Here is a 115,343-nt window from a genome sequence, read left to right on the forward strand (position 1 = left end):
CCGACACCAACACCGCCACCCCGGTGTTCGACGGCGCCCGCGAGGAGGAGCTGACCGGACTGCTGTCCTCGACGCTGCCGAACCGCGACGGTGAGGTCATGGTCAACGGCGACGGCAAGGCGACGCTGTTCGACGGTCGTTCCGGCGAGCCGTTCCCGTACCCGGTGTCGGTCGGCTACATGTACATCATCAAGCTGCACCACCTGGTCGACGACAAGATCCACGCTCGTTCGACCGGCCCGTACTCGATGATCACCCAGCAGCCGCTGGGTGGTAAGGCGCAGTTCGGTGGTCAGCGCTTCGGTGAGATGGAGTGCTGGGCCATGCAGGCCTACGGTGCGGCGTACACGCTGCAGGAACTGCTGACCATCAAGTCGGACGACGTGGTGGGCCGCGTCAAGGTCTACGAGGCGATCGTCAAGGGCGAGAACATCCCGGAGCCGGGTATCCCCGAGTCGTTCAAGGTGCTGCTGAAGGAGCTTCAGTCGCTGTGCCTGAACGTCGAGGTGCTCAGCTCCGACGGTGCCGCCATCGAGATGCACGACACCGACGACGAGGACCTGGAGCGCGCCGCTGCCAACCTCGGCATCAACCTGTCGCGCAACGAGTCGGCCACCGTCGACGATCTCGCCAACTGATCTGACCCTCACCCGGCCGGGTTTCGCCCCGGCCACTGACAACAGAGCTCTGGAAAGGTAACAAGTGCTCGACGTCAACTTTTTCGACGAACTGAAGATCGGCCTGGCCACGGCCGACGACATCCACAACTGGTCATACGGTGAGGTCAAGAAGCCGGAGACGATCAACTACCGCACGCTCAAGCCGGAGAAGGACGGCCTGTTCTGCGAGAAGATCTTCGGCCCGACCCGCGACTGGGAGTGCTACTGCGGCAAGTACAAGCGCGTCCGCTTCAAGGGCATCATCTGTGAGCGCTGCGGCGTCGAGGTGACCAAGGCCAAGGTGCGCCGTGAGCGCATGGGCCACATCGAGCTGGCCGCCCCGGTCACGCACATCTGGTACTTCAAGGGTGTGCCGAGCCGGCTGGGCTACCTGCTCGACCTGGCGCCGAAGGATCTCGAGAAGATCATCTACTTCGCCGCCTACGTGATCACAGCGGTCGACGACGAGCTCCGTCACAACGAGCTCTCGACGCTCGAGGCCGAGATGGAGGTCGAGAAGAAGGCTGTCGCCGATCAGCGCGACGTCGACCTCAACGAGCGTCAGCAGAAGCTCGAGCAGGATCTCGCCGAGCTGGAGGCCGAGGGTGCCAAGGCCGACGTGCGCCGCAAGGTGCGCGACGGTGCCGACCGCGAGATGCGTCGTATGCGCGACGCCGCTCAGCGTGAGCTCGACGGTCTCGAGGAGATCTGGGACAAGTTCGTCAAGCTCGCCCCGGGCGACCTCATCATCGACGAGAAGCTCTACCGTCAGCTCGAAGAGCGCTACGGCGAGTACTTCCAGGGTTCGATGGGCGCCGAGGCGATCAAGAAGCTCCTGGAGACCTTCGACATCGACGCCGAGGCCGAGTCGCTGCGCGAGACCATCCGCAGCGGCAAGGGCCAGAAGAAGCTGCGCGCGCTCAAGCGGCTCAAGGTCGTCGCGGCGTTCCAGCAGTCGGGCAACTCGCCGCTGGGCATGGTTCTCGACGCCGTTCCGGTGATCCCGCCGGAGCTGCGTCCGATGGTTCAGCTTGACGGTGGCCGCTTCGCGACCTCCGACCTGAACGACCTGTACCGCCGCGTCATCAACCGCAACAACCGCCTCAAGCGACTGATCGATCTGGGTGCGCCCGAGATCATCGTCAACAACGAGAAGCGGATGCTGCAGGAGTCGGTCGACGCCCTGTTCGACAACGGTCGTCGTGGCCGTCCGGTCACCGGGCCGGGCAACCGCCCGCTGAAGTCGTTGAGCGATCTGCTCAAGGGCAAGCAGGGTCGTTTCCGTCAGAACCTGCTCGGCAAGCGCGTCGACTACTCGGGCCGTTCGGTCATCGTCGTCGGTCCGCAGCTCAAGCTGCACCAGTGTGGTCTGCCGAAGTTGATGGCTCTCGAGCTGTTCAAGCCGTTCGTGATGAAGCGTCTGGTCGACCTGAACCAGGCGCAGAACATCAAGTCGGCCAAGCGCATGGTCGAGCGTCAGCGCCCCGCGGTGTGGGACGTCCTCGAAGAGGTCATCGCCGAGCATCCGGTGCTGCTGAACCGTGCACCGACGCTGCACCGCCTCGGCATCCAGGCCTTCGAGCCGCAGCTGGTGGAGGGCAAGGCCATTCAGCTCCACCCGCTGGTGTGTGAGGCCTTCAACGCCGACTTCGACGGTGACCAGATGGCCGTGCACCTCCCGCTGTCGGCGGAGGCGCAGGCCGAGGCGCGCATCCTGATGCTGTCGTCGAACAACATCCTGTCGCCGGCGTCGGGCCGTCCGCTCGCCATGCCGCGTCTGGACATGGTGACCGGTCTGTACTACCTGACCACCCTCAAGGAGGGTGCGGCAGGCGAGTACACCGCGGCCAACGGCGACGACGTCGAGCGCGGCGTGTACTCGACCCCGGCCGAGGCCATCATGGCCGTCGACCGCGGTGTGCTGACCGTGCAGTCGCGCATCAAGGTGCGTCTGACCGACCAGCGTCCGCCGGCCGACATCGAGGCCGAGCAGTTCCCCGACGGCTGGAAGTACGGCTCGCCGTGGGACATCGAGACCACGCTGGGCCGGGTGCTGTTCAACGAGCTGTTGCCGATCGAGTACCCGTTCGTCAACGAGCAGATGCCGAAGAAGCGTCAGGCCGTGATCATCAACGATCTCGCCGAGCGCTACCCGATGATCGTGGTCGCCCAGACCGTCGACAAGCTGAAGGACGTCGGCTTCTACTGGGCCACCCGTTCGGGTGTCACGGTCTCGATGGCCGACGTGCTGGTGCCGCCGCAGAAGGCGGAGATCCTCGACAAGTACGAGGAGCGGGCCGACGGTCTGGAGCGCAAGTTCCAGCGCGGTGCCCTCACCCCGGACGAGCGTCGTGACTCCCTCGTGGAGATCTGGAAGCAGGCGACCGAAGAGGTCGGCGCGGCCATGGAGGCGCACTACCCGGACGACAACCCGATCCCGATGATCGTGAAGTCGGGTGCGGCGGGCAACATGACCCAGATCCGCTCGCTGGCGGGCATGAAGGGTCTGGTGACCAACCCGAAGGGTGAGTTCATCCCGCGTCCGATCAAGTCCTCGTTCCGCGAGGGCCTGACCGTGGCCGAGTACTTCATCAACACGCACGGTGCCCGAAAGGGTCTGGCCGACACCGCGCTTCGTACCGCCGACTCGGGTTACCTGACCCGTCGTCTGGTGGACGTGTCGCAGGACGTCATCGTGCGCGAGACCGACTGTGGCACCGAGCGTGGCATCACCACGACCATCGCCGAGAAGCAGGCCGACGGCACGCTCATCCGTGACGCGCACGTCGAGACCTCGACCTACGCCCGCACGCTGGCGCAGGACGCGGTCGACGCCGACGGCAACGTCATCGTCGAGCGCGGTCACGACCTGGGCGACCCGGCCATCGAGGCCCTGCTCGCCGCCGGCATCACGCAGGTGAAGGTCCGTTCGGTCCTGACCTGTGGGACCGGCACCGGTGTGTGTGCGATGTGCTACGGCCGTTCGATGGCCACCGGCAAGCTCGTCGACATCGGCGAGGCCGTCGGTATCATCGCGGCCCAGTCGATCGGTGAGCCCGGTACCCAGCTGACGATGCGTACGTTCCACCAGGGTGGCGTCGGTGACGACATCACCGGTGGTCTGCCGCGTGTCCAGGAGCTCTTCGAGGCCCGCGTCCCCAAGGGCGTGGCGCCGATCGCGGAGGTCTCCGGCCGGGTGCGCCTCGAGGACGACGACCGCTTCTACAAGATCACTCTCATCCCGGACGATGGTTCGGAAGAGGTTGTCATCGACAAGATCTCGAAGCGTCAGCGTCTGCGCGTGTTCAAGCACGACGACGGTTCCGAGCGGCTCCTCGCCGACGGTGACCACGTCGAGGTCGGCCAGCAGCTCATGGAGGGCTCGGCCAACCCGCACGAGGTGCTCCGCGTCATGGGTCCCCGTCAGGTGCAGATCCACCTGGTCAACGAGGTCCAGGAGGTCTACCGCAGCCAGGGTGTGTCGATCCACGACAAGCACATCGAGACCATCGTGCGTCAGATGCTGCGTCGCGTGACGATCATCGATCACGGTTCGACCGAGTTCCTGCCCGGTTCGCTCGTCGAGCGTGCCGAGTTCGAGGCGGCCAACCGTCAGGTCGTGACCGAGGGTGGCGAGCCCGCAGCCGGACGTCCGGTGCTGATGGGTATCACCAAGGCCTCGCTGGCGACCGAGTCGTGGCTGTCGGCGGCGTCGTTCCAGGAGACCACGCGTGTCCTGACCGACGCGGCGATCAACAGCCGCAGCGACAAGCTGATCGGTCTGAAGGAGAACGTGATCATCGGTAAGTTGATCCCGGCCGGTACCGGTATCAACCGCTACCGCAACATCCAGGTTCAGCCGACCGAGGAAGCTCGTGCCGCGGCGTACGCGGTGCCGTCCTACGACGACACCTACTACAGCCCGGACGGCACCTTCGGTGCTCCGGCCGGCGCTGCGGTGCCGCTGGACGACTACGGGTTCTCCAACGACTACCGGTAGGCGCTAGGACAAGACGACGCGGCCCCCGCACTCATCGCGAGTGCGGGGGCCGCGTCGTTTCTAGGGAACGGGCAGTGTTGTGACGGTGCGGGTTTCGAGCAGCAGGTCGTAGTAACGGCCGCCGGGGTAGTAGGTCGGGGTCGCGGTGTCGGCCACCATGTCCGACGACCAGCCGGTGGCCAGCGTGCGGATGACCCGCCCGTTGCGGGGACGCGGCACGGCGAGCTCGGACAGTTCGCCGATCAGGTCGGTCGACTCGCCTTCGGCGTCGATGTGGATTCCGGTCACCAGGCGCGAGCCGACAAACTCCTGCCGCGTTGTCTCCTGGAGGACGGACACGCCTTGCCCGAAGTTGTTGGATACCGACGGTTGCGACGCGATGACCCGGATCGGTAGCTCGGCGGCGGCGAGAGATGCTGCGGCGGTGGCGAAGTTGACGCCGAAGAACGAGTTGACGGGGTCGAACAGCATGAGGCCGGCCAGGCGTCGGTAGGCGACGGGGTCGGCGCGGCGGAGTGCGTCGGCCGCCACGACGACGAACTCGCCGCCGGCCGAGTGTCCGGAGAAGATCATCCGATACGGCATCGTCACGTCGGGGCGGTGGGCGGAATCGCGTGCTTTGCGAAGGCTTGTCGCGAGCGGACTGCCGGTGTCCCGGCCGGAACCGAAGACCCCGCCGATGGTCCTTGCGAACGCGGCGTTGTCGGCGATGTTGTAGGCGACGGCACACCCGCCGAGGTTGACGGAGTCCAGCGTCGGGCTCACGACGAGGAACCCGGCTTTCGCATACGCGCGGGCCAATGCGTCGAGGTTGGCCGCCGTGCGGGAGAAGCCGTGCTGCAACCACACGATCGCCGAGGGTTCACCGGGCGGGAAGTACCACCGGACCGCGACCCGGACGGGCTTGCCCGCACATTCGGTGGCGATGTCGGACGACGACACGGCCGCCGGCGCTGCTGTCACTGCCGACGGTGTCACACCGACGAACACCACAATCGCGGCAACAACCGCGATGCACCAGCGGAACAATCCTTCCGACATCCGGCAAGTCTAGGACCGGCCGGACGCCACGGTGCGCGGTTTCAGGGAGCGCGACCCCCTTGCTCCTTGAGGTGCGAGAAGCACAAGCGACCCCCCACCCCTCCCCAATCCGAAGAACCGCATAACCCATGCTCCCTGAGGTGCGAGGAGCGCAAGCCGCCGGGCCGAGCAAGCGACGAAGGAGCGCGTCGAGGTCGACGAGCCACGAAGGGCCTGGTGAGGCACCTTGCGAGCCCCTTCGTGGCTCGCTTCGCTCGCACCTCAGGGAGCATGAATGTCGGACGCCCGCGTCCGCTCCCTGCCTCGAAGGGTCACAGCTTGCGCTTGACCAACTTCCCGGTCGGCGTGCGCGGCAACGTGTCCCGGAAGATGACCTCGCGCGGCAGCTTGAACTTCGCGATCCGCGGTCGGAGGTGATCCAACAATGCATCGGCGAGCTCGTCGCCGGCGTCCTGCCCCGAGACCGGTTGCACGACCGCCGTCACCCGCTCGCCGAGATCGGGGTCGGGTACGCCGATGACCGCGGCGTCGAGCACCGACGGGTGGGCGAGGAGTGCATCCTCGATCTCCCGCGGGTAGATGTTCACCCCGCCGGAGATGATCAGGAACGAGTCGCGGTCGGTGAGGAACAGGTGGCCATCGTCGTCGACGTAACCGAAATCGCCGGTGGTCGTCCATGTCGGATGCTCGGGATGCTGTGCGCCACTGGTCTTCTCGGGGTCATTGTGGTACTCGAACGGCAGCCGGTCGCGCTCGAAGTAGATCGTGCCGATCGTTCCCGGCGGCACCTCGGTGCTCTCGGGATCGCAGACCCGGATCGTGCCGAGGACGGCGCGCCCCACCGTGCCCGGGTACTCCAGCCACTCCGGGGTGTCGACGATGGTGAGACCGTTGAGCTCGGTGGACGAGTAGTACTCGGACAGGATCGGACCCCACCAGTTGATCATGGCCCGTTTGACGTCGACGGGACACGGCGCGGCGGCGTGCACCGCGACCTTCAGGCTCGACGTGTCGTACCGGGCCCGCACCTCCTCGGGAAGTCGGAGCATGCGCACGAACATCGTCGGCACCCACTGGCTGTAGGTGACGCGGTGTTCCTCGATGAGGGCCAGCACCCGTTCCGCGTCGAACCGCTCCATCACCACCACCGTGCCGCCAAGCGCCTGCACCGAGGCGCAGGTGCGAAGCGGCGCAGCGTGATACAGCGGTGCCGGCGACAGGTAGACGGTGTCGGGACCGACGCCCCACACGGACTGGTTCATCGCGATCATGGTGTCGCCGGGCTCGTCGACCTGCCGGTTCGGCAGTTCGGGTTTGATGCCCTTCGGTCGTCCGGTGGTGCCGGACGAGTAGAGCATGTCCGCGCCTCGCGGCTGGTCGGCGAGCGGTTCGGTCGACTGCGTCGCCGCGGCGGCGTCGAGGCCCTCGTGACCCTCGATCCGGCCGGAGTAGGCGAAGCGAGTCTCGACGCCGGGGGTGAGCGGGACCAGCTCGGCGCCGAGGTCGGCGAGAGCGGCGTCGACGATGAGGGCCTTCGCGCCGCAGTCGGTGACGATGTAGGCGCTCTCGGCGGCGGTGAGGTGCCAGTTCACCATGGTCAGGTAGAGGCCCGACCGCATTGCCGCCCAATAGATGTCGAAGATCCGCGCGGTGTTGGTGGCGAGCACCGCGAGGTGGTCGCCTGGCCGTAGGCCGCGGTCGGCCAGGGCCCGGGCGACCTGGACCGACCGGGTCTCCAACTGGGTGAACGTCACCGTCTCACTCCCGTCGGCCATGATGACCGCGGGATCGTGCGGGCGGGTGGAGAGATGAGCTCCGGGGTACATCAACACTCCTCGTGCATGAGTGGGGCGAGTCGTTCTAGTACAGGTAGTCCTCGCCGCTGGCGCGCACGGTGACATCGGAAAGGCTGATGCCCCAGGGCTGGTCGATGACGTGGACGACGGCGTCGGCGAGATCCTCGGGCTTGATCAGCCAGTACTTGATGGAGTCGACGTCGGTGAGTTCGGCGGGCAGGTCGTCGTTCAGGAGGGCCGTGACGTGCTCGCCGTAAGAGGCGGCGCGCTGGCCGACGAGGCCCATGATCGCGGTGTCGTTGACGATCCAGCTGGCGAGGTTGGTGCCGGTGATGCCGGTCGGCTTGACGGTGGTGACCTTGATCTTGCCCTTGGCCTCGATGCGCAACGAGTCCGAGATGGTGGTGACCGCGGCCTTGGTCGCGCTGTACACGCCCGAACCCTCGATGCCGGCATTGCCGTAGATCGACGAGATGTTGACGACCTGGCCGCGACCCTGCGCGATCATCTGGTCGTAGACCGCGGAGATGCCGTTGACGACGCCCTTGATGTTGATGTCGATGGCGGCGTGCCACTTCTGCCAGGCGCGGGCGTGGTCGGCGAAGTAGGCGAGTGGCATGACGCCGGCGTTGTTGACGAGGACGTCGATGGCGCCGAAGTGCTCCTCGGTGGCGTTCGCCGCCGCGGCGACCTGCTCCATGTCGGTGACGTCGGCGACCTGGGCGAGCGCCGAACCACCGGCCGCGCGGATGCCCTCGACGACGGCGTTGACGTTGTCGGCGTTGACGTCGACTCCGACGACGTGCGCGCCGGCGGCCGCGGTCTTCTCCGCGATCAGCTTGCCGAAGCCGCTACCGGCGCCGGTGATGACGATGACCTTGTCCTTCAGGTACTCGGACATGGGGGTACTCCGTTTCTGTTCTGGGTGAGACGAATTGAGTGAGTTCAGACGATGTCGACGGCGTCGAGGATGCCCGCGACGCGCTGCCGGTCGCCGCTGACGGTGACCGCCGACCGCCAGGCGCTGCGGGTGGTGCCCCAGCGCAGGAAGTCGGTGGCCGAGGAGGTGGCGACGTCGGCCGGCAGGTCGGCGGTCTCGCGCACGGTGACGATCGTGCCCGCGGTGTCGCGGTCGATGACGAACGAGCGGTCCGTCGCGCCGGTGAGCCGCAGGCCGATCGGTCGCTCGAGTGTGGGATACAGTGCCGCACCGTTCATCTGGGTCAGCCCGGCGATCATCCAGTCGATGGCGGGATCGATCGCCGCGCTCACCGACACCTCGGCGGCGTCCAGCGGTCCGAACGGTTGCATCAGGTCGCTGGTGAGATGCACGAGGTGGTCGAAGGCGACGGCGTCGCTGAGCTGGCGCAGCCGGTAGGTGCCCAGGTCGAGCATGTCCAGCGGCTGGTCCCGCAGGTCCTCGCCCTGTAACGCGGCCAGGGTGGCGAGGCCGGCCTCGGACTGCGCGCGGTAATACTCGACAGCCTGTTCCGACGACCAGTCGGCCCGTTCGTGCACCGCGGCGTCGTTGAGTCGCTCGGACTTTCCGCTCGGATTGTCGGGGAAGACCAGGTCGGGGTCGGCGATGAAGTTGAAGAAGAAGCCCATGTGGGTGACGACGTCGTGGACGCGCCAGCCGTGGCAGGCGCTGTCGGCCGCCCAGTGGGCGGGCGTGAGCCGGTCGAGCAGGGCGAGGGTGTCGTTCACCAGTGCCTTGGCAGCAGTGACTCCGGCATCGGACATGGCCGATCGCCTCCTTGGAATATGTTGTGTACGAGTGTGAATGGACGAGACGGGTGTCAGGCGGGCAGGAAGATCGACTTGAGGTTCTGGTAGGCGGCCAGGCCCTCGGGGCCGAGCTCGCGGCCGATGCCGCTGGCCTTGACGCCACCGAAGGGCGAACCCCAGTCGAGGTTGAAGTAGTTGACGCCGAACGAGCCGGTCTCGACGCGACGGGCGACGTCGACGCCGCGATCGGGATCGGAGGTCCACACCGTTCCGCCGAGCCCGTACGACGAATCGTTGGCGAGAGCGATGGCGTCGTCGACGTCGTCGTAGCGCAGCACGGTCAGGACCGGGCCGAAGACCTCTTCGCGGGCGATGGTGGCCGAGTTGTCGATGCCGGCGAAAACGGTTGGTTCGACGAAGAACCCGCGGTCGACCCGCGACGGCGTCCCGCCACCGGTGGTGACCGTGCCACCCTCGGTGCGGCCGCGTTCGATCAGCGACAGCACCCGATCCCGGTGCCGGCCGCTGGCGAGCGGACCGACCGCGACGTTCTCGTCCATCGGGTCGCCGACCGGCAGCGACGCGCACATCGCGCTGATCGCATCGAGGTACTCGTCATAACGGCTGCCCGGCACCAGGATTCGGGTGGACATGTAGCAGGTCTGGCCGGTGTTGAGCAGCGAGGCGGTGGCGAGTCCGCCGACGGTCTGCTCGAGATCGGCGTCGTCGAGCACCAGCGCTGCGGACTTGCCGCCGAGTTCGAGGGTCACCGGACGGATGAGTTCGCCACAGACGCGGCCGATCTCGCGGCCGGCCGGGGTCGAGCCGGTGAACGCGACCTTGTCGACGTGCGGGTGCGACACCAGGTGACGGCCGATCTCGCTGCCGCCGTTGACGATGTTGAGGACACCGGCGGGCAGGTCGGCGGCGATGGCCGCCTCGGCGAGGACGTAGGCGTCGAGGCTCGTCTCGGGCGACGGCTTGAGGACCACGGTGCAGCCGGTGGCCAGCGCGGGCGCGATCTTGAACATCGAGAGGATCGCGGGGAAGTTCCACGGTGCGATGGCTCCGACGACGCCGATGGCCTCGCGGCGCACGATCGTCGAGCCGGGCAACGGCTGGCTGGTACGCGTCTCCTCCACCGGGGTGGACTCGACGAGGTCGGCGTAATAGCGCAGCAGTTGGACCGGGGCGGCGCCCTCGGCGAACCGCGCCAGCGCGATCGGCATGCCGTTCTCGGACGTCACCGCCGACGCGCGATCCTCGGCGCGCTTGTCGAGCTCGTCGGCGAACCGGCGCAGGTGTGCGGCACGGTCGGCAGGGGACTCCTCGCGCCAGCCCGACGACCGGAACGCGGTGCGGGCGGCCTCGACGGCCGCGTCGACGTCGGCGGTGGTGGCTTCGGGTACCGAGCCGAACTGCTCCTCGGTGAGCGGGGAGATGACCGGGATCGTCGCCGAACCGGCCGGCGCGCGCCAGCCGCCGTCGATGAAGAAACTCTTGCGGATGGTGTCGATGGTGGTCATGGGTACTCCTCGCTGAGTGTGTCGGCCGTCGAACGGTCGGCGGCGTGTGTCCATGATCACTCCCACCCAGGTCGGATTTCTTGACATCTCATGACGACTTCTTGACAGTTGATGCCATGGCCGACCTGATCTGCGCATCCTCGCTCAGTCAGTTACCCGAGCTGATTGCCGAACACGATGGAGATGCCCGCGCGATCCTCGGCCGCGTCGGCATCGACCCGGCCGTCGTCGGCGCGTACGACCGGTTCGTCCCGTTCACCGCTCTGTCGACGGTCATCGGTTTGTGCGCGGCCGAGTTCGACGTCCCCGACTTCGGGCTGCGCCTCGCCGCCCGGCAGGACCCCGACATCCTCGGCCCGGTCGCGATCGCGGCCCGCAACGCCGAGACCGTCGGCGACTCGTTTCGACAGGTCTCGGCCTTCGCGCACGTGTACAGCCCGGCCATCACCGCCCAGATGCACTACGGCGAGCGGGAGGTCGCCTACGAGTTCGATACCGTGCTGCAGCGTGTGCCGTACCGGCCGCACGTCGTCGAACTCGCGATGGGCGTCACCCGGTCGACGTTCGCGATGACGCTGGGCCACGGCTTCCGCGCGAACCGGATCACCTTGGCGCACCCGCCGATGTCCGAGCCGCGCGTCTACACCTACTATTTCGGTTGCCCGGTCGAGTTCGAGGCGCCGGCCAACCTGGTGGTCTTTCCCCGCGGGGTGATGCAACAGACGTTGCGGCGGGTCGACCCCCTGGCATACGACGTGGCCATCCGGTTCATGACCGGACACGATCGCGAGAGGGCCTTCGGCGAGGCGGTCTCGGCGCTGATCGTGCGCGCCCTGCCGGCGAGGGCGGCCACGCTGGAGGCGGTGTCGAAGCTGCTGATGATGCACCCGCGTGCGGTGCAGCGGGGTCTGGCCGACGAGGGCGCGACGTTCGAGCAACTCGTCGACGACGCGCGCCGCGACCTCGCCGTCTCACTGCTGTCGAATCGGGGTGTCCCGCTGGCGGCGGTGGCGCGGCAGATCGGATACTCCGAGCAGAGCACGCTGACCCGCAGTTGCCGACGCTGGTTCGGCGTGCCGCCGCTGGCGAAGCGCCGCGAGCTGACTGCCCCGGGCCAGGACTCGTCCCGAGATCTCTAGGAGTCTCCGACGGTCGGGGTGTCGTCGCTGTCCGGGGTGTCGTCACCATCAGAGAAGTCGTCGTCAGCCGAAGCGTCGTCGAAAATGTCATCGGGGTCTTCTATGCGGACGTCGTAGTCGTCGCCGAGGCGGCGGGCCACCTCGCCGATCAGCCGTCGGGCGGCGTCGTCCATCACGCGGACATGGGTCAGATCGAGGACGACGGCGTCGGTGCCGAACCCCTCGCACGCACGGTTGGCGAGGATTTCCGCACCCGCGAAGCGCACGTCGCCCTGCAGCTCGACGACTGTAGTGCCGTCGTGTTCGGTCACCGATCGCAGCGCGGGCCGACCGGTGGGGGCCACGTGCATCATGTGCAGTTCCATGTCGCGCGACAGCCGTTCGAAAACGGCGACGCCGCGTACGCTGTTGCCCTGTCTGTCGAGCTGCGGCGACCACACCGCGAGCCCTACCTGGCCGGGCAATACGCCCAGGATCGCGCCGCTGACACCGCTTTTCGCGGGGATTCCGACCGTCGCCATCCAGCTGCCGCTGCCGTCGTACATGCCGCACGTGGCCATGACCGACAGGACGTGCCGGGTGATCCAGCCTTCCAGGAGGCGCTCGTCGTCGCCGGTCGACAGTCCGCCGTTGGCGAGTACCGACCCCATGACGGCGAGGTCGCGGCAGGAGACCCGGATCGAACACTGGGCTGCGTACCCGTCGACGACCTCGTCGGGTTCGCAGTCGAGCTTGCCCGCCGAGCGCAGCAGGTAGGCCAGCGCGGTGTTGTGGTCGTCGGAGGCGAGTTCGGCGCGGTGGACCTCCTTGTCGACCGAGACCTCGCGACCGGCGAGAGTGCTGACGAGGTCGATGACGCGGTCGACGCGTTCGTTGGGATCCGCGCCGTTGATCATCCCGTGCACGGCGACGGCGCCCGCGTTGATCAGCGCGTTGCGCGGCCGGCCGGTCTCGGCCTCGAGCGAGATCTCGTTGAAGGCGTCGCCGGACGGTTCGGTGTCGACGCGTTCGAGTACGGCGTCGAGCCCGCGGTCGCGCAGGGCGAGCGCGTAGGCCGGTACCTTGCCGATGGACTGGATGGAGAACTCGTGATCGGCGTCGCCGGCGGTGTACACGGTGCCGTCGATGGTGGCCAACGCGATACCGAACGACGACGGATCCGCCTGCTCGAGTTCACGATTGCCGGTCGCGACCTCACCGCCGTCGTCGTCGCGGCATTCGTGGAGTACGCGTTCGAGGTAGTCGTCGATGGGGGAGCGCATATCCCACGGTAGCCACCTGGGCTCAGTTCTGGCGGTACGGCATGTACTGCACCGACCAGTGGTTGCCGTCCGGATCGTCGAAGTACACGAAGTGGCCCCACGCCTGTTCGTCGATCTCGCCGGGGTCGACGCCGGCCGCGAGCAGCTGCTCGCGGGCCTCGTTGATGTCGGTGACGACGACCTGCAGACCCTTCACCGATCCCGGTTCCGCGTCGCTCAGTCCCTTGCCGAAGGCGATGGAGCACGCCGACCCGGGCGGGGTCATCTGGACGAACCGGATCTCGTCGGAGACGACGTGATCGTGGTCGACGTTGAAGCCGATCTTGGAGTAGAAGTCTCGCGCCCGGTCGACGTCGCTGACCGGCAGGATGACGAGTTCGAGTGTCCAGTTCACGGTTCCTCCTGGGGTTGTGGTGTGACACCAGCTTCTCAGGGCATGCGGACAGTTACGGTCCTTATTCGGAGACGTTCGCCCGCATCCGAAAGAACCTCAGAACCGCTGCTGTGTGGGGTGCAAGCGATGCCCTCCCTCTGCTCCCTAATCCGAAAGAACGCCCTGCCCCCTGCTCCCTGAGCTGAGGAGCGCCCGGAGCTGGCGGAGGGCCGTCACGAAGGGTCGCCCCGTCGGCGGATGCGGTGCCGGTCGGGGCGTGTCAGCGCGCGGATCTCCTCGAGGACCTCCTCCCAGTCGTACAGCACGTCGTCGTAGGTGAGGCGCATCGTCATCCAGCGGTCGAGCATGGTCATCCGGTCCCGCCGACGGTCGTTGCGGAATGCGGCTCGGTCGGAGTGGTACGACTCGCCGTCGCACTCGATGAGCAACGAACCCGTGCGGAGATCAGCGTGTTCGCGGTCGCCGATCGACGGTTGCACCTCGACGTCGAATCCCGCGGCGATGAGCCGGAGCCGGACGAGCGACTCGGTGCCGGATTGCGAACGGGCATCACATCGGTCGAACATCGCCGAGACCGCACGGGTTACACGACCCATCTCGGCCTGGAGGTCCGGGATGGTCAAGTCGGTGGCGTTGAGGACCGAGTCGACCACCGCTATCCACTCCTCGGCCGGAAGGCACCGTGCGGCGCAGCCGACCGCCACGGCGATCGGGTCGACGGCCGTCGTCACGGGGAGCGGGCGGCCGAAGCCCTGGCACCACCGGAACGGGCCGCTGGGCTTCGTGGCGGACTTCGCGTGTTTGCTGAGACGAACGTGGGTCTCGTTGTGGCCCGGCGGTATCCAAAGATCCGGCAGGCCGCGCCGCTGATGGAACCGCAGCGCGCTGATGCAGGACAGCGCACCTCCGGCCGTCACCGCGGACACGACGTGGGGGTCCGCCGCGGACGTCCGCACCCAGCCGTATCGGAGCGACGTCAGGGTCTCGGCCTTGCGCGCCTGCGCAATGGCATCGGGCGCCCAGCCCATCGCGGTCAGTTCTCTCAGCGAGTACACGCCACAATCCGAAGTCACACCTGCTTTGACGCACGGAACCGGTCGGTGGTTTCGTCAGATCGGGCCGGGTGTGGAAAGTGTTGTCCCCGTGAGAGTCGTGGGAGGGCAATATGCCCTTCGAGGTCGCTCATGGGGACGAGACTTTGACTCACCCCGCCGAGAACCGGACCGTGGTGCGGATCTGGGTGGCTCCGGGGTGGTCACAGGCGGTAGTCGTGCCGGCTTTGGGCGTGGCCAGGCGCGACGGGCCGGTTCCTAGGCTTCGTCGGGCCGGGTGTGGAAAGTGTCGTCCCCGTGAGTGTCGTGGGAGGGCAATGTGCCCTTCGAGGTCGCTCATGGGGACGAGACTTCGGCTCACCCCGCCGAGAACCGGATGGCGGCGCGCACCTGGGCCGCGATCGCCCGCCCGGCGCCGAGCGGCCACCGGTGCATGACGTAGTCGGCGGCCGCATCGACAGAGAGTTGGCGGGTGGAGTTTCCCGCGCGCACCCAGAACTCGGGCGGGGCGTTCTTCCCGGCCCGCAGGTAGACCGGTCGCGGGGACGGTGAGCACGTCACCCGGCAGACCGGGACGTCCCCCGATCCGTCGGGCCGCGCGACCGATTCGACGGTGATGCCGACGGCCGCCGCTGTGTTCTGGCCGAGGGTCGTGGTCAGCAGATCGCGCAGCCACAGTTCGAAACGGTCGGCGTCGGGCACCTTCAGCGTCGCGAAGTCGGGTTCGAGACCGAGCGGGGTGCCGTCGTCGGCGACACCGATGAGCAGGGTGCCGCCGTCGGAATTGAGAAACGCCGACACCGTCTTGACGATCACCTGTTCCATCCGCGGGTCTTTCTCGCCGCTGCGCAGGTTGACCCGGGCGGTCGACTTGAACTCGAGCCGATCGGATTCGCCGTCGGAGAGCAGCTGCGCGACAGGGGAATTGGATTGCCGTTGCAGCCGCGCGGCGAGCAGGCCGTACGCGCCGACCGCCACGACCGAACTGATCAGTCCCAACACGACCGTCGTCACGCTCCACACCCGGAGGTGTTTGTCGACGAGGCCGGCGATGTAGAGGCCGAGCGCGGTGCCGAGGATCGACAGCACCATCGCCGTCGTCGCGTCGAGGCGGGCGCGTCGGCGCAGCAACCACCTGGCGACGACGCCGAACACCCACGCGACCACCAGCACCAGTACCAGCGCGGTCGCCGTCGCCCAGACCGGTACCGCGAACTCGATTCCGCCGATCGTTCCCACACAGCTTTATAGCCCGGAGCCTCGCTCAGCGCGGCTCCGGGCTACGGAAACGTCGAACTCAGACGGCGTCGCCGCCGTCGATGCTGCCGAAGTCGCCGACCTCGACGTTGCCCTCGTCGTCGACGGCGGTGTCGAAGGTGCCGTCGCCGTCGGTGTCGGCGACGGCGATGTCGGTGTGGCCGTCGGCGTCGGTGTCGGCTTCGATGATGTCGATCTCGCCGTCGGCGTTGGTGTCGTAGGCGATGGAGTCGGCCTGGCCGTCGCCGTCGGTGTCGAGGATGGCGTCGGTGGTGCCGTCACCGTCGACGTCGGTGAGTGCGGCGTCGACGGCTCCGTCGCCGTCGGTGTCGACGAGAACGGCGTCGGCGGGGATCTCGGTGCTCATGGTGGGTCCTTCCGGGGTTCGGCGCGGTGGTGCCGGGGAGTTGTGAAGTGCTTCTGGTTACTTGGAGGTGAGTCTGCCCCGGTTTGTTCCCCACGGCCTCGAAGTCGCGTCGGGATCATTCGCGGGGAGTACCCCCCCCCGTCAGCGCAGATCGGCCAGCAACTCCGACAGGAGGGACCGCGCGCGGGAGATGCGACTGCGCACGGTCTGCAGGCCGATGCCCTGGGCCTCGGCGATCTCGGAGTAGCTGAGCTCGCCGTAGACGCGCAGCACGAAGGTCGCCCGATATGCGTCGGGAACCTGCGCCAACGCTTCGGCGATCCGGTCGGACACCACGACCTGCGCCGCGACGTCCAGATGGCTCATCGGGTCGTGGTCGGCGATGTCGTCGGCGTCGGTGCGTTTGCGGATCCGGGCGAGCGCGGCATTGGACCCGATGCGGTACAGCCAGGTCGACAGTTGCGCGTCGCCACGGAAGTTGCCGATGGCCCGCCACGCGGCGACGAGCGCGTCCTGCATGGCGTCCTCGGCGTCGTGCTGATTGCCGGTGATGCGTAAACAGATGGCCCACAACCGGTCTCGATGTTGTTCGACGAGCGTGGTGAAGGCCGCCTGATCGCCGGAGCGGGCGCGTTCGAGGAGGTCCGCGCCAGAGGTGGATTCGTCGATCAACGACTGCACCCGCTCATCGTAGGGCCGTGTCCCGACCATGGCAGCACATCGCGACTTTCGGTGCCGCGCAGCTCAGAAGTCGTCATCGAACGTACCGTCTTCCACTGGATCGACGACCGGATCCCCGTCGTCGCCGAAGACGTCGTCGATGGTGTCCCCGAAGTCGCCACCGAGCGGATCGTCACCCGCGAGGTCGGATTCCGCGGACACCTCGCCGTCGAACTCCTCGTCCGCCGGATCCGGCCCGGGTGCGGCGGTCAGGTCGGTGTCGAGTTCATACGACGGGTCGAACGCGGTTCCGACGGCGGTCTCCCACGCGCCCTCGGGCACGCTCAGCTCGCCGGGCGGGTCGGTGTCGCGCAGCCAGTCGTCGAAGCCGCTCTCCCCGGAGCCGCTGTCATCGTCAAAGTCGTCGGTCATGGTCGTTCGCCTCCGCAGGTGTCTCTGTCATCCGGTCGACTGCCGGGCGCCGAGGAGTGATGGACAATTCTCGGCACGTACCTAGGAGTGTCGCCGAGCCCGGAATGTTCCCGCCGGATCGGAAGAAGTCTCGGGAGGTCAGATCTCGTGGAGCAGCGCATGACCGTGCGTGGTCGCGTGGAGCAGTTGCTCGACGAGGTGGGCCCGCTGGCGCCGGTCCCGGCGACGATCCCCGCCCTGCGGACCCGACTCGCCGAACCGCTGACCGTCGCGCTCGTCGGACGCGTCAGCTCCGGCAAGTCGACGCTGCTCAACGCCCTCGTCGGGGACCGTGTCGCCCCGACCGACCGCGCCGAGTGCACCCGCGTCGCCGCGCTCTACGTCGAGGGAAACCCGCAGCGGGTCGAGGTCATCGGACTCGACGGCACGGTCACCGAACTCCCCGGACCCATGCGCGGCGACCTCGGCCGGCCACCGGAGGAGATCGACCATGCGATCGTCCACACCCCGTCCCGGTTGTTGCGCGAGCGCTTCCGGGTCATCGACACCCCCGGCCTCTCGGGTTTCACCGACACCGCCGAGATCGCGACCCGGCGGGTGTTCGGCGGGCAGAGCAGGCTGGCCCGGCCGGACGTCGTCCTCTTCCTGCTCGACGACGCCGCGGGTCCGAAGGCCGACGAAGTCGCCTTCCTCGCCGACGCCGGTGCGTCGGCGCAGAACACGATTCTGGTGATCTCCCAGGCCGACCTCATCGCCGCCGACAACCCGATGCACAAGGCGCAGGAGATCGCTCGCCGGGTCTGGCGACGCTTCCCGGCGATCGCGGGCGCCGTGGTCGCGGTGTCCGGGCTGATGGCCGAGGCGGGCGTCTGCGGGGTCACCGAACGTGAGACCGCCCAGATCTCGCGCCGCGGACAGCTCGAGTCCTGGGAGCTGTTGACCATCCTCGACGGCGGGATGCCCGCGCCGCCGGGGATCGACGTCGACGAACTGGGCCGGCTCGAGCAACTCGTGGGCACCTATGCGATGGACGCCGGGGGTGAGATCGCGCGGCAGGGTGCACGGGCGTACAGCGAATGGCTGCACCGGGTTTCGGGTATCGACGAGTTGCGGCTGGCCATCGGCCGGCGATTCCTGGCCGTCGGCGACATCCTCAAGGCACGCACGGTGCTGGCCGCGCTGCGCGAGTCGGCCTACCGCAGTCCGCGACGCGACGTCTTCCTGGAGGCGATCGACGAGGCCGAGACGTCCCCGGCGCTGCACCGGCTCCGCGAGATCGCCGCGCTCGAGGCCCTCGCCCGGTGGCAACCCGACAGTGAACTCGTCGGCGAGCTCAACGTCGTCGTCGCGAGTCGCGATGTGCGCGTGCTGTTGTCGTTGCCGCCGAATGCCGCACCACCGGCGATCGCGGACGCCGCGCGGCAGCGGGCCACCGACTGCCGGTCGCGGCGGGCCTTCGCGGCGACGTCTGCCGAACGGGAGGCGTTGCTGGTGCTCGAGCAGACCTACCAACTCGTCCGGCGCGGACTGTGGGTCAACTGAGGTGACGGTGAAGGAGAGCAGACAGTGACTTCCAGCGAACCCGCCGCCATGTCCGGGGCTGGGGCCAAGGGACTCGAGAAGGCCCCGGCCAAGAGTGCGACGCCGACGCCGGAGGCGGTCCTGCGGTCGGCGATCGACGCATTGCGCAAGCACGGCGAGGACGCCATCGCCGACCGCGCGGCCCGCGTCCGCGACCGACCGGCACCGCAGGGGACCGTGGTCGTCATCGGCGAGGTCAGCCGGGGCAAGAGCTCGCTGGTCAACACGCTTCTCGGGGTCGGCGACCTCGCGCCCGTCGACGCCGAGATCACCACCTCGGTGTACGTCCGGTTCACCCCTGCCTCCGACGACCTGCCCGCCGGCACCGCGCTCGTCGAGTTCCCCGGTGCCGCCCACCGCATCCCGGCGACCGAACTGTCCGACTGGGTGACCGTCGGCGGACGTCACGCGGCCGGGGTGCCGGCGGAACGTCTCGCGCCCGGCACGCCCGTCGATTCCGTTCTCGTGCCGCCGGTCTCGGCGCGTGTGGGGGTCGACGCCACGGTGCTGCCCGGCGTCACCGTCGTCGACACACCGGGCGTCGGGTCGCTGGTCCCCGAACACGTCGAGGCCGCGGTCAGCGCGGCGCGCGGCGCTTCGGTGCTGCTCATGGTGTGCGACGCGACCGCACCACTCAGCGCACCCGAACTCGACTTCCTGCGCAGTGTCAGCGAAGAGGTCGCCTCGGTGGTGCTGGTGGTCACCAAGACCGACCTCGTGATGCGGCAGTGGCGGACGATCGTGGCCGAGAACCGAAAGCTGATCGGCGCCAACGCACCTCGCTTCGCGCACATCCCGATCGTCGGTGTGTCCAACCGCATCGCCGCCCAGGCCGCGGCGATCGGCGACCCCGACCGTCGCGAACGGGCCCTCGCGGCGTCGGGCGTTCCCGAACTCGTCGACGCCCTGACACCGCTGGTCCGCGACGGGGCCGCGTCGCCGGTGCGCAACGCGCTGCAGCTGACGTTCGCCGGGCTCGACGACGTCCGCACGCGCCTGGTCCTGGAGATGAAGGCCGCTACCGCGACTCCCGCCGAACGAGCCGACATCGAAGCCGAACGCGACCGGCTCCAGCGCCTCAAGGATCGTCGTCGGGAATGGCGGGCGCGACTCACGCAGGACATCACCGCGGCGTCGCTGCGGACCGACGACCTCATGCGCGACCGCTTCGACACACTGCTGGGCCAGTGGTCCACGCGTATCGACAAGTTGCGCTTCTACGAACCGCACCGGGCGGGCCAGGAGCTGATCGCGCAGATGACTGTCGACCTCGAGGCCGCTGCGCGCGAGGTGAGTGCCTCGTTCGTGGCCGGGATCGAGCGGATCGCCGACGCACTGTTCGCCGATGCCGCCATCTCCGACGAGCTGGTCGGGCAGATCGCCGGCGGCGCGGGCGAGCTCAAGCTCCGTGAGCAGGAGAAGATCTCGCCGTGGAAGAACATGGTCGACCCGATCCTGCTCTCCATCGTCGCCGCCGGCGGCCCGCTGGCGATCATCCCGGTGGTCAACGTGGTGGCGGTACCGGTGTGGGCGGGCGTCGTCGTCGGGTTCCGGGCGTCGAAGGTCGGCAAGGAGAATCACCGCAAGTGGTTGACGAAGGCGGTCGCCGACATGAAGGCCGACGTCCGGTCGCAGCTGCAGTCGATCAAGGCGCAGGCCAGCGGTGACCTGCAGATTGCCTACGACGAACTGCTCGAGCGGCTCCTCGCGGAGTCGACGAAGATCCTGAACGACGCCGCGGCCGATGCCAAGAAGTCGGCGGCCGAGCGGGAGAAGATCGCGCAGGATCTCCGGAGCCAGATCATCGCGGTCGACAACGTGCGCAAGTCGATCGCCCGGGTACTTCGAGCGCCCGCCGGATGAAACCCGCTGTCATGTGTAACGATCTGCACCTGAGGAGGTGGGCACGTGGCGCAGGAGAGCAGGCGGCGACTGTGTATCGACTTCGGCACCAGCAACACCGCGGCCGCGTACCGGGTCGGGTTCGGCGAGCCGGTCATCGTGCCGCTCGGCCCGGGTGGACCCGCGATGCCGTCGGCGGTGTTCGCGGCTGACGCGACCGTCGTGGTGGGTCACGACGCGGTGCAGCGGCGATTGCAGGCACCCGACGCCTTCGAGGACACCCCGAAGTCGCGTATCGACGACGGCGAGATCGAACTCGGCGACCGGTTCTGGCCGGTCGAGGATCTGATCGCCGCAGTGCTGCGGCACGTGCACCAGACCGCGTTGCGCCACAGCGGACTGCCGATGTTCGACTCGATCGTGCTGACCCATCCGGACCGCTGGAGCGAGCGACGCAAGAACGTCCTCCGGCGCGCGGCGCAGCGGGCCGGCAGCCCCGCCGACGCACTGCGTGTCGCCTCCGAATCACTCGCTGCCGCTTGGTACTACGTGTACCGCGGACACGACGTCAGTGGTGGCGAACGGATGTGCGTCTTCGACTTCGGCGCCGGCACGTGCGACGTGGCGGTCCTCGTCCGCGACGGCGCCGAGGGGTTCACCGTCACCGGGTCGGGCGGCGACAACCACCTCGGCGGCCGGGACCTCGACGCCCGGATGATTCGTTGGGTGCACGACGAGGCCGCCGAACTCGACCCCGACCTCCCGAGCCGGCTCCGATCCCCGGCCGCCGCGATCGCCTTGGCCGATCGGGTGCGGACGGCGAAGGAAGCGCTGTCCGACACCGCGCAGGCCGTCATCGAACTGCCCGGCACCCGGCACACGCTGCTGCTGACGCGACGCGAGTTCGAGGCGATGATCGGACCGTTCGTGGAGCGGGCCGTCGAGCTGACCCGGGACGCGATCGCCCGGGCCGACGCCGCGGGCACCGGTCCGGGCGGGCCGGTCATCGTCTACGTCACGGGCGGGACCAGCAGCATCCCGATGTTGCAGTCCGCGCTGTCGTCGGTCGGTCGCGTCGCCCGGATCGGCGACCCGAAGGTCGTCGTCGCGCATGGTGGGCTCCTCCGCTCGACCAACGTCGTCCCGGGGGCCGAGGCCAACAGCTTCGACGCCGGGCGCGAGACCGATCCGCGGCGGACCGTGGGCCCGGCGGTCGACACGTCGGGTCGTCGTATCGCGTTCCCCGCGTTGCCGGGCGGCTCGGTGATCGCCGCCGTCTCGGTGCGCAACGGCCAGCCCGTACGCGCGGGGGAACCGCTGGCGACCGTCGATTCCCCGGCCGGGCGGGTGACGATCGACGCACCGGTCGCGGGCACGGTGCACGGCCTCGACCTGCGGTCGGGCGCCGCCGTCCAACCGGGTGCGGTGTTCGCGGCCGTCGGACCGGTGGACCTGCGGCCGGACCAGTGGCCGCGGCTGCATCGGATGCCCGCCGGCACATCAGCGGTGGCGGCGCGGCCCGTGATGCAACCCGTCGTCCAGCAACCCCTCGCCCCGCAGCCCGTAGCTCCACCTGACCACATCTCGCAACCCGGCTCGGCGCAACCGATTCCGGAACCGGGGAAGGTGAATGCGTTCGGGCTGGCGGGACTCATCGTGGGAATTCTCGGGTTTCCGCTGTGCCTGGGTACGATCGTCGGCCTGGTACTCACGGTCGTGGGCATCACGCGTGCTGGTGGCCGTCGCGATGCCCTCACCACGACGGCGCTCGTCATCAACATCCTGGGCGCCGTGGCCTGGGTGGCGTTCGTCATCTGGGCGGTCGTCAGCGGCTGACCCACACGCCGACGCGCAGGTCGTCGGTCAGGGATGGCTGTCGATGTCGAACTGGCGCCACGCGGCGTCCCACTCTCGTGACCGGTGCCGATCGGCGACGAGGCGCACGAGCACGGTCGAGCCCCACCAGACGAGCACGACGAGCATCACCACCCCGGCGCCGGCGATCAGGCCCTCCATCACGGCGTCCGTCGTGGTCACGGGTGGGCCCACCACCGCGCCGGTGTCGTCGAGCCAGACGGTCCGGACCCGGCCGACGGCGTCGAGCGGCTCGGCGCCGACGGTCGCCGTGAGTCGGTGACCGTTCGGGTCCTGCCACGCCACGGTGGTGTTCTGGCTGTCGTTCGGCACGTCGGCGCTCGGAACACCTACGCCCGGGACGCCGGCACTCGGTGCACCGATGCGTGGTTCCCCGACGCCCTCGACGGACGTGCGAATGATGGTGGCGCTGACCGAATGCCGGGGTTCCTGGTGCTCGATCGTTGCCTTGTGCGCCGCATATGTGTTGCCCCCGACGGTCAGGGCGACCATGAGCCCGGCGAGTGCTGCGATCCACAACATCACGAGTGTCGTGGTTTCCAGGCGGTCGGCGCGGCGGACCAGGCCATTCGACGATGCGTGCATCACGCGCCAGCAGTGGAGTTCGCGGGCGAGGAATCGCAGCATGTCCCCCTCCTGATGCCGGTCGCCCCTTACATGGTCGTTGCCGGTGGCCCGCCGGGACAGGGCCTTTGGTCCCGAAACGGGCGCAGCAACGGCGTGTTCAGTCATTCGACTCACAAACGATCCGTGCTCGGCGTATCCTCGCACTGCGCCGATGGCCGTCATCGTGTGGGGGGGGGTGCCGGGGCGTAGGGGGTCGACTCGAGGGGCTCCGATCTCGCTCCTCGTCGGTGTCCACGATCGTCATGGTTCGACAGGTCGTCGACGGTCGTGGTCTGAGTGGAGGGGTTGACGTTGACCAGCGTTGTGTCTGTGGGTGCATCGAGACGCGGTGCGCGCACGTTTCTCACGTCGTCGGCGATCGGCGAGGCGATCGACGTCGAGGAGTCGATCGTCCTGACCGGGTACGCGGCGCTCGCCGAGAGTTCCGCGGACTTCGGGGTGACGCCGGACCTGATGCGTGAGGTCGACGCGGCCGTGCACCGGCACCGGGCGATCATCGCGCGGCTTCGGCTGATGCGAACCGAAGCCGTTGCTGCCGAACAGGTCTCGTCGCCGCACGACGAGGCGCTGGCCGTCTTGGGTCTCGGTGGTCCCGATGGTGATCCGATCGCCACGGACGTCGAGCCGTCGAAGGTGGTGCGGTCGTACCGCGACGCCGACCCCGATGGTCGGCGTCCGGCGCCGGTCGCCGTCGCGTACCTGCTCGCCGCGGCGCACGCGCTGACCGACCCGACGAACTGTGGGACCGCTTCGCCCGCACTCAATCTCATGCCCCCGCCGCTGCATCGGGATCGCGCCCTCCTGGAGAAGGTACTGACCCACGCCGTGGCGATGTCCGACCCGGCCACCCGTGCGGAGCTGGCCGCTCACATCACCGCTGCGAGTACCGCGTTCGCCGACGCCGGCGGCGTGACCGACCGTTCCCTCTCCGTGCTGCGGTACAACCCGCACTCGTTGCGCACCTCGTGCCGGTCGATGGGTCTGGGCGAGGTCGACATCTGTATCGCCGGCTGATCTGATCGGCCACCGGGCGCGCGGCGATTACTCTGGGCGTCGTGACCACGTCGGTTTCGCAGCGCTATCGGTGGCTCCTGCACGTCGATCTCGACCAGTTCCAGGTCGCGGTCGAGCGGCTGCGGGCCCCCGAACTGGTCGGGGTGCCGGTGATCGTCGGCGGCAACGGCGATCCGACCGAGGCGCGCAAAGTGGTCACCTGCGCGTCGTATGAGGCGCGCGACGTGGGTGTCCGTGCGGGGATGCCGTTGCGGGCGGCGCACCGCAAGCTGCCCGACGCGGTGTATCTGCCGCTCGACATGGGCGCCTACGACGCGGCGTCCGCCGAGGTCATGGACGTCCTGCGGGCCACAGGTCACCCGGTCGAGGTCTGGGGCTGGGACGAGGCGTACCTGGGGGTGAGCGCGCGCGGGGCGGAGGTCGACCCCTTCGACGACGCGGCCATCATCGACCTGGCCGAACGGATCCGTTCGGAGATCCTCGACCGGTGCGGGCTCACGAGCTGCGTCGGGATCAGCGACAACAAGCAGCGCGCCAAGATGGCCACCGGATTCGCCAAGCGTCCGCCCGGCGGCGCGCGGAGCGGTGTCGACGCACCGCGCGTGTTCGTGCTCGACGACCGCAACTGGCTGGAACTGATGGGGGACCGACCCACCCGCGACCTGTGGAGCGTCGGGCCGAAGACGTCGGCGAAGCTCGCCGCCGCTGGGATCACTACGGTTACCGAGCTGATCGCCGCTCCGCGCGACGACTTGATCGCCACCTTCGGTCCGCACCAGGGCAATTGGCTGTATGTCCTCTGCCGCGGCGGCGGTGATTCGACGATCACCGCCGAACCCTGGCTGGCGCGTTCGCATTCCAAGTCCCGCACGTTCGCGACCGACCTCAGCGACGCCACCGAGATGCGCGCCGCCGCCGCGGATCTCCTGCGCGAGTTGCTCGATCAGGTGGTCGGCGAGGAACGCCTGCCGTTCCGGGTCGCGGTGACCGTCCGCACCACGACGTTCTACACCCGCACCAAGTCGAGGAAGCTCCCCGCGCCCAGTCTCGACTTCACCGAACTCGAGTCGGTGGTAGCCGACCTGCTCACCAGGTTCGACATCGACCGCCCGGTCCGCCTCCTGGGCGTACGCCTCGACCTGGTGACCGACGAGGAAGGCGCCGCAACCTGAAATGCCCCTCCGCTCCCTGATCAGAAAGAAGCGCCAGCCCCTGCTCCCGAGCCCGATGGGCGTGCTGAGCCACCGCTCCTTAGTCCAAAGAAACGGCCTGCCCCTGCTCCCTGAGGAGCGCCCGGAGCTTGCGGAGGACGCGTCACGAAGGGTCTTCGCAACCCGACTCACCAAGAACCTTCGTGACGCTCGCAAGTGGCGGGACTGTCTCGCGTACCCGCCCCGATTCGTGACCGACAGACTTCAACTCGACTCCTAGACCTCGATCGAAGTCTGCCGGTCGAGTTGAGGTCTGCCGGTCGCCGGCCCGACGTCTGCTCATAGTTGCTCTGCTCGACCCAGCGGGTCGCTTTCCACACTCCGGAGGGCGCGGCCGACTACTGCTCCCCGAGGAGGCCGGAGCTTGCGGAGGCCGTCATGAAGGGGCCTGGTGAGATGCGTCGCCGTCGCTGGCACTCCTCGCACATCATGGAGCAGGGTTTTTGCAGTCCTTTCGGATCAGGGAGCAGAAGGGACGCTCGCGGCTCGCGACCCAGGGAGCGGGGCGGGGCGGCCCGCAACCTCGCTTCCAGGTTTCGCGGCCCCCTGCGGGCCGTGCCTGGCCCACGATATTTGACCGGGTATGGAGCCGACTGGGGTGTTCACTGTGGAGTTGTCAAGGGACGGATGCGGTCCCGGGTGTGGCCCGGGTGCGGAAGGTGCTGCGCGAAGGTGTGGTCAGGCGGCGTCGTCGAGTCGCATGGTGCGTCGGTTGTGGGCGGGTAGTGGTCGGCGGTGCGGGTCGATGGTCGCGGGTGGGATGAGCCACGGATGACGGTCGTAACCGATGACGATGTCCCAGCCGTGGTGGTGGACCTGGGTGTGGCAGCGTTGGCAGAGCAGGCAGCCGTTGTCGAGGTCGGTGGGTCCGCCGTCGGCCCACGACTTGATGTGGTGGACCTGGGTATGTGACGCTGGTGCACCGCATTTGATGCAGCAGGCGTCGCGGACGATGATTGCTTTGCGTAAGTGTGCCGGATACAACCGACGGGTGTGACCCATCTGTAGTGGTACGCCCTCACTGTCGAGGACGATCTCGGTCAGGGATCCGTCGCAGGAGACCTGTTTCGCGGTGGCATGGCTGACCGTCCCGGTCCACGGCAGCGTTGCGAGTTCTCCGGTGGCGGGGATGGTCAGCATCAGTTGCGTGCGTGGGCTTCCGACGGTGTCGATGGTCGCGCCAATCGCTGCTTGGTCGAGGATCAACTCGAAAGCGTCGGCACGGCGTTGCTCGGCGGTGCGACGATCTTCGGTGCCGTCGGGTTCGGGCCGTGGGCAGGACCGTTCGTCGATCATCGTCAGGAACTTCTCGCCCACGACCTGGGTGAGGTCGGCATGTACTTCGACGCGGCCGTCGTCGGTGGTGTGGGCGGTGACCGCGTTCAGCGATGGGTCGTCGGCCGCGGGAAGGCCGGTGTCGGAGGTGTCGGCGAGGTCGTTGGCGATCGCGCGGGCGTGTTCTAGGACCTGTGTCGGGGTCGCGCCGGACAACGCTTGTGCGATGAGGTCGGTTTCGTACTGGGATCGGTCACCGTCGGAAAGCGCCTCACCACAACGCTTGTCGATCTGGTGCATGCCTCGGACGATGGCGTCGACGACCTCGCTGGACAGCCGCCCGTCGGCGGCATGCCGCGCTGTGGCCGGCAGAGTGGGCAGGGCGTCGACACTGCGCATGGTGCGAAGAGCGGCCGCCGGGGCGTGGCCTGACTCGATCAGCAGCTTCTTGGTGGTGCTGCCGGCTTTCTGTGCGACGCCGATGCCGTCGAGTTGCGCTGCGTGCGTGACGATCTGATGATCGGCAAGGTTGCGGATCAGGCGCCACGTGTCGAGGGCGTCGAGTGTTTCTCTGCCTGTTGGGTCGTCGGCGGGCGGGCTGGTGTCGATGAGTTGATCGAGGAGCGTGGTGAGCTCTGGCATGACTCCAAGGTACCGGAACATGCGTTCGATTTCGAGGTTTCTCCACAGGCCAGAAGCTCGAATTCATCTACTGTGCAGCAATTGTCGTCTAATGAGCGCCTATTCGCGTTGACTGTGCGCAGATCGTCAACAGTGGTGTACTTCAGTCGCACAGCTCTCTAGTTCTGGCGCGCCTTCGACCGACTGAGTTTGAGGTGTTTGAGCTGGTTCCCGTTGAGCAGGGGCCGCCGATCACAAAATCTCGCGCTTGACAGTCGACTTCGGGCGCGCGCGAGAGTGTAGCCGAAAACTCCTCCACCTGAGTGCGTTCGAAGGGCGATATGCCCTTCGATCATGCTGAGGGGGACGAACTTTCAGAGTCGTCTCCGCAGGGTGGCGCGCTGGGTCGTCAACCGTCTTCTACGGGCGGGCTCCTCAGTATCTGCGGCCTGGCGGCCGTCGTGGACTTCGTAAGAATTCGTTGTGCTCGGGGCGAGCCTTACCTCTGCTCCCTGAGGAGCCCGGAGCTTGCGGAGGCCGTCACGAAGGGTCCTGGTCAGTCGGGTTGCGAAGACCCTTCGTGACGCGCCCTCCGCAAGCTCCGGGCGCTCCTCAGGGAGCGGTGGTTGGCCGCGCCGTCCGCAAGCTCCGGGCGCTCCTCAGGGAGCGGTGGTTGGCCGCGCCGTCCGCAAGCTCCGGGCGCTCCTCAGCCTGAATCTTTCACGGGTGGGTAGGGTTTCGCCGATCGGTTGTCGGTGTCGCCTTTTGATGGTTGGTGCTGGTGTGTGGGCAGGGTGGATCGCCAGCGTTGGGTTCGCTGGTTGTTCGGGTTCTGAGGTGGGGTGGGCGGCGGTGACGGGGCGCGGTGACCGAGGGGCTGGTTAGGCGGTGAGGCGTTGCCAGCCGTGGCGTATGTGGTGGTTGTAGGGCCAGTCGGTGGGTAGTCGCAGGGTGGTGGTGCGGGCGTGGGTGATGATCTTGCCGCCGACGGTGAACAGGCGGTGGCGCAAGCGTTTGGGTTCCCAGCGGCGGATGGGGTCGTGGCGGTGGTAGCCGAGGGTTTGAGTCCAGGCAATGAGGTCGGAGGCCAGGGCGACGATATCGAGCCACAGTTGGTTTTTGGCGAATGAGTCGAACGGTAGGTTGGCCATGCCGGTGTCTTTGAGGCAGCGGATACGGTCTTCGGCGCGGGCACGTTGACGGTGACGCAGTTCCAGGATCGGCAGTGTCCAGCCGCGGCCGCGGGTGTTGGTGGCGAACACGGTGTAGCGGCGGCCCTCGATGTCGGTGATGAGGTGTTGGGCTCCGTTGTGGGGATATTCGCGGCGCGCGATCAGCCGCATCCCGGGTGGCCAGGGCTCGTAGGCGGTTTCGGTGTCACGGACCGAGCGCGGCATGTGGTCGGTGATCTCGGCGACCTGGGCATCAGCTCGTGGATCGGCGTCGTCGGTGTTGATCGCGGTCACCCAGGCGGCCTCAGGCAGCACGTCCAATGCGTCTTTGACCAGTTCGGAGATGGTGAACCCGACCGAGTACTGCAGGCGTTGCTCGGCCAGGTGGGCCAGGAACTTTTTGGCACACCCGGCCGAATCGGTACGTATGAGCACCTGGGCGCGTTCAGCGGCGGGCAGCTGGGCCAACGCCGCCTCGAGGGCCGCGATGTGCATGTCCGCACCTTTGGGTGAGGCACCTCCACGCCGCAGGTCCAGGTTCAGTGTTTCCCCGGTGCCGAAGGCGCCGTGGTCGACGAACGAACACATCGGGGAATGCCCGAACACCCGCTTATACGTTTTCTGGGCCTGTTCTTTGGCCGAGCCGGCGGTCACGGTCGTGGCATCGAGATCAACGATCACCAGCCCGCCATCGATGCTGCCCGCAGTGCCCTCCAACGGGCGGGCAATGCCCCACACCCGCTCCCGCGCCGCGGCGCGAGCCGCGCTGATCGCGGTACTGACCGCCTCGACATCGGTAGCCAGCCTGCTGATCACCCGCGAAATCGTCGGATCAGAGGCCACCTGCCCGTACAACTGTGGCTGAGCCCGGACTGTGGCCACATCGGCCACACAGTCACCACCGGTCGCCAAGGTGAGCGCCAGATCCAGCACGATCTTGGCCGGATCATGGACCGTCGCCGCGGTCCGCCACGGCGCCATCGCCGCGGTCAGCTCGGCTCCCAGGCCCGAGACCTGCACGGTTTTCGTCAGCAACACCCCGCCCGAGGTCGTCAGCACCGACTCAGTGCGCGTAGGGTCCACCATCAACTCGGGATACACGTTATTCTTCACCTGCGAGGTGCCTTTCTTCTTGTGACTATTTGTTTGTGGTGAATCAATAATCACAAGGCAGACAGGCACTTTCGCGTATCACACGCCGAACACCAGCAACATCAGTGAAATATCCAGGCTCAGGGAGCGGTGGTTGGCCGCGCCGTCCGCAAGCTCCGGGCGCTCCCTGAGCTGAGGAGCGGGGGCAGGTCGTTCTTTCGGATCAGGGAGCAGGTTGGGCCACGATGAGCGGAACGAGTTGCTCGGCGGTGGTCCAGGCGCCGTGGTGGCCGAGCATCATCGACTCCATCGTCTCGCGCTTGCTGCGGGTGAGGGTGGTGGCGCCGCGGGCCACGGCGACGACGTCGCCGATGCGTTGTGCCACAGCGTCACTGACGATCGGTCCGAACCACTCTTCGTCGATGGTCTGCTCGCGCGAGACCACGTGCGCGGCGTCGCCGAGATACGCCGCCCAGCCGTTCAGCACGTCGTCGGCCGATCCCGGTGTCGTATAGACGTGCCGGACCCGCGCCTCGCCGGCCACCGCGTCGATGCCGTCGAGCAGGGCGGGGGCGGTGTCGATGTCGATCGCCCGGTCGGCGGTGATCATCCCGTGGTCACCGGTGACGAGAAGTGTTGTGCCATCGCCCAGTTCGGAGGCAAGGTCGGCGACCAGCCGTTCGACGATGCGCAGTTTCTCCAGCCACTCCGCCGACCCCGGGCCGTGGATGTGACCCGCCATGTCGAGTTCGCTGTAGTAGGCATACACGAAACGCCGATGCCGACTCCGACGCCGCAGGGTGGTCAGCACGGCGTCGCGGATGCCGTCAGGTGTCACGGCGGGGACGAACTGTCCCGACGCGCGGAAGGCCGCCATCGTCAGACCGGTTCCGCGGAACTCGCCGGGCATCACATAGGTGACCCGGACACCCTCTGCGGCGAGCTCTTCGAGACTCCCACGCTCGGTGCGGACGAGGGCCGGGGGATAGGTCATCAACGCCGACGGTCCGGAGGCGTCGTCGAGGGTCCAGCGCAGCGAGTTGAGCACTCGTCGTGACCCGCGCGTTCGGCATTCGTCACCCGGGCGGAAGCTGTACCCGATGATCCCGTGCACTCCGCACGACGTGCCGCCCGTCAGGCTCAGGATGCTGGTCGCGGTGGTCGCCGGAAACCCGGCCCGCAGCGTCGTCGATGTCAGTTCTTTGAGCGTCGGGGCATGTTCGGCGTAGTCGTCCAGCAGGGTCGCGCCCAGGCCGTCGATGAGCAGCAGAACCGCCGAGTCGCTCGGCGGGACAACGGGTCCCGCACCCTCGGATGCGACCCCGAGTGCACCCGCCACCGCCGGCAACACGTCGGCGAGCGTGTGCGGATAGCCGTGCCAGTCTGCCGGGGCCAGCTCCAGCGGACCCGCCATTTCAGTCACCGCGCCCCCGAACCGGCCGGTCCGAACACATAGTGTCCCGACCGCAGGAACCGGACCGACCGACGCGCTTCTCCCTCGACGAGCAACGGCGACAACGCATCTCGCAGCGCGATCCGCCACCGGGCGGCGTCGAGCGGCGCGCTGACCCGCATCGACTCGACGTCACGCGGAACCTCGACAACGGCGCCGGCATCCGGTGTGATGCGCTCGTGGTGCGCGACGGGATGGGATGGTTGTTCGCCGTCGATGACCGACACGGCCCCACCGGCGAGAGCCTCGTCCACCGACTGGACCGCTCCCTCCGACCTCGACGACCCGTCCGGCACCGACGGCGCAGCGGACTTCAGGTCCCACGCCACCAGCACCCGGTCGGAGTCGGCATCGCCGCCCAGCTCGTCACCGAGTTCGCCGTAGAAATCCTCGTAGTAGTGCACGGGCGTCGCACCGAGCTTCGCGAGGTTGAAGTAGGCGTTGCGGGCAACCAGGGGATCGAAGGTCCAGGTGATCGTCGACAGTCCGCGCTCCAACGCCCAGCGACGCTGGTGCATCTTCAGCGCATGACCCACCTGGTGGCCACGGCCGCGGCGGGTGACCCCGGTGATGTGGCTGTGCAGGGTCTCGCCGACCGGTGCGCCGAAGAACGCCACGCTCCCGCCCGCGAGGTGGTCGCCGATGAAGGCGCCGGCCACATAGTTGCCGGCGTGACTGAGCGCCCGCAGCATGTCGGTCCCCACGGGCCGGTTCGTCGGATCGGGCCGCCACACGTCGTCGAAGATCCGCAGGAGGTCCTCGAGCTCGTCGGGCGACGACAGTTCACGAACCTCCACACCGAGGGTTGCATCCGACATGGGGTCGATTCTGTCATCGCCCGGCGACACCGTGGTCGTGGTTCGTCCAGCCCGATCTAGGATGAGCCCCATGTCCCGCACCGCCCGACCGTCCGACGCGTTCGCATGCGTCGCCGCGGCCGGTGTGGTCCCCGCGGTGGCGGTCGCCGCGCACGGTGCGGCGAGCGGGGCGATGCCGAGTTCGTCGGGCGTCCTGCTGAGCGCCGCGATCGGCGTGGTCGCGTCGATGCTGCTCGCGCCGCGTCGGGGACGGCTCACGACGGCGGCGGCGTCGACCACGCTGGTCCTGTCCGCTGCCCAGGCGGCGAGTCACTGGGCTCTCGGGCTCGACGCGGGGCACGCAGCCCACGACGCGTCGACGTTGCCGATGCTCCTCACCCACCTGGTGGCGATCCCGCTCAGCGCGGTCGGAATCGTCGCCGGTGCCCATCTCCTGGCGTCGATCGGCTCGGTGATCCGATCGCTGGTGCCACCGGTCGCCGTCGCGGCACATCCGGCCGCTCCGGTGTTCTGGACGCCGCCTTGTGTTCCGGCCGCACCTGCGTTGTGCGGCACCGGCGTTCGCGGACCACCGGCCGTCTCCTGACGCGCCCGGGCCCCAGACCAGAACGGTGTGGGGTCGATGCACGCGTCCACGAGGACCGGTCCCGACACCATCGAAAGACACACTCCATGAAGCTCAGTTCCCCGCGGGCGACGATCGCCCGCCGCATCGCCGCGCCCGCCACCGCCGTCGCCCTCGTCGGCCTCGCCTCCTTCGCGGGTGCGGGTGCCGCGTCGGCACACGTCACCGCCAACGCGCCGACGGTCACCCAGGGCGGGTACGGCGTCGTCACCTTCGTCGTCCCCAACGAGTCCGACGCCGCCGCCACGACCGCGCTGCGGGTGACGCTGCCCGGGCTGACCTCGGCCCGCCCGGAGGTGATGCCCGGCTGGAAGTCCGTCGTCACCAAGAAGGACGACAAGGTCACCGAGATCACCTGGACCGCCGACCCGGGTTCGCCCGGCGTGCCGGTGGGCCAGTTCGGTCAGTTCCGCTTCTCCGGCGGACCGTTCCCCGAGCAGGAGACCGTCGAACTCCCCGCGCTGCAGACCTACGCCGACGGTGAGACCGCCGACTGGAGTCAACCGACCCCCGACGACGGCTCCGAGCCGGAGCTGCCCGCACCGACGCTGACCCTGCCCCCGGCCACGGGCGACGGGCATCACGGCGGCTCGCACGCCGCCTCGACGACGGGCACCGCCGACTCATCGGACACCGCCGACTCATCGGACACCTCCGAGTCATCGGCATCGTCTGAGGACTCCGCCGCGCGCTGGCTCGGTGGGATCGGCCTGGTGGTCGGCACTCTCGGCGCGGTCATCGGCGTCGCGGCGCTGACAGCGCTGCGCCGCAACGGTCGTGGCGGCGGCGATGCCTGACCGTCGCGCGCCGGTTCGACGCGTCGTCCTGGTCCTCGCGACGCTGCTGTGTCTCGGGCTCGTCGGATCGTGGGCGGCAGCCCCGGCGGCGGCGCACTCGCGGCTGGTGTCCTCCGACCCCGCCGAGGGGGCGACGTTGCAGTCCGGTCCGCAGACGGTGACGCTGACCTTCAACGAGCCGATCCAGTCGTCCTATGCGGTGCTCAACGTCGTCGGGCCCGACGACCACTACTGGCAGAACGGCGATCCGACGGTCGACGGCCCCAACCTGCGTGTCGGGGTGCGCGAACTCGGCCCGGCCGGTGAGTACGTCGTCAACTACCGGGTGACCTCGGCCGATGGGCACGTCATCAGCGGACAGCGCACGTTCGAGCTCGCGGTCGCCGGCAACGGTGAACCCGGTCCGGCGATCGAAGCGGTCGATGCGTCATCCGACGAGGGAATCCCGGTGTGGTGGTTCATCGCCGGCGCCGCGGTCGTCCTGATCGCCGGACTCGGCGTGGTGTTCTGGCTGAGCCGGCGACCCTCGACGCGGCGCTGACACCTGATGACCGTCCGCAACGGGTTGATCCTCGCGATGACCCTGGCCGGCGGTCTCGTGGTGAGCTGGTTGCTCGCCCGTCCCGACGGTCCGGATCTGGTCGCCGTGCCCACGACCCTCGCGCTCGGTGTCTCCGTGACGCTGCTCGGTCTGGGGGCGCTCCCGACGGTCGACGCCGAGCCCTCGACCCGGGTGATCGGCCTGCTGGCCGGGGTGTGGGTGTTGGCCGTGCTGGTCAGCTCCTGGGTGCGGACGGCCGATCGGGCGGGTGTCGAGGTGCTCGACGTCAAGGCCGGCGACTTCGGCGACGTGCTGTTCTCGGGTGCGCCCGAGATGGTGGCGCTGGTGGCCGGGGTCCTGATCCTCGCGTGGGTGGTGCTGGACCTGCTGACGGGGATCGAGATCCCCGTGCTCGTGGTCGGAGCGCTCGCGGCGATCGGGGTGCTGGCCACCTCGATCGCCGGTCACGCCGGCAACGACTCGTGGGGGCCGTTCCTCATCGGTGCCCACGCGCTGGCCGCGGCCTGGTGGTGTGGACTGCTCGCGGCGATGCTGCTCTCGGTGCGCGGCCGGTCGGGGTGGGCGCGCAGTCTGCCGGTCTTCTCCGGGCGCGCGCCCTGGGCCGTCGGGGTCCTCACGGTGACCGGCCTGATCTCCGGCCTGATCGAGGTCGACGGTCCGGCGAACCTGGTGAGCAGCGGTTACGGCCGAATCCTGCTCGCCAAGGCCGCGGTGCTCGCGGTCCTCGTGGGTCTCGCCGTCTGGCACCGACGACGCTGGCTACCGGCGGTGCAGCGGCATCGCAGCAGCGAGCCCGCCTCCGTGCGCGCGGCTGTCGTCGAACTGGCGATCATGGCCGTGGCGCTGGGCCTCGCGGCCGGGCTGTCGGCGACCGCGCCGCTCTGAGCTGGAGCGTCTCCCTCGGCTCCCTTTCCGCTGGTCGAGAGGGCGACCTTTCCCGCTGGTCGAGAAGGTGACCTTTCCCGCTGGTTGAGCCGGCTCCGAGCGCAGCGAGGCGCCGTGTCGAAGCCACTCGTCCGGTTCACGACGTCGGTCACCAGGTGGCCTCGACGGGCGCGGCGGCCTCGCTGCGCTCGTTCGACGCTGCTCGACCAGCGGGGGTTGGATCGACCCTGCGCTACCCGCGGATCACTCGCCCATCGGCGGTCGCGATTGGTCCCACAGCGCGAGGAGTTCGTCGATGATGTCGGTCGCCATGTGCAGGGTGCTGAGGTGACTCTCGCCGGGCATCTCGAACAGCTTCGCGTCGGGGAGTAGCGACACCATGTGCTCGCCGTGGGCGTACGGGATGATGTGGTCGGCGTCGCCGTGCCACCAGCGCACGGGCACCGTGACGTCGCCGACACGGAAGCCCCAGTCCCGCGCGAAGACGACGACGTCGGCGAATGGCGCGTTCATGCGTCGGCTTCCGCCGTGGAGCAGGTCGTCGAGGAACATGGCCCGGAACTCGGGGCGCGCCAACAGTTCTCGGTCCGCCTGCGGGGACAGTCGACCGTAGATGGAGATCGCTGGTTCGGCGATCGGCCGGGCGAAGCCGAGGGCGACGCTCAGCACCTGGCCGATCGGCGCGCCGGCCACGCTGACGAGCGGTGCGAGCAGCGTGCCGAGTCGCATGGCCCCGCCCTCGATGCGGTCGGGTCCGACCGTCGGCGCGACACCGCCGAGGATGCCCGCCGCCGTCACCCGGTCGGGCATGGCGTGGGCGACCCCGAGTGCGTACGGCCCGCCGCCCGACAGCCCGATGATCGCGAAGTCGTCGATGCCCAGTGCCTCGAGGACCTCGGCGAGGTCGGGTGCGAAGGCGGCGACGTTGTCGTACCGATGCGGGCTCGACGACCCCACGCCCGGCCGATCGAGTCCGATAAGGCGGATTCCGCGTTCGAGCGCGTACGCACGCGCTTCGACGGGGATCTGGCGCCGCGCGCCGGGGGTGCCGTGTAACCAGACGATGGCCCGTCCGGTGGCCGATCCGTACTCGGCGAATCCGATCCGACGATCACCGTCGGCGACGGCGATCGACCCCTCGATTTTCGGACGGGCGATGTCGATCATGTGATCAGCATCTCACGTACGGTTGGTGGCGTGATCCCCGAGTTCGTTCACGGCACCGCGCGCGCCCATCCGCCACGTGTTCACCCCGTACCCGGCTCGGGACATCCCGGAGGGCCGGATGGTCGACCTCCCGGGTCGCGGGCGGGCGTTCGTCACCGACTCGGGCCCGCGCGACGCACCCGCCGTCTTCCTCCTGCATTCGGTGCTCACCACCGGGTTGCTCTGCTGGTACCCGACGATCCCGGCGATCAACGACCGCTATCGCGTCATCACCCTGGACGCGCGCTGGCACGGCCGCGGCATCGAGTCCGACACCTTCGACCTCCGTGACTGCGCCGACGACGTCGTCGCCCTCGCCGATGTCCTGGGTATCGACCGGTTCACGGTCGCCGGGTTCTCGATGGGCGGCGGCATCGCCCAGCTGGTGTGGCGACGCCATCCGGGACGTGTCGCCGGTCTGGTGCTCTGTTCGACCGGTCCGTACTTCAGCACGCACGATCCCCGGCACCGCGCGTCGTCGGAACGCATGGGACGCATCCTCCGCCCCGTCTACCGCATCCTGCCGCGGGTGTCCGAGAAGAGTCTGAACAAGACGACCTCACACACCTCGATCTGGGCCCTTCGACAGTTCTTCTCGACGCCGCTGTCGCACCTAGGTGACTTCGGAAACGGGCTGGGGGAGTTCGACTCTCGCGACTGGCTCCACGAGGTCGACGTCCCGACCGCCGTCGTCGTCTCCATCCGCGACCGAGTCGTCGAGCCCGAACGGCAGCAGCTGCTGATCGACGGCATCCCCGGCGCACAGCGCTTCGAGGTCGACGGCGGGCACGCCTGCTGCGTCCTCGGCGCGCGCTACTTCATCCCACCGTTCGCCGAGGCGCTCGACGCCGTGGCGCCCCGCGATCGAGCATCGGTGGCGGCTCACTGAGGAGGCCGCCGTTCACACTGTGGAGTTGTCAATGGACGGATGCGGTCCCGGGCATCACCCGGGTGCGGAAGGTGCTACGCGAAAGTCTGTTGGTCTCTGGCGGGGTGTGGTCAGGCGGCGTCGTCGAGTCGCATGGTGCGTCGGTTGTAGGCGGGTAGCGGTCGGCGTTGCGGGTCAATGCTGGCGGGTGGGATGAGCCAGGGGTGTCGGTCGAACCCCATGACGATGTCCCAGCCGTGGTGATGGACTTGGGTGTGGCAGCGCTGGCAGAGTAGGCAGCCGTTGTCGAGGTCGGTGGGTCCGCCGTCGGCCCACGCCTTGATGTGATGCACCTGTGTATGTGACGGTGGTGCACCGCATTTGATGCAGCAGGTGTCGCGGACGATGATCGCTTTGCGGAGGTGTGCCGGATACAACCGGTGGGTGTGACCCATCTGCAGTGGTACGCCCTCACTGTCGAGGATGATCTCGGTCAGCGATCCGTCGCAGGAGACCTGTTTCGCCGTGGCTTGGGTGATCGACCCGGTCCACGGGAGTGTTGCCGGGTCTCCGGTGGCGGGGATGGTCAGCATCAGTTGCGTGCGTGGGCTTCCGACGGTATCTATGGTCGCGCCGATCGCGGCTTGGTCGAGGATCAACTCGAACGCATCAGCGCGACGCTGATCAGCGGTACGCCGATCCTCGGCTCCGTCGGGTTCGGGCCGTGGACACGATCGTTCGTCGATCATCGCCAGGAACTTCTCGCCGACCACCTGGGTGAGGTCGGCGCGGATTTCGACGCGGCCGTCGTCGGTGGTGTGGGCATTGACCGTGTTCAGAGACGTGTCGTCGGCTGCCGGTACATCGGTGCCGGAGACGTCGGCGAGGCTGTTGGCGACGGCTCGGGCGAACTTGAGCACTTCTGTCGGCGTCGCGCCCGAGAGCGCTTGGCCGATGAGCTCGATCTCGTACCGGGAGCGCTCGTCATCGGAAATGTCTTCGGCGCAGCACTTTTCGATCTGGTTCATTCCGCGAATGATGGCGTCGACGACTTCGCTTGCCAGTCTCCCATCGGCGGCATGACGAGCCAGCGCGGGCAACGTCGGCAGGGTGTCGACACTGCGCATGGTGCGAAGAGCAGCGGCCGGTGCATGGCCTGACTCGATCAGCAATTTCTTGGTGGTGCTGCCGGCTTTCTGAGCGACGCCGAGTTCGTCGAGTTGTGCTGCGTGGGTGACGATCTGGTGGTCGACGGTGTTGCGGATCAAGCGCAGCGTCTCGAGCGCGTCGAATGTTGATCGGCCCGTGGGATCGTCGGCGGGTGGGGTGGTCTCGATGAGCTGATCGAGAAGAGTGGCGAGCGCTGGCATGACTCCAAGGTACAGGAACATTCGTTCGATTTCGAGGAGTTTCCACAAGCCGGGAACTGCGAATTCATCGACTGTGCAGGGTTTTTCGTCGACAGTGTGGTAACTGTTGTCAGTAGTTGACTCCAGTCACACCCGTTTCAAGTTCGCGCCCAGAATTGGTGATTAGCGCCATGGCCACGAGCCCCACGGGCGGTCAGTTAGCGGCCTTCGTGATGCAGACGAACGCCCACTCGGTGCTCGTCATCCCCACAGAGATCGGCGGTGGCCGGTAGGTCGAAGTTCGGCGACACCTGCGCGAGTGGCGCGTAGGCCTCCTTGCGCTCAGCGGGTCCGCCGTAGCCCGCCAGGCCGACCGGCCTGCGGTCGATGGTGTAAGCGGCGCCGTGCCGTGCCGAGTGCCGCCAGGTGTCCCCGTTGTCGGCGATGCCGCCTGCCACGCCGACCGCGCCGACGGGTCCTCAGGTTCGACGGGTGCAACGGCCGGGCTGCCGCCCGAGGGTCGTCCCTCACGAGGTTGACGAGCGGTCCGACGCGTCGGCTGATGCACCCGTGTCAAATCGGTGGGCCCAAAAGCGGGGGGCGCAGTCGATGACGGTGGATGCGCCGACCGATCACTGTCATTGACGTGGATGGTCGAGGTCTGCTGGTCCGGTCGCGGGGACGCAGAGCGCCAACACCGCCGTTGTCAAACGACCAGAAGTCGACGCAGTAGCACCACGTGACGTCGACGTGGTCTCGCGAATGGACTCACGACGATCCCGCTGCGACTGCTGACTGACAAATAATGCTTGTTGATGATATTCCGCAGTGGCCGCACCACCCGAATGTCTCGACATTGTTGCCGAACCACATGGATCGTTTGTGAATAGCTGCAGCGCAGCGTCTTTAGCGTTGCGACACGGTCAGGTGACCCACTTTCTCGGGTGTGACATCAACTACAAATTCGTGCCGTAAGTCGCGTGACTTTCGGACCATGCCGCGGCCCAGTCGGCGATCCCGGACGACGCGATAAATGCCCCAAATAAGCTGTAGCACAATCAAAAATAAGAGTCGCCTCGACCCCGCGTCGAACCCTCATCCAGCACCGACTCGGCTGCGGCTCACGAATTCCATGCGACCGATGCGCTCCATCAACTTTTCTTTTAGCGTTACTCTTTCTTCAGTTCGCGATTCAGTTGCCAGGGGAGGCCCGCAGGGTTGGCACCGGAGCCGCGTCTGGCGTTGGAGCCCACTGCTCAGGCGCCGTCCTGGGGAGGGCTCATGACTGTTATTGATTCTGTCGCGTCCGCGACACCGCGACATGCGGAGGTCGACGCGCACCTGGCGTCACCCGGAGGCCGCGACAACGGCCGACGCGGATGGCGAGCGACGCTGACCGCGCCGCGTGAGATGTCGATGGGCGCCCGGTACGCGTCGACGATCGGTGCGGGCATGCTGGCGTTCGCGCCGGCCATCGCTGCCGAGTTCGACGCGCTCCGTCAGGGGTCGCCGACGGCATTCCTGCTATTCGTACCCCTGTGGTGTCTGATGATCGCCTTCGGTCTCGACGTCTCGTCGCGGGGCCGTGAGATCGGTGACGGCGAGTTCGACCGCATCCTGGTCGTCGTCGTGGGCGGAGCGCTCGGACTGACCGCGGCCCTGGTCATCCCGCGGATTCCGGCCGTCGCGGCGTTCTGGCACGCCGATCTGATCCCGCTCCTCATCTGGGTGTTCGCGGCGTCGATCGTGGTCTTCGGGATCCGACGTGTCGTCCGCGACTACCTCATCTGGTTGTTCCTGCTGACCTGCTTCCCGCCGAACTACCTGCTGATGGGGCAGGTGCTCGGCGGCACCACCGTCGCCTTCGGCGCGTTGTCCGTGGCGATTGCCCTCGTCGTGACGTACATGGCGCTGCGTCGGCACCCGCGGGTCGCCCTCGCCACCGCGGCGCTGTCCGGCGTCGGCGGCGCGGTGCTGGTTGCGGTACTCCACGACATCCCGGTCCTGGCCTACACGGTTCCCGCCGGTGCGGTGACCGCGATCGCGATCGTCGTACGACTCCGGTTAGGCAGAACGGGCTCGGCACGCGCCGGCCTGCCCAAGCAGTCCATCGCCACCCTGGCGTCGGCCTGGTTGGTGGCACTGGTGATCCTGGCGGTCACCCCGTTCGCCCCGGAATCACCAAAACCCGTGGTGTCACCCCCCATCGGCGAGGAGTGGCTCGAGCAGCTGCGGACGCTGGGTATCGGGATCACCGAGCCCGAGGTGTTCGACTGGGGTCCCCGGGTCATGGGGTCCGACGGTGACGTGCGCCGGTACCGCGTCACGACGGGGCAGACCGGTCCGGAGAACAGGCCGCTGTCCACCGCCTATCTCGACGTGTTCTCCACCGCCGATCTGGGCCGCTTCTCCAGTTACCGCCGTGGTCTCTGGTACGAGGCGGTGCCGCCGGCGACGATCCACTCGACTCCCGCCTCTTCGGACGGCCGACACACCCGGCTCGGCAGCATCGCCAACACCCTGGAGTCGGTCCGTACCTCGGATCAAACACTATGGACCGGTCGATTCTGGGGTTGGCGAGTTCCCACGCCGGCCGGTGAGCGCTACATCGCCGTCTACCTGATGGCCGCGCGTGATCAGCCGGGATCGTCGAACGTCGCGGAGCCGAAACCGCCCAGCTATGCCACCACTGTCGCCGAACCCATCAGCTGGCTCATCCGCGGTGGCGACGACACCCCGGACCCCGTCGACGACTCCGACCTCGATGTCGCGCTGACCGATCTCGCGTGGTCGATGATCGACGCCGTCGAACGACCAGCTCGGTGACCACCCCCGACGCGGGACCGGTCACCGACGCGCGGCATGTCTCCACCCTGTCGGCACGACATCCGTTCAGCCGCAGGCAGCGTCTCGGCCTCGTCGTGCTCGCGATCGTCACCGCGGCAGCGTTCCTCCTGACCTGGCGGGTCTCACTCGCGGTCATCCTGAGCATCTGCGCTCTGTACTTCCTGGTCTCGAGCGTCGACAAGTTCGTGCTCGTCACCCGCGGCATGTCCGGCAGGGGAGTGCTGCGGGTGTCCGACGACGAAGCCCGCGCGATTCCCGACGCCGACCTGCCGGTCTACACCGTGCTGTTGCCGGTCTACGGCGAACCCGAGATCGTCGCCAACCTGGTCGCCGGTGTCGGCAAGATCGACTATCCCGCAGACAAACTCGACATCTTGCTGGTCCTCGAGGCCGACGACCACGAGACCCGGGCGGCTGTCGAACACGCCGATCTGGACGGGATCACCCCGGTGCTGGTCCCGCCGAGCGAGCCCCGGACCAAACCCAAGGCGTGCAACGTCGCCATGAGCCTGCCGTCGGAACGCAGCGACATCGTCACCATCTACGACGCCGAGGACATCCCGGACCCGCTGCAATTACGCAGGGCGGCAGCCGTCTTCGCCGCCAGTCCGCCCGAGGTCGGTTCCGTGCAGGCGCGGCTCGGTTACTACAACGAGCGCGAGAATCTCCTGACCCGGTGGTTCGCCATCGAGTACGACCAGTGGTTCTCCTACATGCTCCCCGCGCTCAGTGCGTCGAAGTGTGTGATCCCGCTCGGCGGGACGTCGAACCACATCCGCACCGATGTGCTGCGGGAGGTCGGCGGATGGGATGCTTACAACGTCACCGAGGACGCCGATCTCGGAATCCGGCTGGCGCGCTACGGGTATCGCACGGTCGTCCTGGACTCGCTCACCGGCGAAGAGGCGAACGCCGACGTCGTGAACTGGGTGCGTCAGCGCTCCCGGTGGTACAAGGGCTATCTACAGACCTTTCTGGTGCACACCCGTCACCCGGTCGAGATGGTCCGCGAACTCGGACTCGTTCCGGCCCTGAGGATCTCGAACCTGACCGCGGGCATGCCGATAGCCAACACCCTCAACCTGCTGTTCTGGACGCTGCTGCTGATCTGGTTCGCAGGCAAGCCCGACTTCATGCACTCCCTGTTCCCGGGGCCCATCTACTACCTGTGCGTCCTGATGTTCACCGTCGGGAACCTGTCGACCATCATGCTGGGCGTCGTGTCGACCCGCACCCTCGGGAAGCCCTACCTACTCGGCGCCGCGCTGCTCGTGCCCGGTTACTGGTTCCTTCAGTCCATGGCTGCGATCAAGAGCATGGCGCAGCTCATCTACAAGCCCTCCTACTGGGAGAAGACCGTGCACGGACTCTCGGCCATGCCCGGTGTGTCCCGACCTCCGAAAGGTCCTGAGAATGTCTAGCAACAGTGCTGTCCGCCTGCGACGCCTCCTGGGGGCGACCCTCGTGGCGCTGGCCGTCGGGCTCGGAGCCGTGGCTCCGGCCGCGGCCGCGCCGGGAGACGGCACGACGACGCTCAACTGGCGGCAACTGGGAATGGGCACCTCGGTCACGATCGACGGCGCCGACGTTCCGGTCGGAGTGAGTATTCCGGTGCCGCAGGGCATGTCACCGACCACGCTGACCGGTGTGGTGGCGTCGGCGACCAACGTGACCGACGCCTTCATCCAGGTCGCCCGCACCGACGGCACGATCATCGGCACCGTCGTCGTACCGAGGTTCGGTCCGCGGCAGCTCAGCACCGCGTTTTCCGTTCCGCTGACCGCAGTGCCCGTGGGCGACAACGGCCGTGCGGATCTGCGACTGACGCTGCGCAACGGGACCGACGATTCGGTGTGCGGACCGGTGCCGGAGGTCGCGCTGACCAGCCTGAACGTCGCCTTCCGGGGCGCCGCGACGGTGCCTTCCACCATTCAGGATGTGTTCGGGACCGTGGTCAACCGGGTGACCGTGTACACCCCGGAGCACCCGAGTGCCGCGGCCGCGCAGACCACGCTCGGCGTCGTCGCCGCTGTCGCGGATCACTATCGCCCACAGCGTGTTGCGATCGACGTGGTGGAGTCGGCAGATGCCCGGCTGCCGCGTGTGGCCAGTCCGCTCGACCGCGCGGTCGTGATCCGCGAGGAGGGCGGCCCGGGGAGTGTCCGTCTGGAACGTGCGGGGCAGCCCGGGGCTGCGCTGGTGATCAGCGGTGATCAGGATTCCCTGCCCGATCAGGTGGCGCTCTTCCGCGACGGGCTGACCGATCTTGCCCAGACAGACGCTGCTGCAGTCGAATCCGTCGGAGACCGCGAGGTGCAGGGTTCGGATTCGGTGACCTTCGGGGAGTTCTCCGATCGGTTGTCGGTGGAGGCTCTCGGAACCGCCTCGCTGGTACCGGGTTTCGATCCGACGATCCTCGCCCTCGGTCGGCCCGGCGCGGTCGACGTCGCGCTGAAGGCGCGCTACACCCCGGTCCGCGACGACGAGCGCGCGAATGTCATGGCCGTCACCGGCGGAGAGATCCTGCACACGAGTGCGCTGGATGCGTCCGGATCGCTGGACACACAGTTCACCATCCCTGCCGCGCAGGTGGCGGCCAACGAGCCGCTCGAGTTCCGGGTGTCCTACGAGCCGGCCCCGGGCGCGTGTTCGCCTCGCAGTGTGCCGCTGACGTTCCAGATCGATCCGTCGTCGACGGCGTCGTCGAGCACGACTCCCGTTCGGATGGGCGGTTTCTCGTCGGTGCCGCTCGGGTGGCAGCCGACCGTTCAGGTCGCGCTGGACAACACCAATCCGGCGCAGCTCGACGCCGCCGCCGAGCTGATCGCGTCGGTGCAGCGTAGTTCGGCCACCGCACTGTCGCCGGTGCTGGTGCCGCTGGATCAGGCGATCGCCAGCAACACCGGCGCACTCGTGGTGGCCGACGCGGCGAACGCCCGCCCGCTGAATCCGCCGATCAACACCGAGGACTCGTCGACGCTCGTCGACCTCGCGGCACAGATCCGGCTGGCCATCCCGGACGGGCTGGGCACCATCCAGGCGTTCTCGCAGAACTCGCGCACGGTGGTGTTGGTGAGCACCTCGGGGTCGTGGGAACTGGTCGACCCGCTGTTTGCGTATCTCGATGACCAGCAGGGAGATCTGGCGAACCTCCGCGGTGACGTACTGGTGGCCGGCCGCGCGGGTCAGCCCGAGCTGATGACCGTGCGAGCGGACGGTCCGCAGGCCGAGGTCGACCAGGTCGGCACCAGCTGGGTGATGTGGCTGGGTATCAGCGCCGCCGTCGTCGCGATCGCAGTCCTCGTCGCGGTTGCGATCATGTTGTATCGCAGACGCTTCGGCGGCTCGAGCGGTCCCGCTGGCGGCTCGACTACATGACCGTCGAGCTTCACGACGACGCCACGTCGCCGGCGGTCGGTGTGCAGCCGCCGGTGACCGAGGGCCGTCGACGGCTCACCGCGACGCAGTGGTGGGGTATCGCGCTGTTCGCCGGTCTGGTCGCCGGGTATCTGGCGGTCGGTGCGTACCTGTATCTCGCTGTCGGATACATCAATCCCGACGCGAGCAGTCGCGTGGGCAACGCCGGGTTCACCATCTGGAGCCGGGACCCGCACCTGGGCGCGATCGGTTTCGTGTGGAATCCGTTGCCGAGTCTGATCGAGATCCCGCTCGTCGAACTGTCGTCGCACTGGCCCCTGAACCAGTGGCCGGAGCTGCGTCGCGTCGGATTCGCCGGTGCGGTCATGAGCGCGCTGTTCATGGCCGGTGCCGGGTGGCAGGTTCGGCGCATCGCACTCGATTACGGTGCCGGCCGCCTGCTCCGCTGGATCGCGGTCGCGGCGTTCGCGCTGAACCCGATGATCATCCTGTACGCGGGGATGGGGATGAGCGAGGCGCCGTTCCTGTTCTTCCTGCTGTGGACATGCCGTCGAATCCTGCTGTGGGTGAATCGATCACGTGTGCTCGATCTGGTCATCGCCGGCGTCGCCCTGGGTTTGGCGTATCTGACACGCTACGAGGCGCTACCCGCGGCCGCGGGTGTGGCGGTCGGGGTGTTCGTGGTGTCGACCCGTCGGCACCGTCCCGAAGGAGTCTCCGGACGCGCGGGGTGGCGGGCCGGAGCCGGCTTCGGTGTGCACGACGCGACCATCGTGGCCATGCCCACGGCGTTCGCGTTCGTGGTGTGGGCGGGCCTCGGCTGGCTCCTCGACGGGAATGCGTTCTCGCAGTTCTCCTCGCAGTACGGCAACTCGGCGCAGGTGGCGGCGGCGGGGATCGTCTCGGCCGAGGACGTCGGAGCAGGGCCGCTGGCGGAGGTGATCGTCGCCAACCTGCTCGGCATGCAACCACTGCTGTTCGCGGTGCTGCCGGTCGTGGCCTGGATCGCGGTCCGGTTGCGCAGGGTCGACGCCGCGGTGCCGGCAGTCGTGTTCGGTTCGGTTCTGCTGTTCCAGATGTCCGCGGTGATCCTCGGCTCGACCTTCGGCTGGTTCCGCTTCTACCTGGCGTCGACGCCGCTGATCGTCGTCGCGGTCCTCGTCGCGTGCGGGCCCGCCCACCGTCTGCTCCCTGAGGTGCGAGGAGCGCAAGCCGCCGGGCTCCCTTTGCTCCCTGAGGTGCGAGGAGCGTTAGCGACGAGCCACGAAGGGTCCGCTGACCTACACGCTGCGCCCACCCGCCGCTCCTTGAGCAGCGACCGGAGCTTGCGGAGGTCGGACACCCGCCGCTCCTTGAGCAGCGACCGGAGCTTGCGGAGGTCGCCCACCCGCCGCTCCTTGAGCAGCGACCGGAGCTTGCGGAGGTCGTGTGTCGAAAGGACCACCCTCACCACCCTGATGGCCCTGGTCCTGGCGACCTCGTTACCCGTGACCGCGTTGTCGATGCTCAACCCGGCGCTGGGCAAGGAGGAATACGGACTGCGCTCGGCGTTCTGGCCGGACCGCTATCCGCCGTCGGAATTCTGGTTCTACTGGTTCGGTGACGTGTCGGGAAACGTGGCCGCCTGGCTGGACAGCCAGAATCTGCCGGAGGGCTCTGTTCTCGTCGACACCTTCGGGGTCTCGCGCGTCTGGCTGGAGTCCGAGCGCCCCGAACAGTTCGTCGTGCGCAGCGACTTCGACTTCTTCGCGAAGCTGAACGCACCCGCCGAGCAGGGCGTGCAGTACATACTCACGCAGCGGCCGACCGGCCTCGGCTCGCTCGACGCCATCAACGTTCGCTATCCAACGCTGTGGGCCGACGGCGCCGGCATCGCGACGGTCGCCATGACGGTGACGACGCCGACTGGCAAACCGCAGTTCCGGATCTATCGGATCAAGGGAGTGACACCTGCAGGTTGAGCGCTGTGGAGGGCTGCGCCACGGTGAGCCCTACCGCCGGTTGAGCTGCCCATCGCCGGATGACGAATGCGCCTCTTCGTCCGACCGCCTGCTTCTGACTCGCGACCGATAGACCGTGATCGTCGCGATCACCACAGCGAGCACCGACAACATGTCGGACTCGGTTATCCCGTGCTCGATGCTGAACGAGACCAACACGCGACCCTCGATCGGCTGATTCCACAGCGCCCACGCCACACTGTTGGCCACGAGAACCGCGGCGGCGCCGTAACTCGGCCTGGCGAGGCACCACGCACCCACGACGAAGAGAAGGTTCATCAGTATCAGGGCGTGGAACGGGTCGGGCATCAGATCATTATGGGTGCAACCCGGTGCCGCTGGGCGGCAGCGATCATTTGGCGTGCGCGTCGCCATTCGCGGTCCACAGCCCGCGATGAGTAGAGGGCGCAGCGTTACCACAGGTGCAAGTCGTCTACGTGTATGGGGGTGATACGTACCAGCGTGATGCGTCACGCACTGCATGCCGAACAGAGTTGTCAGATGTGTCCTTCACGAGGCATGTCCAGCCGGCCGTGGGTGCGATGTCGAAGTCGGTATCTGAGACGGACCGCTTGCCATCACCGGTAAGCAACCGAGTCTGGATCCCCTGAGAACTGGCTACGGCGTAGAAATGGGACTCTTTGTCTGCGGTCACATAAGAGGTGAACTGTCCAATTGATGTGACGAATGTCGCATGATCAATTGGCGAATTCGCAGTAGACAGCAGCTGATCGACTCGGTACTGACTGTTTGCGATGAGGGTCAAGCGACCGGCCGAGGGTAGTTGACGCACGGCAGTCTCGTAGTTGGTCCAACGGCAGTGGTCGAGGTTCAGTCCGTCCCCACGGGTGAAGTCGACGGACAGGGGGCCCCGGTCAGTGCGCAAGAATCGACAGCCGGTGGCGGCCACGGATGACGGACCCGATTTGTCGTCTCCGACGACCAGGTCCGAACCAGCTATGCGCTCGAAGTTGAGTCCCTGCAGAGTAATCGACCGAGCATCGTCACCGAATACTCGGACTCCCTCCAGGCAACCAGCCAAGTCGCCACCAGTCCAAGTACACGCCTCGAGGCCTCCTTCGATGAGCACCGCGGTGCCGCTGTCCCACGCCCCGCAGTTGTGAAGAGCTACGGGTGACGACGGTGCGAACTCGTTCTGAGGGAAGTGCCATCCCAGCTCAGACCGAACTACACGACAGTTCTCGTACTGACAGGCCCAGGCCGAAGTGTGCCGTACGCCGACTCCGTGATCTTGAATATGGACGTCCCGAATAGCAAACCGCGAGGCTAGTTTGATGTCCAGACCGACCTGCGTTCGCCGGACCCGGTCGGTCGTTAGAGTTAAACCTGACAGGACCCAATCCTGGGTGTACGGACCTCCCGGGATGCCGTGTGATTCGATTGAGCTGCTCTTTCCGACATTCTCCAAAATGGTCGCGCCCGCGCCGCTGCCTTCCAAAGCGAACTTTCCCTCGCTGGGCAGAGTGAACCCCTCATGTTGGAACAGCCCGCCCGGGATGACCACAGAGGTTCCCGCCTTCGCACCCTCGGCCACCGCACGGTTCAGCGCGGCGCTGTTAAGTTGTGCGCTTTCGGTGCTGGAGACGTCCGCGATGATCGTCCGTGCTCGTGCCTCAATCTTCGTTGGCGGCGTCGCCACTGGCGGATTGGAACAGCTTGCAAGTCCAGCGGACCCGATGCCCACGGCTCCCGCCCACCCCGCCGTTGTGAGGAAGCGGCGGCGATTCGGCTCCTTGGCCCGGTCGTAAGTGCCGTCTAGAGGTTCAGGCACGGGATGGGTTCCTCTGTCCGGTGCAGGGCTGGACGAATACTCGAGTTTCCGGCACAGGGCGCAGCCTACTTGTTTGCGCCGGGTTGTTCAGGACCAGCAATCTGGCCCGCAGCTGAATAACTACAATCTTTGGTCTCACATTTTGTTTGTGAGGTGAGCTCTCCGGTGATAATAGCCCGGCACTGGTGCCGTCACGTTGTGACCGGAACGTGGAGCTGTCGATTTTCTGATACAGGAACGGAGAATTCCGATCGCCAATATTTTGCGATAGATAACCGCTTGCATCGGATCGCTGATCGGTTGCCCATGGTCGCCATGCAATGACCGGCCCGGCACGCGAGCTTGGCCGCTGTTTGCGGCCGCCTGCAGCAGTGGGAACAAAGTACGGGTGCCTCGACCTGCGGCTGAGGGGTCACCCGGCCCGAAGTTCTGCGCTCGTCCATGTCGTAGTGGCGGATCAGCAGTCTCGATACGGCGAACTCAAAGCAGATCGTTTGGAGCCATGAACTTCCGGAAAGTTGCGCACCGTCGCTCAGTGAGTTAATGGCAGGTAAACGCCGTCGCACGGGTGCCGGCATCTGTGGTTGAAGTTGTGCATCCCAGCGGCCTGCCATACGATTTGCTGCATTCGCTCTTGGTCTAAGAATGGCCGAGGTTTGCTAGCGTTTTTCGTTCGAGTCTGGTTTTGGAGAGTATTCCTAGCCGGGTCAGGCCGCAGTCAATAGGTCGGTTGGAGGTGCGGTGAGTAATCGAGCCATGGAATATGCGAGCCGAACGGGCGCGAGATATCCAAGCGGCCGGTTGCGCAGCGCAGGCAAGTCCCCTCGCAAGTCTCGCACCTGGTTGCAGGGTTACTTAGCATGTTTGGCATGGTCGGATGCGGCCATCATCATCTTGGTGGTCCTGGTGGCTCAGCTGATCCGCTTCGGTGCCGACGGAGCGATGGCGCCAAATGGTGCAAGTGAGATGCCGGCGACAATCATCTCGGCCGCATTGGCGATAGCATGGCTCATTGCGCTACGAGCTTTCCAGACGCTGGACCGTCGGGTGGTCGGGTCCGGCTCGCAAGAGTACAGCCGCGTGGTAACAGCGTGCCTCACAGTGTTCGGACTTCTCGCGATCATAGACCTGCTATTTCGCCTTAACATCGCAAGAGGATTTCTCGCTGTGGCCCTGCCATTGGGGACCTTTGGACTCCTGCTTTCTCGCTGGGTTTGGCGCCAGCGGCTGGCCGGCAAGCGGCGCGACGCGCAGAACCTGGAGCACGTTTTGGTGGTGGGCCGCCTCGACTCAGCAGTGCCGTTGATGAAGCGGTTTGAGGTGCAGCCGGAGCTCGGCTACCGCGTTGTCGGAATCTGTCATCCGCATAGCGACACGAGCTCTCGCGCGCCTCTACGGGAGCTTCGAGAAGTTGAGCTGTTCGGTTCGTTCGATGATTTGTGCCACGCAGTGCAGAGTTCTGGCGCGACCACCGTCGCGGTCACGTCGGCAGAGGCTTTAGGGCACAGCGCCATGCAAGAACTCTCGTGGGACCTCGAGGGTATGGATGTCGACATGCTTGTTGCCCCTGGTGTGGCTGATATCGCTGGGCCTCGCATGATGCTTCGTCCTGTCGCGGGTCTCCCTTTGCTTCATATCGACAAGCCTCGGTACGAAGGCGCGAATCGATTTAGGAAGGCGTTGGTGGACCGAGTTGGCGCTGCGGTAGTACTTCTGGCGATTGCGCCCGTTATCGCACTTGTTGCAACTGCGATCAAGCTTGACAGCAGAGGGCCTGTCTTCTATCGCGCGCATCGGATAGGGATCAACAATCAGCCATTTGAGATGTGGAAGTTTCGCTCGATGGTTCAGGGTGCTGACCGGCTGAAGAACGACTTGAGGGGTATGGACGAAGGTGCAGGGCTGCTCTTCAAGATGCGTGACGATCCCCGCGTCACGCGGGTCGGGAAGTTTATTCGCCGTTACAGCATCGACGAACTGCCCCAACTGTTCAATGTCTTGGTCGGAACCATGAGCTTGGTCGGACCGCGGCCGCCACTACCGGATGAGGTCGAACATTATGACGGCAGGGTCGCCCGTCGGATGCTGGTCAAGCCAGGCATGACCGGCTTGTGGCAGGTATCCGGACGCTCCGATCTCTCATGGGAAGAGTCCGTGCGTCTGGATCTGTCGTATGTCGAGAACTGGTCGATCATGCAAGACGCTCTCATCCTGTGGAAGACCGCCAGAGCGGTACTCGCGAAAGACGGTGCTTACTGATGAAAATGGTCGTCCTAGGCCTGGGCTACCTGGGAGCTACTCACGCCGCGTGCATGGCCGAGCTTGGTCACGAGGTGCTTGGCATCGAGGTTGTGAAAGGGAAACGTGATCAGCTCGCGCTCGGTCAGGTCCCCTTCTACGAGCCGGGCCTCCCCGAGCTTCTGAAGCGGCATATCGATTCTGGACAACTGAGAGTGTCCGGGTCTTATCAGGAGGCTGCAGACTTCGCGGACGTCTTCTTTATCGCGGTGGGCACACCGCAGAAGAAGGGAGAATACAGCGCGGACTTGCGGTACGTCGACGGCGCGCTCGATGAACTCGTCCCGCTCTTGACCAGAGACACGCTGATACTGGGTAAGTCCACTGTCCCAGTTGGTACGTCTGCGCGTTTGTCCGAACGCGCAGACGATCTAGCCAAGGACATTGATGTCGAACTCGCCTGGAACCCGGAATTTCTGCGAGAGGGCTTCGCAGTCCAGGACACACTACATCCCGACCGCCTGGTGCTCGGGTCTTTTCCAGGAGGCAGAGCCGAGCCGGTGTGCCGGGAAATCTACAACGAGATGCTTGAGAACGGCACGCCCTTCATCGTGACCGATCCTGCGAGCGCCGAGATGGTAAAGAATTCGGCAAACGCATTCCTCGCGACAAAGATCTCGTTCATCAACGCCGTCGCTGAGGTGTGCGATGCAGCAGGCGCTGACGTGCAGGCAGTGGCGGACGCGATCGGCCACGACGTCCGGATCGGGCGCAAGTTTCTCAACGCGGGGATAGGCTTCGGCGGGGGCTGTCTACCTAAGGACATTCGGGCGTTCATGGCGCGAGCCGGCGAACTCGGCGCAGCCGAGGCTCTGAGCTTCCTGCGTGAAGTCGACAACGTGAATATGCGTCGGCGTACCCGAATGGTGGAGCTCACGCGCGATGTATGCGGGGGGTCCCTCTTGGGCCAACGAGTGGCGATCTTGGGTGCGGCCTTTAAGCCGGAGTCTGACGACGTCCGAGACTCTCCAGCCCTTAACGTTGCTGGCCAAATCCAGCTTCAAGGTGCCTCGGTAGTTGTCTACGACCCGAAGGCCATGGCGAACTCTCGTGCAGTTTTCCCGACTCTTGACTACGCAAACGGCGCGTACGAGGCGTGCGAGGCGGCTGACGTGGTCCTAGTACTGACCGAGTGGAGAGAGTTCTTGGACCTCGATCCGATCGAACTGGGTGACCGTGTCAGACAAAAGAATCTAATTGATGGTCGGATGTGCCTCGAAGCGCAGAAGTGGACCAGCGCAGGGTGGCACTACCGCGTTTAGACGTTGACGGGTCGTCAATCACAGTTTCAAGGGAGATCATGAAAAAGGCTCTTATCACAGGAATCACCGGGCAGGACGGTTCGTACCTGGCGAGCTTGTCAAGATGTCTGTGTAAGAACGTGACTCCTGGGTTTCCTGTGGTTGCTGGTTGGGTCTAGTTGAGGTGGGGTTCGATGCGGTCGGGGTAGGCCAGGGCTAGTTGCCCGAGGGCCTGTTTCCAGTTCGTCACGACTTGGCCCTCGACGAGTCTGCCGGGGGCTCTGCGCGTGGCGGCGGGCTTGCCGCGTTCCTTCTCGCGTTGCCGGGCCCGTTTGTCCTCGATGTCGCAGATCGCCAGCCACAGCAGTTTGCGCGCCGCGAGATCGTTGGGGAAGTGTCCCCGATTCTTGATGACCTTGCGGAGCTGGTAGTTCAGCGACTCGATCGAGTTGGTGGTGTAGATGACTTTGCGGAGCTCGGGCGGGAACGCCAAGAACGGAATGAACCGGTCCCACGCTCGATCGAAAGCTGCTGCGGCACTCGGATATTTGGTCCCCAGTTCCGAGTCTCGGAAGGCTTCCCATTCGCGGCGGGCGGTCTCGGCGTCGGGGGCGGTGTAGATCGGTTTGATCGCCCGCGCGACCTCTTTGCGGTCCTTGTAGTTCACGAACCGCATCGAGTTGCGAATCAGATGCACCACACACGTTTGCACCGTGGCCAATGGCCAGGTCGCCTCGATCGCCTCGGGGAACCCGGTCAACCCGTCGCAGCACACGATGAGCACGTCCTTGACGCCGCGGTTGGCCAGATTCGCACACACCCCGGCCCAGAACTTCGCGCCTTCCTCGGCCTGAATCCAGATGCCCAGCACGTGCTTGACGCCGGCCATGTCGACACCAATAGCGATGTGGGCGTGCCTGTTTCGGACATGACCGCCGTCTTTGACCTTCACCACCAGGGCGTCGAGGTAGATGACGGGATACAACGCCTCCAGCGGCCGGTTCTGCCATTCATCGACCGCGTCGAGGACCTCGTCGCAGATCTTCGAGATCGTCTCATGCGACAGATCGGTGCCGATCGTCGAGGCCAGATGATGCTGAATGTCGCGCAACGTCATGCCACCGGCATACAGCGAGATGATCATGTCGTCGAGCCCGCCGAGCCGGCGGGAACCCTTCGGTACCAGGCGTGGGGTGAACGTGCCGGCACGGTCACGAGGAACGTTCAACTCGACCGGCCCGGCCGCGGAGTCCACCGTTTTCGGGCTCGACCCGTTGCGGGCGTTGGGCAGTTGCCGACCGGCCGGATCGCCCTTGGCATAGCCGAGGTGATCGGTCAGCTCGGCCTTCAGGCCGCGTTCGAGGGCGAGTTTGATCAGACCCGGGATCAGGCCGCCGTCGCCGGTGATCTGGACCTGGCCGGTATCGATCTGGGCCAACAACTCATCGACCATGCCCGAGGCCTCCAGCGCCTCGGCCACCTCCGCGGTCGAACGCGGCTCAGCCAACTCAGGCAGCTGCTGACCGTCGTCGTGCTGCTTATCGTCTAACGCCATGCTCATAGATTGTCCTCTCACTGATGAGCACTGGACTTACACAGACCATCTGACACCCCCTACCTGGCGGAGCTTCTTCTCGCCAAGGGATACGAGGTACACGGGTTGATTCGTCGTTCGTCGACGTTCAACACGTCTCGGATCGACCACCTTTACGTCGACCCCCACGATCCGAGTGCACGGTTGTTCCTGCACTACGGCGATCTTAGCGATGGTGCCCGTCTCGTCACTCTAGTTTCATCAATTGACCCAGACGAGGTCTACAACCTCGCTGCACAATCGCACGTGCGAGTCAGCTTCGACGAACCGGAACACACTGGTGACACAACAGGAATTGGCTCAACACGCCTCCTTGAAGCTGTGCGTTTGGCGGGCATCAAGTGCAGGTTCTACCAGGCATCCAGCTCCGAAATGTTCGGGGCGTCCCCACCGCCGCAGAGCGAACAAACCTTGTTCTACCCGAGATCCCCATACGGTGCCGCCAAGGTCTATTCCTACTGGGTGACGAGAAACTATCGGGAAGCGTACGGGATGTTCGCAGTGAATGGCATCCTGTTCAACCACGAGTCACCCAGGCGCGGCGAGACATTCGTGACTAGGAAGATCACCAGAGCTGCCGCACGGATCAAGGCGGGCATCGAGCAGTTCATCTACATGGGCAATCTTGAAGCTGTACGAGACTGGGGGTATGCGCCCGAGTACGTAGAAGGCATGTGGCGCATGTTGCAGGCCGACGAACCTGACGACTACGTGCTTGCAACAGGAGGCAGGTACACCGTCAAGGACTTCCTTGTCACGGCCTTTGAGCACGCAGGGTTGGATTGGCAAGAGCACGTCCGATTTGACGACAGGTACCTTCGACCAACCGAGGTCGATGCACTTGTGGGCGACGCGGGGAAGGCAGAACGCGTTCTGGGCTGGCGTGCAGCTGTCGAGACGCCCGAGCTAGCTCGGATCATGGTCGACGCAGATATCGCGGCCCTCGAATGTGAGGGAAAGGCCTGGATCGACCAGCCGGTGCTCAAGGACTGGGTGAAGTGAAAGAACACGCCATGACACTCGCTGTACCTGAACCCCTCGACCGACACGCAACGACCTACATCGCGGGGCACCGCGGGCTCGTGGGCTCTTCGGTGTGGAAATTGTTCGAGTCAGCGGGCTTCACCGATCTAGTCGGCCAGACAAGCAGCCAGTTGGACCTGACAGACCGGAGCGCAGTCTTTCGCTTTTTCCAAGAAACAACACCGAGAATAGTTGTTCTGGCGGCTGCCAAAGTCGGAGGCATCCTGGCGAACAGTACATATCCGGTCGATTTCATATCGACTAATTTGCAGATCCAGAACAACGTACTCGATGCCGCCCTGGAATCGCGCGTTCCTCGACTGCTATTTCTTGGCTCTTCGTGCATCTATCCGAAGTACGCGCCGCAACCGATCAAAGAAGAATCTTTGTTGACTGGTCCTCTTGAGCCAACAAATGATGCGTACGCCATCGCTAAAATTGCAGGCATCTTGCAGGTACAGGCGGTAAGGCGGCAGTATGGACTGCAGTGGATCTCTGCGATGCCTACGAATCTCTACGGACCGGGTGACAACTTTTCTCCGACGGGCTCACATGTCTTGCCAGCCCTCATACGCCGTTACGATGAAGCGAAACGGAGTGGGTCCGAAGTAGTTGTGAACTGGGGAACAGGAACGCCCAGAAGGGAACTGTTGCACGTTCACGACATGGCTTCGGCTTGTCTATATCTACTGGAGAACTACGATGGCCCTCAGCAGGTTAACATCGGTACCGGTGAGGATCATTCGCTAGTTGAGATCGCGCAGATAGTCGCTGACGCTGTGGGCTTCCACGGTGCAACCCAATGGGACACGTCGAAGCCTGACGGTACGCCGCGCAAGTTGCTGGACGTCTCACTCCTACGCGCCGCGGGTTGGAAGCACTCGATCAACCTGCATGACGGCGTGCGCGATACCATCTCGTGGTATCGAAACAACATGACGAGTATTCGCGAGTGAGCCGGAGGGACAGCGAATATCTTGTCTAAGAAGTCGTCGGGTTCAGGTGTTTTCGGCAGTAGTGGCCTTCTCACGATTACGCAGCTTGCCCGGATGGTCTCCCTCTTTCTGGTCACAGTATTGATTGCGAGATCAGAAGGGCCGGCTGCACTCGGCCAGTTCTCACTAGCGATCGCGTTCGTCACCCTGCTGCAACTTGGCTCCACTGGTGGCCTTGCAGGAGCAGGGGTGCTCAGTCTCCTCAGGCAGAACGACGGCACTGATTCCGCTGCTGTATCGATATCGGCAGTCCGAACCACACTTATACCACCAATATTTGTAGTAGGTTTCGTCGTTTTCCTGGCCGTCGCTAGCGATTCAAGTTATGCACTGTTTGTTGCGACGCTGTTCGTTGGGTATGCAATCGGTGCCTATGACCTTCCCGAGCTCATTCTGACTGCGCGTGGTAGGTTCCGTGCGCTCGCTATGGTCAGGCTGATCTTGGTGGTGCTGATCGCTTCTCCGAAGCTCTTCTTGGCGTGGAATGGATCGCTCGCCTTCGTCCTGGTTTTGCAGGGGTTAGAGGCTGCGCTTTGGCAGATGGCCCTCCTGCCGATCACGGGTGGATTGCTTAAGGTATTCACCCGTGGCGCTTTAGCCTTTCGCGAGGTCCGTAAGCAACTACGGGACAAGCGACTTCTTTGGGTCTCCGGTCTCGCAGCAGCCGCTTCAACCCGTGCGGACCTGCTGATGGTTGGCTGGCTGCTCGGGGCCTCGGCTGCCGGAGTCTATTCGGCCGCCACCCGGCCAATCGAAGCCATCGGTGTCATCGGTATAGCAATCACAACCGTCGTCTTTAACCCCCTCGCGGCGGCGAGTAGCGACTCGACTATCTACGCTGAGCGCGCCCACAATGCATCGCGGACCGTGCTTATGTGGGGAGCAGTGCTAACTGTCGCCGGATGCGTAGTTGGACCGCCAGCAGTGGCAATCTTGTACGGGCCGGAGTTCGGCGAGGCGAAGATCCTCATCGCACTGTATTCAGTGACAATTTTGCTGGTCTTTCAACGGCAGCTTGTGAGCAAGATCTTGCTGATAGAGCGCGCGTACGGATACAGCTTAGTGAGCAACACGGCTTGCCTGTTCATTGTGGTGGGCGGAGCTGCGCTGACCGCTCATAGATGGGGGCTGACCGGGGTAATAGTGTCGACGATAGTCGCATATGCTGTTTCGTCATTTGGCATCTTGCTACTTACTCGAAAGGGTCGGAGCATCCTTGCGCTTAGTGTGATGGGTGTCCGAAGAACCGCAAAATCCGATACTCACACCAGCCGACTGCTTCGAGAAAGAGCCGAACATGCTGAAACGACGTGACAATTTGTTTGCGCGGGTTCGTAATAAGGCGAATCGTCTATTGGACGAACATGGTCCGAGAATTATTGGACGGAGAGTCCATTTCGCTCTAACGTCGCGTTTCGCGGATGAGAGAGCCGCGGTAGTGGCTGGGCGAATAGCTCATTACGACTCGAGCGCGACTGACTCGAACCAGATGTTCTTACGGCGTTCAGTGCATCGGCTCGAGAAGGGACTGATCTCGCGGCCTATGAGAGAAACCTTTGCAGAAGATTACATAGGCCAGACTGTCGCCACCTACCACAACTACGCCGCCTCCGCTTGCGATGATGCCGAGCTTCGGTGGTTCACTGACGTGTTGAGTGCCTACTTTGATGCAACTTCTAGCTCTCCGTCAGAGGTCATTGCCAAAGCCAGGTACAGCTTCTCGCTTCGCGAATCGATTAATGACACTGACGTAGCGCAGCGTTTTGGCCCCTTCGTTCATGAATCGAAGCCACCAGCCGACGCGGCCACGTACGGTTCGCTTCGAAGCCTTGCGATGCATCGGCGATCGACGAGGTGGTACGCCGCAGACGTTCTAGACCGCAGCGACATCGCGGCGGCGATTGAAGTGGGACTGGCCGCGCCGAGCGCATGCAACCGGCAGAGTCTACGGCTAGAGGTGGTTACTGAGCCCAGCTTGCTTTCGAAACTGTCGAAACTGCCGATGGGCACTGTCGGGTTTGCCGAACAGATACCGGGGATTCTGGTCATTGTGGGGCAGTTGAGAGGTTACGCCGATGCCCGTGACCGTCACGCAATATATGTAGATGGGGGGCTATTCGCGCAGGGGTTTGTCTTGGCAATGGAAGCCCGTGGACTTGCGACGTGCTGCATCAATTGGCCCGACATCGCAGTAAAGAATCGAGAGATCGGCGATTTATTGGGTCTCGACCGGGATGAGAGGGTTGTTATGCTGATTTCATTTGGCGTGCCTCAGGCTGGCCAGACGGTGCCCCGAAGTGTCAAGCGTTCCGTCGATGCCGTCGCGAGTTGGAGATGACTACAGTCAGGCCCGCAGCGGTTCCGGGCAAGCATCACAGACCGCATGTACTCATCACCGGAGTTGAATTCACCAATCAAGGCGCTTTCTTAATGCTAGTTGCCGCGTCGCGAGCGATACGCCGCCACGGCGGGGTACCAGTTGTCGAGTTCAACATTGGCTACAGCGAGCAGGTTCGGGGCGTCGGGGTGTACAACCTGATGCACCCTAGGCTGGCGGCTCCGGTGACCGTTGCGAAGCAGGCGCTCGGCAAGCGGTCGTCGAGCCCCGGAACCATGCTGCGAAGGTTCGAAGCGCTAGTTCCCCATGTGTTGCCTACTGATATAGATCTAGTCCTTGATGCGTCGGGCTTCTGCTACGGAGACCAGTGGGTGGGGGCACATTTGGACGCAAGGCTGAAGGCGATCTCGGTCTGGCACGAACGGTCTGTGCCAGTTGTCTTTCTTCCGCAGGCTTTCGGGCCGTTCGATGTGTCCGCCTCGCAGGTTGCGCCGGTGCTTCGTGAGGCGGAGAGAATTTTTGCGCGAGACAGTGAGTCGTTCCGTCATGTTGGTGACCTGGTCAGTCCCGGGGAGGACATTCCGGGCCCTGTGTTGGACACCGCGCCGGACTTCACCATCGGCCTCCGTGCGGAGGAGACGACTGGGTTTGGTCTGCCTGCAGATGTAGTAGCGATTGTCCCCAATTGGAATATTGCGAAGCGCAAAAGCTTAGGCGTGGAAGGCTATGTCACACAGCTTGCCGAACTCGCAGCTAGTCTGACGAGCGCCGGCTTTACAGTAATGGGCGTTTGCCATGAGGGGGAGAACGATCTTGCGATCCTTAGGGATGTAGTCAATCAGCTGAAGCCGAAAACGATACGAGTCGTCTCCGGTCTAGACGGTCTTCAACTTAAAGGTCTGATTGGCGAATGCGCTGGTGTAATAACCGGCCGCTACCACGCGGCTATCAGCGGGCTCTCGCAGGGGGTTCCAACACTGGTGCACGGTTGGAGTCACAAATATGGGGCGTTGATGTCGGACTTTGAGTGCCCTGAAATGATCGTCGACGTAGAATGTGAGGTCGCGGCGCAGTCAGAACTGTTGGTTCATGCAGTCCGCAACCCCGATTTCAGTGATCGTTTAAGGAGACGCTCACGCTCCCTTTCGGATGCAACGCTGCGGATGTGGGACATCACCCTGGCCGGCGCACTCGATAACCGGTTGTCTAGCGAGCTGGTTCGATGACGTCCTCGCTGAAAATCGCGCCTGGTCCGCGTGAAGTGGATTCTATTTCGACACTCTTAGCCGCGGGCGCGATCTCTCTTCTTATAGCTTCCGGGATCGCGATCGCTCTTCACCCTATTGCAGGAATTGCGGCGGTGTTCGCCAGCTTCCTCGTGTTCGCGCTACTTTGGCCGACGATCACACCACTCGCGTGTCTATTTACAATCGTTGCCGCCCATTCGCAGTACCTGCTCCCTACCGTGCCTGGGTTGGGCCAGGACGGTGTGCAGAAGGTGTTGCTGGTTGCCTTAGTAGGGGTGCTGCTTCTGAGAGAGCATAAACGGTTTTCATTGACGGCGACACTGGCAGTACTGCTGTTCGGATCTTTTGCTGTGTATGGTGTTCTGTTTGCGCCGTCGGCTAGTGGCATCGACCAGGCCACGTTGTTCAGGGCCCTGATCGGCTTCTCCTTCGCGTGGATCGTCCTCTTCGTGCGTTTAACTCCTAAAGACGCCAGGACGATGTTGTTCGCCATTGCCGCGCTTCCCGCCGTATCGCTTGCCTACGGTGTTGGCCTGCGGGTTCTTGGATACTCTGCCCTCTTTCAAGATGAGTACACCGGTGTCATCCGGCTTTCGGGGGCATCGATCCCGGCGCATCTCGCTATGTTGAGTTTCGTCGGGGTGGTTGCAGGTTTGGCGTACGGCATCGTGTTTCGCGAGTCCACCATTTCGACTGCCATGGTCATACTCAATATCCTTGTGTGCTGTGCATCGCTCACGCGGGGGGCTATATCCGCCACAGTTGTCCTGCTAGCGACATACGTTTTCGCCATTTGGATTCTGCAGCGGCGCAAGAGCCCCGGGGTGTTCATCTCTTCTGTTTCGCTAAAGCAAACCCGTGCTGGGTTGTACGGTTTCGGATTGGTACTTATTGCTGGTGTCGCGATCTTTCCTCTGCTGATGCAGCGGTCTCGAAGTACAGCATTGGAGCAAGGTTTCAATTCGTCTGGACGCGATGAGGCGTGGAGCTTCTATTTTGACCAATTCAGCGCCCATCCCGCGTTTGGTAACGGTTTGGGTTTTGCCAGCGTCGCAAATGAGATATTGAAGCCGACCGGCGTGCAATCTGCGTTTCGCGCTCCACACAACGAGTATCTGCATTTCTTGGTTGACGTTGGCCTAATTGGATCGATAGGCCTGGCTGTCATCATGGTGGTCGGATTGATACGGTTAGTGCGCAAGATGACGAGTCCTGTGATGATTGGTCTGATCCTCGCCGTGGCTCTTTCAGTTGTCGTGTACGCCTACTTTGACAACATATTCTCCACTCCTCAGTTTCTACTGCCGATGTTGCTGACCTTGATGTGCATTAGGTCGGTTTCGGGTCGATGCCTCGGTGAAGAGTGTAACGCTGAACCGGTTAGAGGAGTTTGAAATGTCTGTCAGTGTTCTGATGGCGACCTTCAACGCAGGTGAGTATCTTGAGCCCGCGCTTATCAGCATCTCCGACCAGACCTTACGGCCAGATCAGATTGTTCTGATAGACGACGGAAGTACGGACGGTTCCGTGGAGCGGCTCTCGCGTTCCTACAACGGGTGCGAGCTGACAGTGATTCGCAGGAGCAATCATGGGCTAGCCTCCTCTCTCAATTATGGCTTGTCGTTGTGCACTTCGGAAATTGTGATTCGAATGGATGCCGACGACTTGTCTGAACCTTGCCGCATTGAGCGGCAAGTCTCACACTTGGCGGCCAATAGCGATGTAGTGCTTGTGGGTGGACAGGTCCGTAGATTCACCAACGCTGGCCCCCTGGGAGTTACCGCATTTCCGTGCGATCATGCGAAAATCGTCGAAGGTTTGCTGAATGGCGCACACGTTTTGTGCCATCCGTCGATTGCCTTCCGAAGAGAAGCGGCCACTTCAGTCGGGGGATACTGGTCCGGAGGGGTTGGAGAGGACTGGGACTTCTATCTCAAGATGTCCGGCGTCGGAAAATTGGCGAATCTCGAAGACCGGGTGCTCGACTACCGGTTTCATAACACCGGAATAAATGCAGATTCTATGGTCACGGTTCGTCAGAACATCGCATTATCGATCTTGAATCATGAACGTAGGCAGTCAGGTTTGCGCGAGATTTCTGAAAGGGAGTATGCAAGCAATCAGCCCCTGGTCGATCGGGTCAAAGTGAAGCTTATTGCAACTTCCCTAGCGTTCTATCGGGCCGGTATGGCTCGAGAATCGGCTGTTTCTCGAATCGCGTACTACTCGTTCGCTTCTGTGCTGTGGCCCGCACAGGCAGTAAGGCGAGTTCGGGCAGTCGCAGTCCCATGGGTGCGTCGGCGGATGTCATTGGGAGGTGACCTAAATGTCAAGTGAACTGTCAATCGGTGTGATAATCCCTGCGAAGGACTGTGCCTCTCTAATCGAGGGCGCTGTTGCGTCGATCGTTCGCGACCTGGGTCCGTCTGATCGACTGCTAGTGGTCGACGACTCTAGTGCGGATGAAACCCCTGCGGTAGCCAAAGCCGCTGGTGCGGAGGTCGTCCTGTGCTCCTCCGGAAGTGGGCCGTATGCCGCAAGGAACTTTGGTGCTGGTTACCTCGCTGGGGAAGTGGGGGCTCTGCTGTTTTTTGACGCTCGCTGCTTGGCCGCACCTGGGTTGTTGGCGAGGCACCGGAGCCTCTTAGCGCTGAACCCTCTATCCTACACGGAAGTCAAGGTTGCCGCAGGCGATTCGGTCGCCGAGCGAGCAGCCGCGGTCTACGAGCCATTTACGATCCAGAACTACAGCCGGCATCCATTGGGTCAGTATTTTCCAACTTGCAACCTCGGGGCACGGGCCGAGGTCTTCTCTGCTGTTGGAGGTTTTCGGGTGGTTCGAAGCGGGGGCGATGCGGATCTGTGTTGGCGGGTCTTGGAAGCAACGGGTGGTTCGATCGGAACCTCTAAGGAATGCCTCGTTGAGTGGCGTGCTCGTAGCGAAATAACTAGCTTGCGTTCGCAGTTCCGTCGCTACGGGGCGAGCAGCGCTGAGTTGCTGCCGAAGCAGATGCGGACGTGGTCGGCTATTAAGCGAGCCATCCTGCTGCCAGCCCGCGTAGCGAAGCGCGCTTCGCAGGGCTTGCGCGGTGGCGGTATGAGAGTTTCGTGGGCCTTAGTGCGGACACAGCTGGCATACGAACGCGGCTTCTTCGTTCAAGTGTGGAATGACTATGTGCCGGGCGTCTCAGCGGACTTGACGGCACAGCGGGGCGAGCGAACCGACTATGTCAAAGGTAGGCATATGTCGAAGGACGCAAATGCTCAGTAGGCGGCAGGTGTTGGCTGGCGGTGTGTTGGGGTTGACCCTCGCCGCGTGCGGGTCGCCGGCGAGTGAGAAGGTGAACCCGCGGCCGCCACTGATGGAAATCAGTGACGGTATCGATGAGTGGTGGACCAGCCCGGTCGCGGCGCACCTCCAGTTCCCGTATGAGCGTTTAGTGAAGACTTCTTACACGTCGGACGGAAAGATCGTGGTGTCAGAAGCGTCTCGGGGAACGCAAACACGGACGGTTACGGCGGCCCATCCTGCGTGGGGGGTGGACGACCACAACGCGGCCTGGTTGTTTGCGGAGAACGGACACCGGATGGTGCTCGGCTTTGCACGTCACGGCGAGCATCGAGAGCTATATCTGAAGGTCTCAGACCGAGACGGTTCGATCGATTCTCTTGCGTACGGTGAGACATACGAGCTTGCGATGCGTGAGTTCGAGTTTGAGCACACCAATTACGGTCAGTGTTACCGTATCCGTCACATGTCCACGGAAGGTCCGGATGGGCAGCCGATCGTTGACTACTTCTGGCTGTTTACCAGGTCGTTTGACCATTGGGACGTTATCGAGTTCACCGTGGACCAAGGTAGTGGCGACGTCAAGCTGCTAAACCGCTTGCCGCTCGCCCGCGCCGCCAATTTGCAGCTGTACTGCACGTCAGCAACCGACAATTGGGTCAACGGGAGATCCGAGATCCGCTTGGGGTTGGCAGCGAATCCAAACAGTTGGTTCTCTGGCATCTGGGCACTGACGGTCGATCCGGTTTCTAGAACCATCATGCTGCTGGACAACGAGCGGCAAGCTGTTCGACACCCGATCGATGAGGGTCCGCTCGACCTGCTGACGGGTTCGCGTGCGTTACCCGTGCCTTGTGCTGTAGAGCCCGCGGGCCGAGAGACTTCACGCAGGTTGTTCGCGATGCGGTCCGGTCCTAAATCGCCAGCGATTCTGTGGTCCGAATGGCGTGAGGATGAGCCGGATTCCGCCAGGTACAAGGTGTCGGAAGTTGTGGGCACCATGTGGAAGACTGTCGACCTGGGTCCAGCGGGTCCTGCGTTCGGGTACCGCGCAGATGCAAATTACTTGGCCGGTGGCTGTTTCTCTGAGCCGTGTCGTGATGACTTTGTTTATCTGGCACGAAATACCAGCCCGTCCGTGCTTGAGCGTGTTTCGCTGGGCGCGAACGTGGGGACTTCCCACAAACTTGCTACTAGCCACGCCGGGACCATTGTCCGGCCTCGATTCACACCCGGGGCCTCTGAGCGCCTCATTACTTATAGCTCAGTCAGTTGGTATTCGGATGTCGATTTCAAATTCGAGTCATCGTCGCTGTCACTGGGCTGAATGATCAGTAAGAAGAAATATGCAGATTGGAGCTTGGATGGTCACAGTTCCGGCGGATGCCGGTCCTTCGAAAGTTGGCGGTGTTAGTTTCGCTGGTCTCGACCTGGCGGGGGCAGTGGAGGCCATCAAACGGGCATCGAACAGCAGAGAACCGCTGGCTGTCCGATTAGTTAACGCGTACTCCATCGGCGCCGCGGCCGAGAACCCCGCGTATCTTGAGGTGTTAAACTCGCCTGGCTTCAATCTTGCGGACGGGACTCCTGTGGCAATGATCCTGGGAAGGTCGCGCGGACAGGGCATGCGGAAGTACCATGTTCGAGGGCCGTCGCTGTTCCGCTCTGTCCTGAAAGCTAGCCTCGATGCAGATCTGTCGCACTACTTCCTTGGGACGACTACAGACACTCTGTCCGCGCTGACAGCAGCGGTGGAGAGAGATTATGCTGGTTTGAGAATAGCCGGCGCGTGGGCGCCTGAGTTCGGACCGGTGAACGATGAGCTAGTTGAGGAATGCGCATCTCGGGTTTCGAAGGCAAATCCGGACATAGTATGGGTGGCACTCGGGTCACCCAAGCAGGATTTCCTCTCCAGTCGTCTTGCCTCGACGGTGGGGCGCCCATGCATCGGAGTAGGCGCTGCGTTCGATTTTGTGGCAGGGACTACCGACGAAGCGCCTGTTTTCCTCCAGAAGGCTGGTCTCGAGTGGGCGTTCCGTTTCGCGCGTGAGCCTCGCAGGCTGTGGCGGAGGTACACGGTGTCGAACTGGAAATTCGTAAGGGCGGTCGCACGCCAGCAGAGCGCGACCTCAAATGGTTAACCGAGGATCGGCAGCCCAGTTGCAGCCAAGTGATCCACCAGTTTTGATAGTCGTATCGTGGCGATTCCAGCAGCGGCTCTACACGACGCTTGACACTGAGAAGAGGTCGAACCCATGAAGCTTCATTCGAAAGAAGCGCATCCGACGAGTGCTGGTGGAGCCAGGTCCGTATTTGTGCGCCTTGGCCGATTCTGGTGGATCGTTGTGGCCTCGGCGTTGATTGTAGGTGGATGCGCTTTTGCTGCGAGTGTTATTCAGACGCCGATATATGCATCGACCGCTACGGTTTACGTGACTTCAGGGGCGGATGCGGACACGCAGAGCGCATACCAGGGGTCGTTGGCAAGCCAACAGCGCGTTGCTTCGTATGTAGAATTGGTTCAGTCAAACGCCATAGTTGGTGACGCTCTAAGTCAGAGCCAGCTAGATATGAGTGTGGATGAGGCCCGCGAAGCTGTCGAGGCAACGACAAAGCCGGATACAGTGCTTCTGCAGATCAGCGCTACGAGTCCCGATGCTACCGTTGCAGCTGCGCTCGCAAACGCTGTAGCCCAATCATTGAGTCGCTTTGTCAATACACTGGAGCAGCCGAGTGGGGGTGGCGATGCGCTGGCAAAGGTTACGGTTGTTACCCCAGCCGTGGAAAGCGCAACACCGGTTGAACCGAGGCCGATCCGCAACGGCCTGCTTGGTCTGGGTGTAGGCCTGATCCTGGGTCTCTTGATCGTGATCCTCAAGGTGAGGTTCGACAATCGTATTCGGGTGGCGGGTGATGTAGAGGGAATTGGGGGTCTGAACGTAATTGGCGACGTGCCGACTGAAGACTCGCTGAAGACTCCCGGCGCGGTTGACTTCGGAGGTGGATCTAACCCGGCCGCAGAGGCGTACCGTCGACTGCGTACGAACCTGTCCTTCGCGAACGTGGACGACCCGATCAGGAAAATCTTGGTTACGAGTCCTAATCAGAGTGAGGGCAAGACAACCACAGCAATCAACCTCGCTGTTTCTTTGGCTGAGGCGGGAAGCAAGGTTGTGCTGGTGGACGGGGATCTCCGGAAGCCGGCACTGGCCGCCCGGTTGGGGTGCAGCCATGTGGTCGGCTTCACCGACTACCTCCGAGGTGAAGCAACGATGGCTGACTTAGTGCAGCAGAGTGGAATCGCTCGATTGGATGTCCTAGCTAGCGGTCAACTTCCGCCTAACCCCGCCGAACTTCTTGGATCGAGACGAGCCAAAACCGCTATCGCGGAATTGCAGAACCATTACGACTTCGTTGTAGTTGATTCCCCGCCCGTACTGCCGGTAACCGATGCGGCGGTGTTGTCGCAGTGGGTCGACGGCACCCTGCTCATCGTGCGGAGCGGTCGGACGCGATCGCGGGAACTCGCTTCAGCGATCGGGGAGGTCAGCGCAGGTCAGACGCCCGTAATCGGAGTCGTTATTAACGACGTCCGTTCGCGACACCTTACGTACAGCTACTCGTATTACGGCGCTGAAGCGTCTGCCGACGTCATGCGACAACCGAGTACAAAGGTACCGAGCAATACCAAATAGCCGCGCTATCGACGTCGGATTCCAAGAAGACGAGCGCGTCGGGGCTGGGTCGGCAATACTCACAAAATGACTGTACTGCGGCGACTGAGCGTTGTGCTGATCGCAACTGCGCTAGGTGTGCTGGGTGCAGCGGCGACCCCCTCGCCCTCGTCTGCCTTGGTCAGGGTGTTCGTCGGAGTCGCCTCCGTCTCCACCCAGTACGCCGGCGCCGACTTCGCGGGCGAGGCCGAGCAGATCAAAGCGACCGGCGCGACGGCTATTCGAATTCCTGCGAAGTGGAACTTGCTGCAACCGTCGGGCTCAGCCTCCTTCGCCTGGACGCGCCTGGATTCCGCGGTGAGCGCCGCGCGTTCCAAAGGCCTGTCCATTCTGATGAACCTCGAGGGCCCGGCGCCGGTCTGGGCGCAGAAGCCAGGTGCGAACCCGCTCCTCAACGGAAACTCACCCGCCAACCCGGCGACTTTCGGTGAATTCGCGCGACAGGTCGCACTTCGATACTCGTCACGGGTGGCGGCGTGGGAGGTGTGGAACGAGCCGAACCTCGCCCACTATCTGATCCCGCCCACCGCTGGAGAGTACGTTCCATTGCTCAAAGCTGCGTTCGGCGGCATCCGAGCGGCAGGCGCCAACCAGCCGGTGATCACTGGCGGGCTGTCGAGTCTCCGCACCGAGACGCGGGATGTCACCTTCATCTCGGACATGTACGCACTGGGAGCGAAGCCCTACTTCAATGGCATTGGCGTACACCCGTATACGTTGCCGTATCCGATCACCGCAGACCCCCGGGAAGGTGACGGCGGGGGAGCCGCCGTTCTGCCCGAGGGGCGGGCGATCATGGTGGCGAATGGTGACTCGACGAAGTCCATGTGGGTGACCGAGTTCGGGCAGCCGACCGGGAACACCCCCGCATCGACCACAGAAGCCGTCCAGTCCAACATCATCGTCGACGCTGTCAACCGGGCGAACGGCCTGCCGTGGATAGCAGCGATCTTCCTCTTCACCACTCGCGACCTGTCCGCCAACAAGGCGGAAGACAACTCGAACTTCGGGTTATACCGATTCGACGGTTCGCCGAAGCCTGTTGTCGGTGCTCTGCAATCGGTCCTTGGCTAAGCACTACGAGCGGGGGCTGATACCGGTTGATCATCCCGGTCAACCACTCGACGCCAACCGGATTGGCGCTGTGCACCCGGACTTCGCGCGGCCATCGTTCGTGCTCGCACATCCACAGCACCACCGCCCGGGTCGTGTCATCCCCGCCGAGATCATGATCCAGTGACATCACATCGACCTCCTCGACGCGGGCGTCGAGGAGGTCGATTGCTTCAGCACTCGTCTTGGCCCACTCCCAGCCTTCTGGCGGGATGCGGAGATCGTCGACCCACAACTTCATGACCGACGATCATGCCGGGCGAGGGCGGCTAGGGCATCTTCTTTTACGCCAGCTCCCGGAGGTGGACACCGCTTCGCGAAACTGTCAGATGGACCGGCCAGGCCCCGCGAATCCGCCGCCGAGCCGCGTTGCGGAGTGCCGGCTCAGGGTGTGGCGAGCTGTGTAAGTGGCGTGGCGGGGGGGTGGTTTCGACACGGCGCCTCGCTTCGCTCGGTGCCGGCTCAACCAGCGGGGGGCGGCTGCCTGTTCGCTCGGTGCCGGCTCGACCAGCGGGGGGCGGGTGGCTTCGACACGGCGCCTCGCTTCGCTCGGTGCCGGCTCAACCAGCGGTTGGTGGGTCGGTGCCGGCTCAACCAGCGGGGGGCGGGTGGCTTCGACACGGCGCCTCGCTTCGCTCGGTGCCGGCTCAACCAGCGGTTGGTGGGTCGTCACCTGCTCAGCCAGCGGGGGCTGGGTCGGTGCCGGCTTAACCAGCGGTTGGTGCTGGCTTCGCATCGCGCTCGACGGGCGATTGATGGTGACTTCGATGTCACCGGTGGTCGGGCCGTCGGGGACAGTGTCGAACCCCTCCACATCAGACTTGCCCCCGCGGCGGCGGTGGAGTAGCAGCGCGATCAGCGAGCCGGCGATCGCGCCGCCGAGCGCGCCGATGCCCAGGAGTATCGGGTCGATGAGCTGCTCACGCACGGCGCCTTGGGTGTTCGGGTCGACGACCACCAGGCGCAGCGCACCCGGACCGCCGCTGGTCGGCTCCTGCAGCGCGGTGACCGTGCCGACGAGTTCCTGTGCGAGTGCCGTGGCCAACCGCTCGGCGTCGGCCGACGTTCGAGTTCTGGACCGAGACATCGAGGATGACGGTCTGCGGCGGGACGCTGACCGAGATCTCGGAGAGGAACTGTGGCAGCGAGATGTCGACTCCCGACCTGTCGATCGCCCGCTGGGCGACGGTGGGATCTGTGGCCAGCACCGCGAATGTCTGGATACTCGCGCGGGCCGCCTGATTGCCCTGGTAGGCCTCCAACATGTCGGAGGTGCCGGTGGCGATATACGTCCGGACGGTCGCCACATAGGTCTGTGGTTGTAGCAGCGAGTACCCGATGACCGCGATGAGACCGATCAGGGTGAATGCCACGACGAGCATCCATTTCGCGGCAATGACATTGAGGACTTTCATCGGAGCTCCATCTGTGACTCGGTGGGCACCACGTGACTGCGCACGGGTGAAAGGGATCGGGGCGAACGGTGGTGGTACAGGAAGTACGGGAGGAGTGCCGCGAACGGCGCGATGCCGAGGAAGTACGGGACGTACACCGCCTCCAGCGAACTGAGGGCGAGGATGGTGCTGAAGTAGGCGAGTAGATACGTCCGCGTCGTGCCGTCGGTGGTCTGGACCACCTTGACGACGGCGGCCAGGATGATCAATACGACGCCCCAGACCCCGACCGACAGCAGGATCTCAAGCCAGCCGTTGTGCGGGGAGTAGTTGGCCTTGAACAACAACGACGCGCCGGACTCCACCCAGAACGCCGGGTTGTGGCCGAAGAACCACTGGTCGGGGATCTCCCGCAGCGCCTGGTTCCACAGATAACCCCGCAAGCTGTAATCGGCGTTGGTGTAACCGATGTAGAGCGGGAACAGCGAGTAGACCGCGCTCGCCACGAGTGCGAGACCCAGCATCAGATGGCGCACGCGAGAGGTGATCGACGGGACGGCCAGCAGCACTCCGAGCACACCGGCCACCGCTATTCCGCCGAATGCCGTTCGGCTGCCGGCCAACAGGCCGATCAACACGACCCCGGCGACCGCGGCGAGGACACGCCACATGGCCACGCGATATACGGCGAACGGCAACAGTGCCGTGATGGTGATCCCCGCGAGGTTGCCGTTGCCGGCGAACGGTGAGGTGAGCACCGCGCCGAGATCGGTGCACTTGTCGATCCGACATGCACCGACGACCCGAGACGAGTTGAACAGCACCGAGACCAGCAGGATCCCCGTCGTCGCGACGAGGGCGATGCGGGCGGACCTGGCTACGTCGTCGAGCTCGAAGGATCGGTAGCGGAACACGAATCCCACCAGCAGCGCCATCGACATCAGGAGATTGACGATCCGGCCCGACCCGTCGACGATCATGGCCGCGCACGCATACACCATCAGCAGTGCGAGAATCGCCGCCGAACCGTCGATGCGGAAGTCGTGGGTGGCCACCGCATGCAGTGCGGCCGCCACGCTGATCGCCGCTGCGGGGCCGTACAGCAGAACCGCGAAGATCGCTCCGGCGGCGTCGGCCGATGACCACAACGCCGGGGCCACGGCGTAGATGACGATGACCGGCCACGCCGTCAACGCCATCAACCAGCTGCACAGGAACCGATCGACATGCTGAGCCCACTGCCTGTCGTAGGCGACGGCGACGAACAGGCCCAGTGCCACCAGCAGCGTCGCGAAGATCATGGTCATGACGCCCACAACTCGCGGAACGACGCCGGACTCGTGCCCGGGGCGTCCTCGTACAGTTCCCAGGTCGCCCAGCTGCCGCCGAACTCGGCGATGCGGTTGTCGGTGAACACGATCGACGTGGCGTCGGGCAGATAGACCTTCGCCCGGTCCGCGTCCAGTTCGATCTCGAACCGGGCCGCATCACGATCGAACGCGGTCCGGTAGGTGCCCTGGCCCAGGATCGTCTGCCCGGCGTCACCCGCCTGCCAGATCGCATACGACCATCGGGTCCGGGTCGCGACGAAGTGCACCGCGGCGTCGGGAGCTGCATCGGACTCGTTCTGCGGGACCGGCTTCGCGCTCACGAGTAGGGCGATCGCCCCGGCGTCGTCTCCGGTGAAACTCACCGTCGCGCCGATACGGGTGACCCGGACGGGCGAGAGGTCGGTCGAGATGTACGACGCCGCACCGGATGCCGACGAGGTGCCGTGCAGCAGACGCCCGTCCGAGACGCGGAGCGGGTGGCTGTTGCGGCCACGTTCGACGGCGACGAAACCGGGTGGCACGGCGGCCGCGGTGGCATAGTCGACGTGTACGGAGGCGCCCTGCGCCGACGCGACACGATCGTCGGATCGTTCGGCCTGAGCCGCGGTATCGCACGCCGAAACCAGGGCGACGACAGCAACGGCCATCAGCGCCAAGGCCGTCGTCGGCAGCCGCAATTTGGGGGTCGGAACCATCAGAAACCCTCGACCTCCCGCACCGGCGTCATGTACGACGACCGGTACCACCACTTGCATTCGGGGAGGTCGCGTCGCCATCGCGCCGGAGCACCGGCATACAGTCCCGCGTCGCCGACGGCGGAATCGGTCGACGCCGTCACCACCGAGCCGGCGGCGACGAGCGAATAGGGCGGTATGGCAGCGTTCTTGAGGATGAGACAGGCGGTCGCCGTGAGGCTCCGCTCGCCGATCGTGATCGTGCCGATCGTGGTCCGGTCCTCGACGATGTCGATCTCGTGGGACTGCAGGAGATTCCGGGTGCCGCCCACCGCGCTGTAGGGGCCCATCTCGATCCGGCCCGAGCAGTCGAAGTAGTGCCGGTTCGTGACAGTGGCCTGCTCGCCCATCGACAGCACCCCGGCGCGGTCGCTGAACTTCTGATACGACGGCGCGGACGTGAACTGGTTCAGCCGCCCGATGAAATTGTCCTTCTCGAGTTCGACTCGCGCCATCTGCCGGAAGACGTTGAACGGGGCGATCACTCCGCGGTCTCCGACCCGGAACGGTCCGCAGCCGAGCACGAGGTTCGGTCCCAGGCTGACGTCGTGTCCGATGGTGTTGCCGAGGGCACGCAGCGCTGCGTTCTTCGCCTTCGACGCGGGGAGCAGCCAGACGATCAGGCTGAGCCACTTGTTGGGTCGCTTCATGGTGTCCTCCAGACATCAGCGGGCGGTGTGGGGTGGGGGAGTGGTCGGTCGGCGCGGCGTCGGGTGAACATCACGGCCAGCGCCAGTGCGGTCAGACCTGCCAGGGTCGCGAGCAGAGCGGTACGCAGCAGCGCATCCGGGAATGTCTGGCCGGCATCGGCCGGCCCGAGCACGAGCGATGCAATCGGCGCGGGTGACTCGAGTTCGGCCAGGGCGGCGGTGAATTCACGTCCGACGCCCATGGCGGCAGCTTCGACGGTGCGCGCGTCGTCGCCGCGGACGGTGAAATCCATGATCGTCGTCTCGGGTGGGGCCGTGATCGACACCGCACGGCGGAGGTCGGCGGGACTCATCGCGATGTGGTGGGTGTTGATCACCCGACGGAGGAAGTTCTCGCTCGTGACCAAGGACGAGTACGACTCGATACTCCGCGTCAGGAGCATCGTGGGTGCGGGATCGAAATCCTGTGGCAGTTGCAGTGCGTCGCGTTCATAGGTGAGTACGACGCGCGACGTCGCCTGCACCGCGTCGTGTTGGGACGAGTATGTGAGCATCCCCATCGTGAGGATCAGTCCGAGGCAGAAAATGACTCCCAGAGCGGTCACCACGCGGCTGACCCGCACGCGACCACGGGTGGCTCGCAGCGGGCTCATGCGCACCTGCCTGTCCGCGCGAGGCCTTTGAGTACGGGCGTCATGTGCTCCGCGATGAGGGCATGCCCCTCGTCGGTCGGATGACGGTGATCGGCACCCACGATCGAATGGTCGCGGGGGGCCGAGTACCACCCGGATCTGTTCGGATCGATGAAGGAGACGCCGTGCCGCTTCGCCGCGTCCGCGAGCAACCTGTTGGCGCGCAGATAGTCCGGGCCGATCGGGCCGTCGTGGATCCAGGAGAGTCCGACGATCACCACGCGCAGGTCCGGTCGAGCTTTGCGCACCGCCCGGATGGTGTCGTCGACCGCGGCGCGGTACTGCTTGGATGGATGCGAGAGGTCGTTGCCGCTGCCGACGAGCACGATCGCCGACACGTCGGGCGTGAGAAGTCGTTGCGCCTCGGAGGCGAACGTGGTGTGCCGGATACCGGTGGTCAGGTACCCGGCGCCGCCCCGGCCGGACACCCGCAACAATACGGGGCATGTGCCCGGTCGGGCGTCGGACAACCGGCCCTGGGCGATGCGGGTCCAGTTCGAACTGCCCTTCCCGCCGTATGTTGTTCCCTCGGTGAAGCTGTCACCGACGACGAGGATCTTCACCGCCGCATCGGCGGTCGCTGCGCCTCCGACCCCAGCGCCGTTCGCCGACCGCGACGTCGATGCGGCGGAGGTGACCTCGACCCCGGCGCTGTGCGCCGCGGTGTCGGTTGCGGGTTCGCGGGCGACTGCGAAGGCCACTCCGGCGGTGGCGGTGAGAACCACGACGGTGACCGCCAGAAGTGCTTTTTCCCAATGAGTTCGGACGAGTCGGGTCATTCTCCCACCTTCGTGGACGTCGGAGAGCAGGGCAGCGAGTACGAGGAGTTGACCGGCGATGGGTGCGAGCCAGATCGCGCCGACGTGGTCGAGAGCGCCGGCGAGGAGTAGGAGGGCGAGGGTGGCCCCACCACCCAGGACGATCGCCGCGGTCACCGTGTCGGGGCGTCCCGCGGCGATGTGCTTGGCGCTGATCGCCTGCGAGAGCGACGAGATCCCGGCCGCGATGATCACGCCGGTCAACAGCAGTTGAGCGGGTTCGTATTTGGTGCCGACGACGTGCACGACGGCCCAGGCAGCCGGCCATGCCGCGAGGATGACGACGACGCAGTAGACGATGACGAGGTTCCGGTAGCGGCGGTAGATCCGGTCGAACGTCGACGCGTCGTCGACGGTGCGGGCGAGTTCGGGGACCGCGACTGTCGACAGCGCGGCGGACAGCAGGGTGAGCGGCCCGGTGACGCGGGTGGCCATCGCGAAATAGCCGACGGTCAGCGGGGTGGCGAAGACGGCGAGCGCCGAGACCTGCAGATGTGCCAGTGTTCCCGACATCGCGAGCGCCCAGTAACGGACGGTTTCAGCACCGGGCCGGCGGAGCTGACCGGCGGCGCACCGCAATCCCCGGACTCCGATGGGAACCGCGGGCACCACCAGTGCGGTCACCGCCGTGCACGAGAAGATCACGGCTAGTGCGGCGGCATCGAGGCCGATACCGGACAGCGCCAACCCGCCCCACACCACGAGGGGTACGGCACGCTGGACGACGACGAGACAACTGGCGGCGGTGTGCGCATGGGTGCCGGCCAGGAAGCTCTGCGCGAAGTTCTGGACGGTGTCGGAGTAGGCGAACAGCACGCCCGCAACGACGATCGCGGGCAACCCGGCGAGGATCAGACCCGCTACGGCGACGAGGAAGACGCTGGAAACCGCGACGGTGTGCGCGACGTACAGAGCTGCGGCGGTGGGGGTGTCGTCAGATGCGCTGACACGCATCACCCGGATCGGTGCACCGAAACCCGCGGCGAGGCCGACCACCACGCCGAGCGTGTAGGCGAGGATGTACTGCCCGAAGGTGTCCACGGGCAGTGCTCTGGCCAGGAGCAGCAGAAAGACACCGAGCATCGCGGAACTCGCCACCCGGGCCAGAATCCGTACGGTGGCGTCGGTGCGCAGCCGTTTGCCGGCGTGACCTCGCTCAACGGCGGAGGACACCGCGCAACCTTCGATAGCCCGGCGTCAACCGGATGCGGAACACGAGGAACGAGACGAGTTGCTCGGTGGTGCCCAGGAGGCCCAGCAGGCGTTCCGTCGGTGACGTCGCATATCGCAGCCGCAGTCGGAACGACTCGGTGAGGAAGGTCCGCCACAGGTTGGCCGATTTGGAGGCGTCGTGAAAACGCAGGGCGCCGATCGGAACCGGCATCGACTGTTGTACCGGCGCGGTTTCGGCGATACGGAATTGCAGGGAGTAGTCCATCGTGCAGTGCAGATGTTTGTCGAACCCGCCGAGCGACTCCAGATAGTCGCGGCGGATGATCACCGACCCGGAGAACGACGCGCACGTGGACCGTCGCAACAGGGTTCGCGTCTCGATGGGCTTGCCGCGGTATGTCCCGACCACATCACCGGCCGCCCGGAGCAGTTGATGATCTCCGGTGAGCACCGTCGCGCCGGGTGACTCACGAATCGCGGCACGGATGGCGACAATCGCTCCCTCGACGAGCACGTCGTCGGCGTTGAGCCAGAGCACCCACTGTCCGGTGGCACGCGCCAGTGCTCGGTTGAGGGCGTCCGATTGACCCTCGTCCGCCTCGATCACGGCTTTCACCCGCGGGTCCGTCTCGGCGAGAGCGGCGATGAGGTCCTGGGTTCCATCCGTGGAACCGGCGTCCTGGATGACGATCTCGTCGTGTGGACCCAACTGGCGCAGCGCTGACCGGATTGCCGGCTCGAAGTGAGCACCCGGATCGAAGGACGGAACGAGGACGGAGATGCTCACTGTCTCCACGCTGTCCGTCGGGTCGGTGAGCTCAGCTGACCGCATCGTAGTGCTCCTCCAGTTGTCGTGCGATCGAAGTGATGCCCCAGTGCTTTTCGACGGCGCGCCGCCCCCGCAAGCCCTGCGCGCGCGCCCGGTCGGGGTCGGCGAGGAGACCGGTCAGGGCCGCGGACAACGCGTCCATCGAGTCGTCGACGACGAGGCCGGCGTCGGCATCGGCAACCAGACCGGCGAATCCGCAGGTGTCGGTGACCACCACCGGCAGCCCGGCGGCCATCGCCTCGAGGACCGACATCGGCAGCGGTTCGTGGATCGACGGGAGAACGTAGATCGTGGCCTGTGCGAGTCGACCGGCCACCCGGTCGGTGGCGATCGGCGGCTCGCGCCGGACGCGGTCGGCGACTTCGGCGTCGTGCGTCGCGCGGAAGGTGCGCAGCACCGCGTCGACGGCCGGCCCGTCGCCCTCGTCGGGTCCGATGATCGTGAAGCGGGCCGCGAATCGAGGCGCGAGGTCGGTGGCGACGCGGGCGAAGGCGACCGCTCGTTTCCGGGGATGCAGCCGGGCGAGGAAGAGGACCTCGGGTAGTCCGTCTGGCGGGGCTGCCGAGACCGCGTCGGGCAGCGGCACGCCGTTGCCGAGGTATGAGTAGCGGGGTGCATCGCCGACCGCTGTCCGCAGCGTCCGCAGCTCGAACGTCGTTGAGATAGAACGCCGTTCGAGCGTCGCGCACCGCCGGGATCGTGAGGGTCCGGTCGATCATCTGATAGGGCAGCGACGGCCGCGGATTGATCATCCCGTGTGTCTGCACATGAGTCGGGACGTTGCTCCTCGACAGGAGGCGTGCGGCGGGAAGGGTCACGAAGTCACGTCCGAGGTGGACGTGGGCGACGTCGAAAGTGTCTGCGTGCGCCCGTATCCAGCGCAGCATCGACGGCGCGACGATGCGCGAGCAGCTGTGCCCGCGGCCGACGGTTCGCGTCGGGAACGTTCGGACACGAACACCCGGCACGTCGGGGATCGACGCCGGCCCGCCGCGTGAGCCGGCGATCAGCGTGACGTCGTGTCCCCGTGCGGCCAGCGCGCGGCTCTGGTTGACCGCGACGGTTGCGGGCCCGCCGAATTCGCCGGTCGGTGACAGGAGTGTGAGTACCTGCAGGATCTTCATGGCCGGCCGCCTGACGTCGTCCGACGCGACTTCGCCGAGATCGACGGGATCACCACGGCGCCGGCCGGAACCCGCGTACCGGGTTGCAGCACAACACCCTTCAGCACCGTGACCCCGTTGCCGAGGTGGCATCGCTCGCTGAGGACGACCGACTCGCTCGTGCGGGTGAAGGTGGGCGAGCGGTGGTCGTGCCCGCCCGAGCAGATGACCGTGCGTGGACCGAGTGAGCAGTCGGCGCCGACCGACACCGGTTCGGGATTGATGATCCACACATCGCGGTCGATGCGGACCCCGTCGTCGAGGTCCAGCTTCCAGGGAAAGTGGACGCGGAAGCTCCGGTGGATGTCGCACCTGGCGCCCACCCGCGCGCCGAAGGCGCGTAACACGGAGGAGCGCATCAGCGTGCCGCCCACCCCGCTCCGGAGTACGGCACCGACACCCAGCCAGGTGACCATCCACACGCGATTGCGGCCGCGATCGGACTTGTCGACGATGTAGTCGCGCAGGCGGCGGGGTTCCAGTTCGGCCAGGATCTCCGAGCGTGCGGTTGTCGTGGTCGGCGTCGTCACGGTCATACCCGCACCGAGGCATGGTGGGACAGCTTGTGCAGCCACATCTCGAACCTCTCGACGGCGGCGTCGGCGCCGAGGACTTCGTGCGAATACCGCTCGCCGGCCTCGCCCATCGTCTGGGCCGCGGTGGTGTCCGTGGCGACCCGTGTGATCGTCGACAGCAGCGCGGCGGGGTCGCCGGCCGGGACGACGACGCCGGCGCGCGAGTGCCGGACCTCGGCAGCCGTGATCCCCTCCTCGGAAACGGCTGCCACCACCGGGATTCCGTAGCTGAAGTAGGTGGTCAGCTTGCTCGGCAGGGACATCTCGACCACGCCGGGCTTCTCGTTGACCACCAGGACGTCGGCGGCGGACAGCATGAGGTGGAACCGGTCGTCGGGCAGCGAGTCGACGAACGTGACGTCCGTGCAACCGCGTGCGCGGTCTTCGAGGTGCCGACGCTGGTTGCCGTCCCCGACCAGATACAGGTGGACCTTCCGCGCTGCGGCATCGGGTGATTCGGAGACGAGGCGGGCGGTCTCGACTAGATTCTCCAGGCCCTGCTTCTGACCCATGTTGCCGGCGTGGACCGCGACGATCGCATCGTCGGGAATGCCGAGCTGGGCCCGCGCGGTGTCGCGGGGCGCGCGTGGCTCGTGACGCACCTGCGTCCAGTTGCGGACATGGGTCACCACCGCCGGGTCGACGCCGAGACGGTCGACGATGATCTCGCCGAAGCGCGGGTGCACCACCGCCACCTCGTCGGCGGAACAGAGCGCGAACCGCTCCAGTCTGCTGACGAGACTGCGACTGAGGCTGCCGCCCGCGGCCGCTTCGCTGACCGCCTGGCTGTACAGGTCGTGAACCCAGACCCCCATCGGCGACAGCGAGCGGCGTCCGACCTTGCGGCGCATCATCACCAACGCCGACGCGATCAGCGGCGGACTGGCCATGACGGTGACCGCTTCGGGGCGCAGATGTGCGATGATGGCGCGCAGCCCGAACTCGAGTTCCATCCGCGAGCGGGGCACCAGCGCAGTGCCTTCCGGGATGCTGTGCGGTACTCGCACCACGATGACTCCGTGATCGACGACGGTGGACGTGTAGTCCGACATGTCACCGTCGAGCCGCCACTGCGGATAGTGCGGATAGCCGGTGATGACGCGCACGCTCCACCCGCGGGCGGCGAGGCGCCGGGTGATGTCGGTGACGTAGGGCGCGATACCGGTGACCTCGGGGGCGTAGTTGATCGCGATGAAGTCGACACACTTGCGGCCCCCGGACCGAACCGGTGGCTCTGCAGGGCTCACCGGGCCCGAAAGGCGCCCGATTCGATACGATGGGGATCGTGTTAGCTCAGTTGTCATCGCTGGCTTGGCCTTTCGTGATGCGTGCGATCGGGTGGGTGTTCGTACCCAATTCCGTTCGCCTGGCGGTGCTTCGGGTGTTCGGTGCGCAGATCGGTCGCGGTGTGTTGATGCGGCCACGCGTACGGGTGACCAGTCCGGCACGGCTCGCGATCGGCGAGGACTCGTGGATCGGCGAGGGCGTGACGCTGGACGGCGCCGGTTCGATCCGGATCGGCGCGAACGTCGTGCTGTCCCAGGCCGCGGTGTTGCGGTGTCCGGCCGATGCGCACGGGGAGCTCGTCGTCGACGACGGTGCGTGGATTGCGTTGCGTGCGCGGGTGACCGGACCGGTGACGATCGGCCGACGTGCGGTCGTGGGTGCCGCCGCGGTGGTCTCCCGGGACGTCGCGCCCGGGACGGTGGTGGTGTCGTCGGCGATCACCGATGACTCAGGTCCGGACATCGCCGGCCCCGACCTCTGAGTACCGGCCATCTTTCGGGTGGTGCGTCGCCCGGTACCACTCGACCACGTCGGCGACACCCCGTTCGAGATCGATCGTCGGCCGCCATCCCAGTTCGTGGATCGTGCTGACGTCGAGAAGCTTTCGCGGTGTCCCGTCGGGCTTGCTGACATCCCACTCGACGGCGCCGTCGTAACCCACGGCGTCGGCGACGGTCTCGGCGATCTCCGCGATCGAATGGTCCACGCCGGTACCGATGTTCACTTGGCGCGGGTGGTCGTGATACTCGAGTAGGTACAGGCAGGCCTCGGCCATGTCGTCGGCGTGGAGGAGTTCGCGACGCGGCGTCCCGCTTCCCCAGTTGGTCACGCTCGGCGCGGCCCCCCGGCGCGCCGACTCGTAGCGTCGGATCATCGCCGGCAGCAGGTGACTCGTGTCGCCGGAGAAGTTGTCGTTCGGTCCGTACAGGTTGGTGGGCATCGCGGAGATCCAGGGCAGTCCGTACTGACGTTGCGTGGCCTGCACCTGCATGATCCCGGCGATCTTGGCGACCGCGTATGCATCATTGGTCGGTTCCAGGGCGCCGGTGAGCAGCGCGTCCTCCCGGATCGGTTGCGGGGCGAACTTGGGGTAGATGCACGACGACCCCAGGAAGAGCAGGCGTTCCACGCCGTACGCGGCCGCCGCGTCGAGAACGTTCACCTGGATGCGCAGATTCTCGGAGAGGAAATCGACGGGCCAGGTGTTGTTGGCGGCGATCCCGCCGACGCGGGCAGCCGCCAGGATCACGACGTCAGGTGTGTTGTGCGCGAAGAACTCGAAGACGCTGTGCCGGTCACGGAGGTCGAGCTGACGACTGGTCCGCCCGATGATGTCGGAGATACCGCGGCGCCGCAGCGCACGCACGAGAGCCGAACCGGCGAGTCCGCGGTGGCCGGCGACGTACACCGAGGTCAGCGGGTCGAGTGGGCCGGGCTCCCAGCCACGTCGTCGTGCGGACCGAGTCATGACGCCCGGCTCCAGGCCACCAGGTGCGGCGTGTCGATCCATTCCGTGCCCTCGCATTTCAGGGCCGCGATGTCGGCGTCGACCATGATGCGGGCGAGCTCCGGCGCGCGGACCGCGGCTCGCCACCCGAGGTCCAGTTCGGCCTTCGACGCGTCGCCGATCAGCGAGTCCACTTCCGTGGGACGCAGGTAGCGTTCGTCGAAGACGACATGGTCGCGCCAATCGAGGCCGGCGTGGTCGAAGGCGTGTTGGAGGAAATCGCGGACGGTGAAGGGGACGCCGGTCGCGAGTACGTAGTCGGACGGTTCGTCGGCCTGCAGCATCCGCCACATGCCCTCGACGTACTCCGGTGCGTAACCCCAGTCGCGTACCGCGTCGAGGTTGCCCATGTAGAGGTCCTTCTGCACGCCGGCCTTGATCCGGGCGACGGCACGGGTGATCTTGCGCGTCACGAATGTCTCTCCACGACGGGGAGATTCGTGGTTGAACAAGATGCCGTTGACCGCGAACAGACCGTAGGCCTCGCGGTAGTTGCGGGTGACCCAGTACGAGTAGACCTTCGCCGCGCCGTACGGCGAGCGCGGGTAGAACAGGGTGTCCTCGTTCTGCGGCGGGGGAGACGCGCCGAACATCTCCGAGCTGGACGCCTGGTAGAACCGGCAGCGGATCCCGGCCTGGCGCACCGCCTCCAGCAGTCGGACCGAGCCGATGCCGGTGGTGTCACCGGTGTGCTCGGGCTCGTCGAAGCTGACGCGGACGTGTGACTGCGCGGCCAGGTTGTAGACCTCGTCCGGGTCGATCGACGCCAACAGGGTCACCAGTCGCGCTCCGTCACTGAGATCGCCGTAGTGCAGGAAAAGACGGGCGAACGGGTCGTGCGGGTCCTGATAGAGGTGGTCGATCCGGGCGGTGTTGAACGACGACGAGCGTCGGATCAATCCGTGTACCTCATAGCCTTTGGACAGGAGCAGCTCGGCGAGGTAGGAGCCGTCCTGACCGGTGATCCCGGTGATCAGGGCCTTTTTCATGATGCTTCCTTCGAATGGTGTCGATCCGTGGTGGTGGTGCGGAGGGTGATCGGACGCGGCGGTCAATAGGCGCCCCGGCGGGACAGGACCGCACTCGCGGTGCGCCAGAGAATGGCGAGATCCGAAGTCAGCGACCAGTTTTCGACGTAGGAGAGATCGAGACGCACCGAGTCCTCCCACGACAGGTCGCTGCGTCCGGAGATCTGCCACAGGCCGGTCATGCCCGGCCGGACGAGCATGCGCCGCCGGACGACCAGGTCGTAGGATTCGACTTCCTCGCGCAACGGCGGGCGCGGACCGACGAGGCTCATGGTCCCGCCCAGCACGTTGAACAACTGCGGCAGCTCGTCGAGGCTGTAGCGCCGAATGATCCGGCCGACGCGGGTGACCCGCGGATCGGTGTGGAGCTTGAACAGGACCCCGTTCCCGTCGTCGCGGACGGCGAGACCGGCACGCATGGTGTCGGCGTCGACGACCATCGACCGGAACTTCCACATGACGAACGGGGTGTTGTCGGTGCCGATGCGTTCGGCGCGGTAGAACACCGGACCTCTGCTGTCGAGCTTGACGGCCAGTGCGCACAGTACGAGCAGCGGCGAAAGGACTACCAGCGCAACCACTGTCAGGACCTTGTCGAAGGTCTGCTTCAGGAAACGGTTGGCGCCCTTGTACCGCGGACGATCGATGTGGAGCAGCGGGAGTCCCGCCTCGGGCCGCACGGTGATCCGCGGACCGGCGACGTCGATCAGTCCCGGGGCCACGAGCATCTCAACGTCGCAGTTCTCGAGTTCCCACGACAGTTCGCGCATCGCCCGGTGTCCGAGAGCGTCGGCAGACGTGACCGCGACGGTGTTGGCGCCGCAGGTGCGGACCAGTTCGGGAGCGCGGTCGTGGCCGGCGAAGACCGGGACGTCGGCGCCCCCGAGGTGGGTCGCGAGTCCGGAGAACCGCGGTGTGGCAGCGGCGCCGGGCACATCGGTGAGGCAGACCCCGACGACCCGGTAACCCAGAGCGGGATTCTCGTCCAACCGATCGATGAGTGCCCGCGCGGACGCTCGCGAGCCGACGACCAGGACCGATCGGAGGTATCGTCCGGTTTCGCGGCCCAGCAAGAGATGTCGTCGCCAGCCCCATCGTCCGGCGACGAGCATCAGGGTGCCGGCCGGCAGCGCGATGGCGATGAAACCGCGGGCAATACCCAGTGCGAAGGCCACGTCGGCGATCGCCCAGACGCCGAAGCATGCGAAGCACGCGCTCAGGACACGGTGATACTCGACCGGCCCGGCGCCGAGAATGCGCGGGTCACCGGACTGGGTGACGCGCAGCGCTGTCTGCCACCCCACGATGAGGGTGACGGTGACCAGGAGTGCGGGGATACCGTCGCGTCCGATCGGCCGGAACGGGTCGGCGCCGAACCGCAGGAATTGCCCTGCCAGGACGGCGATCGAGATGAGCGCCAGGTCGGTCCAGGCGACGTGGCGCGCGTACGCGACCAGCCATCGGTGCCGCGTCGTCGGCGTCGCGTCAGGAGCACGCTCCGTGCCGATTAAGGCACGCGTGACCCGGTCGATGGGAACGCTCATGTACTCCCCCTGAGTGAAACAAAAGGCGAACGGCCGGTGTATTCGAGCGGCCCACTGCCTTGGCAGATCGGAACACTACAACGCATTCCGCGCCATTCACATGGTTTCTTTTCGACGTTGTTCCGGTCTATGGCACCGCATTGTCGAGAAAGTCCGGTAAGTGGGACGAATGACTCAATGCCCGAACGTCGGGTCGATTCATCTGTCTTGGTCAAATCGGCCCGGAGACGTTTGTCACGTGATTCTTGTCGACTGTCTCGAAACGCGATCAGCGTGTTGACACGACATCGATGGGCCACCTCGGCACCATCTGTCGGTGGTCTGACCTGCATGTACAGCTTGTCCGATGCCTACTGGCGAGTACGGCAAAGGGCTGGATGGCCTGTGATGACAATCACCCGCGATTTTCTAGTTGACAATCCCAGGTTGATGAACCGCGGTTGACTATTGACCGCCACTGTTTGTGAATCGTTTTCTCGAGGCGTCGGGGATGCAATCCGAACGCTCGCGAATCACGCCGGAAAGGGGGCGCCGATAGGGCGTCGGGAGTGAAGAATGCTGCCGCGTGGGGGTTCGTTGAAGCGCCGTAACGCGCCGATGAGTTGGCACAGATTTGTACCGACGCGGCGTGTCTGTTGTCCGCTTCGCGCTGTCCCGACGAGAGGGCCGGCTCGTAGCTCTTCGGTTGTGGAGCGCTCGACCTAGAGTGATCGCGCGATCAGATTCGCGATCGCACGGCTGCCGAGAGGCGTCGGGTGGCGGGGTTGGGTCTGGGACTGCGAGGCGTTCCCCTCGAACCAGCGGGCTGCGCCGGCGCATGCGTCGTGTCCGACGGCAGCGGAGGCAACGTCGACGAACGTCATCGATCGGGTGACGGCGGCGGTTCGGAGGATGGCGTCGAATCTCTTGAAGAAGGACTGTAGGTACGCGGCGTCGGCGTTGCTGATGTTCGCCTGGCCGGGGCAGCCGGTTCGGCCGTAGTAGCCGGCGTGTCCGACGAGGACCACGCGAGCGAGGGGTGCGCGGGCGGCGATGGTGCTCAGAGTTGCGCCGATCTTCGGTGCGACTGCGGTGAGGGCCGAGGTCATCCGGTCGGCCATGACTCGATCCTGTCGACACCGGGCATCTTGGCCGAACCTGGGCGTGAAGCAGGAGGAGACGATCGACCACCAGCGGAGGTCGTTGCCGCCGATCGAGAGAGTCACCAGTCGCGTGGACCACGACAGTGCGTTGATCTGGACCGGCCGGGCGCCGAATGATGTCGTCTGTCGGCGGGTCGTGACGTCCGCCGTGGTGGCGTTCACGCAGGCAACGGAGGTGTAGCTCATCCGGAGCTGGGAGGCGAGGTGCGTCGGGTAGGCGTCGCGGGTACGTCCGCACCCGTCCGGATGTTGCGCCGAGGTCAGCGTCGGCGCTGCGGCGCGTGAGTCTCCCAAGGCGACGTATGCGGGTGCCGCCGGCGCGGCGAGAACCGACGGTACCGACACGCAGCTGATCGCGATGGCGAGAACGGCGACGAGTGCGAGGCGGAATCGGGTCACGGCAGGAGTATCCCAGCCGTGTCGTCGAACGTTACGAGGGGTCTGGGCACCGTCTGACAGGCCCGTCCGATGGCGCCCGGTGGCCGACTGAGAACAGCCCGTTCAGTCGATACAGAGCTTCGAGTCGACGGGCTAGCGTCGGTGATGTCAACACGCGGTCCCCGAGGCGCGAACGGATGTGATCCGTGCAACTTTGCCACCGTGGTCGAGGGGCGTCGGTCATGATTGCGCCATGGTGGTGCGACGGGGCGAGCGCGCGCGGATCGGAGTCGTCGATGATCACCCGTCGATCGTCGCCGGGCTGCGGGCGATTCTCGGGGACCAGCCGGACCTGGAGTTCACCGCCGGCGCAGCGACAGTGTCGGAGTTGCTGACAGTGACCCGAGATCTCGACTTGGTCGTCCTCGATCTGCGGTTGGAGGACGGGAGTTCACCGCAGATCAACGTCGACTGTCTCGCTGAACTCGACATCCCGGCTGTTGCCTACACCTCCGGAGACGAACCCTATCTGGTCCGGTTGGCAGCCAGTGCGGGGGTGAAAGCGGTGTTGCGCAAGAACGTTGACGACGACGTACTTCTGGCTGCCGTCCGAGCGGTGCTCTCGGGGGAGGAGACTCCGACGGTGGATTGGGCGGCTGCGATCGATGCCGACGACGACTTCGTCGACCTACCACCACAGCTGCGACGTGTCCTCGAGCTGTATGCCGCAGGCGAATCCACTGCCGGAGTTGCCAAATCCATGAACCTGTCCCCGGACACGGTCAGTGACTACGTCGGTCGGATCAGAACGAAGTACGCCGCAGTGGGGCGACCCGCGCCGACTCGGCAGCATTTGATGTTTCGAGCGATAGAGGACGGATGGCTACCGATACCGCGGCGGCTTCGACGGCGGAGATAGCGTCTGATCGCAACGTCGCACTCGACGAGTCCGCAGGTCAGCGGATTCTGCGACAATTCGCTGTGTTCATCGCCTGTGGCTACCTGGTGTACCTGGTGCTCACCTCCCCGGCTATCGCGGCGTCACTGGCAGTGATGCACATGTGGTGGACGGTGCCCGCACTGGTTGTCGTGTTCGGTCCCGGGCTCGCGCTGGGGCCGCTCGCGTGGCGAGGGTCGCCTCGAGCCCTACGAGTGTGTGCAGGGTTTGCTACCGGCGGCTATTTGGCGGCGGTGTTCACGTGGGGTTTCGGCTGGAACGGCGCGCACCTTTCCGAAACCACCGGCATATGGTTCTTCTCTTTCTGTGGATTGGCTGCGATCGCCGCCGCACTGGCCATGCGTCCGACCTACGCCTTTGTCGTGCTTGTGGTGGTGGTGATCTCGACCGTCACGATCAACTACGTGGCCCGCGACGTCGCACGCAGCGGGCTGTTCGTTCCGGATATGGCGTGGGCATTCGCCTTCTCGCTCGTGTACTTCGCCGCAGCGGTCATGGGGATGCGTACCGCAACGGTTCTCGATGACACGCGGGCGCAGGCCTACCGAACGGCGGCGGCCGCCGCCGCGTCGCAGGCCCGCGCCAACGAGCGGCAACGGTTCAATCAACTCACCCACGACGGCGTCATGGCGACCTTGCTGGTCGCCGCTCGCCGAGGGAACTCCACGCAGTTGGCCGCTCAAGCCCAGGCCACCTTGCACGCACTCGATAGGATCCGCGGCGACGCCGACACCGACGGCACGATGACCCCCGATGCTGTTCTGACGCATCTCAGTGAGGTGACGGCCACGGTGGACCCGACCCGACGTTTCGAGGTTCGCCGCGCAATCGACAGCCCGGACGCCGGCTATCCCGCCACGGTGGTTCGTACAGTCGCGGCAGCGGCTGCGGAGGCGGTCCGCAACAGCGGCCGTCATGCTCGGGCGTCGAAGACGATTGTCTCGGTGGAGATCACGGATGACCGGCTGCACATAGAAGTAGCCGACAACGGGCATGGTTTCGAACCGTCGACGGTGCCGGCCGACCGGCTCGGAATCGCCATCAGCATCCGTGAACGGATGGCGCACATCGGTGGCTCCGCCACCATCGAGTCGGCGCCGATGCGCGGCACTCGTGTGTTCTTGGAGTGGGTGCGGTGATGGTGAGCCCGACCGGTGGGCGCGAGGATATTCGCGACCTGCTCGGAATGCGAACGCGCGGTGCATGGCTCATCATCGGTAGCTACCTCGTCGCCATGGTCATCGTGACCGTGGCCACGGTCAACAGTTACACGACTCCCTGGGTGGCGGCACTGGGATCGATCATATTGATAGCCGCGACGCTCGTCCTCGTCCTCGTTCCCGGCGACCCTCTCCCGTTCGGGACAACTCTGATGCTGACCGCTTCGGGGCCGGTGGCGTGTGCGCTTGTGTTGTCGGCGACCCCCGCGGTTCTGAGTTCGCCTCTGCAGACCTGGATACACGGCGGCGGGACGTCGATCTACTGCTTCATGAATGTCCGCGGCCGGCGGATCGCGCCGTGGATCGGCTTGCTCGGAATGGTGCTTGTGTTCGCAGTGTGGGCCGTCGCTGTCGGTCGGGGCGCTGCGTACGGCATCAGTTTCGTTGCCATCGACGCAGCCCCTCTGGCGATGGCGACTCTCCTGTCGTTCACTCTTCGGCCCACGGCGAAGGCGGTGTTCTCGCTACGGGCGCAGACAACCGAACGCGTCGCCGAACTGGGCTGCGCAAACCGCCGGCGCCGATGAGCGCGAGAAGCAAGCACGCCACCTCGATCGCCTCGCCCGCCCGATGATCGAGAAGATCGCGTCAGGCGAACCCCTCACCGCAGCTGAGCGAGGAGAGTGCGCACTACTCGAGGCCCACCTGCGCGACCGGCTGAGAGCGCCGATTCTGTCCACGCTCGAACTCGACGAAGCCGCGTACAGCGCGCGACAGCGGGGCGTGGAGGTCATCTTTCTCGACGATTCCGGTACGCCAGAACAGGACCCCGCTGTCATTGCCTCAGTGCGTGAGGCAGCGGCACACGCCTTGCAAGAAGCGGCGGGCGGGCGCGTGTGCGTACGCATGTGGCCATCCGGCCGGGAAACCGTGGCCTCGGTACTCGTGACCGATGCCGCCGGCACACGACGCACCGAGATCACCGCCGATGAGGTAGAGGAGCTTCCTCGTCTCGGAACCCAGGCCGTCCCACGTACGGGCAGACCGTTCGCTTGACTATCTATGCCCCCCGGGGCGGTGGCACCATCGCGGGTGCCCCCGCAAGATCGGTCTGTCGCCGACACCGCGACCGTCTTAACGTCACTCCCATCAGCAACAGCAGACCAGCGGGAGTGCAACGATGACGATTCAGGCTCTTGATTCGGTAGGGCGGCCTGCCCTCAGCAAGCGCGAGATCGAGGTGCTGACCGTGTGGCTCGCGTGTGATTCCAAGCAGCAGGCCGCCCGACGACTCTTCGTCGGTGAATCCACGGTGCATACTCACCTCACCCGGATCCGCGACAAGTACCGAGTCGTCGGCCGACCCGCGCCGTCAAAGATCGCCCTGCTCATCAGGGCCATCGAAGACGGAATCTGCACCCTCGAAGAGATTGCCAGCCTTACTGCTTTTTGACAAGGCAACTGAAGCGCAACGCAGGCAACAACATCCGAGTAACGGTCGGAACCTTGCCTGAAGCGACTCCGCGATGATCTGAAGGTCCTCTGAGCGTGTTCAGGATCAAATTTGCGATTGCTCTACTGCCGAGTGGCGTCGGACAGTCAACAGGGCCGTTGCCGACCGTTAACGCCAACCCTTTACCATGACGGGGGTTCGATTTCGATGCGAGAAGTGGCTGACCAGCGGGGTGTTCCGGCCCGGGATCGCTTGTGTGACGAGGAGTATCGGCGATGCCGGCATGGTGGAACCTGCGGGGCTGGGCGCTGCGCGCAGCGATTTCTGCAGTGATTGCGACGGGGATGACGATCGGTGCGATCGGAGGAACTGCGGAGGGGTTGGCCGAGCCGCCGAATCTCGGTCCGGCGCCTTCCGCGCTTCCCGAGGCCATCGACGCCGCTGTGCCGGCACCGCCGGTGAAGAGGTTGCACCGCATACCTGCCCGCTCGGTGACGCCCGGTGCCTCTCACGAGTTGCAGGAACTTCGCGAGGCGGTCATGCCCTCGCCGAGCGGCGACCGGTTCTTCGATCAATGGCCGGCCGACCTCGCACGCCGTGCTGCCGGAGATGTGATCGCCACTCGCGATGTCATGCGCACGGCGCAGTTGCTGATGACGGTTCCGCTGCGGTCGGCTCGCCAGATCAAGTTCCGGAGCGTCGACGCCGGGGATCAGCCGATCTTCGGTACCGCGACCCTCCTTGTCCCTGCCAAGGCATGGAAGGGACCGCGGTCGCGTCCGGTGCTGGTTCACAATTCGCCGATCGTCGCGCTCGGGACGAAGTGCACGCCCGGTTACACGCTTGCTCACGGCTATCACGCCGACACCAACACCACCGACCTCATCCCGCCGTTCGCTCAGTTGGCCTTGGACCGCGGCTACGCGGTGATCATGCCCGACCACACCGGACCCCGGATGGCGTACGCCGAACCGTACGTCGCAGCGCACGTGATCATGGACTCGCTGCGGGCGGCAGGCCGGCTCGACCCCGACAACTTCGCCACCGGACCGATCGCCATGCACGGATACTCCGGTGGCGCGATTGCCACGAATGCCGCGGCGAAGCTTGCCGATTCCTACGCCCCGGAGCAGGCCGGGCGGATCGTCGGCGCGGCATACGGGGGTGTGCCGGCCGACTACCGCTCCCTGGCCGGGGCCATGAACGCCAACCTCGGTTCCGGGGTGTTCCACGCCGCCATGCTCGGTGTCGCACGGGAACGTCCCGAAGTCCTCGCGATGGCGAACAACGCGGCACGCTGGTTGGCCACGTCTCCGATGCGGGACCTGTGTACCAGTGGGATGGGTGCCCTGGGTGTGTCGCACATACCCACCCAGGTGCTGTCGGTCGACCCCGATCCTTACAGTTCACCCGTCGCCGAGCGTCTCTTCGCGATCACCTCGATGAAAGATCACCGGGCGACGATGCCGCTGCGGATCTATCACGGGACCTACGAGTGGTGGATACCGGCGAGCCAGGCTCGCGCCCTGTTCGCCGAGCAGTGCGCGCTTGGGGCATCAGCGTCGTACCGCGAGTACCCGGCCGAACACATGACCGGGATCTTCGCCGGCCTGCCCGACACGTTGACGTGGCTCGACGATCGTCTGCGCGGGAAACCCGCGCGGAGTGAGTGCCGCTGACAGGACGACCTGTTTCGACGTCGCCGCAGGCCGACAGGCGATGGGGTCGCTTCGACTCGGCGCCTCACTCCGGTCGGGGCCAGCGCTACCACCGGTCGGGTCAGAGCGCCGCGACGACCAGGTCCGCGATGGCCTTGCTGCCGAGCGGGGTGGGGTGGCGTACCTGCGTTGCCGACCGCGAGATGTTTCCCTCGAACCATCGAGCTGCACCTGCGCATGCGTCATGTCCGGCGGCAGGTCCGGCAACGTCGACGAAGGTGGCCGACCGCGCTCGCGCGGAGTCCCGGAGCACTGCGTTGAAGCGCTCGAAGAACCGGAGGACGAACGCGGCGTCCGCGGTACTGATGTTGGCTTGCTCGGGGCAGCCGGTCGGTCCGTAGTAACCGCCGTGACCGACGAGTACGACGCGTGCGTTCGGAGCGCGTCGGCCGATCTGGGTCAGTGTGGCGTCGATCCTGGGTGCGAGTCTGTTGAGTCCGGAATCCATTCGTCTTGTCACCGAGGCGTTGTCGCGGCAGCGCGCATCGTGGCCGAACTTCCTTGTGAAGCAGGACGACACCAGCGACCACCACTGCAGGTCGATGCCGCCGATCGATAGGGTGACCAGCTTCGTCGACCGGGACAGCACGCGAGTCTGCACAGGACGCGGACCATATAGCGTCAGTTGGGGCGTCGTCGTGACATTGGCGGTGGTGGCATTGACACAGGCGACGGACCGCAGGCTCAGTCCGAGGCGCGCGGCCACGTGTACCGGGTAGCCGTCGGGTGTGCGCCCGCAACCGTCTGGGCGCAGGGTGGAACCGTTCGTTGGCGCGGCAGCGCGCGAGTCGCCCAAGGCGACGTATTCGGGGCCACTCGGGGTCGCTGTCGCCGGCACCGCCAGGACGGTGCTGAGCAGACAGATGAGGGCTGCGAGAGTCGCGGCTCGGACGCGGGACATCAGGGAGCTGTGGCCGTCGATCATGTTGGTATTCCGGTTCTTCTGTGAGATGTATGGGAGTGGCGCAGTACCTCAGGCCCGGCAAAAGGCCTTCAGGTTCTGCTGCGAGGTGAAGGCGGAGATGCTCACCGATCCGTTGTCCGCGAGCTCCCCCAGGTATGTGCCCTCGTACTGAACGGCTTCGTCCGGGTACCTCGTGGCGAGGTCGCCAAGTTCGGCAACAGCTTCGAGGCCACCTGCAGGACCACGGGAGTTGATCAGAGTCCTGGTTCGGTACAGGTCCGAGACTTTCTGCCATGCGTCGCAGACCTCTTGCTTCGTCGGGGTGGCGTTCACATCCGACGCGCTTCTGGGTTCCTCGACCGTGACCTGCGCGCCGTCGGGCCGCTTGCAGCGGATGACAGGTTCACCCGCCTCGGTTTCCGCGGCGCCGAGGATGTTGCATCCCCACGAATCGAGTTGCGCGCCGCGATCACCGCGTTGGGTGCGGGGATCGTCGACGTAGCGTTCGACGAGACGGAGGGCGCTCTGGCAATCAACACCCCTGGCGACGACCCGAAGCTTCGGGAAATCGGCTGTGGGCCCGCAGTTGTCGGCCTCGTCCTTCGAAGCCGGTTTCGGCAGGCACGTGCACAGGGTGAGAGTCTTGACGGTACCGCTGGCGACATCGCCGTCGTAGGAAACCTTGAGCGCGATACCGCGGGGTTCATCTGCTGCGAAATATGCAGTGGACATGGCCTTGTCGTCACGAACCGGCTCGCCGAACAGTTCGACGACGCGACTCATCGGAGTGCCGACCGTCACCCCGTCGACTGTCGTGACCGCCGATCCGAGCGGGCGGATCTCGACCAGTACGCCCTCGGCGAATACCCATTCGCAGTCGCGCCAGCGCACGACCACGCGGTCGCCGTCCACCGTTCCCATGGACAGTTCCGGGAAGCCTGGCGTCGTGGCTCTGATCTCATCGGCCCGAGACCCCAGGTTCACCCCGGCCAGTCCGGTGTTGGTCAGCTTCGTCGACGCCGAGTCGGCGTCACGGGCGGCGGCGATCCGTGCGGCGAGCTGTTGCGAGTTGTCTGCCGTGATGTACACACCGCCGCCCTCGCGGGCGATGCATTCCAGCTGGGTGTTTGTCGAACGGAAGCCGATGGTGCTGATCGTGACGTTGGGGTGGCGAGCGCGTAGCTGCTGGGCCGTGTCGCATGGATCGGGCGGACAGTTTGCCTCTCCATCGGAGACCAGAACGACGGACCCTCCGCTGCCCGCCAGCAGCTCGACACCTTGGGTGAGAGCCTTCGACAGTGGGGTCCATCCCTGGGCCTCGACACCGGCGATGGCTTCGGTTGCTGCCCCCTTGTCGATGGGTGCCAGATCCATGATCGTCGTGACGTCCTGGCAGCCGGCCGCCTGGCGCGTCGTTTTCGCGCTGAGCGTGTTCCCGTAGGCGACGAGTCCGAACGGTGTGCCGTCGGGGAGGCCCGTCGCAAAATCCGTCACGGCGGCGCGTGCAGCGTCGATGCGGGGGCCGGGAGCGTCGGCAGTCAGCATCGACTCTGATCCGTCGAGCACGACCACGACAGGGGAGGTGTCGGCGGACGCGGTCGTGCTCTCCGACGGGGAGCTCGGGCTGCCGTCGCCCGACGTGCTACATGCGGCCACAAGGAGACAGAGGATGGCCAGAGAGCCCAACCGGGCGGATAGCGTCACCTGAGAATCGTAGTCAGGCACCGTCGTCCCACGAGCCCCGTGAAGACAGAGTTCGTCCGATCAGGTGACACCGAGTCTCGCTGTGCTTCAGGCGAGTTCGGACATTTCCCGGCGAAGGGCCAGACTGAATCCGCGCCGACTCGGGCGCGAAGGCAGGCGGTCGTGCCTCCGGTTCAGAACGGCCGCGCGGGCAGAACTACTGGTCTGTCATCGGGTCGGTATTCGGTCTATCTGAACTGCGGCGCGTTTCAGATGAGCAAGCAAGCAGAACCTGTCCGTCTTGGGGAGCTCGTCTGGCACGCCGATAGGCACTTTGATGGAACCGCGAGGCGGTGCCTGGCTTAACTCGGCACTGGACCTCTTCGGATCGTCATGATGGTGCCCCCACCAGGGCTCGAACCTGGGACCTGCGGATTAAAAGTCCGTAGCTCTACCAACTGAGCTATAGGGGCAGGGCCCCGGCGAGCCGGGGCGTCGATGAGTTTACAACGTGTGCAAACGGTGCGAACGTGACCCTCGGTGTGCGTGTCGTCGAGCTGGTCGCGATGCTTCGTTTATGGGGCTGACCAGTCGATTTGTGGTTTGCGCGAGACCTGTCATAAGCTATGCGAGCTCCCAACGGAGAACACGACCGGCCCCCTTCGTCTAGCGGCCTAGGACGCCGCCCTTTCAAGGCGGTAGCGCGGGTTCGAATCCCGTAGGGGGTACGCCTGCGCGGCACTCGGCAACGAGGACCGCGCAGATAATTTAACAAGGCCCTGTGGCGCAGTTGGTTAGCGCGCCGCCCTGTCACGGCGGAGGTCGCGGGTTCGAGTCCCGTCAGGGTCGCCAAAGGTTTCGGTTCATCGTCAACCGGTACCTTCCGGCCAGGTAGCTCAGTTGGTACGAGCGTCCGCCTGAAAAGCGGAAGGTCGTCGGTTCGATCCCGACTCTGGCCACCACAACGATCCCCAGCAGTCTGAGACTGCTGGGGATTCTTTGTTCGAGCGAACGCTGGACGTGTGAGACGCGAAGGTTCGAGCCGTGATTGTGGTCCGAATCGCAACGGCCACAACGGATTCACCCGATCGTACGACGCACGCGAGGTGCGAAATCTCCGTGACGCGGGCATGATGGTCCGGTGAACGCGATACCGGGGGGTACGCCGCGTCTACCCTCACATGCCCAATTCCCGGAACAACCCAGCCACGGCTCGGCGCGGCATACTGCCGACGCCGAGAGTTCCAGCCCACCGACCTACCGGTACGAGTACAAAGACCCGTACGCACCCATGTCGACCGCCAAACAAGTGGTGCTCGGGTGCGCGATCTCGTTGGTGCTCATCGCCTTTGCGGTGGCGGCGTTCCTCATCGGGCAAGGGTGAGGTTCTCGATGTAGGTCGCCAGGTGGTTTCGACTCGGCGCCTCGCTCCGCTCGGTGCCGGCTCAACCAGCGGGGGGGGGGTGGGCGGCTCGCCCAGCGGCTCGGTGCCGGCTCAACCAGCGGGGGGGTGGGCGGCTCGCCCAGCGGCTCGGTGCCGGCTCAACCAGCGGGGGGGTGGGCGGCTCGCCCAGCGGCTCGGTGCCGGCTCAACCAGCGGGGGTGGGCGGCTCGTTGCCGGCTCAACCAGCTGGGAGTGGGCGGCTCGCCCAGCGGCTCGTTGCCGGCTCAACCAGCTGGGGTGGCGGCTCGTTGCCGGTTCAACCAGCGGCCGGCTGCTAGTTCGACCAGCGCGGGGTCGAGGGGGTGATTGCTCGGCCCCGCGCTGGACTTGTCGGCGGCTCCGCCGAGAGGCGAGGAGCCGGCGCGACCGCCAAGTGGCTCGGTAGGGACGTTGGATACGTTTTCGTCGGTCGGCTTTCAGCTGTCAGGCTGCCGCACCGGACTCGGCGTCGCTCGAATCAGACGAGGTGTCACTATCGGTGTCTGACACGTCTGAGGTGTACTCGGCCGGAGTCGATGTGTCGGCATCGGAGCTTGTGTCAGACGGCTCCGAGTCCTCCGACTCGGGCTCTGCGGAGTGCCGTCCGCTGCCGGTGAGGCGGTGCCGCCCGCCCTCAGACGGGGTCGATTCCGGAGTTGTGTCCGAGTCTGCGTTCTCGTTCTCGGGTGCGCGATGGCGTCCTCCGGACGGGGTCACCTCGGCGGGGGCGTCAGAGCTCTCGATCTCGGCTGGCGCGGGCGACTCGGTCAGCGGTTCGCCCAGGTCCGCCGGTTCCGCGAGACGCGCGGTGACCGCGTCCTCGTCGTCGGTCGACGAAGACTCCACCGGCACCGCGGCGTTCGACTCGGTCGGCGTCACCAGCGGGTAGAAAGCGTTGTTGACCGCGTCCCACCGCTCGAGATCGGCAGCGCTCGGTTCGATGCCCACCGCGTCGTTGAGGATCATCGCGACCAACGTGAGCGGGTGGTGTTTCGGCTGATAGACGACGTACGTCGTATTGCCGTCGCGGCTTTTCATCGTCGTCGGCGCTGTGGTGTAGTCGATGAGATTGCCGTAGTTCTCTTCGCCCAGGCCCGAATGGATCGCGATGAAGCCGGCCGCGTTGACGAGCAGGGAACTCACCGGCCTGAGCGTTCGCCACTGGAAGTTGGCAACCGGATCGCCGACCACGATGACGGAAACCACGGGGAGATCGTCGCCGGTGGCGCCGGGATCGCGGGCTCCGTTGCTCTCGGCGCCGAACAGTTCGAACACTGAACCGACGACGTTGTTGTCGGCCCACGCCTTCAGGCCCCACGGGCTCCGCGGATCGGAGATGAGCAGGATCGTCGAGTTGTCGACGTCGATCCCGTTCGGCTGACCGACCGCGATCTCCGCAGCATTGCCCAGGGCTTCGGCGCCTTGCGAGTAGCCGGTGTAGACGACGTACGGCTGCCCCTCGGTCTGCTGTGCGAACGCCCGCATGACTTTGAGGTTGTTGTCGACGGCGACATCCCGAGAGGCGTCGTAACTCGGGGCGAAGAGCGGCAGAACTGCGCCGGACCGGCCCGAGACAATGGGGCCTAGTGCTTCGGGGTACTCGATGACCAAGACCTGACGACCGGCACGGAGTCCCCTGATGCGCGGGAACAGGGTGCCGTCGTCGGTTCCGGGGGTCACTACCACGATTGTGTCCCCGTTGACATGAGGGAACGTCGTCGACAGCCAGTCCGGACCGAGCCCGTCGTCGGGTTCCGCGGGTCGGAACACGCCGTCGTCGTTCAGTCCCTCGATGGTGGCCAGGGTCTCGGCCGAAATCACCGGCGCGGCCGACGCGGTTGTGGGCAGTGCAGTCGGTACGACCATGCCGAGGCACAGCGCGCAACCCACCGTGGACGCGCGCAGCGTCCGTCGAAATCCGTTCATGTCTTCCCGCCCTTGCCCCCGCCGCCGACCTGATCACCGGCCATTGGCATGTTTGATTCGGTCTCCACGATCGTGAAACCACGTCAAATGTTCGCAGCCGCAAGGAAGAAGGACAAGTTACCGGCTAGTTTTCACCCGATCAGGGGAACGCTCGTGTTTGTCAGAACGGGGGTGGGTCCAACCGGTCGAGTTCTTCGCGGGCTCGCTTGTTGCGGGCGCGTTCTTGTCGCCGGCGGGCCAGTTTGGCGTCCAGTCGGCTGTGTGTGCGCTCTGGGTTGTCGGTGGTGATCACCCGTGGGGTGGGTGGGGCTTGGGCGGCTTGTTCGAACCGGATCCGCCGAAGGTTCGCCGAAGGTGTCTTCGAGGGTTTCGGCGTCGCCGGGCAGGGTGACCCCTTCGGGGGTTTCGTATTCGGTGACCAGGCGACCGTCGTCGTCGCGGTATTGCACATCGACCCAGTCCCCGTGGGTTTTGAACAGGTGACCGGGGCGGCATTTGGCGTTGAGGTTCTCACTCGACGTTGCCCCACCCCGGGCGGGGTCGGTGTGGTCGTACTCGGTGACGTGATCGAGATCGCACGCGAACGCTGAACGGGTGCAGCCGGGTTCGGTGCAATATCCGTCCCGCACCCGCACGAAATCAGCACACGACGCGGTGGGCCGATACCCGTTGCCGGGGTGCGTAGCCGGATACACCACCGCGACACTCGCGGTGGTCTCGACGGGTCGATCGGGTTCGGCTGCGTCCGTTTTATTTCCGCCGCGGGTGCCGGTCGTGGCGGCGTCTGCTCGGGTGTCCTCGGCTGGTGCCGGGCGCTGGGCGGTCCGCCGCTGGTCGGCGTCGTTGTTGCTGGGGGCGACGTAGGTGGGTTGGGTGCGGGCGGGGGTGACCGGGGACAGCGTGGCGTCGGGGCGGGCGGCGAGGTCACGGACATGCTCGTCGCTGATGATGCCGTGTTCGTCGAGGAACCCGACCCCGGGTGCCCCGGCCAAGGTCGCGGCATCGGTGACCACATGGATCACGACCTCGGCGCGGACCGCGTCGAGGACGCTCTGCGGGTCCGGGATGTCGGCGGTGCACGGCTGTTCATCGTCGCACTGGCAGTCGAAGCTGGTGCGGGTCAACAGCGCGAACATCGCATCGGATCGTCGTATCCCCTGGGTGCGGCCATCCCGCTGACAGACCGTGTCGGCGAGGATGGCGACGGCTTTGGCCGAGATCCGCACGTTTTCCGCCGACATCACGGCGGTGAGTTCGGCGGTGCCGTCGGGCAGTTCGTGGGTCCACACCCCACGTTGATCCATCGCGTCTTTGCGGCGTTGGCGTACCGCGTCGGGGTCGTGGCGGAACACGAGGCGGTCGACCATGTCCCGCAGGCGCGCCCGGTCCCACACACCTTTGCGGCGGCGCACGGTGTCGGCGATCTCGGCATCCAACGCGGGGGTGATGGGGTCATCGGTGGGGATCAGTTCGGTGCGGGAGATGACCAACCGGATCTGCCACTGCGACAGGACCCCGTCACGCAGCGTGTCCGCTACCTCGGGTAGCCGATCGCGCAGTGCGATGGCCTCGTCGATGAGGGTTTCGGCGTGCCGGCGGGACACCCCGGCTTGGCGGGCGATGCGGGCGGCGCAGTCGGCGTGGCCGTCCATCACGAACCCGGACGCGCTGGTGGTGATCAGGCGGTCGGTCATCGCCGCGATCGTCTGATAGCGGTGCCAGGCGAGGTAGGACTCGCCGCGTCGTGTGGCGTCGAGGCCGGCCATCAACATGACCATGTCGGTCTCGGCGGCGTGGGCAGGATCGACCCCGGCGGTGTACTCGCTCGGTAGATCGGTCCACGCCTTCACTACGCCCCCCGACGCCTGTCCACTCACCCGCTGCGACCAGGTGATCCGTTGAAAAACAATGTAAACCCGACCACCGACAATTCCGGATGAGTCTCCACAGGAGTGACATCGTTGTCGACGAAATGGTCTCTGGGCGTTGCGGTGTGGTGCCGTCCGGGTTGGCGCCGGTTGAGATCGTCGGGTCGCCAGGTGGTTTCGACACGGCGACTCGCCTAGCGGCTCGTTGCCGGCTCAACCAGCGGGGGTGGGCGACTCGCCTAGCGGCTCGTTGCCGGCTCAACCAGCGGGGGTGGGCGACTCGCCTAGCGGCTCGTTGCCGGCTCAACCAGCGGGGGAAGGGGTGGTCGCCAGGTGGTTTCGACACGGCGACTCGCCTAGCGGCTCGTTGCCGGCTCAACCAGCGGAGTGGGCGGTTCAACGAGCGGAGGGGGTATCGGCTCAACGAGCGGAGGGAAGGGGTGGTCGCCAGGTGGTTTCGACACGGCGACTCGCCTAGCGGCTCGTTGCCGGCTCAACCAGCGGGGGTGGGCGACTCGCCTAGCGGCTCGTTGCCGGCTCAACCAGCGGAGTGGGGCGCCGGCTCAGCCAGCGGAGGGGGAGCAGGCTCAACCAGCGGAGGGTGCCAGCTCGACCAGCGGCAACGGCGCAATCGTGCCGCTTCCGTTCGTCGGACCGGCCATACTCATTCGATGAGAACTCGCACGACCAGGGTGGTCGTCCGCAGCGTGTACGGTACCGCCGCCGTCGAGTGGTTCTTGATCCTCGCGATCGCGACGATCATCGTCACGCGCCTGTATCTGCACCTCACCGGGTATCCGCAGGTCGGAAGCGGAACACTGCACATCGCGCACGCGCTGTGGGGTGGCGCGCTGATGATGCTGGCGCTCATCACCGGATGGCTGTTCCTCGGGGCGACGGCGCGGATCATCGCGATCGTGCTGGGCGGTATAGGTTTCGGGTTGTTTCTCGACGAGGTCGGCAAGTTCGTCACCCGCTCCAACGACTACTTCTACGGGCCGTCGGCGGAGATCATGTACGTGCTCGTCGTGATGATCCTGTTGATCAGCCGCGTCGTCCGGGATGTCAAGCGGCCCACCGGCGCCGAGGCGCTCGCCAATGCGGCGGTCATCGCGGCCGACGGTGTCGCGCACGGGCTTCCGGAACGACGTCGACGCCAGGCCGAAGAGTTCCTCGTGGTGGCCGAGGGCAAGGGGCTCGACGCCGAGACGATCGGTCACATCCGAGCGCTCCTCGAATCCAGCGAGGGTACGCCGGACCGGTTGATGCGACTCCGCGACCGGGCGGTCGCCCTGATCCCGGACTTCTTCCGCAGTCCCCGATGGATTCCGGTCGTCGGTTGGGGGTTGGTCATCGCGGCCGCACTCACCGTCATCGTCGGCGTGCTGAGCTTCTACTTCCCCGGAGACCGCAGCGAAGAACTCGACATCTACATCGAACTCACCGGCAGCACGCCCGCCACCTGGATTCTGTTGATCAGCGGGATCGCGACACTCGCCCTGGCGCTTCCGGCGATGGTCGCGCGCCGGCGCGGTGTGGAGCCGGCCGGGCCGCTACGAGGGCTGCGTATCGCCGCCCTGGTGTTCATGCTGTCGAACGCTCTCGTCGACTTCGCGCTCGAGGGCTTCGGTGCCCTGTTCAACCTCGCCCTGGGCTTGTTCGCCCTCAGCATCGTGAGTTTCCACCTCGCGCAGGCGTCCGTCGCGTCGGACGGCAGTCGTGATCAACTGAGGGTGTGACTCATCTCGATCGGACTGTGGCTGCCGCGCGTGTCGAGGGCTTCGACCGGCGGACCGCGGACGTCCCCGGCGCACGGGCCGCCTCGGTCGTCCTCGCGGTAGCGGAGAAGGACGGCCGTCAGGGGATCTGGCTGTGCAAGCGTCCCACGACGATGCGACGCCACGCCGCCCAATTCGCACTTCCCGGTGGCCGGCTCGACCCCGGCGAGGACCACGTCACGGCCGGCCTGCGCGAACTCGACGAAGAACTCGGCATCCAGCTGCCGCCGAGCTCGGTGCTCGGGGCGCTCGACGACTATCCGACGCGCTCGGGTTTCGTGATCACCCCGATCGTCTGCTGGGCCGAGGAATACCAGGAGCCGACGCCCAATCCCGACGAGGTGGCGCTGCTGTTCTTCGTCACCTTCTCCGAACTGCTCGTCGAACCGCGGTTCCTCACGATCCCGCAGTCCGATCTCCCGGTCATCCAGCTGCCCATCGTCGGGTCCCTCGTCCACGCGCCGACCGCCGCGGTGATCTACCAGTTCGCCGAGGTGGTCCTGCGGAACCGGCAGACACGGGTCGACGGCTTCGAGCAGCCGGTCTTTGCCTGGAAATAGCCGCTCAGCCGGCGACGAGTCGCTGCTCGGCCCGACGCACGTAGGGCCGGGCTCCCGTGTCGCGGGCCACCCGGACGGCATCCTGCAGGTCGGCGGTTCCATCCAGCCCGACGACCTCGCGCGCGGTTCCGCGATACAGCGTCGCGGGTCCCAGACACACGAGTCCGGGCCATTGCACCACCAGGCCCGACGACCAGTCGGCGGTGAACGGCTCGATGCGGCGGCAGATCTCACCAGCGGCGTCGCGGTGACGGGAATCGCGAGACACCGCGTAGAGCGTCTCGATGAGCAGTGGAACGCGCGCCACCACGCGCGAACCGGCCCACTGGTCGGCGTCCGCGGTCAGCTCCGTCGCGAGTTCGAGGGCACGGTCGAGGTCGCCGCTCTCGGCGGCGCCCAGTGCGATCACCAGGGTGAAATCCTCGTCCACCTCTTCCGCGAGCGCATCGAACGGCGGCAACGCCGAGGCGAGCTCGCCGCGGTGCCACGCGGCGATCGACGCGCTGGTCGCCATCGACGACTCGGCGAGAAGTCGTGCACGGTCGGACAGCCCGCCGACCGTCGCAGCGAACCTCTCGGTCAGTGCCGTGCTGGTGTCGTAGTCGCCACGTAACAGCGCGATCATCACCTGCCACCACAACTGCATCGTCTCCACATCGGTACCGCCGATACGTCCGGCGAGCCGGGTGAACTCGGTGGACAGGCGTCGCGCCAGACGCAGATCAGCCGCCTCCAACGCGCAGACACGTTGCAGATGCAGAGCGGTGGCGCGTCTGTGGAGGTCGCCGGCCGACAGTTCATACAGCTCCCGCGCGATCTTGCGTCGATCCGCCAGACGGTCGGGAACCCACCGGACGAGGAACTCGGCGAGGTCGATCTCGAAATCCACGGCACCGCTGTCGTGGACGACACGTGCGGCACCGAGATGGTCGTCGGCGCCCGGCAAGCCGAGGACGGTCAACCGGGCTGCCTCCGACGCATGAAGGCGCGCAACCACTTCGGGGTCCAAGGCCTCGCCGTGCGTCAGTGCCTCGCGGGCGAGAGCGGCATGGTCGGTCTGGACGACGCCGTAACCGGACCAGTAGCCCGCGACCCCGTTCGGTGCCGACAGCAGTGCGGTCTCGGCGAGCGCGGGCCAATCCCGCGTCAGCCGACTCACCGTCGCCGCCGATTCGAAAGAGTCCGCAGCCGAATCGAACTCCCCGATGCGCAGCGCGGCGGTGCCGGCGATCCGGCGCAATTCGACGGTCGAGTCGGGGTCGAGTCCGGGCAGACCGAGCCCACGTCGTGCCAGGTCGAGCGCACGATGATCGGCCGTTGCCGAGAGTGCGCGGTGAGCCGTCCCGATGCATGTGCGAGCGGCGACGGCGGTCGAGTCCTCGTCGACGGCGCACTCGACGCGGTGCACGGCCAGTGACTCGAGATCGTCGGGACGCACCGCTTCGAACGCAGCGGCGAGCCGCGCGTGCGCCTCGATCCGTTGCTCGCGCGAGAGGTGGTCGGCGAGACCCTTCGTGACGCTCGCAAGCTCGCTCCTCAGGGGGCTGGTGGTGATGCTCGCAAGCTCGCTCCTCAGGGGGCTGACGAGCCCGCTGCGGACTGCCTCGTCGGCCACGCCCTCACCGAGGGTGCGGGCCACCTCGGTGAACACATCGTCGGGGAGATCGCCGCCTGCGATCGTCACGGCCGTGACGAGCGCACGAGCGGCAGGGGAGAGATCGTCGAACCGCGTCGAGTACATCGATCGGGCGGGATGGTCCCGGTCCGGCGGCGCCCCGGTCCAGGCGATGGCGCACAGTTGTTGCACCACAGCAGGATTGCCGAATGACTGCGCGACCAGCGCGTCAGCGTCGACCCGGCCCGTGTCACCGAGCTGCTCGAGACGCCGAACGATCAACGCGCGCACGTCGTCGGAGCCGAGTTCGGTCAGACGCACCTCGGCGACCGGCCCGTGCCGGTTCAGTGTCGACCGGAGGATCTCGACGGGCTCGGCGTCGGGGTCGCGGCAGGTGACCAGGACCGTCATCGGTGCCTGTCCGATACCTGCAAGCACGCGTCCCAGCACAAGAGCCGAGTCGGCGTCGAGCCACTGGGCGTCGTCGACAAGTAACACCGATCGCCCGTGCTCGGCGACGTCGGACCAGATGCGGGCGGTGAGGTCGGCGACGATTCGCGTCGTCGGTACGGAGACCGGGGACTCGCCGAAGAGTTCCTCGAGGCCGCCGAACGTCGGTCCGGGCGGGCCGGGTCGGCCGATGAAACGGCGGGCCGCGGCACTGTGCCGTGCGATGAGGTGCTCGACCAGCGCGGTCTTCCCGATGCCCGACGGGCCGATGAGGACCACACCCGCGGGACGGTCCGCGCCGGTTTGCCAGACCTGTTCGAGCACTGCGTGTTCGGCGACTCGGCCGATGAGTTCGCGTACCGGCTGCGGCGTGGCGGAGGTGGCGGAGAGCGGCGAGACCGCGGGAGACGGGTCGAGCAGGTCGTCTTCCAGCGCGACCGTGTCGGGATGCGGATCGAGACCCAGGTCGTCACGGAGGGCCTGCCGGAGTCGGCGCAGTACGCCGAGGGCGTCGACCGTGCGTCCGTCGTCGTGCAGCGCACGAGCGAGGGTCCGCGCGGCGCCCTCGCGGTAGGGGTCCCGTTGACACAGCGGCGTCAGCAACGCGACCGAGCGACGGTACTCGCCGACCGTGCGCAGCGCGTCGGCTGCGGTCTCGGTGAACTCGGCACGTATCTCCGCGAGCCGGACGAGTTCGGGTGCGATGTCGGCGATGTCGGCGATCTCCGGAAGCGGTTCGCCCCGCCATAGTTCGAGCGCTCGGCACAACACCTCTGCGCCGGCCCGGGGGTCGGACCGGACGAGCTGCAATCCCTCCTGGCCGAACTGGTCCAGCAGATCGAGGTCGGTGACTGCGCCGTCGCAGTGCAGTAGGTATCCCGCGGGGACGGTGTCGATGCGGACGACGCCGGTCGGGGCGAGCGAGCGTCGAAGCCGGGACACGTATCCGTGCAGTGTGCTCGCCGCCGACGCCGGTGGACGACCACGCCACAGGAGCTCGGTCACCCGCTCAGGCGAGCACGCGGTCCGTTCCGCGGCGAGGATGGCAAGCAACTCGGCGTGCTTGCGGGCTGTCATCGGGATCGGCGACCCGTCGGCAGCCGTGACCGACAGTGGACCCAGGACCCGGATCGCCAGATGTGGTTCAGAAGCCAACTCACGCGCCGTTCGTCGGGCCGCACCAGTCGCGCACAAGGCTAACACCAGCGCGGGTTGTCAGCGTTGGCGTCATGACAACCACTGCACACACCCAGAACCAGAACCACGACGCGTTGGATGGCGACACACCCGGCCCGTTTCGCAGCCCGAGCTGGCCGGTCCTACGCCGTCTCAGCGGCGGCGCCCTGACCCTCGGCGGAGTCGCCTGCATCGCCGGCGGGACGTTGCATCCCATCGTCGACGGCGAGGCCCACTCCGTGGAGGCGCTTCAAGCGGTGGGCTCACCGTGGGCGCAGATCCTGCTCGCCGTCGGCACGACGCTGCTGCTGCTCGGCCTGCCCGGGATGTACGCGTGGCTGGCACCCCGGATCGGGATCGCCGGGCTGATCGGCCTCGTCGCCTACGCGGTCGGCAATCTCGTCACCGCGACCGGGCACCTCATCGTCGAGCTGTTCGTCGCGTACCCGTTCGCGCATGACCCGGACAAGGCCGCGCTCATCGCCGCCGACGACTCGATGCTGGGCACCACCGCGTTCGAGCTGCTCAACACGGTCGGCGGGCTCGTGATGCTGGTCGGTATGGGGATGTTCGGCGCCAGCCTCATCCGCAACCGGGCTGTCCCGCTCTGGATCGGCATCCTCACCGTCGTCGGCATGGTCGGTTTCATGCTGCCGATTCCCGCAGTCGCCGGAATCTCGGGATTCATCTACGAGGCGCCGCGTGGAATCGCCATCGCCGCGATCGGAGCACTGATGGTTCGCCGGTGATGTAGATCACAACGCCGGTGGGGATGAAATCGGACCGCGGTCCGGTTAGTGTCTGGTGACGGGTCGCGAAGGCCCACCAGCCATCGATCGAGACCCGAACCGAAAATTTTTGGAAGGACCACGACATGACCTCCGCCACCACCGTCAAGGCACCCATCCCCGCCGGCACCTGGACCATCGACTCCGTGCACTCCGCGGTGAACTTCTCCGTGAAGCACCTCATGGTCAGCAAGGTCCGCGGCAGCTTCGACACCTTCTCCGGCACCATCACCGTCGACGAGGACGGCACCCCCGCCGTCCAGGCCGAGATCGACGTCACCTCGATCAACACCCGCAACGAGCAGCGCGACGGCCACATCAAGTCCGCTGACTTCTTCGACGCCGAGAAGTTCCCGACGGCCACCTTCGTGTCCACCGGCGTGCGCCAGAATGGCGACGACTACCTCCTCGACGGCGATTTCACCCTGAAGGGCGTCACCAAGCCCGTGACCCTCGAACTCGAGTACCTGGGTACCAACCCCGGTATGGGCCAGGGCACCGTCGCCGGCTTCGAGGCGAAGATCGTGCTCAGCCGCAAGGAGTTCGGCATCGACATCGAGATGCCGCTCGAGGGCGGTGGCGTCGTCGTCGGTGACAAGATCACCATCACGCTCGAGATCGAGGCCCTGCAGGCCTGATCCGCACGATCCCCGATGGACCGGCACCGTGAGGTGCCGGTCCATTTGTGGTTTCGACACGCCGCGTGGCCGCTTCGCGTCCGCGTGGCGGCTCAACCAGCGGGGGATGGCCGCGTGGCCGCTTCGCGTCCGCGTGGCGGCTCAACCAGCGGGATGGTCGGCTCTCCCTTGGGTAGGCTTCGGGGAACGCCGTCAGGCAGGAGAAGCCGATGGGACGACCACGCCGGACCCGTCGTGGTGTGCCGTGGACACGTCTGCGCCGACGCACCGCGGGTTTCTTGTGGGGTACCTCCACGGTCCCGAGCCCCCGGGGATGGGCCCGTATCGGTCCGCCCATGCGCAGCAAGATCGCCCTCCACGCCACCGTCACCGCGATGACGGCCGTGATCGCCAGCAATGCGGTGATCGGCGTCGAGACCTTCTTGCTCGTCCAACTCGCCTTCAACGGCGGACAACTCACCTTCGACGAGACGCTCGGCGCGCCGAACTTCCCGGTGGTCGTGGGTGCGATCATCGTCGGCATTCTCACGAACCTCTTGCTGGGGATGCTCGCGGTCCGGCCCCAGCTGCGCTGGTTCATCAGCTGTCAACCCGCCGACCATGCCCGTCGACGCGCCGTACAGCGGATACCGATCGTGCAGCTCGGAGTCACGGTCGTCTCCTGGAGCGCGGCGGCCCTGTTCTACGTGTTCATCGCCGAAGAACTCACGACCGCGACCGTCGCCGGCGTCGCGGTCGCCTTCGCGCTGGCCGGTATGTCGAGTGCCTGTCTCACCTATCTGTTCGCCGAACGCGCGGCCCGCCCCCTGGCCGTCGTCGTCCTCGAGGACTTCCCCACGAACCACGTCATGAACGGTGTGCGCGTGCGAATGCTGGCCGTGTGGGCGGTGAGCTCGGCGGTGCCGATGGTCGGTCTGCTGACGGTCAACGCGGGGCGCTGGACCGGTCTGCTGCCCGACGTCTACGGCGCGGTCGACTGGACGACCGTGATCCTCTGCCTGGTGGGCCTCGCATCCGGAGCCCGTGTGATCGCGCTTGTGGGACAGGCGATCACTGATCCGCTGACGGAGATGCGCCGGGCGGTGCACCGCGTGGACCACGGCGACTACAAGGCTCGCGTGCCCGTCTACGACTCCTCGGAACTCGGTGTGCTGCAACACGGTTTCAACAGGATGGTCGAGGGTCTCGCCGAACGGGACCGCATGCGTGAGATATTCGCGCGACACGTCGGCGACACCGTGGCCGAGCTCGCTATCTCCGACGGTGTCGGCATGCACGGCACCAACACTCGCGTCGGTGTCCTCTTCGTCGACATCGTCGGCTCGACCGGGCTGGCGCAGCAGCGTAGTCCCGACGACACCGCCGCCCTGCTCAATGCCTTCTTCAGCATCGTCGCCGACGTCGTCGATCAACATTCCGGGTTCGTCAACAAATTCGAGGGCGACGCCGCGCTCGCCGTCTTCGGTGCGCCCGTCGAGATCGACGACCCGGCCGGCGCCGCACTCGGCGCCGCCCGCGACCTCGCCGACCGTCTCGCCAGCAGCCTCGACATCCGTTGGGGGATCGGGGTTTCCTACGGCGAGGCGTTCGCCGGCAACATCGGCGCCGAACGACGCTATGAGTACACCGTCATCGGCGACCCGGTCAACGAGTGCGCACGGCTGTCCGACATGGCCAAGACCGGACGCATCCCGGCTCTGGCCAGCGGCGCGGCCGTCGAGGCCGCCGGCGAGGAAGCGCAGGAATGGAAGCTGCTCGGCACACGGATCATGCGCGGCCGTTCCGAGCCCACCGCCTTTCATGCACCGATCGAACTCGTCGAGCGGCTGGGGACGTCGACCAACCTCATCGCGGAATTGCTACGGCCCGCACGTCGCATCGTCGGCGCCAACCCGTTGCGGCTGACCACATTCTTCGGCGGGTGAAGCCCTCGCTGCGCGCGGCGGAAGAGATGAATCGTTGACGCCGTCCCTATGCGTCAATAGCGTGGGCCGCACGGTCCCGGCTATGTTGCCGGGCATGACGACGCATCTCAGGGGGTCGCGATGAGTGGTTGGACGACAGCGGACGTGACGGACCAGACGGGCCGGACGTTCGTGGTGACCGGTGCCAAGAGCGGTCTCGGGTATCAGACCGCGAAGGTGCTCGTCCGCGCCGGTGCAGAAGTGGTGCTGGCGTGCCGGAACACCGCCAAGGCCGATGCCGTGGCGTCGGAGCTGGGGCCGAAGGCGACCGTCGCCAAACTGGACCTCGCCGACCTCGAATCCGTGCGCGCCTTCGCCGCCGGGGTGACCGGCGCCGACGTGCTGATCAACAACGCGGGACTGATGGCGGTCCCGTTCCGACGCACCACCGACGGTTTCGAGATGCAGATCGGCACCAATCATCTCGGGCATTTCGCCCTCACGGCGCTGCTGCTGCCGAAGATCACCGAACGGGTGGTCACCGTGTCGTCGACGATGCACCAGATCGGCGACATCCAACTCGACGACCTGAACTGGGAACAGCGCCGCTACCGGCGCTGGCGGGCCTACGGCGACTCCAAGATGGCCAACCTGATGTTCGGCAAGGAGCTCGCCGCACGGCTGGCGGCGGCCGGGTCGTCGAAGAAGTCGTTGATCGCCCATCCGGGTTACGCCTCAACGGAATTGCAGGGCAGAAGCGAGAACTTCTCCGACTTCTTCGCGAAGCTGGGCAACAAGCTGCCGATCGCCCAGCCGGCGGCCGACGGGGCGCTGCCCCAGCTGTACGCGGCGACCCTGCCGGATGCGAGATCCGGGACGTTCTACGGGCCGACGCAGTTCTTCGGGATGCGCGGCGCCCCCGGACGCAGCGATTACAAGAAAGCTGCCGACGACGTCGAGTTCCGGACCGCGCTCTGGGAGGAATCGGAGCGGCTCACGGGGGAGAAGTTCGACGTCGGGGCCGTCGGCTGAGCGTAGCGTCGAATGGCTCCGATCCCACGAACGGACGAATCATGTTTGAGGTAGAGAACTTCGGACGCTGCATGGCTTAGATTCGCGGCATGACCCTCTCGAAACGTTCCTTGCGCATCATGCTGGCCGGAGCGGCATGCGTCGCCGGCGCGACTTTCTCCACCGTCGCGGCCCCGTCGGCATCGGCCGAACCCACCGGTTGCGTCGCCGGGGCGGCCGTCGTCGTCGCCGCGTCGTACTGCAGTGGCGGTACGGGGGAGCACCGGGTGCAGGCAGCATGTCTGGACTCGACCATGGTCGCGACACTCACCAACGCAAACGGCCCCTGGCGCGCACCGGGGCAGCTGTCGGTCGTGACCATCGGCGCTCAGACGTACGTCGGGAAGTGCATACTCCCGGTCATCGCGATCACCGGCGTGCGGTGATCCTGGCGCGCACCCTGGTTCTCGGCGCCCTGTGCGTCGGCAGTGCTGCGCTGTCGGCGGTGTCCGCGTCCTCGGCATCGGCCGAACCCACCGGTTGCGTGGCGGGGTCGGCGATCGTCGTCTCGGCGTCGTACTGCAGTGGTGGCACCGGTGAGCACCGGGTGGAGGCGGGCTGCATCGTTCCGGCGCTCTACGCCACGACCTTCGAAGCGTATGGGCCCTGGAGAAGCCCGGGGCAACTGTCGGTCGTGACCACCGGAGCGCCGACGAGAGCGGGGGAGTGCATTCTCCCCATCCAGGTCTTCGTCGGGGTGCGCTGAACCGGTTGAAAAAGGCCCGACTACTGGACGCTGAACGCGATGCTGTTCGACGCGCCCGAGATGGTGTCGGTGACGCGGATCGTGAAATCGCCTGCGCCCTTGAAGAAGTAGGACTTCACCGCGGTGCAGTCCTGGGTCTTGAACAGCGAGGCCTGCTTGGGGACCTTCGGTCCGGACAGGCGGACCTCCATGCGGCACTCGTTGCCGTCGACGATCGGCCCGGCGTCGATGATCGAGTTCCAGCGCACGCCCAGACGCGAGTTCTTCGGATAGGTGTTGGGCACGACGGCCGCGGTGTTGTTCGGTGTGTACACCCAGACGTTGATCGACTTGATGCCGTTCGGTGCGCCGGGGCGGCCGAGCTTGCCGTAGTGCGTGACCTTGTCGCCGCCGGACGAGCCGAGCGCGGAGCTGCCGGAGTCGAGGCTGCCGCTCGCGCTTCCGAAGAGTGTGTCGAGCGGGTTGGCGGTCGCCGGTGCGACGGGCAGTGCCAGTGCGGCGGTGGCGAGCAGGGCGGCGGCGATACGGGTGCGCTTCATCGACTTCTCTCGGTCCTCGCGGTTTATAACGAAATGATTAAAGCATGAGGATCGGCGTGTGCGTAGACAACTGCCCCCGCTGTTTGAGCCGGGACCGAGCGAAGCGAGGCGCCGAGTCGAAGCCACCTGGTGACCTCGACGGGCGCGGCGTTCTCGCTGCGCTCGGTCGACGCTGCTCGGCCAGCGGAGGGCGGCCCAGGTCACCACACCCCGGGCGGCCGCAGTTGAATGCTGATACGGGCGCCGACGCCGCGCACCTTGGGAACCGCGTGCTCCCAGGTGCGCTGACAACTGCCGCCCATGACGAGTAGGTCGCCCGACGACAGCGTGAATTTCAGTGACCGCCCGCCACCGCGGGGTCTGAGCATCAGTGGCCGAGGTGAACCGAGCGAGATGATGGCGACCATCGTGTCGTGTGTGGATGCCCGGCCGATGCGATCGCCGTGCCACGCAACCGAGTCATTGCCGTCGCGATAGAGGCTGATCCCGGCAGTCGCGAATCCCTCCGGCAGTTCGTCGCGGTAGTGCTCGGTCAGTGCGGCGCGTGCGCCGGTGATGATCGGGTCGGGGAATCGGTCATCGGCCTGGTAGATCGAGACGAGCCGCGGAACCTCGACCACCCGCTCGTACATACGACGACGCTCGGCCCGCCAGGGGACGCACTCGCGGAGGCGGTCGAAGAGGTCGTCGGCTCCACTGATCCAACCGGGACACAGGTCGACCCACGCCCCCTCGGTCAGTGTGCGACGCGAGATCGATGTCGATAGGTCGCCGAGCGTCGGCTGCGCTGACTGCTCAGAGAACAACGAGCCCTGGGTGCCGAGAGACATGACTTCAGGCTACACCCAGATCGCACGTGTGTTCGAGTGCTTTACCTAGGATTCGTGCGCGACAGTTCCGGAAGCAGGTCGAACCGTCCTGCGACGAGGGCGGACCGTTTCGCGCGAGACCAGCCGTGGACACGGCGCTCGGCCGCGTAAGCCTCGCCGATGTTGGGGAACTCCTGCTGGAATACGAGCCGGACGGGCCGACGAGGACGTGTGTAGCGCGAGCCGTTTCCGGTCTGGTGCTGGTCGACTCGATGCTCGACGTTCCGAGTACTCCCGACGTACAGCGTGCCGTCGGAACATTCGAGGATGTAGAGGAAGCCACTCATGGTGTGACTGTCGAGGATTGCTGCGACGAATCGGTCGTGGTCTCCACAGCCAGCGGATCGTGGCGAGTCTGTCCTCAGGGTCGTTGGCAGGTTTCGCAGATCGGTCGCCAAGTGGCTTCGACTCGGCGCCTCGCTTCGCTCGGTGCCGGCTCAACCAGCGGGGGTTGGCCGCCGCTGGCCGAGCAGCGTCGACCGGGCGCGGCGCGGACGCCGCGTGCGTTGAGGTCCCTTCGCATTATCGGTCGCCAGGTGGCTTCGACTCGGCGCCTCGCTTCGCTCGGGGCCGGCTCAACCAGCGGGGGTTGGTCGAGCGTCGCGGGGAGGTCGCGTGCGTTGAGGTCACCTCGCATGATCGGTCGCCAGGTGGCTTCGACTCGGCGCCTCGCTTCGCTCGGTGCCGGCTCAACCAGCAGTGGATGGTGCCGGCTCAACCAGCGGGGGGTCGGGTCAGCCGGCGCGAGTGGCGTCGGAGACCGGCGTGATCGGGAGGCGCAGCGCGCCGGGCGCGTGGGCGGGGACCGTCGGGTGGTGGGGCTCCACCGGCTGGACGGGCCGGTACGCCGCACCGAGCTCGGGCCGCGGGTCGGCCTCGCCGGCATTGGGCCACATCGCCAGGGCGCGTTCGGCCTGCGCGGTGATGGTCAGCGACGGGTTGACGCCGAGGTTGGCCGAGACGGTCGCGCCGTCGACAATGTGCAGCCCCGGGTGGTTGAACACCCGGTGGTACGGGTCCACCACGCCGTCGGCCGCCGAGCGTCCGATCGAGCAGCCGCCCAGGAAGTGGGCCGTCATCGGGATGTTCAGCAGGTCGACGATGGAACCGCCGGCGTCGCCGTCGATCTCGCGTGCGACGGCGCGCACCGCCTCGTGTCCCTCCGGGATCCACGTCGGCGGGGGATCGCCCTCGCCCTGCCGGCTGCGCAGCATCGGGCCGAAACGACCTCGGCGCGAGAACAACTCGAGCGAGTTGTCGGCGGTCTGCATGACGAGTGCGATGATGGTGCGCTCCGACCAGCGTCGTACCTAGAGTCCGCGAAGCGTGATCACCGGGTGACGGACCATCTCGATCAGCGCCTGCAGCAGTCGCGGCAGCGGACCGCCACCGTCGACGAGAATGGCCTGCAACATGCCGATGAGGTTGCTGCCCTTGCCATATCGCACGGGTTCGATGTGCGTGTGGTCATTGGGGTGGAACGACGACGTGATCGCGACACCCTCGGTGTAGTCGATGTCGAGGTCGCGTGCGGTGGCGGCCAGGACCGCCTCGGAGTTGGTGCGGACCACCTTGCCCAGGCGCGACGACAGCCCGGGCAGGTGGCCGCCCTGCTGCATGTCCAGCAGCAGCTTGTTGGTGCCGTACGTCCCGGCGGCGAACACCACGTGATCGGCGGTGAAGGTGCGGCGCCCGCGGCGCGACCAGCGTCGGCCCGACCGGTGCGACTCCACGACGTACCCGCCGCCCGAACGCGGCCGGACGGTGTCCACGGTCGTCATCGGAATGATCTCGGCACCGGCCTGTTCGGCCAGGTAGAGGTAGTTCTTGACGAGCGTGTTCTTCGCTCCCACCGGACATCCCGTCATGCAGGCGCCGCAGTCGGTGCACCCGGTGCGTGCCGGGCCGGCGCCGCCGAAGAACGGGTCGTCGACCGTCTTGCCCGCCTCGCCGAAGAACACGCCGACCGGGGTGTGGACGAAGGTGTCGCCGACTCCCATCTCCTCGGCGACCTTGCGGATCACGCGGTCGGCGGGCGTCACCTTCGGATACGTGGTCACGCCGAGCACGCGTGAGGCCTGGTCGTAGTACGGGTCGAGCTCGGATGCCCAGTCGGTGATCGATCCCCAATGCGGGTCGTCGAAGAACGTCGGCAGCGGACGGTACAGGGTGTTCGCGTAGTTCAGCGATCCACCGCCGACGCCCGCACCGGCCATCACGAGCACGTCGCGCAGCAGGTGCATGCGCTGCACCCCGAACAGTCCGAGCGCGGGTGCCCAGACGTAGTCCTTGAGGCGCCAGCTCGTCTTGGGCAGCTCGCCGTCGGAGAAACGCCGACCGGACTCGATGACCGCGACGCGGTAGCCCTTCTCGGTGAGTCGCAGGGCCGCAACCGATCCGCCGAAACCGGAGCCGATGACGATGGCGTCGTAATGGTCAGGGGTGGAACTCACGGTGCGACGGTCCTCTCGGTGTCGGATTCGGTGGCGTCGGATGCGGCGTCTGATCCGGTGGTGACTGCCTGGTCGACGGGTGCGGCGGGGATCGCGGCGTCGAAGCGGTGGTCGGTGGGTTCGAAGGACGACATCATCCGGCGGAAGTCGCTCGTGAACTTCGGCCACATCACCGAGTTGCGACCGGTGGAGTCGAGGTACCAGCTCGAGCAGCCACCCGAATTCCAGACGGTGCGTTCGAGTTCGGGATCGAGTTCGGAGTTGTAGCGGTCCTGTGCATCCTCGGTGACCTCGAAGGTCGACCGGCCGCTACGCGAGAGTTCGGCGAGTGCCTTGCTCATGTAGTACGCCTGCGGCTCCAGCATCAGCACGATCGAGCTGTGACCGAGATTCGTGTTGGGGCCGTACAGGAAGAACAGATTGGGGAAGCCGTGGACCTCGACCCCGCGGTAGGCGCGCGGCGAACCCTTCCACGCGTGGGCCAGCGTGCGGCCGTCGCGCCCGGTGATCGCCGACGCGATGGGCGGCTCGGTGGGGGTGAACCCGGTCGCGAAGACGACCGTGTCGACCTCGTGCTCGCGACCCTGGTCGTCGACGGCACCGCGTGCGGTGAGGCGGGTGATTGCTCCAGTGACGGTCGCGTTGTCGCGCTGGAGGGCGGGGAACCACTTGTTGGTCAACAACATCCGCTTGCAGCCGATGGTGTAGTCGGGGGTGAGCCGACGGCGTAGCGCACGGTCGCGGACCTGGACACGCAGCTGGGCCAGCGCGATGGTCTTCGCGATCGGCAGCAGCTTGGGATTGCGGGCCATCATGAGGACGTAGGCCTCGCGATAGGTCCACACCATCCGCCGGACCAGTCGATGGATACCGGGAACCCGACGATAGAGCGCGCGTTCGAGGGTGCCGATGTTGCGGTCCAGACGCGGGACGACCCAGGCGGGGGTGCGCTGGAAGACCGTGAGATGCCCGACCTCGTCCACGATCTCGGGCACGATCTGGATCGCCGACGCGCCGGTGCCGACGATCGCGACGCGTCGACCGTGCAGGTCGTGGGAATGGTCCCAGTCGGCGGAGTGGAACATCGTGCCGGTGAACTCGTCGGCGCCGGGGACGGTCGGCAGGCCGGGTTCGGACAGCGCACCGGGCGCCGCGACCAGGTAGCGGCACCGGATCTCACCGTCGGTCGTGTCGACGACCCACTCCTGCGTGCCACCGTCCCAGCGCGCCGACGTCAGCGCGCAGTTGTATCGGATCTGATCGGCGAAATCGACTGCGACCGAGCGTAGATACCGATGGATCTCGTCGCGACGCCCGTAGGTGTGCGACCACTCCGGGTTCGGCGCGAACGACAACGAGTACAAGGACGTCGGGACGTCGCAGGCCGCGCCCGGGTAGTCGTTCTCGCGCCAGACACCACCCGCGCCGTCGCCGCGCTCGATCGCCAGGGTCTGCAGCTGCGGATGGTCCTTTCGCAGACGATGCAGGGCGGCGAGGCCGCCGAATCCGACACCGACGACGAGGACGTCGACGCGCCGGGGCAGCGTGTCCTGCTGCGCGAGGGTCGGACTGGGTTCAGTCATGAGACAGGAGTTCCTTCCATACGGGCAGGAGTCGGTCGAGCAGCGCGCGGTCGGCGTCGGGCGAGCGCAGGATGCGCGACACCGCGAGTCCGCGTGCGAGTTCGATGGAGAGTTCGAGTTCCGCGGCGGTGTACCGGTCGCCGAACAACTCGGCACAACCGACGGCGAGGGCGTCGGAGACCTGTTGTTCGAGCGGGATGATCGCGGTTCGTAGCCCGACGTCGCAGCGGGCGGCGACCCACAACTCGAGAGCGGCGTCGAACAGCGGACCGCTGAACGCCTCGACGAGGATCTCGAGTCCCTCGTCGCCCGTGCGGGGCCGCGACAGGATCTCTGCCAGCCGGCGTTCGACGAGGTGCCCGACCGCGGCGACCACCAGCGATTCCCGGGTGGGGAAGTGATGCAGCAGGGCGCCGCGCGAGATCCCCGCGCGGCGGTTCACCTCCTGCGTGGTGGTGGCTGCGTAGCCGACGTCGACGAGGGCGTCGACGGCCGCGTCGAGGATGAGCGCACGGGTGGTCGCGGTGCGTTCGGCCTGCGTACGACGACGCGGGGCGCGGGTGGGCTCGGTCACATCAGTGACGGTAGCACAAACAGTCCGGACTGCTTGTAAGTTTCCAAGAGATCGCGGCGCGTAAGTTGGACCGCATGCGATTCGGACTCTTCATTCCCCAGGGCTGGCGTCTCGATCTCGTGGGTGTGGAACCCGCGGACCAGTGGGGGGTGATGTCGTCGGTCGCCGACCGCGCCGAGTCGGGCGGCTGGGACTCGATCTGGGTGTACGACCACTTCCACACCGTCCCGCTGCCCACCGACGAGGCCACGCATGAGGCGTGGACTCTCGTGGCCGCCCTGGCCGCCACCACGAGTCGGGTCGAGATCGGCCAGATGTGCACCGCGATGGGTTATCGCAACCCGATGTACCTCGCGAAGGTCGCCGCCACCGCGGACCTGATCTCCGGCGGTCGCGTCCAGATGGGCATCGGTGGCGGCTGGTACGAACACGAGTGGCGTGCATACGGTTACGGATTCCCGTCGGCGGGTGAGCGGCTGGCGCGGCTCGACGAGGGAGTGCAGATCATGAAGCAGGCCTGGGAGACCGGACGGGCGACGCTCGACGGCAAGCACTACACCGTCGACGACGCCATCTGCGCCCCGCAGCCCACGGCCGGGCGGCTGCCACTATGGATCGCCGGCGGCGGGGAGAAGAAGACGCTGCGTATCGCGGCCAAGTACGCCGACTACACCAACTTCGACGGCACGCCGGACGGGTTCGCGCACAAATCGTCGGTCCTGCAACAACATTGCGCCGACCTCGGACGCGACTTCGCGTCGATCACCCGCTCGGCCAATTACAACGTGATGCTCGGCGAGACCGAGGCCGACGTGGAGCGCAAGCTCACCGACCTCGAAGCCCGGCTGAGCAAGATCGTCGGCCGACGCTGCCTCCGGCAGTTTGGGCGCGTTCCGGGGGATGCCCGCGGTTGGGACGCCTGAACAGGTCGCCGAGAACCTTCGCGGGCTCGCCGACGCCGGGATGTCCTACGGGATCTGCTACTTCCCGAACATCGCCGTCGACCGCGAGGACCTCGAGATGTTCGAGCAGCGGGTGATCCCGGCGTTGCGCTGAGCTTCAGGCTGTCGGGTCACCAAGTGGCTTCGACTCGGCGCCTCGCTGCGCTCGGGGCCGGCTCAACCAGCGGGGGTGGTCACCAAGTGGCTTCGACTCGGCGCCTCGACCTCGACGCGCTCCTTCGTCGCTTGCTCGGCCCGGCGGCTCCGCTCGGTGCCGGCTCAACCGGCGGGGTGGAGTCACAACCGGCGCAACCGCTCGGCGGCTTCGGCGATCACCTCGTCGCGTTTGGCGAAGGCGAACCGGAGCATGTGGTGCCAGGGTTCGCGGTCGTCGGTGAACACACAGACCGGCACCGCGGCCACGCCGATGCGTTCGGGCAGCGTTCGGCAGAACTCGATGCCGTCGTCGATGCCGAGAGGACGAGGGTCGGCGCAGACGAAATAGGTTGCCTCGCTACGGTGTACGGCGAAACCGGCGTCGGACAGTGCGGTCGAGATCAGGTCGCGTTTGGCCTGCAGCCCTCGCGCCGACTCGTGGACCCAGTCCAACTCGTGCTCCAGCGCGTGCGCCACCGCGGGCTGGAACGGCCCGGAGCCGACATAGGACATGTACTGCTTCGCCGTCCGTGCCGCGGCGACGAGTTCGGGCGGACCGCTCACCCAGCCGACCTTCCAGCCGGTGCAGTTGAAGGTCTTGCCGGAGCTGGAGATCCGCAGGGTGCGTTCCCGCATACCCGGCAGCGCCGCGAGCGGGGTGTGCGTCCGTCCGTCGAAGACCAGGTATTCGTAGACCTCGTCGGTGACGGCGATGACGTCGTGCGCGACGCACAGCCGTGCGATCTCGGCCAGGTCGTCGGTCGACAGCACGGTCCCCGTCGGATTGTGCGGGCTGTTCACCACCACCATCGATGTCTTCGGCCCGAAGGCCGCGGCAAGACGCTCGCGGTCAAGTCGGAAGCCGTCGCCGTCGGGGACCAGCGGCACGACGCGCCGCACACCCCCGGCCATCGCCACGGCGGCGGCGTAGGCGTCGTAGTAGGGCTCGATCATGATGACCTCGTCACCCGGCTCCACCAGACCGACGACGGCGCCGGCGATCGCCTCGGTCGCGCCGACCGTGATCAGCACCTCGCGGTCGGGGTCATAGTCCAGGCGATACCGATCACGCTGCTGCCGCGCCACCGCGTGCCGCAACTCCGGCACACCGATACCCGGCGGGTACTGA

Annotated in this window: 94 protein-coding genes, 4 tRNA genes and 4 pseudogenes (2 of these 102 cut by a window edge); 50 read left to right on the plus strand and 52 right to left on the minus strand. The window is 66.0% G+C overall.

What is annotated here, in order from left to right:
- Both QAD21_RS05255 and QAD21_RS05260 read left to right on the plus strand, forming a co-directional pair.
- A protein-coding gene (locus tag QAD21_RS05255) for a DNA-directed RNA polymerase subunit beta (RefSeq protein WP_247451586.1) crosses the window boundary here: on the plus strand, window positions 1-638 show its 3' end. Its footprint begins 2,869 nt before the window's first position; 638 of the gene's 3,507 nt are visible here — the last part of the coding sequence; its start codon lies off the left edge, out of view; the stop codon is at window positions 636-638.
- A gap of 64 nt (window positions 639-702) precedes the next feature.
- A complete protein-coding gene (locus tag QAD21_RS05260; RefSeq protein WP_065629271.1) occupies window positions 703-4,659 on the plus strand; it encodes a DNA-directed RNA polymerase subunit beta' in 3,957 nt (1,318 codons plus the stop codon).
- A gap of 60 nt (window positions 4,660-4,719) precedes the next feature.
- On the opposite strand, the gene QAD21_RS05265 is transcribed toward QAD21_RS05260, so the two are convergent.
- From QAD21_RS05265 to QAD21_RS05285, 5 genes are all read right to left on the minus strand, one after another.
- Window positions 4,720-5,700 carry an alpha/beta hydrolase gene (locus QAD21_RS05265; RefSeq protein WP_277242508.1) on the minus strand — a complete coding sequence of 327 codons (981 nt, stop codon included), beginning with the start codon at window positions 5,698-5,700 and terminating at the stop codon, window positions 4,720-4,722.
- Between the two features lie 311 nt (window positions 5,701-6,011).
- Window positions 6,012-7,526: an acyl-CoA synthetase gene (locus tag QAD21_RS05270; protein ID WP_280360637.1), complete on the minus strand. Its 1,515-nt coding sequence runs from the start codon at window positions 7,524-7,526 to the stop codon at window positions 6,012-6,014.
- A 34-nt stretch (window positions 7,527-7,560) separates the two neighbouring features.
- A complete protein-coding gene (locus QAD21_RS05275; RefSeq protein WP_247451589.1) occupies window positions 7,561-8,397 on the minus strand; it encodes an SDR family oxidoreductase in 837 nt (278 codons plus the stop codon).
- Between the two features lie 44 nt (window positions 8,398-8,441).
- On the minus strand, window positions 8,442-9,239 hold the full coding sequence (locus QAD21_RS05280; protein ID WP_280360640.1) for a maleylpyruvate isomerase N-terminal domain-containing protein: 798 nt from the start codon (window positions 9,237-9,239) through the stop codon (window positions 8,442-8,444).
- Between the two features lie 56 nt (window positions 9,240-9,295).
- Window positions 9,296-10,750, minus strand: coding sequence for an aldehyde dehydrogenase (locus tag QAD21_RS05285; protein ID WP_280360642.1), 1,455 nt, complete (start codon window positions 10,748-10,750; stop codon window positions 9,296-9,298).
- 116 nt (window positions 10,751-10,866) lie between these two features.
- On the opposite strand from QAD21_RS05285, the gene QAD21_RS05290 reads away from it, so the two are divergent.
- Window positions 10,867-11,889, plus strand: coding sequence for an AraC family transcriptional regulator (locus QAD21_RS05290; RefSeq protein ID WP_280360644.1), 1,023 nt, complete (start codon window positions 10,867-10,869; stop codon window positions 11,887-11,889).
- Here the strand turns inward: QAD21_RS05290 and glsA are convergent.
- The 7 genes from glsA to QAD21_RS05325 all read right to left on the minus strand — a co-directional run bounded on the left by glsA (window position 11,886) and on the right by QAD21_RS05325 (window position 17,313).
- Window positions 11,886-13,151, minus strand: a complete 1,266-nt coding sequence (glsA, locus tag QAD21_RS05295; protein WP_226512635.1) for a glutaminase A — start codon at window positions 13,149-13,151, stop codon at window positions 11,886-11,888. The genes QAD21_RS05290 and glsA overlap by 4 nt on opposite strands.
- A 22-nt stretch (window positions 13,152-13,173) precedes the next feature.
- Window positions 13,174-13,545, minus strand: a complete 372-nt coding sequence (locus QAD21_RS05300; RefSeq protein WP_058253291.1) for a glyoxalase superfamily protein — start codon at window positions 13,543-13,545, stop codon at window positions 13,174-13,176.
- A 212-nt stretch (window positions 13,546-13,757) separates the two neighbouring features.
- Window positions 13,758-14,618, minus strand: a complete 861-nt coding sequence (locus QAD21_RS05305) for a hypothetical protein (RefSeq protein WP_058253898.1) — start codon at window positions 14,616-14,618, stop codon at window positions 13,758-13,760.
- A gap of 336 nt (window positions 14,619-14,954) precedes the next feature.
- Window positions 14,955-15,836: an ATP-binding protein gene (locus QAD21_RS05310; protein WP_280360648.1), complete on the minus strand. Its 882-nt coding sequence runs from the start codon at window positions 15,834-15,836 to the stop codon at window positions 14,955-14,957.
- A 58-nt stretch (window positions 15,837-15,894) separates the two neighbouring features.
- On the minus strand, window positions 15,895-16,221 hold the full coding sequence (locus QAD21_RS05315; protein ID WP_280360650.1) for a hypothetical protein: 327 nt from the start codon (window positions 16,219-16,221) through the stop codon (window positions 15,895-15,897).
- A 141-nt stretch (window positions 16,222-16,362) separates the two neighbouring features.
- Window positions 16,363-16,902: a sigma-70 family RNA polymerase sigma factor gene (locus QAD21_RS05320; protein ID WP_159370226.1), complete on the minus strand. Its 540-nt coding sequence runs from the start codon at window positions 16,900-16,902 to the stop codon at window positions 16,363-16,365.
- Between the two features lie 63 nt (window positions 16,903-16,965).
- Window positions 16,966-17,313 carry a hypothetical protein gene (locus tag QAD21_RS05325; RefSeq protein ID WP_280360652.1) on the minus strand — a complete coding sequence of 116 codons (348 nt, stop codon included), beginning with the start codon at window positions 17,311-17,313 and terminating at the stop codon, window positions 16,966-16,968.
- A 159-nt stretch (window positions 17,314-17,472) separates the two neighbouring features.
- On the opposite strand from QAD21_RS05325, the gene QAD21_RS05330 reads away from it, so the two are divergent.
- Genes QAD21_RS05330 through QAD21_RS05340 form a run of 3 tightly spaced genes read left to right on the plus strand, consistent with a single transcriptional unit; the run spans window position 17,473 to window position 22,572 of the window.
- Entirely contained in the window at window positions 17,473-18,855 is a 1,383-nt protein-coding gene (locus QAD21_RS05330) for a GTPase (protein WP_280360654.1), read from the plus strand.
- Window positions 18,856-18,903: 48 nt separating this feature from the next.
- Window positions 18,904-20,757 carry a dynamin family protein gene (locus QAD21_RS05335; RefSeq protein ID WP_280361598.1) on the plus strand — a complete coding sequence of 618 codons (1,854 nt, stop codon included), beginning with the start codon at window positions 18,904-18,906 and terminating at the stop codon, window positions 20,755-20,757.
- 45 nt (window positions 20,758-20,802) lie between these two features.
- Complete coding sequence (locus QAD21_RS05340) at window positions 20,803-22,572, plus strand: Hsp70 family protein (protein ID WP_280360656.1); 1,770 nt, start codon at window positions 20,803-20,805, stop codon at window positions 22,570-22,572.
- 27 nt (window positions 22,573-22,599) lie between these two features.
- On the opposite strand, the gene QAD21_RS05345 is transcribed toward QAD21_RS05340, so the two are convergent.
- Complete coding sequence (locus QAD21_RS05345; RefSeq protein WP_280360658.1) at window positions 22,600-23,238, minus strand: hypothetical protein; 639 nt, start codon at window positions 23,236-23,238, stop codon at window positions 22,600-22,602.
- Window positions 23,239-23,547: 309 nt separating this feature from the next.
- Here QAD21_RS05345 and QAD21_RS05350 point away from each other — a divergent pair, with 309 nt between their 5' ends.
- Both QAD21_RS05350 and QAD21_RS05355 read left to right on the plus strand, forming a co-directional pair.
- Window positions 23,548-24,252, plus strand: a complete 705-nt coding sequence (locus tag QAD21_RS05350) for a hypothetical protein (RefSeq protein WP_280360659.1) — start codon at window positions 23,548-23,550, stop codon at window positions 24,250-24,252.
- A 41-nt stretch (window positions 24,253-24,293) separates the two neighbouring features.
- A complete protein-coding gene (locus QAD21_RS05355) occupies window positions 24,294-25,424 on the plus strand; it encodes a DNA polymerase IV (RefSeq protein WP_280360661.1) in 1,131 nt (376 codons plus the stop codon).
- Between the two features lie 717 nt (window positions 25,425-26,141).
- Here the strand turns inward: QAD21_RS05355 and QAD21_RS05360 are convergent.
- The 4 genes from QAD21_RS05360 to QAD21_RS05375 form a co-directional block, all read right to left on the minus strand.
- Complete coding sequence (locus QAD21_RS05360) at window positions 26,142-27,401, minus strand: HNH endonuclease signature motif containing protein (RefSeq protein WP_205334043.1); 1,260 nt, start codon at window positions 27,399-27,401, stop codon at window positions 26,142-26,144.
- A gap of 839 nt (window positions 27,402-28,240) precedes the next feature.
- Window positions 28,241-29,617 carry an IS1380 family transposase gene (locus tag QAD21_RS05365; protein WP_275892326.1) on the minus strand — a complete coding sequence of 459 codons (1,377 nt, stop codon included), beginning with the start codon at window positions 29,615-29,617 and terminating at the stop codon, window positions 28,241-28,243.
- A gap of 229 nt (window positions 29,618-29,846) precedes the next feature.
- Window positions 29,847-31,037: an alkaline phosphatase family protein gene (locus QAD21_RS05370; protein WP_280360663.1), complete on the minus strand. Its 1,191-nt coding sequence runs from the start codon at window positions 31,035-31,037 to the stop codon at window positions 29,847-29,849.
- 5 nt (window positions 31,038-31,042) lie between these two features.
- The gene (locus QAD21_RS05375; RefSeq protein WP_280360665.1) at window positions 31,043-31,894 is read right to left on the minus strand and encodes a GNAT family N-acetyltransferase; all 852 of its coding nucleotides are present in this window, start codon (window positions 31,892-31,894) and stop codon (window positions 31,043-31,045) included.
- 70 nt (window positions 31,895-31,964) lie between these two features.
- Between QAD21_RS05375 and QAD21_RS05380 the strand changes: the two genes are divergently transcribed.
- From QAD21_RS05380 to QAD21_RS05395, 4 genes are all read left to right on the plus strand, one after another.
- Entirely contained in the window at window positions 31,965-32,480 is a 516-nt protein-coding gene (locus tag QAD21_RS05380) for a YtxH domain-containing protein (protein WP_280360667.1), read from the plus strand.
- Window positions 32,481-32,566: 86 nt separating this feature from the next.
- Window positions 32,567-33,316 (plus strand): YcnI family protein, encoded by a 750-nt coding sequence (locus QAD21_RS05385; protein WP_205334047.1) that lies wholly within the window; start codon window positions 32,567-32,569, stop codon window positions 33,314-33,316.
- Window positions 33,309-33,857, plus strand: a complete 549-nt coding sequence (locus QAD21_RS05390) for a copper resistance CopC family protein (protein WP_205334048.1) — start codon at window positions 33,309-33,311, stop codon at window positions 33,855-33,857. Before QAD21_RS05385 ends, QAD21_RS05390 begins: the two co-directional genes overlap by 8 nt.
- A 6-nt stretch (window positions 33,858-33,863) precedes the next feature.
- The gene (locus QAD21_RS05395; protein WP_205334049.1) at window positions 33,864-34,763 is read left to right on the plus strand and encodes a CopD family protein; all 900 of its coding nucleotides are present in this window, start codon (window positions 33,864-33,866) and stop codon (window positions 34,761-34,763) included.
- A 243-nt stretch (window positions 34,764-35,006) separates the two neighbouring features.
- Here the strand turns inward: QAD21_RS05395 and QAD21_RS05400 are convergent, their stop codons facing one another.
- Window positions 35,007-35,930, minus strand: coding sequence for an alpha/beta hydrolase (locus QAD21_RS05400; RefSeq protein WP_068971172.1), 924 nt, complete (start codon window positions 35,928-35,930; stop codon window positions 35,007-35,009).
- Between the two features lie 118 nt (window positions 35,931-36,048).
- Here QAD21_RS05400 and QAD21_RS05405 point away from each other — a divergent pair, with 118 nt between their 5' ends.
- Complete coding sequence (locus QAD21_RS05405; protein ID WP_205334068.1) at window positions 36,049-36,858, plus strand: alpha/beta fold hydrolase; 810 nt, start codon at window positions 36,049-36,051, stop codon at window positions 36,856-36,858.
- A 110-nt stretch (window positions 36,859-36,968) separates the two neighbouring features.
- Here QAD21_RS05405 and QAD21_RS05410 read toward each other — a convergent pair whose 3' ends face one another.
- Together QAD21_RS05410 and QAD21_RS05415 are read right to left on the minus strand one after the other, a co-directional pair.
- Complete coding sequence (locus QAD21_RS05410; protein ID WP_205334050.1) at window positions 36,969-38,228, minus strand: HNH endonuclease signature motif containing protein; 1,260 nt, start codon at window positions 38,226-38,228, stop codon at window positions 36,969-36,971.
- A 176-nt stretch (window positions 38,229-38,404) separates the two neighbouring features.
- Window positions 38,405-38,644 (minus strand): hypothetical protein, encoded by a 240-nt coding sequence (locus QAD21_RS05415; RefSeq protein WP_205334051.1) that lies wholly within the window; start codon window positions 38,642-38,644, stop codon window positions 38,405-38,407.
- An 823-nt stretch (window positions 38,645-39,467) separates the two neighbouring features.
- Between QAD21_RS05415 and QAD21_RS05420 the strand changes: the two genes are divergently transcribed.
- Genes QAD21_RS05420 through QAD21_RS05435 form a run of 4 tightly spaced genes read left to right on the plus strand, consistent with a single transcriptional unit; the run spans window position 39,468 to window position 46,372 of the window.
- Window positions 39,468-41,012, plus strand: coding sequence for a hypothetical protein (locus tag QAD21_RS05420; protein WP_205334052.1), 1,545 nt, complete (start codon window positions 39,468-39,470; stop codon window positions 41,010-41,012).
- Window positions 41,009-42,454, plus strand: a complete 1,446-nt coding sequence (locus tag QAD21_RS05425) for a glycosyltransferase family 2 protein (RefSeq protein ID WP_205334053.1) — start codon at window positions 41,009-41,011, stop codon at window positions 42,452-42,454. Before QAD21_RS05420 ends, QAD21_RS05425 begins: the two co-directional genes overlap by 4 nt.
- Window positions 42,447-44,411 carry a hypothetical protein gene (locus QAD21_RS05430; RefSeq protein ID WP_205334054.1) on the plus strand — a complete coding sequence of 655 codons (1,965 nt, stop codon included), beginning with the start codon at window positions 42,447-42,449 and terminating at the stop codon, window positions 44,409-44,411. The genes QAD21_RS05425 and QAD21_RS05430 overlap by 8 nt, the downstream gene beginning before the upstream one ends.
- The gene (locus QAD21_RS05435; RefSeq protein WP_280360673.1) at window positions 44,408-46,372 is read left to right on the plus strand and encodes a glycosyltransferase family 39 protein; all 1,965 of its coding nucleotides are present in this window, start codon (window positions 44,408-44,410) and stop codon (window positions 46,370-46,372) included. Before QAD21_RS05430 ends, QAD21_RS05435 begins: the two co-directional genes overlap by 4 nt.
- 30 nt (window positions 46,373-46,402) lie before the next feature.
- On the opposite strand, the gene QAD21_RS05440 is transcribed toward QAD21_RS05435, so the two are convergent.
- Window positions 46,403-46,720, minus strand: a complete 318-nt coding sequence (locus QAD21_RS05440; RefSeq protein ID WP_280360675.1) for a hypothetical protein — start codon at window positions 46,718-46,720, stop codon at window positions 46,403-46,405.
- 2,239 nt (window positions 46,721-48,959) lie between these two features.
- Here QAD21_RS05440 and QAD21_RS05445 point away from each other — a divergent pair.
- The gene (locus QAD21_RS05445) at window positions 48,960-50,462 is read left to right on the plus strand and encodes a sugar transferase (protein ID WP_280361604.1); all 1,503 of its coding nucleotides are present in this window, start codon (window positions 48,960-48,962) and stop codon (window positions 50,460-50,462) included.
- Window positions 50,462-51,763, plus strand: coding sequence for a UDP-glucose/GDP-mannose dehydrogenase family protein (locus QAD21_RS05450; RefSeq protein ID WP_280360677.1), 1,302 nt, complete (start codon window positions 50,462-50,464; stop codon window positions 51,761-51,763). Before QAD21_RS05445 ends, QAD21_RS05450 begins: the two co-directional genes overlap by 1 nt.
- 154 nt (window positions 51,764-51,917) lie before the next feature.
- Here the strand turns inward: QAD21_RS05450 and QAD21_RS05455 are convergent, their stop codons facing one another.
- Window positions 51,918-53,303, minus strand: a complete 1,386-nt coding sequence (locus QAD21_RS05455; RefSeq protein WP_159370889.1) for an IS256 family transposase — start codon at window positions 53,301-53,303, stop codon at window positions 51,918-51,920.
- 24 nt (window positions 53,304-53,327) lie between these two features.
- Between QAD21_RS05455 and gmd (QAD21_RS05460) the strand changes: the two genes are divergently transcribed.
- From gmd (QAD21_RS05460) to QAD21_RS05510, 11 genes are all read left to right on the plus strand, one after another.
- Complete coding sequence (gmd, locus tag QAD21_RS05460; protein WP_280361606.1) at window positions 53,328-54,338, plus strand: GDP-mannose 4,6-dehydratase; 1,011 nt, start codon at window positions 53,328-53,330, stop codon at window positions 54,336-54,338.
- Window positions 54,339-54,349: 11 nt separating this feature from the next.
- Window positions 54,350-55,315, plus strand: a complete 966-nt coding sequence (locus tag QAD21_RS05465) for a GDP-L-fucose synthase (protein ID WP_280361608.1) — start codon at window positions 54,350-54,352, stop codon at window positions 55,313-55,315.
- A gap of 21 nt (window positions 55,316-55,336) precedes the next feature.
- Window positions 55,337-56,668, plus strand: a complete 1,332-nt coding sequence (locus tag QAD21_RS05470; protein WP_348534492.1) for an oligosaccharide flippase family protein — start codon at window positions 55,337-55,339, stop codon at window positions 56,666-56,668.
- 229 nt (window positions 56,669-56,897) lie between these two features.
- Window positions 56,898-57,692, plus strand: coding sequence for a nitroreductase family protein (locus tag QAD21_RS05475; RefSeq protein WP_280360680.1), 795 nt, complete (start codon window positions 56,898-56,900; stop codon window positions 57,690-57,692).
- Between the two features lie 92 nt (window positions 57,693-57,784).
- On the plus strand, window positions 57,785-58,918 hold the full coding sequence (locus QAD21_RS05480; protein ID WP_348534516.1) for a polysaccharide pyruvyl transferase family protein: 1,134 nt from the start codon (window positions 57,785-57,787) through the stop codon (window positions 58,916-58,918).
- Window positions 58,915-60,333, plus strand: a complete 1,419-nt coding sequence (locus QAD21_RS05485; RefSeq protein WP_280360684.1) for an O-antigen ligase family protein — start codon at window positions 58,915-58,917, stop codon at window positions 60,331-60,333. Before QAD21_RS05480 ends, QAD21_RS05485 begins: the two co-directional genes overlap by 4 nt.
- 1 nt (window position 60,334) lies before the next feature.
- Complete coding sequence (locus QAD21_RS05490) at window positions 60,335-61,276, plus strand: glycosyltransferase (protein ID WP_280360686.1); 942 nt, start codon at window positions 60,335-60,337, stop codon at window positions 61,274-61,276.
- Window positions 61,277-62,301: 1,025 nt separating this feature from the next.
- A complete protein-coding gene (locus QAD21_RS05495; protein ID WP_280360688.1) occupies window positions 62,302-63,555 on the plus strand; it encodes a hypothetical protein in 1,254 nt (417 codons plus the stop codon).
- Between the two features lie 37 nt (window positions 63,556-63,592).
- Window positions 63,593-64,369 (plus strand): WecB/TagA/CpsF family glycosyltransferase, encoded by a 777-nt coding sequence (locus QAD21_RS05500; protein WP_280360690.1) that lies wholly within the window; start codon window positions 63,593-63,595, stop codon window positions 64,367-64,369.
- A 114-nt stretch (window positions 64,370-64,483) separates the two neighbouring features.
- Window positions 64,484-65,923 carry a polysaccharide biosynthesis tyrosine autokinase gene (locus tag QAD21_RS05505; RefSeq protein ID WP_280360692.1) on the plus strand — a complete coding sequence of 480 codons (1,440 nt, stop codon included), beginning with the start codon at window positions 64,484-64,486 and terminating at the stop codon, window positions 65,921-65,923.
- A 165-nt stretch (window positions 65,924-66,088) separates the two neighbouring features.
- A complete protein-coding gene (locus tag QAD21_RS05510) occupies window positions 66,089-67,036 on the plus strand; it encodes a cellulase family glycosylhydrolase (protein WP_280360694.1) in 948 nt (315 codons plus the stop codon).
- Here QAD21_RS05510 and QAD21_RS25310 read toward each other — a convergent pair.
- From QAD21_RS25310 to QAD21_RS05570, 13 genes and pseudogenes are all read right to left on the minus strand, one after another.
- The gene (locus QAD21_RS25310; RefSeq protein WP_348534493.1) at window positions 66,921-67,316 is read right to left on the minus strand and encodes a cyclic-phosphate processing receiver domain-containing protein; all 396 of its coding nucleotides are present in this window, start codon (window positions 67,314-67,316) and stop codon (window positions 66,921-66,923) included. The genes QAD21_RS05510 and QAD21_RS25310 overlap by 116 nt on opposite strands.
- 84 nt (window positions 67,317-67,400) lie before the next feature.
- A complete protein-coding gene (locus QAD21_RS05515) occupies window positions 67,401-68,033 on the minus strand; it encodes a hypothetical protein (protein WP_280360696.1) in 633 nt (210 codons plus the stop codon).
- On the minus strand, window positions 67,996-68,490 hold the full coding sequence (locus tag QAD21_RS05520) for a hypothetical protein (protein WP_280360698.1): 495 nt from the start codon (window positions 68,488-68,490) through the stop codon (window positions 67,996-67,998). The genes QAD21_RS05515 and QAD21_RS05520 overlap by 38 nt, the downstream gene beginning before the upstream one ends.
- Window positions 68,487-69,776: an O-antigen ligase family protein gene (locus QAD21_RS05525; protein ID WP_280360700.1), complete on the minus strand. Its 1,290-nt coding sequence runs from the start codon at window positions 69,774-69,776 to the stop codon at window positions 68,487-68,489. Before QAD21_RS05525 ends, QAD21_RS05520 begins: the two co-directional genes overlap by 4 nt.
- A complete protein-coding gene (locus tag QAD21_RS05530; protein ID WP_280360702.1) occupies window positions 69,773-70,495 on the minus strand; it encodes a hypothetical protein in 723 nt (240 codons plus the stop codon). The genes QAD21_RS05525 and QAD21_RS05530 overlap by 4 nt, the downstream gene beginning before the upstream one ends.
- Window positions 70,495-71,184, minus strand: a complete 690-nt coding sequence (locus QAD21_RS05535; RefSeq protein ID WP_280360703.1) for a hypothetical protein — start codon at window positions 71,182-71,184, stop codon at window positions 70,495-70,497. The genes QAD21_RS05530 and QAD21_RS05535 overlap by 1 nt, the downstream gene beginning before the upstream one ends.
- Entirely contained in the window at window positions 71,181-71,837 is a 657-nt protein-coding gene (locus QAD21_RS05540; protein ID WP_280360705.1) for a hypothetical protein, read from the minus strand. Before QAD21_RS05540 ends, QAD21_RS05535 begins: the two co-directional genes overlap by 4 nt.
- Window positions 71,834-73,867: a GDSL-type esterase/lipase family protein gene (locus QAD21_RS05545; protein WP_280360707.1), complete on the minus strand. Its 2,034-nt coding sequence runs from the start codon at window positions 73,865-73,867 to the stop codon at window positions 71,834-71,836. Before QAD21_RS05545 ends, QAD21_RS05540 begins: the two co-directional genes overlap by 4 nt.
- Window positions 73,851-74,699 carry a glycosyltransferase gene (locus QAD21_RS05550; protein ID WP_280360709.1) on the minus strand — a complete coding sequence of 283 codons (849 nt, stop codon included), beginning with the start codon at window positions 74,697-74,699 and terminating at the stop codon, window positions 73,851-73,853. The genes QAD21_RS05545 and QAD21_RS05550 overlap by 17 nt, the downstream gene beginning before the upstream one ends.
- The gene (locus QAD21_RS05555) at window positions 74,686-75,282 is read right to left on the minus strand and encodes a glycosyltransferase (protein WP_280360710.1); all 597 of its coding nucleotides are present in this window, start codon (window positions 75,280-75,282) and stop codon (window positions 74,686-74,688) included. The genes QAD21_RS05550 and QAD21_RS05555 overlap by 14 nt, the downstream gene beginning before the upstream one ends.
- A gap of 193 nt (window positions 75,283-75,475) precedes the next feature.
- A pseudogene (locus QAD21_RS05560) lies at window positions 75,476-75,820 on the minus strand (glycosyltransferase); the annotation flags it as partial.
- Window positions 75,817-76,395 (minus strand): acetyltransferase, encoded by a 579-nt coding sequence (locus tag QAD21_RS05565; protein WP_280360712.1) that lies wholly within the window; start codon window positions 76,393-76,395, stop codon window positions 75,817-75,819. The gene QAD21_RS05565 and the pseudogene QAD21_RS05560, both read right to left, overlap by 4 nt.
- Window positions 76,392-77,681 carry a glycosyltransferase family 4 protein gene (locus QAD21_RS05570; RefSeq protein WP_280360714.1) on the minus strand — a complete coding sequence of 430 codons (1,290 nt, stop codon included), beginning with the start codon at window positions 77,679-77,681 and terminating at the stop codon, window positions 76,392-76,394. Before QAD21_RS05570 ends, QAD21_RS05565 begins: the two co-directional genes overlap by 4 nt.
- A gap of 77 nt (window positions 77,682-77,758) precedes the next feature.
- Between QAD21_RS05570 and QAD21_RS05575 the strand changes: the two genes are divergently transcribed.
- On the plus strand, window positions 77,759-78,202 hold the full coding sequence (locus QAD21_RS05575; protein WP_280360716.1) for an acetyltransferase: 444 nt from the start codon (window positions 77,759-77,761) through the stop codon (window positions 78,200-78,202).
- On the opposite strand, the gene QAD21_RS05580 is transcribed toward QAD21_RS05575, so the two are convergent.
- From QAD21_RS05580 to QAD21_RS05595, 4 genes are all read right to left on the minus strand, one after another.
- Complete coding sequence (locus QAD21_RS05580) at window positions 78,170-79,189, minus strand: GDP-L-fucose synthase (protein ID WP_280360718.1); 1,020 nt, start codon at window positions 79,187-79,189, stop codon at window positions 78,170-78,172. The two genes, QAD21_RS05575 and QAD21_RS05580, sit on opposite strands and share 33 nt — an antisense overlap.
- Window positions 79,186-80,217, minus strand: coding sequence for a GDP-mannose 4,6-dehydratase (gene gmd / locus QAD21_RS05585; RefSeq protein WP_265968725.1), 1,032 nt, complete (start codon window positions 80,215-80,217; stop codon window positions 79,186-79,188). The genes QAD21_RS05580 and gmd (QAD21_RS05585) overlap by 4 nt, the downstream gene beginning before the upstream one ends.
- Window positions 80,218-80,279: 62 nt before the next feature.
- Complete coding sequence (locus QAD21_RS05590; RefSeq protein WP_078113504.1) at window positions 80,280-81,800, minus strand: sugar transferase; 1,521 nt, start codon at window positions 81,798-81,800, stop codon at window positions 80,280-80,282.
- A gap of 701 nt (window positions 81,801-82,501) precedes the next feature.
- Window positions 82,502-83,341 (minus strand): SGNH/GDSL hydrolase family protein, encoded by an 840-nt coding sequence (locus QAD21_RS05595; RefSeq protein WP_265968727.1) that lies wholly within the window; start codon window positions 83,339-83,341, stop codon window positions 82,502-82,504.
- 232 nt (window positions 83,342-83,573) lie between these two features.
- Between QAD21_RS05595 and QAD21_RS05600 the strand changes: the two genes are divergently transcribed.
- The 6 genes from QAD21_RS05600 to QAD21_RS05625 all read left to right on the plus strand — a co-directional run bounded on the left by QAD21_RS05600 (window position 83,574) and on the right by QAD21_RS05625 (window position 88,570).
- Window positions 83,574-84,239 carry a response regulator gene (locus QAD21_RS05600; protein ID WP_280360723.1) on the plus strand — a complete coding sequence of 222 codons (666 nt, stop codon included), beginning with the start codon at window positions 83,574-83,576 and terminating at the stop codon, window positions 84,237-84,239.
- Complete coding sequence (locus tag QAD21_RS05605; protein WP_280360725.1) at window positions 84,200-85,417, plus strand: ATP-binding protein; 1,218 nt, start codon at window positions 84,200-84,202, stop codon at window positions 85,415-85,417. Before QAD21_RS05600 ends, QAD21_RS05605 begins: the two co-directional genes overlap by 40 nt.
- On the plus strand, window positions 85,417-86,025 hold the full coding sequence (locus QAD21_RS05610; RefSeq protein WP_280360727.1) for a hypothetical protein: 609 nt from the start codon (window positions 85,417-85,419) through the stop codon (window positions 86,023-86,025). The genes QAD21_RS05605 and QAD21_RS05610 overlap by 1 nt, the downstream gene beginning before the upstream one ends.
- Window positions 86,026-86,068: 43 nt before the next feature.
- Entirely contained in the window at window positions 86,069-86,494 is a 426-nt protein-coding gene (locus QAD21_RS05615) for a hypothetical protein (RefSeq protein ID WP_280360728.1), read from the plus strand.
- Between the two features lie 124 nt (window positions 86,495-86,618).
- Complete coding sequence (locus QAD21_RS05620; RefSeq protein WP_280360730.1) at window positions 86,619-86,891, plus strand: LuxR C-terminal-related transcriptional regulator; 273 nt, start codon at window positions 86,619-86,621, stop codon at window positions 86,889-86,891.
- Between the two features lie 275 nt (window positions 86,892-87,166).
- A complete protein-coding gene (locus QAD21_RS05625) occupies window positions 87,167-88,570 on the plus strand; it encodes a lipase family protein (protein WP_277242570.1) in 1,404 nt (467 codons plus the stop codon).
- Between the two features lie 100 nt (window positions 88,571-88,670).
- Here the strand turns inward: QAD21_RS05625 and QAD21_RS05630 are convergent, their stop codons facing one another.
- The 3 genes from QAD21_RS05630 to QAD21_RS05640 all read right to left on the minus strand — a co-directional run bounded on the left by QAD21_RS05630 (window position 88,671) and on the right by QAD21_RS05640 (window position 91,669).
- Window positions 88,671-89,534 carry an SGNH/GDSL hydrolase family protein gene (locus QAD21_RS05630; RefSeq protein WP_277242571.1) on the minus strand — a complete coding sequence of 288 codons (864 nt, stop codon included), beginning with the start codon at window positions 89,532-89,534 and terminating at the stop codon, window positions 88,671-88,673.
- A 48-nt stretch (window positions 89,535-89,582) separates the two neighbouring features.
- Window positions 89,583-91,217 carry a VWA domain-containing protein gene (locus QAD21_RS05635; protein WP_280360733.1) on the minus strand — a complete coding sequence of 545 codons (1,635 nt, stop codon included), beginning with the start codon at window positions 91,215-91,217 and terminating at the stop codon, window positions 89,583-89,585.
- A 376-nt stretch (window positions 91,218-91,593) separates the two neighbouring features.
- Window positions 91,594-91,669, minus strand: a tRNA-Lys gene (locus QAD21_RS05640).
- 182 nt (window positions 91,670-91,851) lie between these two features.
- On the opposite strand from QAD21_RS05640, the gene QAD21_RS05645 reads away from it, so the two are divergent.
- From QAD21_RS05645 to QAD21_RS05660, 4 genes are all read left to right on the plus strand, one after another.
- A tRNA-Glu gene (locus QAD21_RS05645) sits at window positions 91,852-91,924 on the plus strand.
- Window positions 91,925-91,971: 47 nt separating this feature from the next.
- Window positions 91,972-92,048, plus strand: a tRNA-Asp gene (locus QAD21_RS05650).
- A 33-nt stretch (window positions 92,049-92,081) separates the two neighbouring features.
- A tRNA-Phe gene (locus tag QAD21_RS05655) sits at window positions 92,082-92,158 on the plus strand.
- A 179-nt stretch (window positions 92,159-92,337) separates the two neighbouring features.
- Window positions 92,338-92,580: a hypothetical protein gene (locus QAD21_RS05660; protein ID WP_065630940.1), complete on the plus strand. Its 243-nt coding sequence runs from the start codon at window positions 92,338-92,340 to the stop codon at window positions 92,578-92,580.
- A gap of 483 nt (window positions 92,581-93,063) precedes the next feature.
- Here QAD21_RS05660 and QAD21_RS05665 read toward each other — a convergent pair whose 3' ends face one another.
- Together QAD21_RS05665 and QAD21_RS05670 are read right to left on the minus strand one after the other, a co-directional pair.
- Window positions 93,064-94,545 carry a PE-PPE domain-containing protein gene (locus QAD21_RS05665; RefSeq protein ID WP_065631732.1) on the minus strand — a complete coding sequence of 494 codons (1,482 nt, stop codon included), beginning with the start codon at window positions 94,543-94,545 and terminating at the stop codon, window positions 93,064-93,066.
- A gap of 160 nt (window positions 94,546-94,705) precedes the next feature.
- Window positions 94,706-96,395 (minus strand): annotated as a pseudogene (locus tag QAD21_RS05670) (DUF222 domain-containing protein).
- A gap of 710 nt (window positions 96,396-97,105) precedes the next feature.
- Here QAD21_RS05670 and QAD21_RS05675 point away from each other — a divergent pair.
- Together QAD21_RS05675 and QAD21_RS05680 are read left to right on the plus strand one after the other, a co-directional pair.
- Window positions 97,106-98,152 carry a hypothetical protein gene (locus tag QAD21_RS05675; protein ID WP_280361610.1) on the plus strand — a complete coding sequence of 349 codons (1,047 nt, stop codon included), beginning with the start codon at window positions 97,106-97,108 and terminating at the stop codon, window positions 98,150-98,152.
- Window positions 98,149-98,751: a CoA pyrophosphatase gene (locus QAD21_RS05680; protein WP_058253922.1), complete on the plus strand. Its 603-nt coding sequence runs from the start codon at window positions 98,149-98,151 to the stop codon at window positions 98,749-98,751. Before QAD21_RS05675 ends, QAD21_RS05680 begins: the two co-directional genes overlap by 4 nt.
- A gap of 4 nt (window positions 98,752-98,755) precedes the next feature.
- Here the strand turns inward: QAD21_RS05680 and QAD21_RS05685 are convergent, their stop codons facing one another.
- Entirely contained in the window at window positions 98,756-101,971 is a 3,216-nt protein-coding gene (locus QAD21_RS05685; protein WP_280360737.1) for a BTAD domain-containing putative transcriptional regulator, read from the minus strand.
- Between the two features lie 74 nt (window positions 101,972-102,045).
- On the opposite strand from QAD21_RS05685, the gene QAD21_RS05690 reads away from it, so the two are divergent.
- The 6 genes from QAD21_RS05690 to QAD21_RS05715 all read left to right on the plus strand — a co-directional run bounded on the left by QAD21_RS05690 (window position 102,046) and on the right by QAD21_RS05715 (window position 107,099).
- Entirely contained in the window at window positions 102,046-102,741 is a 696-nt protein-coding gene (locus QAD21_RS05690) for a hypothetical protein (protein WP_205334215.1), read from the plus strand.
- A 125-nt stretch (window positions 102,742-102,866) separates the two neighbouring features.
- The gene (locus QAD21_RS05695; protein ID WP_205334214.1) at window positions 102,867-103,418 is read left to right on the plus strand and encodes a YceI family protein; all 552 of its coding nucleotides are present in this window, start codon (window positions 102,867-102,869) and stop codon (window positions 103,416-103,418) included.
- A gap of 209 nt (window positions 103,419-103,627) precedes the next feature.
- Entirely contained in the window at window positions 103,628-105,343 is a 1,716-nt protein-coding gene (locus QAD21_RS05700) for an adenylate/guanylate cyclase domain-containing protein (RefSeq protein ID WP_280360739.1), read from the plus strand.
- A gap of 120 nt (window positions 105,344-105,463) precedes the next feature.
- A complete protein-coding gene (locus tag QAD21_RS05705) occupies window positions 105,464-106,354 on the plus strand; it encodes an oxidoreductase (RefSeq protein WP_280360741.1) in 891 nt (296 codons plus the stop codon).
- 89 nt (window positions 106,355-106,443) lie between these two features.
- Window positions 106,444-106,779, plus strand: a complete 336-nt coding sequence (locus tag QAD21_RS05710) for a hypothetical protein (RefSeq protein WP_280360743.1) — start codon at window positions 106,444-106,446, stop codon at window positions 106,777-106,779.
- On the plus strand, window positions 106,776-107,099 hold the full coding sequence (locus QAD21_RS05715) for a hypothetical protein (protein ID WP_280360745.1): 324 nt from the start codon (window positions 106,776-106,778) through the stop codon (window positions 107,097-107,099). The genes QAD21_RS05710 and QAD21_RS05715 overlap by 4 nt, the downstream gene beginning before the upstream one ends.
- A 20-nt stretch (window positions 107,100-107,119) precedes the next feature.
- Here QAD21_RS05715 and QAD21_RS05720 read toward each other — a convergent pair whose 3' ends face one another.
- The 6 genes and pseudogenes from QAD21_RS05720 to QAD21_RS05745 form a co-directional block, all read right to left on the minus strand.
- The gene (locus QAD21_RS05720; protein WP_137810545.1) at window positions 107,120-107,638 is read right to left on the minus strand and encodes a hypothetical protein; all 519 of its coding nucleotides are present in this window, start codon (window positions 107,636-107,638) and stop codon (window positions 107,120-107,122) included.
- Between the two features lie 200 nt (window positions 107,639-107,838).
- Window positions 107,839-108,468, minus strand: a complete 630-nt coding sequence (locus tag QAD21_RS05725) for an alpha-ketoglutarate-dependent dioxygenase AlkB (protein ID WP_280360747.1) — start codon at window positions 108,466-108,468, stop codon at window positions 107,839-107,841.
- A gap of 41 nt (window positions 108,469-108,509) precedes the next feature.
- Window positions 108,510-108,794 (minus strand): GIY-YIG nuclease family protein, encoded by a 285-nt coding sequence (locus QAD21_RS05730; protein ID WP_205334209.1) that lies wholly within the window; start codon window positions 108,792-108,794, stop codon window positions 108,510-108,512.
- A 447-nt stretch (window positions 108,795-109,241) separates the two neighbouring features.
- Window positions 109,242-110,960, minus strand: a pseudogene (locus QAD21_RS05735) (GMC family oxidoreductase).
- Entirely contained in the window at window positions 110,957-112,543 is a 1,587-nt protein-coding gene (locus QAD21_RS05740) for an NAD(P)/FAD-dependent oxidoreductase (RefSeq protein WP_280360750.1), read from the minus strand. Before QAD21_RS05740 ends, QAD21_RS05735 begins: the two are co-directional and overlap by 4 nt.
- Entirely contained in the window at window positions 112,536-113,117 is a 582-nt protein-coding gene (locus QAD21_RS05745; protein ID WP_058251656.1) for a TetR/AcrR family transcriptional regulator, read from the minus strand. The genes QAD21_RS05740 and QAD21_RS05745 overlap by 8 nt, the downstream gene beginning before the upstream one ends.
- 74 nt (window positions 113,118-113,191) lie before the next feature.
- Between QAD21_RS05745 and QAD21_RS05750 the strand changes: the two are divergent.
- A pseudogene (locus QAD21_RS05750) lies at window positions 113,192-114,173 on the plus strand (LLM class F420-dependent oxidoreductase).
- 182 nt (window positions 114,174-114,355) lie between these two features.
- Here the strand turns inward: QAD21_RS05750 and QAD21_RS05755 are convergent.
- On the minus strand, window positions 114,356-115,343 hold the 3' portion of the coding sequence (locus tag QAD21_RS05755; RefSeq protein ID WP_280360752.1) for a pyridoxal phosphate-dependent aminotransferase. 179 nt of this gene lie beyond the right edge of the window; 988 of the gene's 1,167 nt are visible here — the last part of the coding sequence; the start codon falls outside the window, past its right edge; it ends in the stop codon at window positions 114,356-114,358.

Source organism: Gordonia sp. SMJS1, assembly GCF_029866425.1.
Taxonomy (GTDB): domain Bacteria; phylum Actinomycetota; class Actinomycetes; order Mycobacteriales; family Mycobacteriaceae; genus Gordonia; species Gordonia hongkongensis.

What these genes read in the sequence shown, in the direction of transcription:
- QAD21_RS05695 (WP_205334214.1), top strand. Translation starts at nt 102,867, where the DNA reads ATGACCTCCGCCACCACCGTCAAGGCACCCATCCCCGCCGGCACCTGG.
- QAD21_RS05730 (WP_205334209.1), bottom strand. Translation starts at nt 108,794, where the DNA reads ATGAGTGGCTTCCTCTACATCCTCGAATGTTCCGACGGCACGCTGTAC.
- QAD21_RS05275 (WP_247451589.1), bottom strand. Translation starts at nt 8,397, where the DNA reads ATGTCCGAGTACCTGAAGGACAAGGTCATCGTCATCACCGGCGCCGGT.
- QAD21_RS05385 (WP_205334047.1), top strand. Translation starts at nt 32,567, where the DNA reads ATGAAGCTCAGTTCCCCGCGGGCGACGATCGCCCGCCGCATCGCCGCG.
- QAD21_RS05335 (WP_280361598.1), top strand. Translation starts at nt 18,904, where the DNA reads ATGTCCGGGGCTGGGGCCAAGGGACTCGAGAAGGCCCCGGCCAAGAGT.
- QAD21_RS05315 (WP_280360650.1), bottom strand. Translation starts at nt 16,221, where the DNA reads ATGAGCACCGAGATCCCCGCCGACGCCGTTCTCGTCGACACCGACGGC.
- QAD21_RS05445 (WP_280361604.1), top strand. Translation starts at nt 48,960, where the DNA reads ATGGAATATGCGAGCCGAACGGGCGCGAGATATCCAAGCGGCCGGTTG.
- QAD21_RS05265 (WP_277242508.1), bottom strand. Translation starts at nt 5,700, where the DNA reads ATGTCGGAAGGATTGTTCCGCTGGTGCATCGCGGTTGTTGCCGCGATT.
- QAD21_RS05620 (WP_280360730.1), top strand. Translation starts at nt 86,619, where the DNA reads ATGACGATTCAGGCTCTTGATTCGGTAGGGCGGCCTGCCCTCAGCAAG.
- QAD21_RS05525 (WP_280360700.1), bottom strand. Translation starts at nt 69,776, where the DNA reads ATGACCATGATCTTCGCGACGCTGCTGGTGGCACTGGGCCTGTTCGTC.
- QAD21_RS05495 (WP_280360688.1), top strand. Translation starts at nt 62,302, where the DNA reads ATGGAAATCAGTGACGGTATCGATGAGTGGTGGACCAGCCCGGTCGCG.
- QAD21_RS05440 (WP_280360675.1), bottom strand. Translation starts at nt 46,720, where the DNA reads ATGCCCGACCCGTTCCACGCCCTGATACTGATGAACCTTCTCTTCGTC.
- QAD21_RS05535 (WP_280360703.1), bottom strand. Translation starts at nt 71,184, where the DNA reads ATGAAGCGACCCAACAAGTGGCTCAGCCTGATCGTCTGGCTGCTCCCC.
- QAD21_RS05610 (WP_280360727.1), top strand. Translation starts at nt 85,417, where the DNA reads ATGGTGAGCCCGACCGGTGGGCGCGAGGATATTCGCGACCTGCTCGGA.
- QAD21_RS05370 (WP_280360663.1), bottom strand. Translation starts at nt 31,037, where the DNA reads ATGGCGGGTCCGCTGGAGCTGGCCCCGGCAGACTGGCACGGCTATCCG.
- QAD21_RS05410 (WP_205334050.1), bottom strand. Translation starts at nt 38,228, where the DNA reads ATGTTCCTGTACCTTGGAGTCATGCCAGCGCTCGCCACTCTTCTCGAT.
- QAD21_RS05395 (WP_205334049.1), top strand. Translation starts at nt 33,864, where the DNA reads ATGACCGTCCGCAACGGGTTGATCCTCGCGATGACCCTGGCCGGCGGT.
- QAD21_RS05405 (WP_205334068.1), top strand. Translation starts at nt 36,049, where the DNA reads ATGGTCGACCTCCCGGGTCGCGGGCGGGCGTTCGTCACCGACTCGGGC.
- QAD21_RS25310 (WP_348534493.1), bottom strand. Translation starts at nt 67,316, where the DNA reads ATGAAGTTGTGGGTCGACGATCTCCGCATCCCGCCAGAAGGCTGGGAG.
- QAD21_RS05600 (WP_280360723.1), top strand. Translation starts at nt 83,574, where the DNA reads ATGGTGGTGCGACGGGGCGAGCGCGCGCGGATCGGAGTCGTCGATGAT.
- QAD21_RS05565 (WP_280360712.1), bottom strand. Translation starts at nt 76,395, where the DNA reads ATGACCGTGACGACGCCGACCACGACAACCGCACGCTCGGAGATCCTG.
- QAD21_RS05280 (WP_280360640.1), bottom strand. Translation starts at nt 9,239, where the DNA reads ATGTCCGATGCCGGAGTCACTGCTGCCAAGGCACTGGTGAACGACACC.
- QAD21_RS05345 (WP_280360658.1), bottom strand. Translation starts at nt 23,238, where the DNA reads ATGCTGCGATTCCTCGCCCGCGAACTCCACTGCTGGCGCGTGATGCAC.
- QAD21_RS05490 (WP_280360686.1), top strand. Translation starts at nt 60,335, where the DNA reads ATGTCTGTCAGTGTTCTGATGGCGACCTTCAACGCAGGTGAGTATCTT.
- QAD21_RS05505 (WP_280360692.1), top strand. Translation starts at nt 64,484, where the DNA reads ATGAAGCTTCATTCGAAAGAAGCGCATCCGACGAGTGCTGGTGGAGCC.
- QAD21_RS05740 (WP_280360750.1), bottom strand. Translation starts at nt 112,543, where the DNA reads ATGACTGAACCCAGTCCGACCCTCGCGCAGCAGGACACGCTGCCCCGG.
- QAD21_RS05455 (WP_159370889.1), bottom strand. Translation starts at nt 53,303, where the DNA reads ATGAGCATGGCGTTAGACGATAAGCAGCACGACGACGGTCAGCAGCTG.
- QAD21_RS05705 (WP_280360741.1), top strand. Translation starts at nt 105,464, where the DNA reads ATGAGTGGTTGGACGACAGCGGACGTGACGGACCAGACGGGCCGGACG.
- QAD21_RS05725 (WP_280360747.1), bottom strand. Translation starts at nt 108,468, where the DNA reads ATGTCTCTCGGCACCCAGGGCTCGTTGTTCTCTGAGCAGTCAGCGCAG.
- QAD21_RS05420 (WP_205334052.1), top strand. Translation starts at nt 39,468, where the DNA reads ATGACTGTTATTGATTCTGTCGCGTCCGCGACACCGCGACATGCGGAG.
- QAD21_RS05290 (WP_280360644.1), top strand. Translation starts at nt 10,867, where the DNA reads ATGGCCGACCTGATCTGCGCATCCTCGCTCAGTCAGTTACCCGAGCTG.
- QAD21_RS05665 (WP_065631732.1), bottom strand. Translation starts at nt 94,545, where the DNA reads ATGAACGGATTTCGACGGACGCTGCGCGCGTCCACGGTGGGTTGCGCG.
- gmd (WP_265968725.1), bottom strand. Translation starts at nt 80,217, where the DNA reads ATGAAAAAGGCCCTGATCACCGGGATCACCGGTCAGGACGGCTCCTAC.
- QAD21_RS05605 (WP_280360725.1), top strand. Translation starts at nt 84,200, where the DNA reads ATGGCTACCGATACCGCGGCGGCTTCGACGGCGGAGATAGCGTCTGAT.
- QAD21_RS05520 (WP_280360698.1), bottom strand. Translation starts at nt 68,490, where the DNA reads ATGAAAGTCCTCAATGTCATTGCCGCGAAATGGATGCTCGTCGTGGCA.
- QAD21_RS05325 (WP_280360652.1), bottom strand. Translation starts at nt 17,313, where the DNA reads ATGACCGACGACTTTGACGATGACAGCGGCTCCGGGGAGAGCGGCTTC.
- QAD21_RS05700 (WP_280360739.1), top strand. Translation starts at nt 103,628, where the DNA reads ATGGGACGACCACGCCGGACCCGTCGTGGTGTGCCGTGGACACGTCTG.
- QAD21_RS05530 (WP_280360702.1), bottom strand. Translation starts at nt 70,495, where the DNA reads ATGGTTCCGACCCCCAAATTGCGGCTGCCGACGACGGCCTTGGCGCTG.
- QAD21_RS05710 (WP_280360743.1), top strand. Translation starts at nt 106,444, where the DNA reads ATGACCCTCTCGAAACGTTCCTTGCGCATCATGCTGGCCGGAGCGGCA.
- QAD21_RS05435 (WP_280360673.1), top strand. Translation starts at nt 44,408, where the DNA reads ATGACCGTCGAGCTTCACGACGACGCCACGTCGCCGGCGGTCGGTGTG.
- QAD21_RS05540 (WP_280360705.1), bottom strand. Translation starts at nt 71,837, where the DNA reads ATGAGCCCGCTGCGAGCCACCCGTGGTCGCGTGCGGGTCAGCCGCGTG.
- QAD21_RS05690 (WP_205334215.1), top strand. Translation starts at nt 102,046, where the DNA reads ATGACAACCACTGCACACACCCAGAACCAGAACCACGACGCGTTGGAT.
- QAD21_RS05630 (WP_277242571.1), bottom strand. Translation starts at nt 89,534, where the DNA reads ATGATCGACGGCCACAGCTCCCTGATGTCCCGCGTCCGAGCCGCGACT.
- QAD21_RS05390 (WP_205334048.1), top strand. Translation starts at nt 33,309, where the DNA reads ATGCCTGACCGTCGCGCGCCGGTTCGACGCGTCGTCCTGGTCCTCGCG.
- QAD21_RS05465 (WP_280361608.1), top strand. Translation starts at nt 54,350, where the DNA reads ATGACACTCGCTGTACCTGAACCCCTCGACCGACACGCAACGACCTAC.
- QAD21_RS05475 (WP_280360680.1), top strand. Translation starts at nt 56,898, where the DNA reads ATGAGAGAAACCTTTGCAGAAGATTACATAGGCCAGACTGTCGCCACC.
- QAD21_RS05550 (WP_280360709.1), bottom strand. Translation starts at nt 74,699, where the DNA reads ATGCGGTCAGCTGAGCTCACCGACCCGACGGACAGCGTGGAGACAGTG.
- QAD21_RS05480 (WP_348534516.1), top strand. Translation starts at nt 57,785, where the DNA reads ATGCTAGTTGCCGCGTCGCGAGCGATACGCCGCCACGGCGGGGTACCA.
- QAD21_RS05360 (WP_205334043.1), bottom strand. Translation starts at nt 27,401, where the DNA reads ATGTTCCGGTACCTTGGAGTCATGCCAGAGCTCACCACGCTCCTCGAT.
- QAD21_RS05590 (WP_078113504.1), bottom strand. Translation starts at nt 81,800, where the DNA reads ATGAGCGTTCCCATCGACCGGGTCACGCGTGCCTTAATCGGCACGGAG.
- QAD21_RS05485 (WP_280360684.1), top strand. Translation starts at nt 58,915, where the DNA reads ATGACGTCCTCGCTGAAAATCGCGCCTGGTCCGCGTGAAGTGGATTCT.
- QAD21_RS05270 (WP_280360637.1), bottom strand. Translation starts at nt 7,526, where the DNA reads ATGTACCCCGGAGCTCATCTCTCCACCCGCCCGCACGATCCCGCGGTC.
- QAD21_RS05450 (WP_280360677.1), top strand. Translation starts at nt 50,462, where the DNA reads ATGAAAATGGTCGTCCTAGGCCTGGGCTACCTGGGAGCTACTCACGCC.
- QAD21_RS05400 (WP_068971172.1), bottom strand. Translation starts at nt 35,930, where the DNA reads ATGATCGACATCGCCCGTCCGAAAATCGAGGGGTCGATCGCCGTCGCC.
- QAD21_RS05285 (WP_280360642.1), bottom strand. Translation starts at nt 10,750, where the DNA reads ATGACCACCATCGACACCATCCGCAAGAGTTTCTTCATCGACGGCGGC.
- QAD21_RS05430 (WP_205334054.1), top strand. Translation starts at nt 42,447, where the DNA reads ATGTCTAGCAACAGTGCTGTCCGCCTGCGACGCCTCCTGGGGGCGACC.
- QAD21_RS05375 (WP_280360665.1), bottom strand. Translation starts at nt 31,894, where the DNA reads ATGTCGGATGCAACCCTCGGTGTGGAGGTTCGTGAACTGTCGTCGCCC.
- QAD21_RS05625 (WP_277242570.1), top strand. Translation starts at nt 87,167, where the DNA reads ATGCCGGCATGGTGGAACCTGCGGGGCTGGGCGCTGCGCGCAGCGATT.
- QAD21_RS05580 (WP_280360718.1), bottom strand. Translation starts at nt 79,189, where the DNA reads ATGACTCGGTCCGCACGACGACGTGGCTGGGAGCCCGGCCCACTCGAC.
- glsA (WP_226512635.1), bottom strand. Translation starts at nt 13,151, where the DNA reads ATGCGCTCCCCCATCGACGACTACCTCGAACGCGTACTCCACGAATGC.
- QAD21_RS05500 (WP_280360690.1), top strand. Translation starts at nt 63,593, where the DNA reads ATGGTCACAGTTCCGGCGGATGCCGGTCCTTCGAAAGTTGGCGGTGTT.
- QAD21_RS05615 (WP_280360728.1), top strand. Translation starts at nt 86,069, where the DNA reads ATGATCGAGAAGATCGCGTCAGGCGAACCCCTCACCGCAGCTGAGCGA.
- QAD21_RS05575 (WP_280360716.1), top strand. Translation starts at nt 77,759, where the DNA reads ATGCGTGCGATCGGGTGGGTGTTCGTACCCAATTCCGTTCGCCTGGCG.
- QAD21_RS05365 (WP_275892326.1), bottom strand. Translation starts at nt 29,617, where the DNA reads ATGGTGGACCCTACGCGCACTGAGTCGGTGCTGACGACCTCGGGCGGG.
- QAD21_RS05720 (WP_137810545.1), bottom strand. Translation starts at nt 107,638, where the DNA reads ATGAAGCGCACCCGTATCGCCGCCGCCCTGCTCGCCACCGCCGCACTG.
- QAD21_RS05380 (WP_280360667.1), top strand. Translation starts at nt 31,965, where the DNA reads ATGTCCCGCACCGCCCGACCGTCCGACGCGTTCGCATGCGTCGCCGCG.
- QAD21_RS05330 (WP_280360654.1), top strand. Translation starts at nt 17,473, where the DNA reads ATGACCGTGCGTGGTCGCGTGGAGCAGTTGCTCGACGAGGTGGGCCCG.